Raw genomic sequence first — 113,266 nt, forward strand, 5'->3', positions numbered from 1 at the left:
GCCGTCCCCGCGCAGGCCTCGATCACCGACGGGCTGCTCCTGCGGTACAAGCTGGACGAGACGTCCGGCACGGTCGCCCACGACGCCTCCGGCCACGGGAAGGACGGCACGGTCAACGGCACCGCCGACTGGGGCGACGCGGACGGACTGGGCTTCAACGGCTCCAACACGTACATCAAGGTGCCGAACAACATCATGGCCGGGCTCAGTACGATCACCGTCGCGTTCGACGTGTGGATCGATCCCACCATGGGCAAGCCGTACTTCCTCTACGGGTTCGGCAACACGAGCGGCACCAGCGGCAACGGCTACCTGTTCAGCACCGGGAACCAGTTCCGGACCGGCATCACGCTGACCGACTTCCACGCCGAGCAGCAGACCCGGCCGTCGACCTCGTACGCGCTGTACCGCGGCATGTGGAAGCACGTGACGTACACGCAGACGGGCAACACCGGCGTCCTGTACGAGAACGGCGTGGAGAAGGCCCGCAACACGTCGGTGACGATCACCCCGGGCGCGATCGGCGGCGGGACGACCACCGCGGACTACATCGGACGCTCGCTGTATTCCTCCGACCTGTACTTCAAGGGCCGGATGCGGGACTTCCGCGTCTACAACCGGGCCCTGTCCGCCTCCGAGGTACAGGCGGTGGCCACCGGCGCCGAAGCCCAGTGGGAGCAACTCCAGGCGCTCGCCTCCTACAACGGCGCGATCGCGGCGTTCGACGACCCCGACGTCGGGCCGGTCGTCATCTTCCCCTCGGACTACACCGGTGACATCTACGACCTGCAGAAGCCGCCGGACTGGACCGACGAGTTCGGGCAGACCCCCACCGACTGGCCCGACCCCACCCCCGGGCTCAGCCAGCAGTTCACGGTCGACCAGATCAACGCCCTCCAGGACGCGGTCACCGCACAGATACAACCCGGCGGCGACACCACCTACCAGCTGAACGTCCACTACGACGGGATGCACGACTGGGTGGTGGCGGAGACCGACGCCCCCGCGTCGGTGACCGATCCGCTGGCCGCCCAGTACGCGGGCAAACTCGAGATCAAGGCGTACACCCTCGACAATCCGCCGCCGGCCAAGTGCACCCCGGACCAGATCGCCGTGGGCACCGTCGGGGCCACCGCCGCGGCACCCGCGTCCGGTTTCGGCGACGCCGCGACGAAACTGCAGTGGCAGCAGGTCCAGGCCCTCGCCGACTACAACTGCGCGCTCGCCGCGTTCGACGACCCGAACATCGGGCCGGTGATCATCTTCCCCTCCGACTACTCCGGCGACATCGACGACCTGCGGAAGCCGCCCGGCTGGACCTCCGAGTACGGAGAGATCCCGGCCGACTGGCCCACCCCCACCACCGCGAAGAGCCGGCAGTTCACGCTCGCCCAGATCACCGACATCCAGAACGAGGTCGTCCGGCAGGTCTCGGCCGACGGTGACACCACCGCGTACAGCGTGGCCGTGCACTACGACGGGATGAACGACCGGATCGTCGTGGACACGGACGCCCCGGCATCGGTCACCGATCCGCTGACGGCCGCGTACCCGGGCCAGGTCGTGATCAATGCCTACACGGCACCCGCACCGGCCGCCACCACCGACAGCTCGGACACGGTCGGCAGCTGACTCCCGTGCACCCCTCACACACTCCTCGCGCACTTCTCGCGCCGTCATCGGCGCGGGCCAGAAAGGACACCCCATGAGGCTTCCCCTCCCCCGGGCATCCCGCGAAAGACCGCGCCGCCGCCGCAGCGGTGGCCTCCTGCGGACGAAGTTCATCGTGCCGCTGCTCGCCGTGGCCATGCTGGCGAGCGCGCTCATCACCCTCGGGGCACCGCAACGCGCCGACGCCGCCGTGGAGGACTACCGGCCCGCCACGTACAACATGCAGGGCGGCGGCGGCAAGTGGTCGACCGACATCCCCCAGCTGACCAGCGCGGGCTACAACGTGATCTCCTTGCAGGAGGCCGGCCCCAACCCGCCCGGACAACTGATCTGGACATCCCGCTACCTGGCGGGCACCACGCACTGGAGCGGGTGGCGCGTACAGGAGTACCTGTGGCGACCGCCCGGCCAGCGTGCGGACTGGCACATCTACTTCGTGCGCACCGACTTCGGCGGCAACCGGGTGAACCTCGCCATTCTGACCAGCTACGACGCCCCTGAGGTCCACATCGCCAGGCCCGCGTTCTACGGCAGCAACGGGCTTCCGACGTCCCGGCCGGCCCTCGGTATCACCCTGGGCGGCACGCTCTTCTTCACCGTCCACGCCCTGGCGAGCGGGGGCAACGACGGCGCACAGCTGCTGTCGACCATGAGCGCGATAGCGGGGACCCGCATCTGGGCCGCGATGGGCGACTGGAACCGCGCCCCGAGCACGCTCACCATCCAACGAGGTTGGCACAGGTACACCAGCCAGACCTCCACCCAGCAGAGCGGTGGGGAACTGGACTACATGGTGTCCAACGAACGGATCGCCGGCTACGGCGGCGTCCTGCGTGCCATGTCGTCCGACCACTACGCCGTCGGGTTCCGCCGCCTGGCCGCGAACGCGGGCATCCAACTGCTCAACGCCCACGACGACAACCGCTATCTGAGCGTCTCGTCGAGCACCAACGGTGTCGAGGTGGTGACGGGAGGACTCAGGGACTACAGCAGCTGGAAGTTCGTGCCCGCCGGCGGTGGTCTCTACAGCATCGTCAACCGGACCACCGGAAAGTGCTGGAGCGACAACGCCGGAAGGATCATCCAGTGGTCCTGCAACGGCGCCTCGGACCAGCTCTTCGACCCGAACTACTGGAGCGACACCGGCCAGCTCTCGATCAGGCCCAAGAACCGGAGTACGTGCGTCGGTGACGATCCCAGCTTCGGCTGGGGAACCGAGATCCTCACCACCAAGAGCTGCAGTGGAGGCGAAACCCGGATCAACTTCAAATTCGACTACGACCCCGGCCCGAACGCACCACTCGTCGTGTTCTGACCGGCAACTAACCCACTCACCGACGGCAGCATGCCGAAACCGCGCTCAGAATCGGCGGTCCACGGCATGCTGCCGCACGAGCCTGACGTCTCTGTTCGCACCGACGCTCGTCGGCACGATCTACGGCATGGCCGCCTGCCCGGAGTTCAGCTCAGCGGTCCGAAGAACGGGCGATCGGGCGCGAAGTTGCGGGAGGACACCGTCACGTCCTCACCCCTGAGGTAAGCCAGCAACCACTCACCGAATGTCATCTCATGGAGCACCGACGCCGGGCTGTCAAGCTCCTGGACCAGGACGCGCCAAGGCGAAGAAGGGCTGTCGGGAACACGGAGGAAAATCCATTCCCCCGTCGTGGCCGACGCCACCGGCATCAGCTCACCGGGGTTCGCCCCCGCCGGACTCGGCAGGTACTCCGCCATGTCGTCCTCGCGGAAAAGCTCGAGATCACCCCTGATGGATTCCCTCAGATTGTGCACAAGATGGCCGGCGGGGTGCTCCAGATACAGTTGATTGTTGATCTGGACCGAACCGTAGGCATCCACGATCTCACGGAAGTCCGCCGGGAATTCGATTCCGAACTCCCGCTCCAGTTCGCACCATGGCGCCGGATCCGTCCAGTTGAATCCGGGTTCACCCAGCAAGGCTCGGATCTCTGCGAGCATTGCCATCACTTGCCCCCTTCCAGCATGTCGAGCCACCAAAGGCTTCCGCCTTGCTCGCCATCCGAGCATTCGCCCTGGCATTCAATACCATCGAGCTGCGGACATCCTCACCGGTCGCCTTGCCCCCATGACCTGTCAGGCGGCCTCCGCTTCTCCGACGCAGTCCCCGACCACCGGATTGTCCACCGTTTCCGTCGTGTCGAAGCCGCCCGTGCTCGGGCCGTACCAGGGGGCGTGCCCGTGCGTGCACTCATCGCGACCTGCGGGGCGGGGTGAAGGCGTAGAGGTCGAGGATGTCGGGGCAGGGGGCGATGCCGGGGCCGCCGGCCCGGACCCAGGCGGTGATGTCCTCGGTGGCGTCGGGGTCGTTGACGAGGCCGAGCCAGACCGGGCGGGCGCCTGCCGCGCGGGCCGCGGCGGAGGGCTGGACGACGATCACGTTGGCGTGTTCGCACACGTCGAGGCAGTCCGAGACGCGTACGGGTACCTCCTCGGCCAGGCGCGCGAGCTGCCGGTCGTGATCCACGCCGGTGACTTTGGGGGTTCCGCAGCAGCAGTCCCGGCAGACGACGACGCGGCACGGTGCCGGTTCGGCGGAGGTGTGCTCCGTACCGGCCGTTTCAGGGCGCTGTCGAGGCATCGCTCGTCGCACTCCTCTCCAGGGGAGATCCGTCCCGGGCGGCCGGGCGCAGGAAGCGGATCACGGGGTGGCCGGGGTCGTGGGTCACCTCGGCGCGGACGCCGTAGACCCGCTCGATGAGGTCGGGGGTGAGCACCTCGGCCGGGGTGCCCTCCGTCACCGCGCGGCCGTCGCGCAGGACGAGCAGGCGGTCGCAGTACATCGCGGCGAGGTTGAGGTCGTGCAGGGCGATGACGGTGGTGACCGGCAGGCCGGCGATCAGTTCCAGGAGGTCGAGCTGGTGCTGGATGTCGAGGTGGTTGGTGGGTTCGTCGAGGAGGAGTTCGCGGGGCTGCTGGGCGAGCGCGCGGGCGATCTGGGTGCGCTGGCGTTCGCCGCCGGAGAGGGTGTGCCAGGACTGGCCGGCCCGGTCGGTCAGCCCGGTGCTCCGCAGGGCCTCGGTGACGGCTGCCGCGTCGGCCGTCGTCGGGGGTGTCCAGGCGCGGCGGTGCGGGATGCGGCCGAGCGAGACGACGTCCCGGACGGTCAGTTCGGTCTGGGTGTCGGTGTGCTGTTCGACCGTGGCGATACGGCGGGCGGTGGCACGGCGGCCGACCTCGGTGAGCGGGCGACCGTCCAGGGTGACGACGCCTGCGGTGGGGGCGAGGACCCCGGCCAGGAGCCTCAACAGGGTTGATTTTCCGGAGCCGTTGGGGCCGAGGATGCCGACGGTGTCACCGGGGCGCAGAGTGAGGGTGACGCCGTCGACGACGGCCTTGTCGCCCAGGCGCCGTACGACACCGTCCGCGTGGAGGCTGGTCATGCTGCCCTGCTCCGTCCGCGGTAGAGCACGGCCACGAACGCCGGCACGCCGATCAGGGACGTCACCACGCCCACCGGGACCTCCTGGGGGTCGAGGACGGTTCGGGCCAGGGTGTCCACCCACACCAGGAAGACCGCCCCGGTCAGGGCCGTGACCGGCAGGAGGCGGGCGTGGCCGGCGCCGGTCAGGGCGCGGGTGGCGTGCGGGAGGACCAGGCCGACGAAGCCGATCGCGCCGGCACAGCTGACCAGCGCGGCGGTGAGCAGCGCGGTCGCGCAGAGCAGGACCAGGCGGGTACGGGCGACATGGACGCCGAGTCCGGCGGCGGCCTCGTCGCCGAAGGCGAAGGCGTCGAGCGTACGGGCGTGCCCGAGGCACACCGTGAGGACCACGGCGAGCACGACGGAGCACAGCAGCACCTGCCCCCAGTCCGCGCCCGTCAGCGAGCCGAGCAGCCAGAACAGCACGCCCCGGGTGGTCTCGGCGTCCGCGGAGGTCAGCACGGTGAACGAGGTCAGCGCGGAGAACAGCTGCATCGCCGCGACCCCGGACAGGACGACCCGGTCCGTGCTGCCGCCGAGGGTGTGGCTGAGCAGCAGCACCAGGGCGAAGGAGAGCAGCGCGCCGAGGAAGGCGCCCGCCGACAGCGACACCGCTCCCCCGCCCACACCCAGCACCACCACGGCGACCGCTCCCGTGGACGCGCCGGAGGAGACGCCGAGCACGAACGGGTCGGCGAGCGGGTTGCGCAGCAGCGACTGCATGACCGCGCCGCACACGGCGAGTCCGGCCCCGCACACGGCGGCGAGCAGCGTGCGCGGCATCCGCAGGTTCCACACGATGCCGTCCCGCAGCGGCGCCAACGCGCTCTCGCCGAGCCCGAGATGGGCCGCGACGGACGCCCAGACGTCACCGGTGGAGATGTCGGCGGGGCCGATCGTCACCGCCACGGCGATCGACACCAGCAGCGCGGCCAGTCCCCCGCCGGTCAACAGGAGGGCGCGGAGGCTCACTTGGCGAGCCCGAAGTCACGCAGGCCGGCCGCGACCTTCTCGATCCCCTCGACCGTGCGGATGGACGGATTCATGGCCTGCCCGCTCAGCAGGACATACCGCTTCTTCTTGACGGCGGTCAGGTTGCGGGTGGCGGGGTTGGTCTCCAGGAAACGGATCTTGGCCGCGGCGGTCTCGGCGGTCTGCTGCTTGCGGGTCAGGTCGCCGATGACGATGACGTCGGGGTCGCGGTCGGCGACGGTCTCCCAGTTGATCTGCGGCCACTCGTCGTGGGTGTCGGCGAACGCGTTCTTCGCGCCGACGGCACGGGTGATGGCGCCGGGCGCGCCGCAGCAGCCGGCGAGGTAGGGAGACTGGGAGTTGGCGAACCAGTACATGAGGGACACGTCCGAGGCGTGCAGTCCGGCGGTGGCCGTGCGCACCCGCTTCGTCAGCTCGGCGACGAGCGTCTCGCCCCGCTTCTCGACGTCGAAGACGCGGGCCAGGTCGCGTATCTCGCCGTACACGGCGTCGAGGGTGAGGGGGGTGGAGCGCGATCCGTCGCCGCCGCTGTCGTTGTCCTTGCCCTCGGAGCAGTCGGACGGCGAGACGTACGTGGGCACGCCCAGCTTCTCGAACTGCCCGCGGGTGGCGACCCCGCCCTTGCCGAGGGTGGAGACGAACGAGGCGGTGACGAAGTCGGGTTCGGCGTCCAGGACCTTCTCGAAGGAGGGGTTGTTGTCGGCGAGGCGCGGCACGGACGCGTCGGCCTTCTCCAGGCCCTTCATCACCGGGTCGGTCCAGGTGGCCGTACCGGCCATGCGGTCGGCCAGGCCGAGGGAGAGCAGGATCTCGGTGGTGCCCTGGTTGAGGGAGACGGCCCGCTTCGGGGCCGACTTCAGGGTGACCTTGTCGCCGCAGTTGTCGAGGGTGACGGGGTATCCGGCGGCAGCGGTCCGCTCCGCCTTCGGGTCGTCGCCGTCGCCGTCGGAGGAACCGCAGGCGGTGAGCAGCAGGGCGGAGGTGAGGAGCAGGGCCGGGGTACGGAGCACGGGCATGCCTTTGGGGTCGGGGCTCGTACGCGGAGCCTGGCCTACGGACGTCCCTCCGCGCCGGGGCACGGAGGTGCCAGCAGGTCTTCGGACTCGGGTTCGTCCGGCCGGGGCGCCTTCCCGGTCTCCCAGTGGCGTGCGTGCCCCGCCCGTCCCCCTCACCGCTGCGCGTCAGCTCCGGATTCGCACCGGATTCCCTGACCACGGATGTGGCTCGACTGGCCCGTCGAGGCTATCAACTCCCTCGTACGGCCAGACCGTGCGCCCGGTCACGGGGGACGGCGCGAACGCTTCCTCAGACCTCGGCGGGCCAGACCGTCTCCACCGCCCCGGAGTCGGCGTCGTACACCCCCTCGGCCAGGCGGGCGAGCTGCGCGTCTTCGGCAACCGGTGCCCGTCTCGCGGTGCGGGCGACCCTGAAGCGCACAACACCTTCGGGATCACGCAGCCACTGCCGCACCCGGCCGGGCAGCCTGCCTGCCGGGGAACGCACAGCGAGGGTCACCGCCGCCTCGGCCAGGCAGGCGCGCGCGAGCGGGTGCGGCTCCGTCGCCTCGGCCACGAGCAGCAGGTCGAGATCGGCCGTCCACTCGACGGACGCGTCCCCGATCAGGGCCGCGGCCATGGACCGTACTTCCGGGTCACCGTCCGTCAGCGAGGGGCGGACCAGGCCGAGGCCCTGGGCGAGGAGCTCCGCCACGACGGTCTCCCACTCGACCTGAGCGTCGTACGACTCAGGCCTGGAACTCATGTGCTGTTGCTCTTCCCACTCGCCCAGAACGGCAGCGGTCGCGTCGAGAACGCCCAGCACGTCGGCCACCCATGCGGCACTCCGTCCTTCCAGCAACCGCAGGAGTCCCCGCACCGCTTCCGGGGTGGTGGCCTCGATGGACGCTCCGCCACCGACGCAGGCCCCTCCCAGAATGTCCCAGGCCGCGAGCCGGGCCCCACTCCGATCGTCCGCCTCGGCCAGCCCCCTCAGCAGACCCGGGATGTCTGTCGGCGCCACTGTCCCCCCGTCCGCAAGTTCCGTCGCCACAACCAGCCTAGAAGCCGATACCGAACTGATGCAGAAAATCCTGACGGAGGGGACAGGACACGGCCTCGGTCGCATGCAGAGCGGCCTTTTCGGATGCAGCCGATTTCACGGCCCCACCAGGGCGGCGAGATGTGGAGCGTGGTGGGTGCGGGGCCACTTTGTGGGGATGACGGCGGCGGGCGGATGACCGCACAATGCGCGGGTGGAGAACAACGTCGTCATCCGTCCGGCCGCCTCCGATGAACTGGAGGTCGTCGCCGAACTCCGATGGCAGTGGGTCCTGGAGAACCAGGACGCTCCCGTCACCGGGCGCGCGGAGTTCGTGCGGCACTTCGTCACGTGGGCGAGGGAGAACACGTCGTCGCACCGCTGCATGGTCGTGGTCCGCGATGAGGTGATCGTCGGCATGGCCTGGCTGGCGGTCCTCCCACGGGTGCCCAGCCCGCGTGCCCTGCACCGGGCATCGGGCGACCTCCAGTGCGTGTACGTCGTTCCCGGCGAACGCGATGGCGGCCTGGGCGGCCGGCTCATCGACGCGGTCCTGGACCGTGCTCGGGAACTCGGGCTCGAACGCGTCACCGTGCACTCCAGTTCCCGCGCGATCCCGGCCTACTCCCGCCACGGCTTCGGATCATCACCCCGTCTGCTTCACGCTCATGTCACCCGCACCACCTCCTATCCGTGACAACCGCCGAGGGGCTGCTTCGCCCCGGCGGCCCTCGGTCGGCACCTCTGCCTCTGCGGCGATCGCGCGGCGTCGAACCGTTCCGACGCAGTGCCGAGCGATACCCCGGCATCCAGGTCGGACGAGAACCGGAATGCACTATTCCGTGACATCGGTCACAGCGGATCCGGGACCTCGCCGGGCCGGATAGTAGAGGCCGCTCTGATGACATATGGGATTTGTCCGGCTTGGTAGGCGCGTGTGTCGTGCCTGGACGTGCGGCTTTCCGGGCGGGTGCCGTCTTCGGCCGTTCTGGGTGCGCGTAGGGATTCTGACGGGGCGACAGGATTCCGCGTGGGCCGCGAGGGGCGGACCGACGCTTCCCGCTCCCCTGGCAAGGGGTGCCCGGGCCTACTAGGCGAGCTAGTGGCGAGGCCCTTTGCGTACGTGGTGGAGGCGTCCTAAGAATGACGACCCGCAGGACGCTGCCGCAGCTCAGGAGCGGGTTACGCATGGGTAGACATCGTAGGAACACGCAATACCGGCGGATAGTCATCGCCACCGTCGCCGCGGGCGCCGTGGGCATACCGTCCGCCGCCTTGGCCTGTACCAACTGGCCCGACAGTGGCGGACGCCGGTCCACCAGCGCCGAGGACAACGCGACGACGGCCTCGTGGAGCAGGACGTCCTGGTGGAACGACGCCCACCGGAGCCGCCCCTGGGACACCGTCCCGACCGGCGAGCCCTCGTGGACGGCGTCGGCGGCGCCCAGCGCCGCCGCGAGCGCCGCGAAGACTCCTCACGCCCCTGCGCGCACCGGGAAGCCCAGCGCGCCGAGGCCGAAGGCCGCAGCGCCTTCGCACACCGCCCGGACCACCCCGCCCAAGCCCCGCACCACCGCGTCCCCCAGCGCCCGGCACACCACCGCCGCCGCTTCCGCGGTCCCCAGGCCGTCGAACACGTCGAGCACGTCGAGCACCCCGAGCCCGAGTGCGTCGAGCACCCCGAAGGCCACCGCCACGGCGTCCGGCGTCGTCGCTCGCATCGTGGAGCTCGTCAATGCCGAGCGCGCCAAGGTCGGCTGTTCGGCCCTGACCCTGAACACCACGCTGACCAAGGTCGCGCAGGCACACAGTGCGGACATGGCGCAGCACCAGAACATGTCGCACACCGGGTCCGACGGCTCCTCCCCCGGAGACCGGATCACCGCCGCCGGCTACACCTGGAGCGCCTACGGCGAGAACGTGGCCTACGGTTACGCCACTCCCGAGCAGGTCATGGCGGGCTGGATGGCCAGCGCGGGCCACAAGGCCAACATACTCAACTGCACGTTCAAGGAGATCGGCGTCGGTCTCGCACAGCCCGGCAGCTACTGGACGCAGGACTTCGGCACCACTCGCTGAGCGGGCGGCGCCGACGGCCGGTCACCGGGCGGCCGGGGCCGGGCCGGGCGGACGCGGTGCGCGGGCCGCCAGCGCGAGCAGCTCGTCGACGGACCACTGGTCGTAGGCGTGCTCGCCGTACTTGACGGCGAGCACGCGACCGTCGGGGGCGACGAGGAAGTCCGCGGGGAGGCCGAGCCGGCCGCCGTGCGGGCTGGCCGCGGGCAGCTGCTCCCGCCCGCGGACGACCTCCCGCACACCGCTCAGGACCGCCCGGACGATCGGCCCCCAGGCGCGCGGGCCGAGCAGGGCGCGGGGCGACCGTTCCACCCCGAACTCCGCGTACAGCCGCCGGGCCGGGTCGGCGACGACGGCGAACGGGAGCGCGGCCGTGTGCGGCAGCAGTTCCGCGGCGGGCGAGTGGAAGACCACGACCTCGCGCACACCGGCCGCCTCGATCTCCTCGTGACGCCTGGTCACCGACCGCAGGTGCAGGTTGCAGACCGGGCAGCCGGCGAACCGCCGGAACTGGAGATGGATCAACCGGTCGGGGGCGGGCACGGCGACCTGGTCGCCGGAGACGGTGGTGAGGTCGCGCCCGGTCACGAGAGAACCGGGTGCCACCGGACGACGGCTCATACGCATAGACTTCCCCCTCCGTAAGCGTACGGCATACGCCTACCAGCGTAGGCGTATGCCGTACGCTGTCAACCGCCATGCCACGTCCGCGTTCCCTCACCCCCGATCGGCTCGCCTCGGCCGCCCTCGCCGTCATCGACCGCGACGGACTCGCCGGGCTGTCGATGCGCGCCGTCGCCCAGGAGCTCGGGACGAGCACCATGGGGCTGTACCGGTACGTGCACGATCGCGAGGAGCTCGAACGGCTCGTCGTCGAACTCGTGCTGGGCGGGGTGGACGCCGGGCCGCCGGATCCCGGCGCGTCGTGGCGCGAGCGGATCGAGGCCATGGCGCGGCGGCTGCGCGACACCGTGGGCGCCCATCCGGCGGTCGTCCCGCTGACCATCGTCCACCGGCACCACTCCCTCGGAGTGCTGCGCTGGTCGGAGTCCGTGCTCGGCGTCCTGACGGACGCGGGCGTCGAGGGCGAGCGGCGGGTCATCGCCCTGCGCGGCCTGCTGAGTTACGTCATCGGAGCGATCCAGCTGGAGCACCTCGGCCCGCTGTCCGGTCCGGGGACGGTGGCCATCACCGAACTGCCGCCCGCCGAGTTCCCCTACCTGGCGGAGACCGCACGGAGCGCCAGGAACGTCGACCCGGACCACGAATTCCTGGCGGGACTCGCCCTGTTGCTGGACGGCCTCGGCGTTCGGGGCGGGCCGGCCTAGGGCGTGGCGTATCCGGGTACGGAGGGCCACCGCACGGTCAGGACGACGGACTCGTCCTCCGCGACCCACGAGTGGTCGACGCCCCGGCCCCAGACGACATAGTCGCCCTGCTCCTCCAGGAGCACGCTGCGGCCGGGGAACTCCAGGCGGAAGCGGCCGGTGATGAGGACCAGGAGGGCTTCGCGCTCCTCGCCCTGCACCCACTGGGTCCGCTGTTCGCCGCGTGCGTGGACACCCCATTTGACCTCGACGGCCTGGCTGTGCCGGGGATCGCCGTGTTCCTTGAAGTGGCCCAGCAGCCAACCCCGGTCCATTGCCGCGTCCTTGCCCGCCTTGCCCACGTACACGCTGTCTGCCATGCGTCGGAACGCTAACAGCAGGCCACCGCGCCGGGGACCCGAGGCCGCAGGGCGGCGGGCCCGGACCGGAGGAGACCGGTCCCGGTCCCGGTCCCGGTTACGGTCACGGTCCCGGTCCCGGTCCCGGTCCCGGTCAGCGGAGCGTGTCCAGGAGGAGGTTCGCGGCCACCTGTGCTCCGTCGGTGCGGAGTTCGGCGCCCAGTGCCCTGGCGCGTGCCCGGGTCCCGGGGGCCAGGGCCGTCTTGAACGCGACGCGCAGGGTGTCGGCGTCCGGAGCCGGTCCGTCCGGCGCCGCGCCGATGTCGAGGGCCGCCACCCGGCCGGCCCAGTACGGGTTGTCCGCGAGCTGGAGGGCCACCACCACCTGCGGCACGCCCGCCCGGGCGGCCGTCAGTGTCGTGCCCGCGCCGCCGTGGTGCACCACGGCGGCCACCCTGGGGAACAGGCTCTGGTGGCTGACCTCGCCGATGGCGAGGCAGTCGTCCCGGACCTCGGGCAGGTCCAGGTCCGCCCAGCCGCGGGAGACGAGCACCCGGTGCCCCTGGGCCAGGCTCTCCTCGACGGCCCTGCGGGCGATGTCCGGCGACGGGCGGATGCTGCCGAACCCCACGTAGACGGGCGGGTCCCCGGCGTCCAGGAACGCCAACAGCTCGGGCGGGAGCGGGCGTTCGTCCGGCAGGGTCCAGGCACCGGTCTGTACGACGTCGAGGCCCGGGACCGGCCGCCACGCTCCCAGGAGCGGGTCCGCCGCCAGCCAGGGCCGGTCGGTGTAGACGTGGTCGCGGACGTTGTCCACGGGTGGCAGACCGATGGCCGCCCGGTGGTCGTTGAGCACCTCGCGGAACTGCGCGTTCACCTGGTCGGCGTCCAGTTCCCACAGCGTGGGGTTGTCGTCCGCCGCCGGCTCGGGCCAGCCCGGTCGCGGCGGCGGGGCGTGGTGGGGCGAGGGCAGGTTGACCGCCGAGTAGCAGGCGTACACGTAGCGGATGCCGGCGGCCTCGGCCACGGACCGCGCGGCGATCTGCGCCAGGCCGGCCGCCACCATGACGTCGCACCCGTCGGCCGCCGCGGGGAAGACGTCGAACTGCGTGCCGACCATCTCGGTCCGGTAGCGGGCAAGGTCCGCCGCCGACGGCAGGGTCGTCCCCCGCATCAGCTCCCGCACCGGCGGCCCGACCGGCACCAGCTCCACGCCGATCCCGGCCAGCCGCTCCGCGAACTCCTCGTCGGGCGGGGCACACATGCGCACCTCGGCACCGAGCGCCCGTAACCGCACCGCGAGAGCCACCAGGGGTTCGACATCGCCACGCGTCCCGTAGGTGGACAACAGCACCCGCATCCAGCGTCCTCTTTCGCTCTGTCTTCCCCTGGGGTCCGGTCCTTGCCGTACGCGTGTGACACCGGAGGCGGCGGAGGTTCCGCGAGCACCGTGGTGCTGGCTACCCAGGCGTGCCGTGCTCCATGCGGGCGCGGGAGCGGGAGGGCTGCCATCTCGCCTGGAGCCGTCCCGGTCATTACGGTGATCGCGAGCATGTCCTCCGGGCCCGCGGCGCGGCCTCGGCCCGGGGGACCACCCCGTCTGCAAGGCGCGCAAGGTTCCCCGGTCGACGACAGAATCCGAGAGCCACTCCATGCATCGTTCTTCCGCGCCCGCCCCCGATGTCTCGATCATCCTGCCCTGCGCCGGATTCGGCACGCGTTTCAGTGCGCCCTACCCGAAGGAGCTGCACTGCCTGGCTCCTGGCGTCACCGTGCTGGACCGCAGCCTGGAAGCCGTCGTCGAACTGGCCAAGAGCGGTCTCAACGTCCGCGTGGTCGTCGTGTTCGGCGCGCACAAGCTCGACACAGTGGCCTATCTCGAACGGTATGCGAGGACCCTTCAGATGGTCTTCGTCTACCAGGACGAGGCGCTCGAACCAGGCCTTGAGGGCGCGATCCGCTCCGGCCTGCCGATGACGCGGGGGCCGGTGGCCCTCGTCCTGCCCGACATCGTCCTGACCGGCCAGGACAGTGCCGGCAGCCTGCTCGCGGCGCTGCGGTGCGTGGACGTGACGGGGTGGAGCGTGGTGGCCGCCGAAGGGCGGGACCCCGGCACCCTTCAGCAGATGGGCGCGCTCGCCGTGACCGAGGTGGGCGGCGTCCTGACGGTCGGGGCGGCCGTGGACAAGCCGGTGGACCCCTCGGGCTACAACGCCTTCTGGGGCATGGTGGCGGCCACCGAGGAGGAGGCCCACCGGTTACCCGACGTGGTGAGCAAGGAGGCGGACAGCCCGCTGGCGGGCGCGATCGCCCTCATGGTGGAGGGGATCGTCAACTACAACACCTCCGCGGGCTGAAGGGACGGCGTGCGATGGCGGACAACGCGGATGACACGGAGCGCGGTGCGGACGACACGGGGCGCGCTCCGGACGGCACGGAGCTCGGTGCGGACGGCACCGGGCGCGGTGGCGGGGCGGATGCCGAGCGGCTGCGGCTGGCGGCGGCCGACGCGGGGCGGGTGGCGTGGCGGCGCTGGGGGCCGTATCTGAGCGAGCGGCAGTGGGGCACGGTGCGCGAGGACTACAGCCCCGACGGCGACGCCTGGTCGTACTTCACCCATGACCAGGCCCGTTCCCGGGCCTACCGCTGGGGCGAGGACGGCATCGCGGGCGTCAGCGACGACAAGCAGCGGCTGTGCCTCGCGCTGGCGCTGTGGAACGGCCGCGACCCGATCCTCAAGGAGCGGATGTTCGGCCTCACCAACGCCGAGGGCAACCACGGCGAGGACGTCAAGGAGTACTACTTCCACCTCGACTCGACGCCCACCCACTCGTACATGAAGTTCCTCTACAAGTACCCGCAGGCGGAGTTCCCGTACGAGGACCTGGTGGCCGTCAACCGGGGCCGCGGACGCGGCGAGCCCGAGTACGAGCTGCTGGACACCGGCGTCTTCGACGAGAGCCGCTACTTCGACGTGTTCGTGGAGTACGCGAAGGCCGGTCCCGAGGACCTGCTCGTCGAGATCACCGCGTACAACCGCGGCCCCGACGAGGCCACGCTGCATCTGCTGCCGACTCTGTGGTTCCGGCACACCTGGTCGTGGGCGGGCGGCACGGAGGTGCCCGGCCTGCGGCAGGTCCCTGGCGGCATCCGGGCCGACCACGCGGAACTCGGCCCGCACTGGCTGTACTGGGACACCGACGCGCCCGCGCTGTTCACCGAGAACGACACGAACAACGAGCGGGTCTTCGGCAGCCCGAACGCGTCCCCGTACGTGAAGGACGGCATCGGCCGGTACGTCGTCCATGGCGAGAAGGACGCCGTCAACCCCGAACTGACCGGGACCAAGGCGGCGTTGCACCATGTGGCGGCCGTGCCCGGCGGCGGCGCGGCGACCGTCCGGCTGCGGCTGAGCGACCGCGAACTCACCGACCCCTGGGACGGGTTCGCGGCCACGATGGACAGCCGCAGGGCCGAGGCCGACGCCTTCTTCGAGGATGTCGTCCCAGACGGTCTCGGCGAGGACGAGCGGCGGCTGGTGCGGCAGGCGCTGGCCGGGATGCTGTGGAGCAAGCAGTACTACTACCTCGACGTGGAGCGCTGGCTCGCCGAGCACGGCGTCGATCCCCTCGCCGCCGACCCGCGCGTCCGCAACAGCGCCTGGTACCACATGGTCAACGACGAGGTCATGTCGATGCCGGACACCTGGGAGTACCCGTGGTTCGCGGCCTGGGACCTCGCCTTCCACACCATCGCGCTGTCCATGGTCGACATCGGGTTCGCCAAGTCGCAGCTGGAGCTGCTGCTGCGCCGCCTGTACCTGCATCCCAACGGCCAGATCCCGGCGTACGAATGGAACTTCGGCGACGTCAACCCGCCCGTGCACGCCTGGGCCGTCCTCTTCGTCTACGAGCTGGAGAAGCACCGCACCGGCCGCGGTGACCGCGTCTTCCTGGAGAACGCCTTCCAGAAGCTGACGAAGAACCTCACCTGGTGGCTCAACCGCAAGGACGTCGACGGCAACAACGTCTTCCAGGGCGGGTTCCTCGGCCTGGACAACATCGGTGTCTTCGACCGCAGCGCGCCCCTGCCCACCGGCGGCCGGCTCGACCAGGCCGACGGCACCGCCTGGATGGCGCTGTACTGCCAGAACCTGCTGGAGATCGCCGTCGAACTGGCGGCGGAGAACCCGGTGTACGTCGAGCAGGCGCAGACGCTGTTCGAGCACTTCGCGTGGATCGCCGTCGCGATGAACCGCATCGGCAAGGACAACGCGAGCCTGTGGGACGAGCAGGACGGCTTCTTCTACGACGTGCTGCGGCTGCCCGACGGCAGTGCCACCCCGCTCCGGGTGCGTTCCATGGTCGGCCTCATCCCGCTCGTCGCGACCAGCGTGGTCGGCGCCTGGACCGACCGCAGGTTCCCCGAACTCGTCGAGGGCGCGAGGGAGTTCGTGCGGCGGCATCCGGCCGTCGAGGGCCTGGTCGCCTCCCACGACGTCCTCGGGTCCGGAGCGGCGGGACGGCACCTGTTCGCGCTGTTCGGCGAGGACCGGCTGCGCCGGGTCCTGGCCCGCATGCTGGACGAGGAGGAGTTTCTCGGCCCGCACGGCATCCGCTCCCTGTCCCGCCACCACGCGGCGCATCCCTACACGTTCGAGGTGCACGGGGAGACGTACGGCGTCGGCTACCTGCCCGCCGAGTCCGACTCGGGCATGTTCGGCGGCAACTCCAACTGGCGCGGCCCCGTGTGGTTCCCGGTCAACCTGCTGCTCGTCCGGGCCCTGCTGAACCTGCACGCCTACCACGGCGACGACTTCACCGTGGAGTACCCGACCGGCTCCGGCCGGCAGCTGAACCTGTACGAGGTCGCCCGCGCGCTCTCCGACCGGCTCACCTCGACCTTCCTGAGCGACGAGGACGGCCGCCGCCCGGTGCACGGCGCCCGGTCCAGGTTCGCCGAGGACCCGCACTGGAAGGACCTGATCCTGTTCTACGAGTACTTCCACGGCGACGACGGCTCCGGTCTCGGCGCCTCCCACCAGACCGGCTGGACGGGGCTTGCCGCGGTCACCGCCACCCTGTTCCATGTCGTCGGCGCCGGAGACTGGGGCGCGCTGCGGGAGGAGCCGCTGTCATGACGGTGATCTACGAGATCAACACCCTTGTCTGGCTCGGCGAGTTGAGCGGCCGGTACGGGCGCACCGTCACCCTCGGCGATGTTCCCGGCGAGGTCTGGGACGGGGTGGCGCGGCCGGGCGTGGACACCGTGTGGCTGATGGGCGTGTGGGAGCGCAGCCCGGCCGGGCTGCGGATCGCCCTGGACAACGCGGAGTTGCTCGCCTCCTTCCGCGAGGCGCTGCCCGGCCTCAGCGAGGCGGACGTCGCCGGATCCCCCTACTGCGTACGGGACTACGTCGTCGACCGGTCCCTCGGCGGCCCCGAGGGGCTGGCCGCGGCCCGGGCCGAACTCGCCGCGCGCGGCGTGCGTCTGGTCCTGGACTACGTCCCCAACCACGTGGCCCCCGACCATCCCTGGCTCGCCGAGCGCCCGGACTGCCTGGTCCGGGGCACGCCGGAGGACCTGGCCCGCTCCCCGGAAGCCTTCCTCGAGGCCGCCGGGCAGGTGTACGCCCTCGGCCGCGACCCGTACTTCCCGCCCTGGCCGGACGTGGTCCAGCTGAACGCCTTCAGCGAGCGGCTCCGGGCGGCGACGGTCCAGACGCTGGTGTCGATCGGCGACCAGGCCGACGGCGTGCGCTGCGACATGGCGATGCTGCCGATGAACGACGTGTTCGCGAAGACCTGGGGCGAGCGGGCGGGGCAGGTCCCCGCCGAGGACTTCTGGCCGTACGTCATCGGCCGGGTCCGGGAGCGCCATCCCGGCCTGCTCTTCGTCGCGGAGGCGTACTGGGACCTCGAACAGGCGCTCCAGCAGCAGGGTTTCGACCACTGCTACGACAAGCGGCTCTACGACCGGCTGGTCCACGAGGACGCCGGTTCCGTCCGCGCCCATGTGCGGGCCGGCCTCGGCTACCAGCGGGGGCTCGTCCGGTTCCTGGAGAACCACGACGAGCCCCGGGCCGCCGCCGCGCTGCCGGGCGACCGGGAGCGGGCGGCGGCCGTGGCCGTGGCCACCCTGCCCGGTGCCACGCTCTGGCACGAGGGCCAGTTCGAGGGCCGCCGGGTCCGCCTGCCGGTGTTCCTGTCCCGCCGGCCCGAGGAGCATGCCGACGCGTACCTGCGCGACTTCCACGAACGGCTCGTGGCCGCCGTGGCCCCCGTGCGCGAGGGTGACTGGCAGTTGCTGGACTGCACGGGCTGGCCGGACAACGACAGCCACCGCAATCTCCTCGCCTGGTCCTGGACCACGGACCGGGACCGCTGCCTCGTCGTGGTCAACTACTCCGGGGAGCCGGCCCAGGGGCGGGTTCCGCTCCCCTGGGACGGACTCCGGGGCCGCTCCTGCCGGCTGACCGGGCTGCTCGACGGGAGCACCTACGACCGCGCGGGCGACGAACTGGCCGACCCGGGCCTGTTCGTCGCCCTCGACGCCTGGCAGTGGCACCTGCTCTCGCTCCCCCGCGACCCCGGTGGGGGCTGAGCGCGCCGCTCTCCGCGCTCCTCACGGGGCGCGGTTCGGCTCAGCCGGTGTAACCGGTCACGTCGGCGATCCAGGTGATGAAGGCGGCCGGGTCCTCGTCGGCGCCGTGGGCACCGTCCCAGTACATGGCGGCGTCGACGGTGTCCCCGAGGTTCTCCAGGCTCAGAGCCAGGTTGCCGACGATCGTGAGCGCGGTGTCGCTGTCCGAGGTCCCGGTGCGGATCCACCAGTACTTGGCCCGGTCGTCGTTGGACTCGCCGATGAAGTACATCGGGTTCATCATCTCCAGCTTGGCGGGGATGTCGCTGTCCAGGGACGAACCGCCGGTCCCGCTGGTGTCGTTGGCGAGGCTGTAGTCGGTGAAGTGGCGGGCCTCGGTGGTGTCGACGCCGAACAGGTTGTTCTCGCCCGCCGAGAGGTCGAAGGCGTCGAAGGCCGGGATGCTCTTGGTGCGGGTCCCCACGTGGTCGAGGTAGTCGGACCAGGTGAACGTGGCCGCCGAACCGTCCCAGGTGATGAAGGTGTTGGCGGTCAGGTAGGTGGTCCGGTCGTCGTCCGACAGGTCCGTCAGGTAGCTGGTGGCGGCCGGTTCGAGGTAGGTCGCCAGCAGGTAGTCGGCGAGGTTGTCCGCCGTGACGGTGCCGTAGTCGTCCGCCGTCAGGCCCAGCGAGGACTGGTACGTCTCGAACAGGGCGATCAGGTCCGCGGAGGTGGTCTGGTCGACCTCCGAGCCGCTGCCGGTCTCGTTGGTGCCCCAGTTCCACTCGTAGGCGCCGTCGGCGTTCTCCAGGTCGGTGATGGGGCACCAGGCGCCGGTGGCGTAGACGATGTCGTCGGCGTCGGCCGCGCCGAGTTCGTCGAGCAGGTCGTCGTAGAGCGAGCTGCCGCCGGAGGCGCCCAGCAGGGCCGACAGGGCGCCGCCTGCGCTGGTCCCGGCCGTGACGATCTTGTCGGTGTCGCCCGGTACGGTGCCGGCGTTGAAGCGCAGGTACCGGATCGCGGCCTTGAGGTCGACGATCGCGGCCGGTGCGGTGCCGTAGTAGTCACCGCTGGAGTCCACCAGGGTCCGGCCCCGGGCGCCGGGCTCCACCGCGACGTACCCCGCCGCGATCGCCAGCTTCGCCCGGCTGCTGCTGACGCCCGTGTTGGTCGACACCGAGGAGGGGAGGTAGCCGCCGATCGAGTTGGAGACGAGGATCGGGGCGTCGGTGGCGTCCACGGCGGTGCCGTCGACGGAGACGGGGACGCTCACGGTCAGGCTCTGGTAGGTCTCGTCCACCGGGTCGGTGACGTAGGTGATGGCCGACCAGAAGTGGTAGGTGACCTCCCTGTCGCCGTCGTCGGTGGAGATCGTGGTCGTGATCTCGGTGTACGCGTCGGGGTCGAAGGCCAGGGCGTCGGCCGTGGTCGCGGCGGACGCGGCCGTCGCCGCCGACGCGTTCGCTCCGCCGGCGATCCCGGCCGCCGGAACGGCGACCGCGGCGGCGGCCATTCCCTTGATGAGGGCCCTGCGGTTCATCCTGTGCGTCATGTCGTGTCTCCTTCGAGAGCGCTGGTGCGGGTGTCCCGGAGCGTTCTGAAACTGCTTCACGGGGCGCTTGTCTCGATCTCGGCAGCGAACGTAATCGACTGCCGACAATATCGTCGACAATTCCAGCGACTCCACGGTCAACCCATAGCGGCAGCTCATCGACCTGAGATTCCTGAACATCACGCCGCGGGCCGCGGGTCGCGCGCGATGGTCAAGAGTGCGTCACATGAACGCGGCGGCTGAGCGGACGGGAGGCGGCCGACGTACTGAAGGAGCAGGTAGACGCGACATCGACGAAGGGCACCTCCTTGATCCCGCGACGCATCGGTCCGAGCCTCGCTCTGGCGCTCGCCTCCGCCTTCCTGCTGGGGGCGTGCGGCTCCTCGGACGACAGCGGCACCGGCACCGCGGCGCCGACCGCCCCGGCCGCCCCGGTCACGTCGGCCACCCCGGACCCGGCGGTCTCCACGCCGGCCGCCGGCACCAGCCCCGCGGCCGGGCAGCCGGCCACCACCGCCGCCGTGCTGACGAGGGCGGCCCAGGGCCTGGGCAGCATCGTCACCGACGACAAGGGACTGACCCTCTACCGCTACGACAAGGACGAGCCGAACCCGTCCAAGTGGACGTGCTCAGGCGCCTGCACCAAGACCTGGCTGCCGGTGATCGTGCCGGAGTCCGTGCAGACCTCGGGGGTGGAGAAGAGCCTCCTCGGCACGGTCCACCGGAACGGCGAGACACAGCTCACCCTCGCCGGCTGGCCGCTCTACCGGTACGTCGGCGACACGGCGGCCGGGCAGACGAACGGCGAGGGCAAGGGCGGGCAGTGGTACGCCGTCACTCCCGCCGGCCAGAAGTCCACCGTCACGGGCTGACGGCCGGAGACCGGTCCGCGGCTCCGGAACGGGCCGCGACGATCGATTTCCAGGACCTGTTCTTCTTGAACGGGATTTCGAACAACTGGGAGAAGAGCCACGCCCCGCATACGGAAGCCGGCAGGCCCACCGCCAGCGTGAACCAGAAGGTGGGCAGCCCCGGCGACACGAAATGCGGGGCGACCCGGCGCAGCACGGCCAGGACGACCGGCAGATGGATCAGGTAGAGGCTGTAGGAGAATCCGCCGAGGCCGTGGACGGGGCGCGCGGTCAGGAGCCGTACGAGGACGGCGGGCTTTCCGGTGGCGACGGCGGCGACCAGCATCGTCATGGCGGGGGCGATGGCGAGATCGATCCAGAAGTAGTGGTTCACCGTCCAGACGGAACCCCGGACGGCCCCCACGGCGACGACCGGCAGGGCCGCCAGGACGGCGAACCAGCCCCACGGCAGGCGCCGCACCCTGTCCCCCGCGGCCACGACCCCCGCGCCCAGCACGCCCGCGGCGAACACCGGGGCGAGATGGGGAGCGAGCCAGTTGTCGCCCTCCACGGGGGTCCCGCCGGGCGCCGTCAGCCCGGCGGCGACCACCGGGACCGTCACGCACACGGCCAGCAGCACGGCGCCCCAGCGCCGGCGGACGAACAGCAGCAGCGGGAAGAGGAGATAGAGCTCGGCCTCCACCCCGATCGACCAGAACGCGCCGTTCGGCGTCGGGGCGGTGACCACGTCCTGGGCGACCAGGCCGTACACCAGGACGGTCGCGCCGGTGGGCGGCCCGAAGTGCGAGGCCGGCACCACGAACCAGGAGACCAGCAGGCTCAGGGCCAGTGCCGCCCAGTACGGGGGCAGGATGCGCCAGGCGCGCCGGCGCAGGAACTCGCCGACCCCGGCCGTCCGCCAGCCGTGCCGTGCCGGGGAGATCGCCAGGGAGAACCCGGACAGCACCAGGAAGAAGACGACGGCGAGGCGCCCGAACATCAGCCCGCCCAGCCACGGAGGCGCCGAACTGTGCGGATAGCCCGGGAAGGTGTACAGCCAGCAGTGGAACAGGACGACGTACAGCGCCGCCAGGCCGCGGAGGCCGTCCAGACCCCGCACCTGCCGACGGGCCCGCGCCGCGTCGCCGTCGCCGGTCCCGCTCCCCTCCCGGCGTACGGGGGCGGCCAGGTCGAGGGTGCTTCCGGCCGGGCGACTCGTCTCCACTGAAATGGCGCAACCCTTCCTCCGGGCACCGCCCGCAGCGCGCTCCGGTGCCGTCGGGCAGCACCGCGCCGCCCCACGGCAACAGGTACGTGACCCCCGGCCGGGCCGTTCAACAGGCCCCGCGGCGGCGACTGCGCGACGGGGGCGGCGTGGCGTCTTACGGAGTCGTGACGTGCGGGCGTGGGCACGTGGTCCGGGGGCCGCGCGCGCCTAGCGTGGCCCCATGCGTGTACTGGTCACCGGCGGTGCCGGGTTCATCGGGTCCCATGTCGTCGAGGCGCTGACGGCGCGCGGGCACGAGGCGGTCGTGTTCGACGTCCGGGACGATCCGGGCGCCGACGTGCGCAGTCCGGTGGCGGTGGGGCGGGCGCTCGCGGGCGTGGACGCGGTCTGCCACCAGGCCGCGATGGTGGGTCTCGGAGTCGGGTTCGGGGACGCGGCCGAGTACGTCTCGCGCAACGACCTGGGCACGGCCGTACTGCTCTCCGCGATGGCCGAGGCGGGGGTACGCCGCCTCGTGCTGGCCGGGTCGATGGTCGTGTACGGGGAAGGCCGGTACGAGTGCCCGCGGCACGGTGTCGTACGGCCCGGGCCGCGCGCGGTCGCCGATCTGGACGCGGGGCGGTTCGAGCCGAACTGCCCCGTGTGCGGGGAGGAGTTGACGCCCGGGCTGGTGGGTGAGGACGCGCCCGTCGATCCGCGCAACGTGTACGCCACGACCAAGCTGGCCCAGGAGCACCTGGCCGCCGCGTGGGCCCGGTCGACGGGCGGGTCGGCGGTGTCGCTGCGCTACCACAACGTGTACGGGCCCCGGATGCCCCGCGACACCCCCTACGCGGGCGTCGCCTCCTTCTTCCGCTCCGCGCTCGCCCGGGGCGAGGCACCCCGGGTGTACGAGGACGGGCGGCAGCGCCGGGACTTCGTGCACGTCCGGGACGTGGCCGCCGCCAACGCGACGGCGCTGGAGGCGGACTCCGCGCCGGGTGCGCTGACCGCGTACAACACCGGGAGCGGCGAGCCGCACACCGTCGGCGAGATGGCCCACGCGCTGGCCGAGGCGCACGGCGGGCCGCTGCCGGTGGTCACCGGGGAGTACCGGCTGGGCGACGTACGGCACATCACGGCCGACTCGTCACGGCTGCGGGCCGAACTGGGCTGGAAGGCCGAGGTCGGGTTCGCGGAGGGGATGCGGGAGTTCGCGCGCGCCCGGTGAGAGCCGGGCCCGGTGAAGGTCGGGCCCGGTGCCCCGGACGGACCGGTGGCGTCGCCCGCGACACGGACCGGTGGTGCTGCCCGCGATCAGGAAGCGGCGGCGGGCAGCACCACCTCGAACCGGCAGCCGCCGGGGATGTTGTGCACGGTGGCCTGCCCGTGGTGGGCCTCCACGATCCCGCGCACGATGGCGAGGCCGAGGCCCGCTCCGGCCGGGGGCGTCCGGGCGTGGGTGCCGCGCCAGCCGGTGTCGAAGACACGGGGCAGGTCCTCCTCGGGGATGCCGCCGCAGCCGTCCGTGACGGACAGGACGACGGCACCCTCGGCCGACCGCTCGGCGGCGACCGCGACCGTGCCGTCGGGCGGGGTCCGGCGGATGGCGTTCACCAGCAGGTTGCCCAGCACCCGGCTCATCTCCTTGCCGTCCACCTCGACCGGCACCTGCTCCACCCGGTCGCCGACCAGCCGTACGCCGTACTCGCGGGCCAGCGGGTCGACGCCCGCCAGCGCGTCGCCGACGAGGTCGTACACCGACATCCGGCTCGGGCTCAGCGCGAGCGTGCCGGCGTGGATGCGGGAGAGTTCGAAGAGGTCGCCGACCATGTCGTTGAGGCGCTCGACCTCGGTGCGGATCTGCTTGTGGTAGCGGTCGGGGTCGGTGGCGACGCCGTCCTCCAGGGCCTCCGACATGGCCCGCAGACCGGCCAGCGGGGTGCGCAGGTCGTGCGAGATCCAGGCGACGAGTTCCCGGCGCGAGGTCTCCAGCGCCCGCTCCCGCTCCCGGGACTCGGCGAGCTTCGCGCTCGTCGCCGCCAGCTCGCGGCTCACCTCGGCCAGTTCGGCGGTGGCCGGGACCGACGGCGCGGCGAAGTCGCCGTCCTCGCCGAACGAGCGGGCCGCGAGGACCAGTTCACGGCTGCGGGCGACGACCCAGCGGCCCAGTATCAGCGCGGTCGCCAGGGACACCACGGCCGCCATCGCGACGACCGTCGTCACCACCGACAGGTCGTGCGAGGAGAGGAACATCGCCCAGGCGACGGCCAGGGTGCCGGCGAGCATCGCGACCACGCCGACGGCGGCGACCACGGTGAGGGACGCGGTCAGCGAGCGGCGGCGCAGCAGGCGCAGCGCGGCGGCCCCGAGCAGTCCGGTCCCGGCGGCGCCGGCGAAGGCGTACAGGGCGATGAGGAAGGTGTCGCGCATGGTCAGGCCGCCCCTTCCTGCACGTCCGGTCCGGGTCCGGCCGGCTCGAAGCGGTAGCCGACGCCCCACACCGTCTGGATCAGCCGCGGCCGGGCCGGGTCGTCCTCGACCTTGGCGCGCAGCCTGCGGACATGGACCGTGACGGTGGACAGGTCCCCGAAGTCCCAGCCCCACACCGCGCGCATCAGGTCCTCCCTGCTGTACGCCCGCCCCGGGTGCCGCAGGAAGAAGGCAAGGAGGTCGAACTCACGCAGGGTGAGGGCGAGTTCGGCGCCGTCCTTGGTGGCGCGGCGGGCGCCGGGGTCGAGGGTGAGCCCGGCGGACGAGAAGGACCGGTCGGCGGGGGCGGGGCGGCTGCGGCGCAGCACCGACTCCACCCGCAGGACCAGTTCGCGGGGGCTGAAGGGCTTGGTGACGTAGTCGTCGGCGCCGACCTCCAGGCCGAGGACGCGGTCGTCCTCGTCGCCGCGTGCGGTGAGCATGATGACCGGGACGGGGGCGTGGCCGCGCAGCCGCCGGCAGACCTCCAGGCCGTCCATGCCGGGCAGCATCAGGTCGAGGACGACCAGGTCGGGCCAGTGGGCGGCGGCGCGGGTCAGGGCGGCGGGACCGTCACCGGCGTGGTCGACCAGGTATCCGGCGCGGTCCAGGTACCCGGCGACGATCTCGGCGACGGTCGGATCGTCGTCCACGACCAGGACCCGGGCGGCACCGGCACCGGCACTGGCGGTGCCGGTGCCGGTGGCCTCCGCCTCGGCCGGGGCCGGGGCCTCGGTGAACTCGTACGGCTGCTGCATGCCTCCACCCTCGCACCGGGCCGTCGCGGGTGTCGCGGCCGGGCGTGGGCCCGGGGTGGGACGTTCGCGTTTCGTAAGGAACAGGGGAGGCGTGGGGCACCGGTGGCGCCGGGCGCCGACGTCCGCGTTTCGTAAGCAGTCGAGGCCCGGAATGCCCGGTTCGCGTTCGTAGGGTGAAGGCCGTGACCACCTCACCTTCTTCTCCCTCCCCGTCCCCGGCCCCTTCCCCGGCGGCGGACGTGGACGTCGTCCTGCCCTGCCTGAACGAGGCGGCGGCGCTGCCCTGGGTGCTCGGCCGGATCCCCGCGGGCTGGCGGGCCCTCGTGGTGGACAACGGCTCCACCGACGGCTCGGCGGACGTCGCCCGGGCGTACGGGGCGACCGTCGTCCACGAGGCGCGGCGCGGCTTCGGCGCGGCGTGCCATGCGGGGCTGACCGCGGCGACCGCCGGGATCGTCTGCTTCTGCGACTGCGACGCCTCGCTGGACCCGGGGCTCCTCGTGCCGTTCGTGCGGGAAGTCCTGGACGGCGAGGCGGACTTGGTGCTCGGCCGCCGGCGTCCCGAAGGGCGGGGCGCGTGGCCGGCGCATGCCCGCGCGGGGAATCTGGCGCTGGCACGGATGCTGCGGCGGCGCACGGGGCTGCGGCTGCACGACCTCGGTCCGCTGCGGGCGGCTCGCCGCGAGGGGCTGCTCGCGCTGTCGCTCGACGACCGGCGCAGTGGGTATCCGCTGCAGATGGTCGTGCGGGCGGCGGACGCCGGCTGGCGGATCGCCGAGCACGAGGTGCCGTACCGGCCGCGCGTGGGTGCGTCCAAGGTGACGGGGACCTGGCGCGGGACCTTTCAGGCCGTCCAGGACATGAGCCGGGTGCTGCACGAGCCGCCCCGGGTGCAGGCCGGCGGGGGCTGACCGCGCAGTTCCCCGCGCCCCTTACGGGGCGCTGCGCCCGCCGCATCTCCGCAGCCGCGGGCGACATCGCAGCTACCCAGCTGCGGGCAGGCGTGCCGCAGGGCGGCACGGGTGGGCGCAGCGGCACCCGGCAAGCGCCGGTGAGCGTTCCCACCCCCGGCCCCCACCCACCCGCACCACTCAAGGGACCCCATGACCACCCTCCTCGTCATCGCCAAGGAACCCCGCCCCGGCAGGGTCAAGACGCGGCTCACGCCGCCGTTCTCGCCCGCGCAGGCCGCCGCCCTCGCGGAGGCCTCGCTCGCCGACACCCTGGACGCCGTCGCCGCAGCCCCCGCCACCCGCCGGGTCCTGGTCCTGGACGGCGCCCCCGGCCCCTGGCTGCCGCCCGGCTTCGACGTCGTACCGCAGTGTGCCGGCGGCCTGGACGAGCGGCTCGCCGACGCGTTCGCCCGGTACCCGGGCCCCGCGCTGCTCATCGGCATGGACACCCCGCAGGTCACCCCGGCCCTCCTCACCGTGGACTTCGCGGAGTGCGACGCGTACTTCGGCGCCGCCGAGGACGGCGGGTTCTGGGCGCTGGGGCTGGCCGACCCGGACCCCGCGCTGCTGCGCGGGGTGCCGATGTCCGTACCGGAGACCGGTGCCGTCCAGCGGCGGCGTCTCGTCGGCGCCGGGCTGCGGGTGTGCGACCTGCCGCCGCTGCGGGACGTGGACACCGCGGCCGACGCGGCGGCCGTCGCCGCCCTCGTCCCGCACGGCCGGTTCGCCGCCCTGCTGGCCCGGTGCACGGCACCCGGCGGAACGGACCGCCGATGACCACCCACTCGCCGGCCGTCCCCTGGACCGGCACCGACCCCTACGCCGCCGCGCTGCGCGCCGGGCACGGCCCGCTGTTCCTGCGCCGCACGGACGGCTGGCTGCTGCCCCTGGACGTGGAGCGCTGGTGCGCGCGGGCCGACCCGGTCGACCGGGCGGTGCTCGACCGCTGCGAGGGCGCGGTCCTGGACGTCGGCTGCGGCCCCGGGCGGCTGGTCGCCGAACTCGCCGCCCGGGGCCGTACCGTGCTCGGCATCGACGTCAGCTCCGCCGCCGTCGACCACACCGTGCGGTTCGGCGGCCAGGCCCTGCGCCGCTCGGTCTTCGAGCCGCTGCCCGGCGAGGGCCGCTGGGGCACCGTCCTGCTCATGGACGGCAACGTCGGCATCGGCGGCGACCCGCACGCCCTGCTCGGCCGCTCGGCCCGGCTCCTCGCCCCCGGCGGGCTGCTGATCGCCGAGACCGCGCCGGTGGACGTCGACGAACGCGCCGACGTCCACCTCACCGACGCCCAGGACGCCGTCGGCGCCCCCTTCCGGTGGGCGCGGCTCGGCACCCCGGCCCTGCTGCGGTACGCGCGGGGGTGGCAGCCGGAGACTCAGTGGGCGACCGGCGGGCGGCGCTTCGTGGCCCTGCGCAACCGCCGCGCCAGCAGCAGCGCCGAACCGCCGAAGAGCACGGCGGTGATCAGCAGCCAGCGGGTCAGGTAGCCGTCCGTCGACCGGCCGGTGGCCGACCGGTAGTGCGCGGCCACCATCCCGCTGATCAGCGGGAACCACACCAGCAGGAGCAGCGCGGAGAGCGCGGCCGGCACCCGGACGTACATGGTCCACTCCCGCCGCCCGGCGGCGGTCAGCCCGCGCCGGACCGCCCGGTCGGCCAGCGCGTACAGCGGCAGCAGGACGAGGTCGTGCAGCAGCGCCGCGCCCACCACCCACAGGGCCACGCCGAGCCAGTCGCCGGCGAGCAGCCGTACGCCCGCGTAGGCGGCGAGCGCGAACGAGCAGGCCAGGAGGAGGAGTTGGAAGGGGCTGCCGACGGCAATGCGGAGGCGGGGGCGGGGGTGGAGGCGGGGGCGGGGGCGCATCACAGGTCTCCGAAGGTCATCCGGGCCACCCACTTGGTGTTCAGGACACCGGGCGCGGCGGGCACGATCACGCGCGCCGGGTAGCCGTGGTCGGGGGACAGGTCCTCGCCGTTCACCTGGACGGCGAGCAGCGAGCGCGGGTCGGCGACCTGGTTGGCGCGCAGGGCCGCGCGGCGGAAGGCGCCGTGCCGCTGGATCGACTCGACGAGCACGTCCGGCGGGTCGGTGTCGTAGCCGACGAGCGCGGCGAGGTCGCGCAGCCGCACCCCGCGCCACCACTGGTCGGCGGTCGACCAGCCCTCGACGCAGGCGATCGGCAACGCGGCGCTGTGCTGGGGCAGTTCGAGGAGCTGGGCGCGGCTGAGACGGACCGTCCGGCCGTCCCGGCCGGTGACGACGAGCCGCCACGCCTCCGCACCGGTCTCCTGCGGGTCGATCCCGGCGTACGCGGCCGTCTTGTTGATCTGGAAGCCGTCAGGACCGCTGCCGGGGTCGGCTCCGCCGTGCGGTGCGAGCAGCGCGGTGCGGCGCCATACGCCGCCGATGCTCTGCCCCGCCGTCGTGACGAGCAGCAGCAGGGACGCGCCGCCCACGAACCAGAGCGCCCCGCGCCGGGAGACGGTGGGCGCGGCCGGTCGCGGTGACTCCAACTCGCCCCCTGCCTCCCGCCGCAGGCGGACCGTCCGGACGGCCGCGGGCGCCTTCAGCACCGCGTGTGCCACGAACGCGGCGAAGAACACCCAGGCGCCGTAGAAGTGCAGCGGGTAGAAGGAGCCGGGGAAGACGTAGTCGAGCTGGACGTTGAGGACGCCGGTCGTGAACTCGAAGAGGCCGCCGCCGACGAGCAGCAGCAGCGAGACCCGCTCCAGGGCGTGGGCCACCGAGCGGGCCGGGGGCAGCGTGAACAGCTTGGGCACCACCGACCACAGCTTGGCGAGCAGCACCGGGATCAGGGCGATGCCGAGGGTGACGTGCAGGCCCTGGGTCACCCGGTAGAGCCAGTACGGGTTCGTCGGCCAGGAGAAGAGGTAGAAGCCGAGGATGCCCTTGTCCGGGGTCTGGTCGTTCACCGGGGCCAGGTCCGGGTTGTACGCGGCGTACGACACCAGTCCGGTCACGAACAGCACGGTGATGCCGACGAGCAGCACCAGGCCGAGCACCGAGGTGAACCAGGTGCCGCGGAGCGGGCTGCGCCAGAAGCCGGGTGAGGTGGGGAGCCGTGGGTCGTCGGGTCGCATGGTCCGACCGTAGGCCGGGGAAACCCCCGGAACGGGTGCACGACCCATGACGAAAGTCTGACGTCAGCCGCCTGATCCACACTCCGGCGCGGTCGCCGACCTAGCGTTCCGGTGTGACCCGCGCCCCGCACCCCGATCGGCAGACACCTCGGTCCGCCGGTCGCGCCGCCGATCTGCTCGCCGTCCTCGCCGCCGCCCTGCTGGTGCTCGCCGCCGTGCTGGTCGGCCGGCACCTCCAGGACACCTACCGCAACCTGTTCGTGCACTGGCCGCCGATCTTCGCCGACTGGGACCCGCACGTGGGCCCGGGCACCCTGGCCGCCCTGCTGGTCGCGGTCGCCGTGGTGGCGTACGGGCCGAACCTGGCCCTGCGGCTGCCCTGGCGCGGGCTGCTCGGCGCGGCCTGGGGCGCCTGTCTGGCCTGGACGTGGTCGCTGGCGCTGGTCGACGGCTGGCAGCGGGGCGTGGCGGGCCGGCTCACCAGCCCGAACGAGTACCTGACGGTCATCGGCCGCTGGCACGACATCCCGGCGACGCTGCGGGACTTCACCCACCACATCGTCAGCGGCACCCCGGAGCCCTGGCCGGCCCACATCGCCGGGCATCCGCCGGCGGCCACGCTCACCTTCGTCCTCCTGGACCGGATCGGGCTGCACGGCGGCGGCTGGGCGGGCGCCTGGTGCATCACCGTCGGGTCGACGGCCTGTGTCGCCGTGCTGGTCGCGGTGCGGGCCCTGGCCGACGAGCGGCTCGCCCGGCGGGCCGCGCCGTTCCTGGTCATGGCCCCGGCCGCGGTGTGGGTGGGTGCCTCGGCCGACGGGTACTTCGCGGCGGTCGCCGCCTGGACGGTGGCCCTGCTGGCGCTCGCGGTGACCGGCCGGTCCGTGGCCTGGGCGGCGGGTGCGGGGCTGCTGTACGGGCTGACCTGCTACCTGTCGTACGGCCTGACGCTGTTCGCGCTGATCGGGGCGGCGGTGCTGGTGCTCGGCCGGCGCCGGGTCCGCGAGCGGCCGGTCCTCCTCGCCCTGCTTCTGGTGGCCGGGGCGGCGGTCGTCCCGCTCGTGTTCACCCTTGCCGGGTTCGACTGGTGGCAGGGGTACCGGCTGCTGGTCACCCGCTACTACCAGGGGGTCGGCGGGACCCGGCCGTACGGCTACTGGGTGTGGGCCAACCTGGCCTGCACGGTGGTCGTCACGGGGCCTGCGACGGTGGCCGGGCTGCGGCGGGCGGCTGCCGTGCCGGTCCGCCGCCGCACCGCGCCCGTCGCGGAGAAACGGCTCGCGTTCCTCGTGGGCGCCGCCCTGCTGGCACTGCTGCTCGCCGACCTGTCCGGCATGAGCAAGGCGGAGACGGAACGCATCTGGCTGCCCTTCGCGATGTGGCTCCTGCCGGCCTGCGCCTTCCTGCCCCGCCCACGAGTCTGGCTCACGGCACAGGCACTGCTCGGGCTGCTGGTGAACCATCTGCTGTTCACGGGGTGGTGAACGGCCGGGCACCCGTCCCGCACTGCCGCCGAGCACCGAGCGCCGAGCGCCGAGCGCCGACGACCGGATATCGCCGTTTGCCACCCTGCCGCCCCGGTTAGGTTGCCCAAGGCATCTACATTGCTCCCGCAAAACGGAGGCACCCATGACCGAGACGCTCCCCGCACGCCAACCCGACCCGCCCGACTTCCCGATGGCCCGTACCAGCGGCTGCCCCTTCGACCCGCCTTCACAGCTGCGCACCCTGATGAAGGAGAAACGGCTGTCCAGCGTGCGGCTCTGGGACGGCTCCACACCCTGGCTCGTCACCCGGCACGACCAGCTGCGCACCCTGCTCGGCGACCCGCGGCTCAGCTCCGACGCCACCCTGCCCGGCTACCCGCACCGTTCGGCGGGCAGCAAGGCGGGCGAGGCGCACCGCCGCACCTTCCTCACCATGGACGATCCGGAGCACGCCCGGATCCGCCGGATGGTGACGGCCCCCTTCGCGATCAGGCGGATGGAGGCCCTGCGGCCCGCGGTCCAGACGATCGTCGACGACCTGATCGACGCACTGCTGGCCGGGCCGCGGCCGGCCGACCTCGTGCAGGCGTTCGCGCTGCCGGTGCCGTCCCTGGTGATCTGCGCGCTGCTGGGCGTGCCCTACGAGGACCACGGCTTCTTCCAGCGCAACACGAAGGTCGTCGTGCACCACGCCTCCGCCCCCGAGGCGGTCGTCCAGGCCCTCGAAGACCTGACGGACTACCTGGACGAACTCCTGGACACCAAGCGCGCGCACCCCGGCGGGGACGACCTGCTCTCCAGGCTGCTCGTCGAGCGGGTGGACACGGGCGAGATGACGCAGCGCGACGCCGCCCGGATGGGTGTGCTGCTGCTCAGCGCCGGTCACGAGACCACCGCCAACATGATCGCCCTCGGCACCCTCGCCCTGCTGGAGCATCCGGACCAGCTCGCCGCCCTGCGCATCGCCGAGGACCCGAAAGCGGTCGCCGGGGCCGTGGAGGAGCTGCTGCGCTACCTCACCATCACCCATTCCGGGCGCCGCCGGGTGGCGCTGGCGGACATCGAGATCGACGGCGAGACGATCCGGGCCGGCGACGGAGTCGTCCTCACCGGTGACGCCGCCAACCGGGACCCGGCCGCCTTTCCGGACCCCGACCGGCTGGACATCGGCCGCGACGCCCGCCGCCATGTCGCCTTCGGCTTCGGCGTGCACCAGTGCCTCGGCCAGCCGCTGGCCCGCCTCGAACTCCAGGTCGTCTACGGCACCCTGTACCGGCGCGTCCCCACCCTCGCCCTGGCCGCCGACGCCGAGCAACTGCGTTTCAAGCACGACGGGGCGGTCTACGGCGTCTACGAACTTCCCGTCACCTGGTGACCCGCCGACCGCATGTCCGTAAGCCGATTTCCCGTGAGCCGATGCCCCGTACCCGGCCCGAAGAACGGAGACGAGCCCCCATGCAGGTGGAAGTCGACCAGCCCAGGTGTGTCGCGTCCGGACAGTGCGTCCTGATGGCACCCGACGTGTTCGACCAGGACGACGACGGAATCGTGGAGCTGCTGAGCGGGAGCCCCGCGCCGGAGCAGTACGACGAGGTCCGCGAGGCCGCGGCGATCTGCCCCGCCGCGGCGATCCGGCTACGGGAGAACTGACGGCCCCAGGTCGGCCGTCCGGACCTCGGCCGTCCGGACCTCGGCCGCCGTCGAGAGTTGTGCGAGGAGACTCGCCAGCGCCGCCCCGTCGCCGACCTCTTCGAGCAGCCGCGCCTGGTCGCCCTGGACCCGGTGGGCGGCACGTGCGTGCAGGCCCTCGCCGCGTGCGGTGAGGTGGAGCAGGACGCGACGGCGGTCGTGGGGGTCGGGGCGGCGGTGGACGAGGCTGTCCGCGACCATGCGGTCGACGAGCTTGGTCAGGCTGGGCGCCGGCATCAGGGCGTGGTCGGCTATCTCGGACATCGGGTGCCCTTGGCCGTCCCCGACGAGGGACAGGACCCGCCACTCCTCGACCGTGCAGCCCTCCTCTGCCAGCACCGCGGCCAACCGCCGCACGACCCGCCGTTCGGCGTGGCTGAGGAGGTGGGCGAGGTCCGGTGAGGAGGGTACGGAGGGCATTGCCGGTGTCCTTCCGGTAGGTCTACTGTGCGCGCAGAATACGAGTCTTGGCGACGGCGCCGGGGCCCGGGACCGGAATCCGCGTTCCCCAAGCCCGCACGGAGGTGGCCGATGCGTCCGGCGCCGCCGAGCGACGGGAGCGGCACGCTGCTCCTGGCCCTGGTCGTGCCGTTGCAGGGCCCGGCAGGCGTCCTCGGCCCGTCGTGCGAGTCGGCCGCGCGGCTGGCCGTGGAGGAACTGAACGCCGCGGGCGGGGTGTTGGGCCGTGAGGTCGGGCTGGTCACGGTGGACGGCGGGGCGCCGCCGGCCCGGGTGGCGGCCGAGGTCGGGACACTGGTCTCGCTGGGCGCCGTGGACGGGGTGGTGGGCTGGCACACCTCGGCGGTACGGCAGGCGCTGCTGCCCCGGATCGCGGGCCGGGTGCCGTACGTGTACACCGCGCAGTACGAGGGCGGCGAGCGGACTCCCGGCGTCTTCCTGACCGGTGAGACCGACGTCGCCCAACTGCTGCCCGCCATGCGGCTGCTGGCGGAGGCGGCCGGGGTGCGGCGCTGGTGCACCGTGGGCAACGACTACGTGTGGCCCCGGGTGACCGCCCGCACCGCACGGGCGTACGCGCGGGAGTGCGGCGGGCGGGTGCGGGACGAGGTGTTCGTGCCGCTGGGGACGGAGGGGTTCGGCCCGGTGCTGCGCCGGATCGAGCGGTGCGAGGCGGACGCGGTGCTGATGCTGCTGGTGGGGGCGGACGCGGCCGGCTTCAACCGGGCGTTCGCCGGGTACGGGCTGCACCAGCGGTGCCTCAGGCTGAGCACCCACATGGACGAGAACATCCTGCTGGCCACCGGCGCGGACGGCACCGACGGGCTCTGGGCGGCGGCCGGTTTCTTCGAGACCCTCGCGACCGCCGAGAGCCTCGACTTCGGCGCCCGGCACGCGGCCCGGTTCGGGGTGCACGCCCCGGTGGTGGGGAGCCTCGGCGAGTCCTGCTTCGAGGGGGTACGGCTGCTGGCCGCCCTGGCCGAGCGGGCCCGATCGCTGGAGGTGCGGGCGATGTGCGCGGTCGGCGACGCGGTGTCGTACGAGGGGCCGCGGGGTGTCGTACGGCTGCGTGGCAACCATGTCGCCCAACGGCTGTACCTGGCACGGGCGGACGCCTTCGACTTCCACGTCGTCGCCCAACTCTGAGGCCACGCCCCATAGTTCCCGATACTTCCCACGGGAAGTATCAAGCTTTGTCTTTTAAAGCGGGTGAAACGTTCGGGAAACAGCGCGCCGCGACTCTTCCGTGCAAACGACCGGGGACGAGAGAGGGCAGAGTCGTGACGGAGATCGTCGGGAAAGAGGCGCCACCGGCCGTAGCGGACGGCGGGACCGGCCGCGGCACGGACGCCGGCGCGGACGGCAAACGGACGTACAACGACTGGGCGCAGAACGACACGCTGGAGGACTACTCGCTGCGGTACGCACCGAAGTCCTTCCGCCGCTGGACCCCCTACGTGGTGGCCACCACCGCGCTGGGCGGCATCGCCTATCTCGCGGACTTCGCCATCGGCGGCTCGATCGCCATCTCCAACGGCTTCTCCAGCGCGATGGTGGCGATCCTGACCGCGGCCGTGGTCATCTTCCTCACCGGCATCCCGATCTCGTACTACTCGGCCAAGTACTCGATCGACATGGACCTGTTGACCCGGGGCGCGGGCTTCGGCTACCTGGGCTCGACGCTGACCTCGGTCATCTACGCCAGCTTCACCTTCATCTTCTTCGCCCTCGAAGGCTCGATCATGGCGCAGGCCCTGGAACTGGGCCTGCACATCCCACTGGCCGTCGGGTACCTGATCTGCTCCCTCATCATCCTGCCGCTGGTCGTCTACGGCATGACCGCGCTGTCGAAGATGCAGGTGTGGACGCAGCCGGTGTGGCTGGTCCTGATGGTCGCGCCGTTCGTGTCCATCGCGATCCAGGAGCCGGGCAAGTTCTCGGAGTTCACGCACTTCGCGGGCAACTCGCCCACCGGGTCGAGCATCAGCATGCTCGGGGTTGGCGCGGGCGCCGGCGTCGCGCTGTCGCTGATCGCGCAGATCGGTGAGCAGGTGGACTACCTGCGGTTCATGCCGGACAAGACGCCGGAGAACGGGAAGAAGTGGTGGGCGGCGGTGCTCTCCGCCGGTCCGGGCTGGGTGGTGCTCGGCGCGGCCAAGCAGATCGGCGGGGCCTTCCTCGCCTTCTACATCGCGGGCAGCGTGGGCCTCGCCAAGGCCAACGAGCCGATCCAGCAGTACGTGTCGGGCTTCAAGACGTTCGCGGCGCCCGTCGCCCTGGGCCTCGCCACGTTCTTCGTGATCCTCTCCCAGATAAAGATCAACTCGACGAACGCGTACTCCGGTTCGCTGTCCTGGTCGAACTTCTTCTCCCGGCTGACGCACCGTCACCCGGGCCGGGTCGTCTACATCTTCCTCAACGTCGGCATCGCGCTGGCCCTGATGGAGGGCGGCGTCTTCGGCTTCCTCAACACCGTGCTGGGCTTCTACTCCAACGTGGCGATCGCCTGGATCGGCGCGGTCGTCGCCGACCTGGTCATCAACAAGCCGCTGAAGCTGAGCCCGTCGTACATCGAGTTCAAGCGGGCCCACCTGCACAACTTCAACCCGGTCGGCTTCGGCTCGATGCTGATCGCCTCGGCGGTCTCGATCGCCGCCTACTTCAACGCCTTCGGCGCGTACGGCAAGGCGTACTCGCCGTTCATCGCGCTGTTCCTGGCGATGGTGCTCTCGCCGCTGTTCGCGGTGCTGACCAAGGGGAAGTACTACATCGCCCGCGTCGACGACCTCGAAGAGCCGCTGCTCGGCGCGGACGGGCTGCCGTCGGCGGCCACGCTGACCTGCACGGTGTGCGCGACCGACTTCGAGCGGCCGGACGTGGCGAACTGCCCGTTCCACTCCGGGGCGATCTGCTCGCTGTGCTGCAGCCTGGAGAAGGACTGCCACGACTCCTGCAAGAGCGGGCCGGTCGCGCTCGCCATGCCGACGGTACGGTCCGCGGACTGACCGGTACCCGCTCCCACCGCTCCGGCCCGCGCCCTGCCGCGCGGGCCGGAGTTCCCGTCCGCAGACCGTCCGTCCGCAGACCGTCCGTCAGGAGCCTGGTCCGGCGGCGGCCGGGGCCTTGAGGCGGGTCACGGCGCCGTCGGCACGCTCCTGCCCGTCCCAGGTCAGGGGGTGTCGCCGTCTTCCTGCGCATGACCCGGGAGGGCCGACTTCCGCAGCGCCGGGGCGACACCGTCCTTCCAGTCGGCGCACGGATCCTTCGCATCGGCGTACCCCGCCGCCATCAGCGGCAGCGAGAGGTGGGCCATGTCGCCGGGCGGGGGCGTGCGCAGCGACCACAGGGGCGGAGGGGTGCCGTCGGCGACCGCGGCGGGGGCGTCGGTCAGGTTCATGCGCTCGCGCAGGCGGCCGTAGAAGTCCATCGCCGCGAGCCGGACCACCCGCAGCCGGGTCGGGGCGGCGTACACGCCGACCCAGTCCCCCGGCTCCAGTACGCCCCGCACCTGGCCGTCGACGCTGACCGCGGCCTGTCCGGAGCGTTCCAGGACGCGCAGGCCGACCGCCTCGTTCGGCGCGGTGACGACCGAGCGGTTGAACGTCATGTGCGGGGCGACCGGGGTGAAGACGAGGGCCTCCGCGCACGGCGAGACGACCGGGCCGCCGGCGGCGAAGCTGTACGCGGTCGAGCCGGTCGGCGTCGCCACCAGCAGCGCGTCGGCGGAGTAGGAGGCGAGCAGCCGGCCGGAGACGTAGACGCCGACGGAGACCTGGCGGTCCCGGGACAGCTTCTCCAGGACGATGTCGTTGACCGCGGCGACGTGCAGCGGGACGCCCCAGTCGGTGTCCTGCTCGCAGTCGGTGCGGATCTGGGGCGGCGGCAGCAGCGGCCCGCGGCCGTACTGCATCAGCCGCTCCATGTCGGCCGGCACCTCCAGGCGCCGGGAGGCACGCATGGTGAGGAGCAGCCGGCTGTCGACGGTGTAGCGGTCCTCGCGGATCGCCTCCAGCGCCTCCCGCACCGAGCAGACCGGCACCTCGGTCAGGAAACCGACCCGGCCCAGGTCGACGCCGAGGACCAGCGCGTCGTTGCGGGCGGCGAGCCGGGCGCCGCGCAGGAAGGTGCCGTCCCCGCCGAGGGTGACGATCAGGTCGGGATCGCCGGCCGCCGCGACCTCCTCCCCGGAGTGGTGCCGTCCGCCGTCGTGCCACACGTCGATGTCCGTGCACCGCACGTCGTGCTCCGCGGCCCACGCCCGTACCGCACGGGCCGCGTCCACCGCCTCCGCGCGCCCGCCGTGCACCACCAGTCCGAGCCCGTTCACCGTCATCTCCGCCTCCAGGACACCGCCGTGCTCAGCCGCTCCTCCCACGCTGTCACGGCACGGGCGGATCTGTCGGGCGGAGCGGGATCACAGACCGAGGGAGATGGCCAGCCGGGTGAGTTCGGCGGTGGTGTTGATGTCGAGCTTGGCGCGGATCCGGCGGAGGTAGGCGTCGACCGTGTGCTTGGAGAGCCCCATCTGCCGGGCCGCCTGGAGGTAGGTGCAGCCCGCGGCGATGTGCTTCAGCGTCTCGCGCTCACGCGGGGCCAGCGCGACGGCGGAGGTCTCGGTGTGCCGGGTGGCTGCGGTGGCGCTCATGAGGGGTTCCTTGACCGATCGATCCGGACCGATCGATCAGATCGATCCGATTGGGGCGATTTGTCCGTTTACAAAACCCTCACAAGGCGACGTCATCACGCTGTCCCCCGAGTGTCACAGGCGCGTCACAGGGCACGTCACGGGGCGCGTCACGCGAACCCCCGGGCGGGTGCGGCGCCGGTCGCCCGGAGTGGCAGGTGCGGCGGATTGGTGCTCCGTGGCGGCCGGGATCATCCTGGGAGAGAGCCGGCCGTGCAGGTTCCGAAGGATGAGCGGCGATGGAACGACCTCCCACCCCTCCCAGCAACCCGGCGCAGACGCACGCCGTTCCGCAGCGGGCCCGCACCGCCTCGGTCACGGTCGACGGGCGGGGGGTGGTGACCGGCTGGAGCGACGGGGCCCGGCTGCTGCTGGGTTACCAGCCCGCCGAGATCCTGGGGCAGCGGGCCGCCCTGCTGCTCGCCGAACCGGAGCGGGACGCCTGGCGGGAGGCGGCGGCCGGCGTGCGCTGGACCGGGACCGCGGCCCTGCTCCACCGCGACGGGCACCGGGTGGACCAGGACGTGCTGGTCCACCGCAGACCCGCGGACGGAGCGCCGGGCGGCACGGAGTGGCTGGTGGTGGCCGCGGTGACCAGCCCGGCGACGGTCGCCGCCGGGCAGACGCTCGGCGAATGGGCCTTCCAGCAGTCGCCCTGTGTCGCCGCCGTCTTCGACGAGGAACTGCGGCTGGCCCGGGCGAGCGTCGCGACGCAGCGCACGCTGTCGCTGGCCGAGGGGACGATGCGGGGGCTGCGGCTGACGGACGTCGTGCCGTACGAGGGCAGCGCCGAGGCCGAGGCGGCCATGCGGCGCGTCCTGGACGGCGCCGGACCGCAGGAGATCCGCCTCCATCTGGATCCGGCCGCCCCGGAGCGCACCTGGCACGCGCGGCTCACACCGCTGGCCGACTCGGGCGGCCGGGTGCGGGCGGTGGCCCTGACGGCCCACGCCGACGTGTCCCAGCAGCTGGTACGGCACCGGATGCTGCTCCTGGGCGACGCCGGGGTGCGCATCGGCACCAGCACCGACATGCAGCGCACCGCCCGGGAGCTGACCGAGGTCGCCGTCCCCGACTTCGCCGACGTGTGCGCCGTGGACCTGCTGGACGCTCCCCCGCGCGCGGACGAGGCCGCCCGGGACGCCTCCGCGCCTCCCGGCGCACCGCCGCCCGACGGGGTCGCGCTGCGCCGGGCCGCCGTACGGTCGCTGCCCGACGGGCCGCCGCTCCCGCAGCCCTCCGGCGACGTGCTGCACTGCCCGCCCTGGTCGCCGTCGGGCCGCTGCCTGGCCGAGGGACGGGGCACGGTGTACCCGGGCGGCGACGAGGTCGTGAGCCGCTGGGCGCGGGAGGATCCGCGGGCCGCCGGGTGGATCCGGGAGAGCCGGGCGCACTCGCTGATGGCGGTGCCGATCAGGGCGGGCGACAGCACCTTCGGGGTGGCCCTGTTCGCCCGGAACCGGCAGACCGAGCCGTTCGACGCGGACGACCTGTGGCTGGCCGAGCAGCTCGCGGCGCGCACCGCCGCCGGCATGCAGAGCGCCGCACGCGCCCAGCGCCAGCACACCACCACCATGACGCTGCAGCGCAGCCTGCTCCCGCAGACCCTGCCGGCGCAGGCGGCCCTGGACATCGCCACCCGCTATCTGCCCTCGGTCGGCCGGGCCGGGGTGGGCGGCGACTGGTTCGACGTCATCCCGCTGTCCGGGACCCGGGTCGCGCTCGTCGTGGGCGATGTCGTCGGCCACGGCATGCGGGCCGCCGCCACCATGGGCCGGGTCCGCACCGCCGTCCGCACGCTGGCCGACGTCGACCTGCCGCCCGACGAACTCCTCAGCCACCTCGACGACCTCGTCGTCCACCTCTCCGCCGAGGAAGCCGGTGCCGACGCCGCCGCCGAGGCCGCGGGCGGCGTCGGCACGACCTGCCTGTACAGCGTGTACGACCCCGTCACCCGACGGCTCTGCGTCGCCAGGGCCGGCCACCCGCCGCCCGCCGTGGTCACCGCGGGAACCGTCCGCTTCCTGGACGTCCCGGCCGGTCCCCCGCTCGGCCTCGGCGGCCTGCCCTTCGAGTCGTACGAGACGGAACTCCCCGAGGGCAGCCTGATCGCCCTCTACACGGACGGCCTGCTCGAACCCCGGGAGCACGACATCGACGACGCCCTCGACACGATGTTCGCCGCGCTCGGGCGCCCCGCCGAGACCCTGGAGACCGTCTGCGACCGGGTCCTGACGTCCATGCTCACCCACCGCCCCGACGACGACATCGCCCTGCTCGTCGCCCGCACCCGGGCCCTGCACGCCGACCGGGTCGCCACCTGGGAGCTGCCCTTCGACCTCGCCGAGGTCGCCGAGGCCCGCAAGCTGGCCACGGGGCAGCTGGCCGAGTGGCAGCTGGAGGAGGCCGCGTTCATCACCGAGCTGATCGTCAGCGAGATGGTCACCAACGCGTTCCGGTACGGCCGTCCGCCCGTCCGGCTCCGCCTGATCCACGACGACCACACCCTCACCTGCGAGGTCTTCGACTCCAGCGACACCGCCCCGCACATGCGCCGGGCCCACACCTACGACGAGGGCGGACGCGGACTCCTCCTGGTGGGCCAGCTGACCCAGCGCTGGGGCACCCGGCACGCCGGCACCGGCAAGACCGTCTGGGCCGAGCAGTACCTCGCCGAGGGCTGAGAACCGGGGCCTCAGGCCGCCGGAGCGCGGCGGCTACCGGCGGAACACCGGGCGGGCCCACGCGGGCGGGCGCGGGCCGTCCGGGGTTTCCCGGCCGACGGTCGGGGTGCGGACGGTGCCGCCGACGGCCTCGTGGCCCGCCGTCGGGGCGCCGTCGGCGTCCCGGTGCACGGCGTCGGCCGGCTCCCCGGCCGGACCGGGCCCGTACGCGGCGCACCGCAGCGCCGCCACGAACTCCAGGCAGGATCCGTACCGGTCCTCGGGGACCTTGGCCAGCGCCCTGGCGAACACCTCGTCGAACCCCGGCGGCAGTCCGCCCCGCACCTCGCTCAGCGCGGGCGGGGCGTCGTACTGGTGCGCCCACAGCAGCGCGATGTCCTCGTCCCGGACGAACGGCGGGCCGCCGGCGAGCATCTCGAAGACCACGCAGGCGAGGCTGTAGAGATCGCAGCGGCCGTCCACCGGACGCCCCGAGATCTGCTCCGGCGCCACGTAGTCCAGGGTGCCGACGAACTCGCCGACCGTCGTGAACCCCGTCAGCGACAGCGACTTCTTGGTGAGCCCGAAGTCCGTGAGGTAGACGTGCTCGGGGTGGTCGCTGTCCGTGCCGCGCGCGACCAGCACGTTGCCCGGTTTCACGTCCCGGTGGACCAGATCGTGCTCGTGGGCCGCGTCGAGCGCGGAGGCGACCTGGGCGGCGATCCGCAGCCCCGTGTCCACCGGCAGCACGCCCTCCCGGTCGAGGAGCGCGCGCAGATCGGGCCCCGACACGTACCGCATCGCGATGTACAGCACGCCGTCCGTCTCGCCGGCCTCGAAGATCGGCACGATGTGGGGGTGGTCGATGGCCGCGGCGACCCGTGACTCGTGGGTGAAGCGGCGGCGGAAGGTGTCGTTGCGGGCCATCTCGGGGGCCAGCAGTTTCAGGGCGACGGTCCGCTCCAGACGCAGGTCCTTCGCACGGTAGACGACGGCCATGCCGCCGCGCCCGATCTCGCCCTGGACCTCGTAGCCCGCGATGCGCGTCGCCATCACGCTCATCGTATCCCCGGGAGATCAAACCCGCTGGTCCGCTGGTCGGCGGACCGACTGAACGACGGAACGACTGGTCACAAGGGCGCCGCCTGCCAGCCGGTCCAGCGGGACACGGTCACGAGGACGACCGCGCCGGACGGCGGCCGTTCCCGGTACTGCGGGTACTTCTCGCACAGCGGCCCGACGACGGCCGGACCGGCCGGGACCACCCGCGCCTCGCCGTCGGCCCGGACCCACCACAGGCGGTCCCAGTTCTCGTCGTACGCGTCCACGAGCAGGCACACGGCCGGCTGTACGGCGATGTTGCGCAGCCGTTTGAGGTCGGGGGTGGTCTTGGGCTTGTGGTCCACGGCGGTGACGATCCCGTCCGCGCCGTACCGGGCGAAGACGACCGGCACCAGATGGGGACGGCCCCGGTCGTCCGCGGTCGCGAGCCGGGCCACCCGGGCCGCGGCGAACCGGCGCCGTGCCTCGTCCCCGGCCAGTTCCGGCATCCCTCGCCCCCTTCCCCGTCGCCCGTCAGGCCCGGCGCAGCGCGTCGAGCACGTCGGCGTCCGTCAGCTGCCCGAAGTCGTCGTACCACTGCCCGACCGCGCTGAAGACGGCCGGACGGTACGGGCAGACGACGAGGTCGGCCTCGGCGGCGAGCGCGTCCAGGGAGTCGGGCGCGCCGACCGGGACCGCCAGCACGGTCCGGGCGGGGCCCCGGCCCCGTACGTGGCGCAGCGCGGCGCGGGCGGTGCAGCCGGTGGCGAGGCCGTCGTCGACGACGAGCACGGTACGGCCGCGCAGTACGGGCGGCGGGCGGCCCTGCCGGTAGCGGCGCTCGCGGCGGCGCAGTTCCTGCCGCTCCCGCTCGACGACGGAGGCGAGGGAGTCCTCACTCAGGTCCAGGTGGGCCAGGGTGGCCCGGTCGAGGAGCGGCGGGTCGTCCCCTGCGATGGCGCCGACGCCGAACTCCTCCTGGTGCGGGGCGCCGATCTTGCGTACGACGAGCACGTCGAGCGGGGCCGGGAGCTCGCGCGCCACCTCGGCGGCGACGGCCACGCCGCCCCGGGGCAGCGCCAGCACGATCGGGTCGGGCAGGGCACCCTCGTCCCGCAACTCGGCCAGCACGGCGGCGAGTTCGCGGCCCGCGTGGGCACGGTCCCGGTAGCGCACGGTTCGTCCTCCCCGGGCGAGGTCGGGGTCTCCTTCCTCCATGCTCACACCCGGAGGCGCCGGAGGCCGAGCCCTCCCCTCCGCCCTCCCTTCACCACTCCCCCTTCTAACAAAATTATCATCAAAATTGTCAACAATTCTGGGCCGCCTTGCCTACAGTCGGGGACTCGGAAGAGCCGCACAGCAACCCGCTGCACAAGGAGGTCCACGGGTGGAGATCAACCGCAGAACCGTTGTCCGGGGCGCGGCAGCCATGGCCGCGTTCGGAATCGCCGAGGGCGCGGCAGGCACGGCCTTCGCCGGCACCTCGTCGTCGGGCAGCCCGTCGCGCACGTCCTCGGCGAACCCGGCGTACTCGCTGGAGTTCGACTCCACCGCATGGTCGTACGACTCGGCCAACGACGTGTACTACCAGCTCGGCAAGGTGTACGTCACCGACCCGGCCGCGACGGACATCGAGAGCCTGTCGATCTACGTGCCCGGCGCCTATCTGAAGGCCACCGCGAACGGCGACGGGACCACGTACACCGCGACGGTCGACCCGAGGGGCACCGTCGGCGCGTACTCGGGACGCACGGCGCCGATCGTGATCCCGGTCAACACCCCCGGCTACGCCGCGCAGAAGCCGGCCACGTCCTACAGCTACAACAGCGTCGCCCAGTACCTCGCGGCCGGGCACGTCTACGTGTGGCCTGGCCTGCGCGGCCGGGACACCTCGACCAGTACGCGCTCCGACGCGGCCCCCTGGGGCGTGACCGACCTGAAGGCCGCGGTCCGCTTCCTGCGGTACAACCGGAGCCTCCTGCCCGGCAGCACGGACGACATCGTCCTGTTCGGCATGAGCGGCGGCGGCGCCCAGGACACCGTGGCGGGCGCGTCCGGCGACAGCCCCCTGTACCACCCGTACCTGCGCACGATCGGCGCGGCGATGGAGGACGCCGAGGGCCGCCCCCTCAGCGACGCGGTCGCCGGCGTCATGGCCTGGTGCCCGATCACCAGCCTGCACGAGGCCAACCTGTCCTACGAGTGGAACATGGGCCAGTTCGCCTCGACGGGCACGCGAGCATCCGGCACCTGGACCGGCGCCTACTCGGCGGACCTCGCGAAGGCCTGGCCCCGGTACGTCAACCGCCTGGGGCTGCGCGACGAGCAGGGCAGGCGCCTGAAGCTGACCGAGTCCGCCAGCGGCACCCACCTGGCCGGCAGCTACTACGACCATCTGATCGAGGTGATCACCACCTCGCTGAACAACTTCCTGTCCGACACCACCTTCCCGTACACGATCACGACGATGGGCGGCCCGCCCGGATCGGGCCAGACCGGGACCTCGACGACGTACGAGACGGTCGACGACTACATCGCCTACCTCAACACGCACAGCACATGGGTCAGTTACGACGCCACGGCCAACACCGCCACGGTCGCCGGCCTGGAGGGCTTCGTCACCAGCCAGAAGACGGCGAGCAAGCCGGTCGGCGCGTTCGACGGGTACTCCCGCGGGCAGACCGAGAACGGCGTCTTCGCCCTGGGGCTCGGCGCCCCGGCGCACTTCGCGCCGCTCACCCGTGACGTCGTCGCGGCGAACGAGGCGACCTACGCCACGTACGCCGACTGGAGCTCCGACTACGGCTCCGCCGCGTACGACAGCGACTTCGCCAAGAAGGACAGCGTCGGCAAGGACATGGCCTGGCGGGCCGACGCGTACAACCCGCTGTACTTCCTCTCGCCCGCCTTCGGCGGCTACCGCCGGTCGAAGCCTGCGCGCCACTGGCGCATCCGCACCGGCATCATGCAGGGCGACACGGCCAACACGACCGAGATCAACATCGCGCTGGCCCTGCGGAACTACGGCATCCGCGACGTCGACTTCGCCACCGTGTGGGCCCAGGGCCACACCATGGCCGAGCGCACCGGGGACTCGACGACGAACTTCATCAGCTGGGTGGAGTCCGTCACCGGGAAGTGACCGCAGGACCGGGCCGGGTGCTCCGGCAGCGGGTCGCGCGCCGGCCCGCTGCCGGAGTATCAGGACACGGCCCAGGAGAGGTGCAGCTCCTCCGGTGAGCGGTGGATCATCGTCGGACGCATGGTGACCGGACGGCCCTCGGCGAGCCGCAGGCCCGGCAGCCGGCCCGTCAGCTCCGCCACCGTGACGCGGAGTTGCTCGCGGGCCAGCTGGGCGCCGACACAGGCGTGGGCGCCGAAGCCGAAGGCGAGGTGGCGGGCGGGGGCGGGCCGGGTGATGTCGAACGTGTCGGGGCGGGGGTGCCGCAAGGCATCACGGTTGGCCGCGCCGAAGGCGACGAACAGCTCTGCCCCGGCCGGGAGTTCGGTGCCGGCGAGGGTGACAGGGCGGGTGGTGACGCGGCGGAAGCCCTGGAGCGCGCCGTCGTGGCGGGCCGCCTCCTCCACGGCGGCCGGGATCAGCTCCGGTTGCCGGCAGAGCAGCTCCCACTGGTCCCGGTGGCTCAGCAGGTGCAGGACGGTGGTGCCGATGAGCGCGGTGGTGGTCAGATGCCCGGCGATCAGCAGGTTCTGGAGGTGGGCGACGGCCTCGTGGCGCTGCGGCAGGGGGAGTTCGGCGTGGCCTGGTTCGGCCACGGAGGCGACGATCTCCGTGGCCAGGTCCTCGCGGGGGTGGGCGTAACGGTCACGGGCGCAGCGGTCGAGGGCGTGCTGCATGGCCACGACGTCCTCGGCGGCGGCGATCTGCCCGGCCTCCGGCAGCGGCCGGAACAACAGCTCCTCGGCGCGGCGCCCGCCGTGCACGACCAGGGGCACGTCGGCGGGGTCGAGTCCGACGATCCTGCCGATGACCTCACCGGGCAGCCGCGTGGCGTACGCGGACATCAGTTCCGTCCCGCCGTCCGTCACGAACCCGTCGACGAGGGCGGCGGCGCGCTCACGGGCGTACGGCAGGGCCGCCGCGATCCGGGAGGGTGAGAGGGCGCGCAGCAACGGTGCCCGCAGTTGCTGGTGCCGTTCGCCGTCGGAGGTGACCACGACCGGCCCGCCGCCGAAGCCGCCGCCGAGCACGGCGAGTGCGGCGGGCGAGGGCATGACGTCCGGACGTAACGCGTTCGCCGACGAGAACTCCGCGGTGCGGCGCAGCACTTCGCGGACGTCGGCGTCCCGGGCGACCAGCCAGGCGTCCAGTTCGGGCACCCGCACGAGCCCCTCCGCCGCCCGCGCCCGCGCGTAGAGGCCGTAGGGCTCGCGCATCAGGTCGTCGAGTCTGTCGTGCGCGTCGTGCTTGTCATGCGCGTCGTGCTTCTTGTGCGCGTCGTGCCTGTCCTGCCCGTCATGCAGTTCGTGTTCCACGAGACGCCCCCCGGGACGACAACGACGGCGGTACGACGGCGGTACCGCGGCGGTACGGACCGCGCTCATGGTGCCGTACCGCCGTGCGTTCCCGACAGGGCCCGGTCAGAAGACGACCCACCACCCTTCGCGGGCCGCCTGCTGGGCCGTGTACGACACGCCGTGCGCCTTGAGTCCGGCGGCGTCGAGGAGGGTGATCTCGCCGCCGTGGTTGCCGAGTTGGGCGCCGCCCGAGAGCGGCACGGCGAGGGCGGCGCCTGCGGCGAGGGGGCCGGCCGGTACCGGGGAGGCCTGGCCGACGCGGTCGAGGAGGCGCCAGCCGGTCAGGTCGACCGGGGCGGGCGAGGCGTTGAGGAGGGTGACGGTCTCCGCCTCGGGGGCCGGGCCGACCGGGTTGACCAGCGCGGCGACGATCCGGACCGGCTGGTCGCCGGGGGCGGGGCGGGAGGTGTCGACGTCGGGGAGGGTGTGGCCGGTGGCGTCGTCGGTGTGCCAGGCCTGGCTCTGGAAGGCGAGGAAGATCCCGACCCAGCGCTCCGCGGTCTGCCCGTCGGCCGGGAAGCGCACGAGCAGCCCGCCGTCCTGCCAGACCCCGTCGTCGGCGCTGAACCGGCCGCTGTTGCCCTGGTTCATGTGGATGTCGTGGACGCCGTTGCCGGGCAGGAAGCCGAACACCTTGTCCTTGACGCCGGTCTCGGGCCCCCAGCGCTCGCCGAAGAGGTACAGCCGGGCAGCGGGGTCGTCGACGGCCCGCCGGACGTAGTGGTCGAGCAGGTCGGCCAGGTCGTTGTCCGGCCCGGAGCGGTCCGCGGGCAGGACCCGCATCTTCGCCGGGTCGAAGAGGTTGCCCCGGACGAAGTCGAGGTTGGGGCCGCCGGGCCCGGACGGCAGCGTGTTCCAGCCGCTCGCCAGGCCGGCCAGGCGGGCGGTGAGGGGGTGCTCGAAGTCGTCGTCTACGAGGTAGAGCAGTTCGGCGGGCTTCTCCTGCGAGAGGACGTTGACCGCGGCCCGGTAGTGCGTGCCGGACTCGTCCGTGAGGTGGATCTGGTAGTGCGGGCTGTCGGCGGCACCCTCGCGCCGGGTGTCGACCGCCCGGGCGATCAGGACGCCATAGGTCTTCAACGGCATGTTGACCAACTCCCCGTGAAGGCAGGCGGTTCGCCCGCCATGGCGCGAATCGTACGGGGCCGGGACCGGCTCCGGCCCGGGTTGGACGAATCTGGCGTTCATGTGAACATCCCGTGTGCGACCCGCGCACAGTGGTCGGTTCCCTACGATCGTGCCGTGGTCAACTTCCTCCTCCAGCGGACGGCTCCGCTGCCGATCGACGAGGCCTGGCGCCGGCTCACGGAGTGGTCCCGGCATGCCGACGTGGTCCCGCTGACCCGGGTCACCGTGCTCACCGATCCCCCGACCCACGAGGGCACGGTCTTCGTCGCCCGTTCCGGGTTCGGGCCCCTGTCGTTCGACGATCCCATGGAGGTGACCGTCTGGGAGCCCCCGGTGGACGGCGGCTCCGGCCGGTGCCGTCTGGTCAAGCACGGCAAGGTGGTGCTCGGCTGGGCCGAGCTGGAGGTGCACCCCGGGCCCGGCGGCCGTACCCGGGTGGTCTGGCACGAGGAACTGCGGATCCGGGGCCTGCCCTCGCTCTTCGACCCGCTGGTGCGCCGGACGTCCCGCGCGGTGTTCGGACGGGCGGTCAACTCACTCCTCCGGCGGCCGTGACGGGGGGAGCCGCGTTCATCCCACCGGCCGTCGGCGTACCGGCGGCCGACACCCACGGCTGTCCGGTCCCGAAGCCGCTGCCCGAACGCGACACCTGCCAGGCCGCGGCGCGATCGATCAGGCCCGGACCACCGGTACCTGCAGTTCCGTCACCCAGTCGTCACGATTTTCCGGGCACTCCAGATTGATCTCGCGCGGGTATCCGGTCGACTGGTAGTCGTGGGCGTCGATCCAGCGGGCCAGAGCCTGGGCGGTGGGGAGCACGCCGTCCATCGAACCGCGGTGCACGATGGTCGCCGCCTGGCCGAGGGACGGCAGGTCGAGGATCCGGAAGGCGCCGTCCTGGAGAGGGGCGGAGACCTGGACGGCGGCGTGGACGCCGATCCTGCCGCCGCCCTCGGGGGCGTCCTCGTAGTACGCGACGCCCGGGCCCGTGGGGGTGACACCCGCCGAGCCCAGGCGCCGGAACAGCTCGTCGTAGAGCGGCCCGATGACCGGGCCGATGTCCGCGGGCCCGAAACTCGCGGCGGTCGCGGTCAGTTCCGCCACCCGCACGGAAGGGACGCTCTTGATGACGACGTCGTTCGTGGGCATGTGCCCCTCACTCTCGATCGCTCGGAGCCTCGCCTCGACCTGGACCAGCCGTGCTCCCGCGGCAGCCATTGCCGTCTCCAGTTCGGCCCGCCGCAGCCGCAGCATGCCGCGCAGTTCCTCGATGCCGACCTTCTCGTCCACGATGTCCTGGACCTGCTGGAGAGTGAATCCGAGGTCCTTGAGCGCGATGATCCTGTTGAGGCGCGCGAGTTGGGCAGCGGTGTAGTAGCGGTAGCTGCTGGCGGGGTCGACGTGAGCCGGGCGCAGCAGTCCGGTCGCGTCGTAGTGACGCAGCATCCGGACCGAGACGCGGCCGTGCCGGGCGAAGTCTCCGATGGTGAACATGATGTCTCCGAGCCGACCGCCTGACACGGTGTGAGAGTCAAGAAGCTACTCGGCGGCCGGGGACGGCGAAGGGTCAAAGGCCGTTGACCGGTGATTTTCGAGGTGACCGTCGGCGGTGCACTAGGCCACCGACCCGATGCGCCGTGCCGGGAGCGGTGAGGTCGTCGTGTCGTGGTGGATCGGGGTGTGTGCGCCGGTCAGGGAGATCCCGGTGCCGCCCCGGCGGTTCGCGACGATCTCGGCCCCGATCGACAGCGCGGTCTCCTCGGGCGTACGGGCACCGAGGTCGAGGCCGATGGGTGACCGGAGGCGGGCCAGCTCCAGTTCCGTGACGCCGACCTGGCGCAGGCGTTCGTTGCGGTCGAGGTGGGTGCGGCGGGAGCCCATCGCGCCGACGTAGGCGACCGGGAGGCGCAGGGCGAGCCGGAGCAGCGGGACGTCGAACTTGGCGTCATGGGTGAGGACGCACAGCACGGTACGGCCGTCGACCTCCGTGCGCTCCAGGTACCGGTGCGGCCACTCGACGACGATCTCGTCGGCCTCCGGGAAGCGGTTCCGCGTCGCGAAGACGGGGCGTGCGTCGCACACCGTCACCCGGTAGCCGAGGAACGTGCCGACCCGGACCAGCGCGGACGCGAAGTCGATCGCACCGAAGACGATCATCCGGGGCGGCGGGACCGACGACTCGACCAGCACCGTGAGCGGCGCTCCGCACCGAGAGCCCTGCTCTCCGATCTCCAGGGTGCCGGTGCGGCCCGCGTCCAGGAAGGCGGCGGCCTCGGCGGCGACCGTACGGTCCAGCTCGGGATGGGCCCCGAAACCGCCCTGGTGGGCCCCGTGGGCGTCCACCAGGACGGCCCGGCCGACCAGCTCCGCCGGCCCGGTGACGATCCGTGCGAGGGCCGCCGCAGCCCCGCGCGCGGCGGCGGCCAGCGCGGCGGCGACCACCGGCCGGGCGGGGTCGTCCGCCCGGACCGGGGTGACGAGGATGTCGATGACGCCGCCACAGGTCAGGCCGACGGCGAACGCGTCCTCGTCGCTGTACCCGAAGCGCTCCAGAACGGTCTCCCCGTCCTCCAGCGCCTGCCGGCACAGCTCGTACACGGCACCCTCCACGCACCCGCCGGACACCGAGCCGACGGCGGTCCCCTCGGCATCCACGGCGAGGGCGGCACCGGGCTGCCGCGGCGCGCTCCCCCCGACCGCCACCACCGTGGCCACGGCGAAGTCACGTCCGTCCGCGACCCACCGGTTCAGCTCCTCGGCGATGTCCAGCATGTCTCGGTCTCCTTAGAACAAGGTCAGGGACAGGCGCCCCGTAAGGGGCGCGGGGAACTGCGCGACCGGCCACGACGGACCCGCACCCGACCCACGGGCCCGTCACGGCTCTCCCAGCGGAGCGTCCACGCTCCTAATGGACGCCCAGCCAGCTCTCAATGGGATGGAGGGCGAAATAGACCAGGAAGATCCCTGTCAGCCCCCACATGAATGCCCCGATCTCCCGCACCCTGCCCTGAGCTGCCTTGATGGCGGTGTACGAGATCACACCCGCGGCCACACCCGTGGTGATCGTGTACGTGAACGGCATCAGAACGACCGTCAGGAACACCGGAATGGCGGTGGCCCGGTCGGCCCAGTCGACGTGCCGGGCGTTCATCAGCATCATCGCGCCGATGACCACCAGGGCGGCCGACGCGACCTCCTGCGGGACGATCGCGGTGAGCGGGGTGAAGAACAGGCAGGCCGCGAAGAACAGGCCGGTGACGACGGAGGCCAGACCCGTACGGGCGCCCTCTCCGACGCCGGTCGCCGACTCGATGAACACGGTCTGCCCGGAGCCGCCCGCGACCCCGCCGATCGCGCCGCCCGCGCCGTCGATGAACAGCGCCTTGGACAGGCCCGGCATCCGGCCCTTGTCGTCGGCCAGCTTCGCCTCGGTGCCGACGCCGATGATGGTGGCCATCGCGTCGAAGAACCCGGCGAGCACCAGAGTGAAGACGATCATCGCCACGGTCATCGCGCCGACCTTGCCCCAGCCGCCGAACTCGACGTGCCCGAAGAGCGAGAAGTCCGGCATGGAGACGGCGGAGCCGTGCAGTTCGGGGGCGGCGCCACCGGCCCACTGCCCGGGGTCGATGACCCCGGCCGCGTTCAGGACCGCGGCCACCACCGTGCCGCCGACGATGCCGATCAGGATGGCGCCGGGCATGTTCCGGGCCTGGAGCATGAAGATCAGCAGCAGGGTGCCGGCGAAGAGCAGCACCGGCCAGCCGGACAGTTCGCCGGCGGGGCCGAGGGTGACCGGGGTGGCCTTGCCCTGGTGCACGAAGCCGGACTTGTAGAAGCCGATGAGCGCGATGAACAGGCCGATGCCCATGGTGATGCCGTGTTTGAGCGCGAGCGGGATCGCGTTCATGATCATCTCTCGCAGGCCGGTGACGACCAGGAGCATGATGACGACGCCGTACATCACGCACATGCCCATCGCCTGCGGCCAGGTCATCTGCGGGGCGACCTGCGAGGAGAGCACGCCGGAGACGGAGAGGCCGGCGGCGAGCGCGAGGGGCACCTTGCCGACGAAGCCCATCAGCAGCGTGGTGAAGGCCGCCGCGAACGCCGTCGCGGTGATCAGCGCCTTCTGGCCGAGGGTGTCGCCGGCGGCGTCCTTGCCGGACAGGATCAGGGGGTTGAGCAGGAGGATGTACGCCATCGCCATGAAGGTGGTGACGCCGCCGCGCACTTCACGCGCGACGCTCGATCCCCGCAGGGATATGTGAAAGTACCGGTCGAGCCAGGACCGTCCGGCCGGGACGCGGGGGCCTTCCCCCGCGTCTTCGGCCGTCGCCCTGGGTTCGAGTGACTGCTGGGTCATGGTGCCGTCTCCCAAGGTTCACAGGGGCCCCCGCGCCCGCCGATGCCTTCGGCGGTACGCGGGATTTGGGAAGTGCATGACCCGGGGGACGGCCCGGAGGTGCACGCTTGTGGGTTCGGCGCCGGGGGTTGGGCAGGTTGCCCGGCGCCGGGTGCCGTTGGCGGTGTTACGCGTTGCCCGTCAGGTGTTCCGGGCGGACCGGTGTCCTGTTCAGCTCCAGGCCGGTCGCGTTGCGGATCGCCGCGAGGACCGCCGGGGTCGAGGACAGGGTCGGCGCCTCGCCGATGCCGCGGAGCCCGTACGGGGCGTGGTCGTCGGCGAGTTCGAGGACGTCGACCGGGATGGTCGGCGTGTCGAGGATGGTCGGGATCAGGTAGTCCGTGAAGGACGGGTTCCTGACCTTCGCGGTCTTCGGGTCGACGATGATCTCCTCCATCACCGCGATGCCCAGGCCCTGGGTCGTACCGCCCTGGATCTGGCCGACGACGGAGAGCGGGTTGAGCGCCTTGCCGACGTCCTGGGCGCAGGCCAGCTCGATCACCTTGACCAGGCCCAGTTCGGTGTCGACCTCGACGACCGCGCGGTGGGCGGCGAAGCTGTACTGGACATGGCCGTTGCCCTGTCCGGTGTGCAGGTCGAAGGGGACGGTCGGCCGGTGCCGCCACTCCGCCTCGATCTCCACGGCCTCGTCGCCGAGGACGTCCACCAGGTCGGCGAGGACCTCGCCGCCGTCGGTGACGACCTTGCCGCCCTCCAGGAGCAGTTCGGCGGTGGCCCAGGCCGGGTGGTACGTGCCGAACTTGCGGCGGCCCAGCTCCAGGACCTTCTCCCGGACCAGCTCGCAGGAGTTCTTCACGGCACCGCCGGTGACGTACGTCTGCCGGGAGGCCGAGGTCGAACCGGCCGAGCCCACCTCGGTGTTGGCGGGGTGGATGGTCACCTGGGCGACGCCCAGCTCGGTCCGGGCGATCTGCGCGTGGACGGTGACGCCGCCCTGCCCGACCTCCGCCATCGCGGTGTGCACGGTGGCCACCGGCTCGCCGCCGGCCACCTCCACGCGCACCCGCGCGGTCGAGTAGTCGTCGAAGCCCTCGGAGAAACCGACGTTCTTGATGCCGACCGCGTACCCGATGCCGCGTACGACGCCTTCGCCGTGCGTGGTGTTGGACAGACCGCCGGGCAGCTGCCGTACGTCCGCGCCCTCGCTGCTCTCCCACTGGCGCTCCGGCGGCAGGGGCATCGCGGTGACCCGGCGCAGGAGTTCGGCGACCGGGGCGGGCGAGTCGACCGGCTGCCCGGTCGGCATGATCGTGCCCTGCTCCATGGCGTTCAGCTTCCTGAACTCCACCGGATCCATGCCGAGTTGCCTGGCGACCTTGTCCATCTGAGCCTCGTAGGCGAAGCACGCCTGGACCGCGCCGAAGCCGCGCATCGCGCCGCAGGGCGGGTTGTTGGTGTAGAGGGCGATGGCCTCGATCTCGACGTCGTCGACGACGTAGGGCCCGATGCCGAGCGAGGAGGCGTTGCCGACCACGGCCGGGGAGGCGGAGGCGTACGCGCCGCCGTCGAGCACGATCCGGCACTTGACGTGCGTCAGCTTGCCCTCGCGGGTGGCCCCGTGCTCGTAGTAGAGGCGGGCCGGGTGGCGGTGGACGTGGCCGAAGAAGGACTCGAAGCGGTTGTAGACGATCTTGACCGGTTTGCCGGTGCGCAGCGCCAGCAGGCAGGCGTGGATCTGCATCGACAGGTCCTCGCGACCGCCGAACGCGCCGCCGACGCCGGACAGCGTCATCCGCACCTTGTCCTCGGGGAGGCCGAGCACCGGGGCGATCTGGCGCAGGTCGCTGTGGAGCCACTGGGTGGCGATGTAGAGGTGGACGCCGCCGTCCTCCTCGGGGACCGCGAGGCCGGACTCGGGGCCGAGGAAGGCCTGGTCCTGCATGCCGAAGTAGTACTCGCCCTTGACGATGACGTCGGCGCGCTTCGCGGCCTCGTCGGCGTCGCCGCGGACGATCGGCTGGCGGTGCACGATGTTGGGGTGCGGGACGTGGCCGATGTGGTGGTCGTCGCGGTTCTCGTGGACGTGGATCGCGTCCGGGGCGGTGGCGGAGGCCTCGTCGGTGATGACGGGCAGCTCGCGGTACTCGACCTTGATCTTGGCGGCGGCCCGGCGGGCGGTCTCCGGGTGGTCGGCGGCGACGATCGCGACCGGCTCGCCGTGGTGGCGTACCTTGCCGTGCGCGAGGACCGGGGTGTCCTGGATCTCCAGGCCGTAGTTCTTCACCTCGGTGGGCAGGTCGTCGTAGGTCATGACGGCGTAGACGCCGGGCTGGGCGAGGGCCTCGCCGGTGTCGATGGACACGATCTCGGCGTGCGCGACCGTGGAGCGGAGGATCTGGCCCCAGAGCATGTCCTCGTGCCACATGTCGGACGAGTACGCGAACTCGCCGGTGACCTTGAGGGTGCCGTCCGGGCGGAGCGTGGACTCGCCGATGCCGCCCCGGGTCTGGGAGCCCTGGGTGACCTTGGTGGGGGTGCCGAGGGGGGCGCTGTTGGAGGGCATCCGGGTCAGACCGCCTCTCCCTGCCGGGCGGCCGCGAGGCGGACCGCGTCCATGATCTTCTCGTAGCCGGTGCAGCGGCACAGGTTGCCCGAGAGCGCCTCGCGGATGTCCGCGTCGCTCGGGTTGGGGTTGCGCTCCAGCATCTCGTCGGCGGCGACCAGGAGACCGGGGGTGCAGAAGCCGCACTGGACGGCGCCGGCGTCGATGAAGGCCTGCTGGACGGGGGAGAGCCGGGTGCGTTCGCCGGTCTGGGAGTCGGCGGGGGGCTTGGGCTGCCAGCTCTGTGAGCTGTCACGCGTGACATGGGACATGGCACCGGTGCTGTCGCACGGCGCGCCCCCGCAGGCCCGCCGCTCCGCGAACTCCGCCAGCCCCTCCACGGTGACGACCTCCCGTCCTTCCACCTGCCCCGCCGCGACCAGGCAGGAGCACACGGGCACGCCGTCGAGCCGTACCGTGCAGGACCCGCACTCGCCCTGTTCGCAGGCGTTCTTGGAGCCGGGCAGGCCGAGCCGTTCCCGCAGCACGTACAGCAGGGACTCGCCCTCCCAGACGTCGTCGGCTTCCTGCGGACGTCCGTTGACGGTGAAGTTGACGCGCATCAGGCGACACTCCCCTTCTGAAAAGTGGTGCCGCGGTACGACTCCCAGGTCCAGGTGAGCGTGCGGCGGGCCATCACGCCGACCGCGTGGCGGCGGTAGCTCGCGGTGCCGCGGACGTCGTCGATCGGGTTGCAGGCGGCGGCGCACAGGTCCGCGAACTGCTTGGCGACGGACGGGGTGATGATCTTCCCGTTGTCCCAGAAGCCGCCCTCGTCGAGCGCGGCGTTCAGGAAGTCCTCGGCGGTCTTCGCCCGTACGGGCGTCGGGGCGGCCGAGCCGATCCCGGTCCGCACGGTCCGCGTCCGGGGGTGCAGGGCGAGCCCGAAGGCGCACACGGCGATCACCATGGCGTTGCGCGTGCCGACCTTGGAGTACTGCTGTGGTCCTTCGGCCTTCTTCACGTGCACCGCGCGGATCAGTTCGTCGGGGGCGAGGGCGTTGCGCTTGACGCCGGTGTAGAAGTCGTCGATGGGGATGAGCCGGGTGCCGCGCACCGACTCGGCCTCGACCTCGGCGCCGGCCGCGAGCAGTGCGGGGTGGGCGTCGCCGGCCGGGGAGGCGGTGCCGAGGTTGCCGCCGACGCCGCCGCGGTTGCGGATCTGCGGGGAGGCGACGGTGTGCGAGGCGAGGGCGAGACCGGGCAGTTCGGCGCGGAGGTTCTCCATGATGCGGGTGTACGGGACGGAGGCGCCGAGCCGTACGCTCTCCTCGCCGACCTCCCATGCGTAGAGATCGCCGATGCGGTTGAGATCGAGGAGGTACTCGGGCCGGCGGTGGTCGAAGTTGATCTCGACCATCACATCGGTGCCACCCGCGATCGGCACTGCGGTGGGGTGCTCGGCCTTCGCGGCGAGCGCCTCCTCCCAGCTGGCGGGGCGAAGGAAGTCCATGACCGGCTCTCTTCTCCGTCTCGTGAGTCTCGTGAGTCGTGCGGATTGAGCCAATCCGTGTGCGGCGGGCCCGGCTCGTTCATGTCCTGTTAACGCGGAATGACGTCAGTACACCGCCCCTTACTCCAGCGGGGTCAGTCACTGAAACCATGAAGGAGTTGGCTGGCCAGCACGGGCATCTTGTAGATTCGTATGAACGGAGGTCATCAGTAACCTCTTGGTTTTCCTGTGGAAACGCAGGAAACGCCCTGGCGACCACCGGTTGCGGCCCGGCAGCCCTTGGTGACGGCCCGCGGGGGTGCCCGCCGGGTGCCTTCCCCGTGACCCTTCAAGATTCATCGTAGATTTCTAGACACAGAACGGCGGCGACGAGATGCGGCTGCGCGCACTGCTGGACACCGATGCGCTGGGCCTGCGGCTGCTCGGCGGCGAGGACGAGCTGGACCGTACCGTGCGCGGGGTGATGACCACCGACCTGCGCGACCCGAGCCGCTACCTGTCCGGCGGCGAGCTGGTGCTGACGGGTCTGGCGTGGCGCCGGGACGCGGCGGACTCCGAGCCGTTCGTACGACTGCTGGTGCAGGCCGGGGTGGTCGCGCTGGCGGCCGGCGAGGCGGAGCTGGGCGACGTCCCGGACGACCTGGCCGCGGCCTGCGCGCGCCACCGCCTGCCGCTCTTCGCGGTCCACGAGTCGGTGGCGTTCGCGACGATCACCGAGCACGTCGTACGGCAGGTCAGCGGCGAGCGCGCCGGGGATCTGGCGGCCGTGGTGGACCGGCACCGGCGGATGATGACCTCGGGCCCGGCGGGCGGCGGCCCGGACGTGGTCCTCGACCTGCTCGGTTCCGACCTGGACCTGCGTGCCTGGGTGCTGTCCCCGGCGGGTCGTCTGATCGCGGGCTCCAAGGTGTCGGGGCCCGCACTGCCCGCCGGGGCCTGCGCCGGTCTTGCCGCCGAGCACCTGGCCGCCACCCGCACCGGCCGCCGCGGCCCGTACCGCGTGCTGCTCGACGGCACGACCTACTCCCTGTTCCCGATCCGCTCCAGCGGCCGTTCCGCGCAGGGCGCGCGGGACGTACGGGAGACCGTCCTGTCGGACTGGCTGCTCGCGGTGGAGGCGGACGCGGGCGACTGGCCCGAGGAGCGGCTGGACCTGCTCCAGGGCGTCACCCAGCTGATCGCCGTGGAGCGGGACCGCCGGGACGCGGCCCGCACGGTGCGGCGCAGGCTCGCGCAGGAGGTGCTGGAGCTGGTGCAGACGGGCGCGGCCCCGGCCGAGATCGCGGCCCGGCTGCGGGTGGCCGCGCCGGTCCTGCTGCCCGGGCTCGGGGCGGCCCCGCACTGGCAGGTGGTCGTGGCCCGGGTCGAGTGGGACGGCGGGGAGGTCGAGGGCGGCCCGGTCGCGCAGTCCCTCCTGGAGGAGATCCTGGTCGACCCGCAGGCGACCGGCCCGGAGCCCTCCGACCGGATAGCGGTGGCACACACCGGCGACGAGGCGGTCGCCCTGGTGCCGCTGCCCGCCGTCACCGCCGAGCACGACGGCTCCGAGTCCGGCATCCACGCCGACGCCCTCCTGGAGGCCGTACGGGGCCCGCTCGCGGCGGGTCTCGACGACGACGGCCGGGTCACCCTCGGCGTCAGCGCGGCCGTGCACTCGGCGGAGGGGCTGCGCGGCGCGCTGGAGGAGGCCCGGCACGCCCGCCGGGTGGCGGCGGCCCGCCCGGGCCTGGTCTGCGCGGCCGGTCACCAGGAGCTGGCCTCGCACGTCCTGCTGCTCCCGTTCGTCCCCGACGACGTCCGTCGCGCCTTCACCGCCCGCCTGCTGGATCCGCTGCGCGACTACGACCGCCGTCACCGGGCCGAACTGATCCCGACCCTGGAGGCGTTCCTCGACTGCGACGGCTCCTGGACCCGTTGCGCCACCCGTCTCCACCTGCACGTCAACACGCTGCGCTATCGCGTGGGGAGGATCGAGCAGTTGACGGGCCGGGACCTGTCCCGGCTGGAGGACAAACTCGATTTCTTCTTGGCATTGCGGATGAGCTGAGGTCACGCGGGGGTGCGACCGGCTCGTGCCAAGTGCCGTCGCCGTCCCACGACTTTGTGAAATTATTCACCCACCCTCTTGGCCCCGCGCGGCGATCGGTGCTGGAATGCGGCCACCACTTCACTGCTCGACGGCGCGCTAGGGGAGGGCAACGTGGCGTATTCCGCCATGTCTGGGAACGGAACGAACGACGGTGACGATCCGCTCCAGACCGCGGTGTGGCGGCTGCGCTCGCGGGCCTGCTGGGCCGACGCGGCGGCTCTGCTGCCGTCGGACACGCCGGCGTACACCCTGCAGCGGGCGGGGCTGATGGTCGAGCGGTGTCTGTACACCGAGGGGAGCTGGGAGGAGGCCGAGGACGCGCTGCGGACGGCGGAGGCGGTGGCCCGGACCGACGAGGAGCGGGGCGCGGCGGCCTGCGAACGCGGCCAACTCGCCTACGCGGCCACTCTGCACGGCGTCCGCGACCGGGCGGACGAGGCACGGGCCGCGCTCGGGAGGGCGGCGGCGCTGATCCCGCCGGGGGCGCCGGGCCGGGCGCTGCTGGACTTCCGCCGGGGCCTGCTGGCGGAGAACCTGACCCGCTCCCCGCAGGCGGCCCGCGCCGCCTACCGCCGCGCGCACGCCGCCGCCACCGCCCACGGCGACCCGCTCCTGCTCTCCTTCACCTGGCGGCATCTGGCCGGACTGGCGCTGCGGGACGGGGAGTTGGCGGAGGCGCGGCACGGCTTCGCGGAGTCCCTGCGGATCCGGGAGGAACTGGGCTACCTGGTGGGCACGGCTCCGGCGCTCGCCTCCCTCGCCGACACGGAGTCCGAGCCGGAGGCGTCCCGGCTGCGCGAGGAGGCGGGACGGCTGTTCCGTCTGCTGGGCGGAGTCCCCACCTGGCTGGCGCGGCAGTTGACACCGCCCGCGCCGGGAGCGGCGTCCGCCTGAGACCGGGCTCAGAGGAAACTGAGAGTCTGCTGTCGCAGCGTGGCGCGCCCCGACCCTCTCAGGAGCGCTTCGCCATGAGCACCGTCAACGGGCTGCCGGCCCATGTCCTGCTGGTCCACATCGTCGTCGTCCTGGTTCCGCTGACCGCACTCGCCCTGGTGGCCGCCGCGCTGTGGCCGCGGGCCGCCCGGCGGCTGGGCGTGCTGCTGCCCGTGCTCGCGTTCGCCGCCCTGGTCAGCGTGCCGCTGACGACGCAGGCCGGCGAGTGGCTGGAGCGGCACGTGACCGAGGACACCCTGGTCCGGCGGCACACGGAACTGGGTGACGGGCTCCTGCCGTGGGCCCTGGGGCTGTTCGTGCTGGCCACGGTGGTGTGGTGGGCGACGCGACGGGGCGGCCCTGAGCGGGCTCCCGGCGGGGGCGGTCGCCGGACGGCCCTGCCGGTGCGGATCGCCGTGGGCGTGCTGTCGGTGGCCGTGGCGGCCGGTGCGGTCGTCGACGTCTACCGGATAGGCGACTCGGGCGCGAAGGCCGCGTGGCACGGCGCGTACCACTGAGCTGGGGCGGGGGTGGGGACGCTCACCGGCGCTTGCCGGGTGCCGCCGCGCCCACCCGTGCCGCCCTGCGGCACGCCTGCCCGCAGCTATGTTTTCAGGGGCGCGGGGAACTGCGCGACCAGCCCCCGCCGGCCCGCGGCGAACCGGCTGCCCGCAGCCGAGCAGCCCCGCAAGGGGCGCGGGGAACTGCGCGACCAGCCACGACGCACCCGCACCCGGCCGCCGACCGGCCACCCCTACGGCGCGAGGCCGCGTAAACACCCTCCCCCTGTCAGCCCGCGGCGGCGAAATGCCCGGCCACCAGCCTCCGCACCGCGTCCAGCTCCCCCGACACCAACGCCTCCAGCAACGCCGCATGCTCGGCCGCGTCCGCCATCAGCTCGGCCCGGGCCCCGCGCAGCGGCAGCGCCCGCCGGTGCAGGTCCTCCGCGATCTGCACCAGCTGCTCGTTGCCCGCGAGGGCGAGTACCGCCCGGTGGAAGGCCCGGTCGGCCTCCGCGTACGTCGCCCGGCACCCCGTCGCCGCCACCCGCACCGACTCCTCGGCGAGCGGCCGCAACGCGGCCCACCGTTCGGCCGGTACGCTGCGCGCCAGCCGCAGCATCACCGGTACCTCGATCAGCGCCCGTACCTCGGCGAGTTCCGCGAGCTCGCGGGCGCCCCGCTCGACGACCCGGAACCCGCGGTTGGGGACGACCTCGACCGCGCCCTCCAGCGCGAGCTGCTGCATCGCCTCGCGCACCGGGGTCGCCGAGACCCCGAACCGCTCCCCCAGTGCCGGTGCCGAGTAGACCTCACCGGGCGCCAGCTCCCCGCCGACCAGGGCGGTACGCAGCGCGTCGAGGATCTGTCCGCGTACGGAAGCCCGCTGCACGGCGGGCCTGGGCTGCGGGATCGGCCGTTCGCCGTGGGTGTGCTCACCCCGGGCGGCCGACGGGCCGGCGGGGAAACCGGGTGCCTCCCGGGCCGACTCCTCGGACCGCGACTGCGCCGGCACCCTCGCCGTCCCGGCGGGAGCCGCGTGCGCGCGCTGGTTCACGGGTCCTCCTCCGGCTCGTCGGCACTTGGGTCATTAACGGCGGGTTGTTACTTGTCCGTCAAGCACCTTAGGCGCACAAGGCGCTGGTTCAAATTTCCGAACGGCTGGGTAAGGTAAGGCTTACTTATCTGACAGTCGGCCCGGACCCGATCGGCGGTAGCCCATGCCCTCCCCCGTCTCCGTCGCCTCCGCCGTCTCCGCGGCCTACGCGCGCCTCACCGAGGTCTGCCCGGACCTGACGGTCACGGAGCTGGGGCCGGGCGACCCGGCACCCCGGGGCGGCGGCTGGGTCGGCGCCGCCGAGCTGGCGGCGGGCGGCGCCGCCCTGGACGCCTTCCTGGCCTGGGACGAGGACCAGATCCTGCGGGACGAGGGCAAGCCGGCCCGCCCCGACGTGGTCGCCACCTTCGGCCTGCACCGCTACGGCTGGGCCGCCTGCCTCCTGATCACCCTCCCCTGGTTCCTGGACCGCCGGGTCCCCCGCCTCCCCGCGACCGAGGTGTCGTACGACCGCACGGCGGGCCGGATGGCCGTACGGATCGCCTCCTTCGCCTGCCTCCCGGGGGACCCGGCGGCGGCGCTGCCCGGCGCGGTCGTCGTGGCCGGCGAGGAGGCGCTGCGGGCGGAGGTGCGGGCGGCCGTCGCCGAGCACCTGGAGCCGGTCCTCGGGGGCTTCGGGCCGCGGATGCGGCGGCGCGGGCGGGCGCTGTGGGGCATGGCGACGGACGAGGTCGTCGAGGGGCTCTGGTACATCGCCGGGCTGCTCGGGGACGAGGCGCGGGCCGTACGCGAACTCGAACAGCTGTTGCCGGGCGCGACCAAGCCGTACGTCGGTTCGGCCGCGTTCCGGGTGCTGTCGGGACCGGCCGGGGAGCCGCTGCCCACCCGGGACCGGGCCAGCTGCTGCATGTACTACACGCTGCGCCCCGAGGACACCTGCGCCACCTGCCCGCGGACCTGCGACGACGTCAGGATCGCCAAACTCGCTGCGGCAGCGGCGGCCTGAGCCGGCCTCAGTCCGCCCGCGGCACCCACCCCCGGGTCACGGCACTCCCCGGCATCCACTAGGATCACGGGTGGCAAGATCACTCCTGCGCCTACAGGGAATTCACAACTTCCTCACTTGCCGCAGGAACTTTCCCAGGAACCACCCGTATGGGTAGTCTTACTCGAACTCAACTCCCGCCCCTCACGCGGCAGTTCGAGCAGAATGCCGCCCTGGGGCATCCCCTTGCACTTCCTTGGCGGCCTCTTGCCCCGAAACCCCCTGAGGGCCAGTGGGATTGGGCCACTATGGCGGGCGATACGCCCTATCCCAATGCAAGGGACCCCTAGATGAGACTGACCGACATATCGCTGAACTGGCTGCTTCCCGGCGCCGTACTGCTCCTGGGCATGCTGGTCGCGGTGGCGGTGCTCGCGCGCTCCAAGCGGTCCGGCGGGGAGCACGCGAAGGACGACTCGTGGGAGCGCAGCGAGGAGCGCCGGCGGCGCAAGGAAGCCATATACGGCACCGTCTCCTACGCGCTCCTGTTCGCCTCCGCGTCGGTCGCGGCGGCCCTCTCGTTCCGCGGACTGGTCGGCTTCGGCCAGGAGAACCTCGGCCTCTCCGACGGCTGGGAGTACCTCGTGCCGTTCGGTCTGGACGGCGCGGCGATGTTCTCCTCCGTCCTCGCGGTGCGCGAGGCGAGCCACGGTGACGCGGCCCTCGGCTCCCGGATACTCGTGTGGACCTTCGCGGGTGCCGCGGCCTGGTTCAACTGGGTGCACGCGCCCAGGGGCGTCGACCACGCGGGCGCTCCGCAGTTCTTCGCCGGCATGTCGCTGTCCGCGGCCGTCCTCTTCGACCGTGCGCTGAAGCAGACCCGCAAGGCCGCGCTGCGCGAGCAGGGCCTGGTTCCGCGTCCGCTGCCGCAGATCCGTATCGTCCGCTGGCTGCGCGCCCCCCGCGAGACCTACAAGGCCTGGTCGCTGATGCTCCTCGAGGGCGTGCGCAGCCTGGACGAGGCGGTCGACGAGGTGCGTGAGGACAAGCGGCAGAAGGAGGCGAACCGGCTGCGCCGCCGCGAGCAGGACCGTCTGGAGCGGGCCCAGCTCAAGGCGATAAGCCGGGGCCACCGCGGCTTCGTCGGACGTGGCCGGCAGGACGAGGTGCAGCACCAGGTGGAGCGTGCCTCCCAGCCCACTGCGGAGCCTGCCATATCGGCGCCGGAGCAGCTGCCCGTACGCCAGCGGCCCTCCCTCCAGCCAGTCCGCAAAGGGTCTGACCCGATCACGGTCGACCTGACCGCGGAGGACGACACAATGGCGCTCCCGCGCCTCGACTCCCTGGAGCGCAAGCTCAAGGACCTTGAGCAGCAGTTCGGCTGACCGACTGCTGCCGTACGGCACCTCGGGACGGGGGCGTGACCTTCAGGGTCACGCCCCCGTCCCGTTGTGTCCGGTCGTCCACACCCCTAGGCGGCCTCCGCGTCCAGTTCGAACCAGACCGACTTGCCGACCTCGTGCGGCTGGACGCCCCACGCGTCGGCGAAGGCGTCGACCAGCACCAGGCCCCGGCCGTGCGTGCCGTCGCCGGTGTCGCTGCCAGGGGCACACATCCGTGGCCTGCGGGCCACGAAGTCCCGCACTTCCACCCGCAGTTGGCCCGGTTCCACGACGGCCGTCAGGACCGCCTCCCGGTCGGTGTGGACGAGCGCGTTGGTGACGAGCTCGCTGGTGAGCAGCTCCGCGATCTCGGAGCGGCCGGGCCGCCCCCAGTGCCGCAGCAGTTCACGCAGTTCCCTGCGCGCCTCGGGCACCGCCCGCAGGTCCGACCGTCCCAGCCGGCGCATGAGCTGCGACGGGTTTCCCCGTTCCGTCGTGTCGGTCTCTTCCCCCGCGGTCTGCGCCGAGGAGGCCCCGATGGCCACGGGACCGCCCCCTCGTGCCTGACTGTTCATGACCCCCGCCCGCACGCTGTTTGCCGGATCCCCTCCTGATCGAACACGTTCACGGGGATCCATGCCCGCTCGGGCACGGGCCAGTCATGTCACGCCGATGACGACCGGGTGTTCGGCCATGTCCCGGGCCCGCTCCGGCCCGTACGTCGTCGCCCGGACCGCCCCGTACGCGCCAAGGGTGCCGCGGACCCGGCGTGATTCAGCCCCGCCCGCAACCCCCCGAGCTGTTTCACGCGGTCAGCGGCACCGGCGAACCTGGCCGAAACCTGTCCTTCCGGCTACTTGCCCCCGAGGCCGGTGGTGCCGATGTGAATGATCTTGTGGGTGGAACGGGTCATGTCGACGATCAGCTTCGTGCTGGTGTGGCGGCTCCAGGTGAGGGTGATGACGGCCTCCGTGTGGTCCGCCGTCCCGTTGTCCGTCACCTTCCACTTGATCGGGGTGCTCTGGGCCCGCAGCACCCCGTCCGCGTGCTCCCGGCCCTCCCAGGCCTCCAGCTTCTTCAGGTAGCTCGGGGCGATGTAGTAGGCGCGCAGCGCGGTGGGCAGGTCACCGCTGCCGTCCGGGTCGCTCTCCGCGTCGATGTAGGCGCCGTAGAAGTCGGCGATACGGCTGATGTTGTCGGCCGGGTCGCCGCCGACGCTGCGCGGCGCGCCGGCCGAGGCCTGGGCGGTGGCACCGAGCCCGAGGGCCACGGCGAGCACGCCGGCGGTCAGGACGGCGCGGGTCTTGCTGCTCATGTCTGTTCCCCGTGTTCTGTGTGAACTGTGCGCTGTGCGCTGTGTGTTCCGGGTGCTGAATGCTGTGCGCTGATGGTGCGCGGGGTCGTCCTCCCGTCCCCCGAACGGGAGGACGACCCGGTCCTCGTAGGGCCACCAGAAGCATCGGCCGTCACCTCGGCGAACGGCAACGGCCACCGCCCGTTTCGCCGCCCTGGAACCATCCCAGCCCTGCTGACGTGCAGGTATATGAGTGCCTGGGATACGGACGAGCGGGGGACGGTGCCGGTGCGCGACGACGTCGAGGAGTTCGCGGCGCTGCTGCGGCAGTTGAAGGACCGTACGGACCGGAGCTACGGCTCCCTGGCCCGCCGCCTGAACATGAACACCTCCACCCTGCATCGCTACTGCGCGGGCGAGGCGGTCCCGCTGGACTTCGCTCCGGTGGAACGGCTGGCCGCGTTCTGCGGGGCGACACCGCAGGAACGGCACGAACTCCACGAACGCTGGCTGCGGGCGGTGGCGGCACGCCAGCGCCCACGCGCGGCGGAAACCGCGGAGACCACAGCCCCAGAAGCCCGCGCGGAAACCGCGGAAGCCACAAAACCCGCGGAGCCCTTAGCGGAAACGGCCTCCGTGGCGGAAGCCGCCCCCGGCGCCCGCCCCTGGTACCGACGGCGGCGCACGCTGGCCGCCTCGGCCGTGGCGACCGTGCTCCTGGCGACCCTGGGCACCCTGGCCGCCCTCCCGGACGACCGGCAGGGCACGGGCAACGCGGCCCGGGATCCCGGCCCCTCCGCCACCACCGCCGCCGGCGGCGCCCAGCGCCACGGCAGCGGTACCACCGGTCCGGCGCCGGACTCCGCCACCCCGTCGCCCTCGTCGTCCCCCTCGTCCTCCTCCTCGTCCGTGTCCGCGTCGGGCGGGGACAGGACCTCCTCGACCTCCGGCAGCGGCGCACCCGGCTCCCCGGCCCCGACCGCCGTCCCCCTCGCCTGGACCGCGAACTCGCAGCTCTGGGAACTGGGCTGCGACCACGACTACGTCATCGACAGGCAGCCGGCCCAGGTCCCGCCGCCGCCCGCCCCGCAGGACGCCGGCGCCTGGGCGGCCACCCAGGGCGCGGTGCACGGCGGCAACACGATCGTGGAGGTCTCCGTGCAGGGCCGTTCGTCCACCGCGGTCGTCCTGGAGGCGCTGCGGGTGCGCGTCGTCGGCCGTACGGCGCCCGCACCCGGCATCGCCTACTCCATGGCGGACGGCTGCGGCGGCGGGCTCACCCCCCGCTACTTCGACGTGAACCTGGACAAGGACCGCCCCATCGCGCGTCCGGTGGCCGGTGCGGGACCGGACGGGCAGACCGTCTCGACCATGCACCTGCCCTACCGGGTCTCCGCCACCGACCCCGAGGTGCTGCGCGTCGAGGCGAGCACCGTGGGCTGCGACTGCCGCTGGTACCTCGAACTCGACTGGTCGTCACAGGGCCGCAGCGGCACGGTCCGGATCGACGACCACGGCCGGCCGTTCCGCACCAGCTCCATCAAGGGCCTGCCGCACTACTGGTACGGCAACGTCGACGGCGTCCGCCAGTGGGTGCCGACCGACTGAGTAAGCCCTCCGGTCAGGGCCGCGGCACGTTGCGCAGGTTGGAGCGGGCCATCTGGACCATCCGGCCCACGCCGCCGTCGAGGACCATCTTGGACGCGGAGAGCGCGAACCCGGTGACCATCTCGGCCCTGATCTTCGGCGGGATGGAGAGCGCGTTGGGATCGGTGACGACGTCGACCAGGGCCGGGCCCTTGTGGCTGAAGGCGTCCTTGAGCGCGCCGGCGAGCTGCTTCGGCTTCTCGACCCGCACCCCGTAGGCACCGCAGGCCCGGGCCACGGCGGCGAAGTCGGGGTTGGTGTTGGCGGTGCCGTACGCAGGCAGTCCCGCGACCAGCATCTCCAACTCGACCATGCTCAGCGCCGAGTTGTTGAACAGGACCACCTTCACCGGCAGGTCGTACTGGACCAGGGTCAGGAAGTCGCCCATCAGCATGGCGAATCCGCCGTCCCCGGACATCGACACGACCTGCCGGCGCCGGTCGGTGAACTGGGCGCCGATCGCCATCGGCAGCGCGTTGGCCATCGAGCCGTGCGAGAAGGAACCGATGACCCGGCGGCGGCCGTTGGGCGAGATGTAGCGGGCCGCCCAGACGTTGCACATGCCGGTGTCGACGGTGAACACCGCGTCGTCGTCGGCGAGTTCGTCGAGGACCGAGGCCACGTACTCCGGGTGGATCGGGACGTGCTTCTCGACCTTCCGCGTGTACGCCTTCACCACCCCTTCGAGCGCGTCCGCGTGTTTCTTCAGCATCCGGTCGAGGAAGCGCCGGTTCTCCTTGGCCCGGACCCGGGGCACCAGGCAGCGCAGCGTCTCGCGCACATCGCCCCACACCGCGAGGTCGAGGCGGGAGCGGCGGCCCAGCACCTCGGGGCGGACGTCGACCTGGACGATCTGCACGTCGTCGGGGAGGAAGGCGTTGTACGGGAAGTCGGTGCCGAGCAGGATCAGCAGGTCGCACTCGTGGGTGGCCTCGTAGGCGGCGCCGTAGCCGAGCAGCCCGCTCATGCCGACGTCGTAGGGGTTGTCGTACTGGATGTGCTCCTTGCCGCGCAGGGCGTGCCCGACCGGGGACTTGACCTTCTCCGCCAGCTCCATGACCTCCGCGTGGGCGCCGGCCGTGCCGCTGCCGCAGAACAGGGTGACCTTGTCCGCCGCGTCGATCATCGCGACGAGCTTGTCGAGTTCGGCGTCGCCGGGGCGGACGGTGGGCCGTGAGGTGACGATGGCGGCCGAGGCGGACTGCTCGGGGGCGGGCCGGTCGGCGATGTCACCGGGCAGCGAGACGACGCTCACCCCGCTGCGGCCCACCGCGTGCTGGATGGCGGTCTGGAGGAGGCGGGGCATCTGCTGCGGGTTGGAGATCAGCTCGCTGTAGTGGCTGCACTCCTGGAAGAGCCGGTCGGGGTGGGTCTCCTGGAAGTAGCCGAGACCGATCTCGCTGGACGGGATGTGCGAGGCGAGGGCGAGCACCGGGGCCATCGAGCGGTGGGCGTCGTACAGGCCGTTGATGAGGTGCAGGTTGCCCGGGCCGCAGGAGCCGGCGCAGGCGGCCAGCGTGCCGGTGATCTGGGCCTCGGCGCCGGCCGCGAAGGCGGCGGTCTCCTCGTGGCGGACGTGGATCCAGTCGATGGCGGAGTTGCGGCGGACGGCGTCCACGACCGGGTTGAGGCTGTCGCCGACGACGCCGTAGAGGCGGCGCACCCCGGCGCGGACGAGGATGTCGACGAACTGTTCGGCGACGTTCTGCTTGGCCATGGCGGTCGGGCACCCTTCGGCTGCGCGGATCTCCGGCTTCCCCCACGATGCCCTTCCATGTATCCACAGAGGCCGCGCTCACGCCTCCCAGACGGCCGCCGCCGTACGGTCGTCGGCGTACCCCTTGACCCGGACCTGGGCGTCCGCGAGGAACGCGGCGAGGCCCGGCGGGGTGCGGCCGGACCAGCGCCTGGCCAGGTAGGCGCAGAGCGCGGGCTCGCCGCGCAGCGGTTCGGCGAGGCCGCCCGTGCACATCACGAGGGCATCACCCGGGCGGGCTACCGAGGCCCGGAACAGGAACGGGTCGCGGGGCGGCTCGGGGGCCGGTTCGTAGGGGCTCGGCGGGGTCGGGATGCCGAGGTCCATGGTGAGCCGGTCGCCCTGCGGGGTCTCGGAGGGCAGCGAGCCGAAGCCGAGCACGGGTTCACCGGCGCTGTCGGTGTCGACGCGCGGTTCGATGTCCTGCCACTCGCCGCCCCGCAGCCGGAACAGCCCGCCCTCGCCGACGCCGAAGAAGACCCGGGTACGGCACTGGGGGTGGGCGGGGAGCAGGAGGCAGCGCAGGCTGGCCGCGTACTCCTCGGGGGCGATGCCCTGTTCGGCGGCGCTGGTGCGGAGCTTGCCGAGGCTGCGGTCGGTGAGCCGGTGCAGGCCGGACTTGAGGTCGCCGCGCCGGGCGGCCCGGATGTCCTCGGTGAGCCGCTGGTGGCTGCGGCCGACGGCCCGGGCGATCAACCGGCACAGTTCGGCGGCGGCCCGGTGCGCGCCGGGGGTGGCCCGGGCGCCGGTGGCCATCGCGACCAGGACCAGGGCCTGTTCGCCGGCCCCGAAGCGGGCGGTGAGCAGGGCGTCACGGCGCGGCTCGCCCCGGTACCGGGCGGAGTCGCCGCGCTGCGAGACGGCCCGCAGGGTGCAGGCGCCGTAGCGGGCGCCGTCCAGGACGGTGTCGGAGACCAGGTCGTCGAGTTCGTCGGGGTCGGCGGCGGGCAGGGCGGTGGGCTCGGCGTCGTAGGTGGGCGGTCCGGAGCCGACGTAGTCCACGGAGGAGGCCGAGGCGGCGGCCGGGACGGACAGGGCAGCCGAGATGTCCGGGGTGTCCGGGGTGTCCGCGACGGCAGCGGCTGTGTACGGGGGCACGGGCAGGTCGGGGCGGGTCGCGGGGTAGGGGTCCGCCGGGGCGTCGTCGTCCGCCTCCAGCAGCTCCTGGTCCTCCTCGTCCCACGGCCAGCTCTTCGCGGCGGCCCCGATGTCCTCGGCCGGTGCGGCCGGGACAGCCGGGACAGCCGGGACAGCCGGCACGACGGGCGCCCGCTGGGCCGGCACGGTCGGCGGTGGCGGCTCGTCGGCCGGATCCGCGGTGACGCCCCGCCGTCCCCCGACCGTCTTCTTCGCCGAGGCGAAACGGTCGTCCAGGGAATCGGGTGCGGCCGTGGGCCCGGTGTCCTCGGTGGAGTCGTCGTACAACTGCCCCCACCAGTCGTCGTCGTGACGGGTGGGCCTACCCCCTGGCTGGCTCATGCCCCTAATTGTCCACCGCTCGGGCCGGATGAAAACGGGGCATCGGGAAAATCCCGCACCCGACCCCGTCTCGAACGGCGTGGCGAGGGACATCCCGAACACCCGTACAAGGAAAGGGTGGATGCCGATGTTGACACGTGCGAGTCGCCGGGTGATCCCACCCCCCACGGGAGAACCACCCGGCGACACCGGAGTGACCGGCCCCGGATCCCCGACGCGTACGCGCGTCATGGGGTCGGTCACCGTTCGCACGGCCGAACGCCACGGCGTCGGCCGGAAGGCCAGATTGTGACGGGTCTTCCTGGCGGTCCGCTGTGAATGGCGCATCGGTTTCCCGTGCGAAGGCACTGCGACGACGTGATCTTGCACGCTTCAGGGCCCGGCCGAGGCCGACGCGAGCGCGGCCGGGTGACCCGGAACCGACCTGCGTGTCCTCCCGCCGTCCGGCACTCTGGGCAGATGGGAGCAGGGGAACTCCTGCTGGTCGGCCTGGTGCTGGTGCTCGGCCTGTGCGGAGTGCTGGTGCCCGGGGTGCCGGGGACGGGTCTGGTGTGGGCCGCGGTGCTGTGGTGGGCGCTGTACGACCCGCGCCCTGTGGCCTGGTCGGTCCTGGTCGGGGCGACCGTGGTGCTGCTGGCGGCGCTGGTGGTCCGCTGGGCGCTGCCCCCGCGCCGGCTCCGGGCGAGCGGTGCCACCCCCCGGATGGCCGTGTACGCGGGAACCGGCGCCGTCCTCGGCTTCGTCCTGCTGCCCGTGCTCGGCGCGATCCCCGGTTTCATGGCCGGGATCTACCTGCACGAACGCCTCCGTCTCGGCCGGCACGCGGAGGCGTGGGCCGCCCTGCACACCACGATGGACGCGGGCGGCTCCAGCGTCCTGGCCGAGTTCTTCGCGTGCCTGCTCGTCGCGGCCGGCTGGCTGACGGCGGTGGTCCGGGCCGGTTGAATGGTCCGTCGGCCGCGTGCTCAGAGCAGCTCGCCGAGCGGGACGGCGTCGGCGAGGGCGCGCGTGCCGGTGTCGTTGAAGTGCAGGTGGTCGCCGGGGTCGTAGGCGGGCAGGATGCGGCCGGGCCGCTGCGGATCCCGTACGACGGCGTCGAAGTCGACGTACGCGTCGAAGACGTGTCCGGTGCGGATCAGCGCGTTCACCCGCTGCCGTACGGCCTCGCGCGCGTCGGTGTACGCGCTGTACCCCTCGTAGGGGGTGAGGGTCGCGCCGACCACCCTGATCCCCCGCTCGTGGGCGCGGGCCACGATGGTCCGGTAGGCCCGCACGAGGTCGTCGGGGTCCGTGGCCTCCGGGGTGCCCTTGATGTCGTTGATGCCTTCGAGGACGACCAGCGTCCGCACCCCGCTCCGGTCGAGCCCGTCGGCGTCCAGGCGGCTGAGGGCCCCCGGGCCCCCGGTGCTGTCGAGCAGGAGCCGGTTGCCGGAGATACCGGCGTTGAGGACACCGGCCCGCAAGGGCCGCAGGCGCTCCGCGAGGCGGTCGGGCCAGCGGTGGTTGGCGTCCATGCTGGTGCCGTTGCCGTCGGTGAGGGAGTCGCCGAAGGCGACCACGGTGCCGCGGTTCACGGCGCGCACGTCGACGCCGGTGACGTAGTACCAGTGGCCGGTGGTGCGGGTGTAGGCGGCGCCGTCCGCGTCGTCGGCCCGCCCGGCGCCGTCCGCGGCGAGGTAGCTGGTCTGGAGCGCGACCCGATGGTAGGTGGCGGGCCCGGAGTCGCCGGGCGTCTCGACGCTGACCAGCAGGTCGGCGCCGCCCTGCACGGCGAGCGGCACCGGGTCGCTGACCAGGTCCCGTCCGACGGGTACGACGGCGGTGGCGGCGCCCGCGAAGGTGGCGGCGCGCATCGAGCCGGGTACGGCGGCCGGGCCGCTGCCCTGGCGCAGGGCGACGGTGACGGCGCCGACCCGGAGCGGGGCGCTGCCGAGCCGGTTGCTGACCCGGACCCGCACCTCGCTGCCACCGGCGCTCAGGTGAACGACGTTGCGGTACGCGGCGCCGGGTACGGCGGGTTCGGTACCGGAGGGTGCGGCCTCCCAGCTCCCGGCCCAGAGCAAGGGCTCCGGGTCGGCACCGGCCTGCCCGGTCATCCCCGTCACCGCCAACAACGCGACCGCGAGCACGCGCCCGAACTTGCGCATCCACACCTGCCCTTCCGAGGCCTACAGGAGGGGAAGGTGACATACGGGCGGTGGCCTGAACAGCGACTCGACGGAGGGGGCACCCGGGTGGCGGAGTGGGGGGGAGGGGGCGGAGAGGGCGGAGGGGTGGTGACGGTCGTGGGGTGGGTGCGGGTGGGCGGGGGTTGCTCGCGCAGTTCCCCGCGCCCCTCACGGGGCGCCGCCCAGCCGCGTCCTGCATAGCCGCGGGCGACGTCGCAGCTGTTCAGCCGCGGGCAGTCGTGCCGCTGGGGCGGCACGGGTGGGCGCGGGCGGCAACCGGCAAGCGCCGGTGAGCGTCCCCACCCCACCCCGGCCTCAGCTCACCGCGCCTTCCAGCGTCAGCAGCCGCATCTTGCGGTCGACGCCGCCCGCGTACCCGGTCATCGTCCCGTCCGCTCCGATCACCCGGTGGCAGGGACGGACGATCAGCAACGGGTTGGCTCCGATCGCCCCGCCGACCGCGCGGACCGCCATCCGGGACGCGCCGATCCGCGCGGCGATCTCGCCGTACGTCGTCGTCGCCCCGTACGGAACGCTGTTGAGCGCGTGCCACACCCGCTCCCGGAACTCGGTGCCGTGCGTGGCCGACTCCAGTGCGAACTCCTTGAGCTCACCGGCGAAGTAGGCCGCGAGCTGCTCCTCGGCGGTCCGGAACGGGCCGGGATCGGACTGCCACCCCGCCTCGACGCTCCGGCCGCCCTTCTGCCCGGGGACGGACAGCGAGGTCAGCGCTCCGGTGGCGTCGGCGGTGAGGAGCAACTCCCCCACCGGTGAAGCGATCCGCGTCCAGTACGTGACATCCATCAGTTCCTCGGCTCTCTCTCCAGCAGCAGATGCCGGACGGCGTACGACCGCCAGGGCCGCCACTCGTCCGGTACGGCAGGTCCGTCCAGGCCGGGCAGCGCGACGTCGGGGTCGGCGAGGGCGCGGACGCGGATGGTCGCGACGGTCGCCGCGTCCATTGCGGGCAGGGCCCGCAGCGCCGCCTCCGCCTCGTCCCGGTCGGCGCCCGGATCCAGCCGCAGCGTCCCGTCGGCGAGCGCCGCGGCCAGCGCGCCGAGGCTGCCGCCGGGCTCCGCTCCCGCGAGCACGGCGGGCTCGGGGAAGAGGTGGGTGGGGCCGCCGGACGGAGCGTCCAGGGCCTTGCCGTACCGCCGCACCAGCCGCTCGGCGCCCGCGGTGCCGACGAGGGCCCGTACGGCGGCCTCGGCCGGGTCCGCAGCGCCGGGTGACCGCAGCCCCGGCCGGGCGGCGACCAGCGGAGCGAGCCGCGGGTCCTCGGCGAGCCGCTCGTCGACGGCGTACGGATCCGCGTCGAGGTCGAACAGCCTCCGCAGCCGCTGGACGGCGGTGGTCAGGTCGCGCGGGTCGGTGAGGCGCAGCCGTGCGTCGAGCCAGCCGCCGGGGTGGGCGCCGAGGCCGGTACCGGCGGCCCGGGTCGTACCGGTCCGTTCCTCGACGGCGACGACGGCATGGCCGTACGGCAGCCGCAGGGTACGGCGGTAGGTGCGCGTGCCGGGAGTGCCGGTGACCTCCTCGATGCCGGGCACGGCCTCGCGTTCCAGCAGGTCGAAGACGGGGCCGGCCTGGTACGGGCCGCGGTGGGCGAGCCGCAGCGGGATGCCTGCGGACGGGGAGCCGCGCCGTGCGCCGCGGCCCCCGGGCGCGGCCTCGCGCAGCCCGCTCGGGGTGGTGGCGTAGACGGCGCGGACGGTGTCGTTGAACTGCCGCACACTGGCGAAGCCGCTCGCGAACGCGATCTCCGTGATCGGCAGCTCGGTGGTCTGGAGCAGGGTGCGCGCGGTGTGCGCCCGCTGGGCGCGGGCGAGGGCGACGGGGCCGGCGCCGAGTTCGGCGGTGAGCTGCCGCTGGACCTGGCGGGCGCTGTAGCCGAGCCGGTCGGCGAGCCCGCCGACGCCCTCGCGGTCCACCACGCCGTCGCCGATCAGCCGTACGGCCCGGCCGACGACGTCGGCGCGGACGTTCCACTCGGCGGAGCCGGGGACCGCGTCCGGACGGCACCGGCGGCAGGCCCGGAACCCGGAGCCCTGCGCGGCTGCCGCGGTGGGGAAGAAGCGGACGTTGCGCCGCTTCGGGGTGACGGCGGGGCAGCTGGGACGGCAGTAGATGCCGGTGGTCTCGACGGCGAAGAAGAACGCGCCGTCGAACCGGGCGTCCCGGCTGCGGACCGCTTCGTACCTGGTGTCTTCGTCCATCACGTCGTCAAGTGTGGGCGATGGGAGGACGGCGGGCTGGCGGGAATCGGACAGGACGCTGGAGCCCCGTGAGGGGCGCGGGGCCACGTGAGGGGCGCGGGGCCACGTGAGGGGCGCGGGGCTGTGCCGACGTGCGGCCGGCTGCCGCCGTGTGTGCCCCCGCGCCCCGTGCCCCGTGCCCCCGTGCCCCCGTGGTCAGTCCTCTACCCCTACCGCCACCGCCCCCGCTTCGCCTCCATCGCCGCCTTCCCCTCCGCGCCCTTCTTCTTCCAGTCCTTCTTGATCTCGGCCCGGAGCCGTGCGTCGGTCTTCGCGACGATCCACTGGTTCTCCCGCATGAGCTTGCGGTAGCTCTCCAGCCGGCGCACGGGCAGTTCGCCGGCCTCCACCGCGGAGCGCACCGCGCAGCCCGGCTCGCTGTCGTGTCCGCAGTCGGAGAAGCGGCAGCCCTCCCCCAGTTCCTCGATCTCGGCGAACACCTGCCCGACGCCGGTCTCGGCGTCAAACAGGCCCACGCCGCGCAGTCCGGGCGTGTCGATCAGCACGCCGCCGCCCGGGAGCGCGAGGAGGTTGCGGGTGGTGGTGGTGTGGCGGCCCTTGCCGTCGACGTCGCGGGCCGCCTGGACCTCCATCACGTCATCGCCGGTCAGCGCGTTGGCGAGGGTGGACTTGCCGGCACCGGACTGGCCGAGCAGCACGGACGTACCGGAGCCGACGAGGGCGACGAGCGCCTCCAGGCCGTCGCCCGCGTGGGCGCTGACCGTGAGGACCGGTACGCCCGGGGCCGTCGTCTCGACGTCCTGGACGAGATGGGCGAGGGTCGCCGGGTCCGGGACCAGGTCGGCCTTGGTGAGGACCACGACCGGCTGCGCCCCGGACTCCCAGGCCAGCGCCAGGAACCGTTCGACGCGGCCGAGGTCGAGTTCGACGGCGAGGGACACCGCGACGATCGCGTGGTCGACGTTGGCGGCGAGGATCTGCCCCTCGGACCGCTTGGAGGAGGTGGAGCGCACGAAGGCGGTACGGCGCGGCAGATACGCGCGTACGTAACGGGGGTTGCCGCCGGGTTCCACGGCGACCCAGTCGCCGGTGCACACGACGCGCATCGGATCGTGCGGGGTGACGAACGCGGTGTCGGCGCGCAGCAGGCCGCCGGCGGTGACGACGTCGCACTGCCCGCGGTCGACGCGGACGACCCGCCCGGCGAGCAGTCCTTCGGCGCCGTAGGGGGCGAACTCCTTCGCCCAGGTCTCGTCCCAGCCGTAGGGAGCGAGGGTGGAGAAAACAGCGGAGCTGGAAGTCAAGGGTGACCCTTCACAAGGGCGGCCCCGGGAAAGTAAGTGGTCAGCCGGTGGCCGCGGAGGTGGAATGGATGAGCTTCTGGTCGCGGGCAGCGCCCGTCGCAACGACAGCCATCGGTCAACACCTCCGTGATCGAGTCGGGTCACCGCGGCACCCTGGGGGTGGCCGCTCCGATGCCACCGACCTTAGAAGCCGCCCGCACCCCGCCGCCACCGAATTACGGCGCGAGGCCGGAAGGCTCCGTCGCCACCGGGCGCGGGGCTCGCGGACGGTGTCGTACCGGGCACGGATCGGTTGCGGCCGGGGCTCTCCGCGCCGGCGGGCGCGGGAACGCCGGGATCATGGCGGCCATGAGCAGAGACCGGTACGTCGACTTCCTGCGCGCGTGGGCGATCGTGCTCGTGGTGCTCGGCCACTGGCTGATCACCGCCCTGGTCCGGGATCCGGACGGGCGGATCACCGCCCCGGAGCTGCTGGCGACGGTGGACTGGACCCAGTGGCTGACCCTCGGGTTCCAGATCATGCCGCTGTTCTTCCTGGCCGGGGGCCATGCCGCGGGCGGCTCCTGGGCGCGGGCCCGGGCGGCCGGGAACACGTCGGCGGGGTGGCTCGGGCGGCGGGCGTTGCGGCTGCTCCTTCCGGTGGCGGTCTACAGCGGCGCGGTGCTGCTCGCGGTCGGCGTCTGCACGGCGGTCGGCGTGGACGCGGACACGCTGGCGCTCGTGGGCTGGGCGATGGGGATGCAGTTCTGGTTCCTGCCGGTGTATCTGCTGCTCAGCGCGCTGACGCCGCTGCTGTACGCGGCGCATCGGCGGTGGGGCCTGCGCGTCCCGCCGGTGCTGGGGGCGGTCGCCCTGGTGGCCGACGCGCTCGTGGTGACCGTGCACGCGCCCTACGTCGGGCTGCTGAACTACGTGCTCGTGTGGGGCGTCGCCTACCAGCTGGGCTTCTGCTGGCGGGACGGTCTGCTGACCGGCCGCCGGTCCGCGACCCGCCTGGCCCACCCGGCCCGCGTGCCGCTCGTGCCGCTCGCGATGGCGGTGGGCGGCGGGCTGGCCTTCGCCGCGCTCGTCGCCCTCGGGCCGTTCCCGGTGAGCCTGATCCTGGTGACCGGGCAGAGTCCCAGCAACACCAACCCGCCGTCGGCCGCGATGCTGGCGTGGCTGGTCGCCCAGGTCGGCCTGAGCCTGCTCGCCGCGCCGGTGCTGCGGCGGCTGCTGGCTCGCGAGCGGGTGTGGCGGGTGGTCCGCCCCGTCGGCGCGGCGAGCATGACGCTGTACCTGTGGCACATGCTGCCGGTGCTGATCGTCGCCGCCGCGTTCTACCTGACCGGTCTCGCGCCGGAGCCGGTGCTCGGGTCCGCGGCGTGGTGGGGGCTGCGCGTGCCGTGGCTGCTGGTGCTCGGCGCCGTCCTGGCCTGCGTCGTCCTGGCGCTGCGGCCGTGGGAACGGGGGTTGGGCGTGCTGTACGGGCGGACCGTCCCGGACGCCGGGCTGCGCCGTGCCTGGCCGCTGTGGGCCGGGCTGGCCGTGGACGTCGCCGCGCTGACCCGGTTCGCCGTGCGGGGGTTCGCGCCGGACGGCCGGTTCCCCCTGCTGCCCGCCCTGGGCCTGGCGCTGGGCACGGTGCTGGTGACGGTCCCCCGGTGGACGGCCGCGGAGCGACTCGGGCAGCCCGGCGCCACGCGCACCACCGACCGGGTCTGAAGCTGTGCTACGGTTGCAGAGTTGCAGTTGTGGTACCCATGAACCTATGTGCGCCTGACGGGAATGTTTCTCTCCTGCAGGCGCATTATTTGTTTTCCGGCATCTCCGGATGGGGCCTCTGCCTACAGAACGGAGAAGGTCATGGCACAGGGAACCGTGAAGTGGTTCAACGCCGAAAAGGGCTTCGGCTTCATCCAGCAGGACGGCGGCGGTCCGGACGTGTTCGCCCACTACTCGAACATCCAGTCCCAGGGCTTCCGTGAGCTCCAGGAAGGCCAGCGGGTCTCCTTCGACGTCACGCAGGGTCAGAAGGGCCCGCAGGCGGAGAACATCGTCCCCGCCTGATCGCCTTACGCGTATCCACTCGCCGGGGTCCGTATCGTCATGGTGCGGACCCCGGTTTGTGCTGTTCCAGGAAGGCAGACAGCAGCATGTCCCGCAGGCCCCAGAAGCCGAACAGGCGCACCTCGTCGTCCAGGACGGCCCCGGCGTCCCCGCCGTCCGGTCCGTCGTCACGTGAGTTCCGGCTGCCGGAGAACACGACGCCCGGGCTTCCCGCCGTCGAGGACTTCGCCGCTCTGGACATGCCCGCGGCGTTGCTGAAGACCCTGGCCGCGCAGGGGGTGACCACCCCGTTCCCCATCCAGGCCGCCACGCTGCCCAACTCGCTGGCCGGCCGTGACCTGCTGGGACGAGGCCGGACCGGCTCCGGCAAGACCCTTGCGTTCGGGCTGGCGCTCCTCGCCCGTACGGCAGGACTGCGCGCGCAGCCCAAGGCGCCCCTCGCCCTCGTGCTGGTACCCACCCGTGAGCTCGCCCAGCAGGTGACGGACGCGCTGACGCCGTACGCGACGGCGGTGAACCTCCGGGTGGCCACGGTCGTCGGCGGACTGTCGATCACCAAGCAGGCCGCCACCCTGCGGCGCGGCGCCGAGGTGGTCGTGGCGAGTCCCGGCCGCCTCAACGACCTCGTGGAACGCGGGGACTGCGTACTCGGCGACGTCCGCATCACGGTGCTGGACGAGGCCGACCAGATGACCGACATGGGCTTCCTGCCGCAGATCACCAAGCTGATCCAGCAGGTACGGCCCGACGGGCAGCGGCTGCTCTTCTCGGCCACGCTCGACCGGAACATCGACCGCCTGGTGCAGCGGTTCCTGACCGACCCGGTGGTGCACTCCGTGGACCCGTCCGCGGGGGCGGTCACCACGATGGAGCACCACGTGCTCCACATCCAGGACGAGACCGACAAGAAGGCCGTCACCACGCGCATCGCGGCCCGCGACGGCCGGGTCATCCTCTTCCTCGACACCAAGAGATCCGCCGACCGGCTCGCCAAGCGGCTCCTCGCCGTCGGCGTCCGCGCGGCGGCGCTGCACGGCGGCCGTTCCCAGCCGCAGCGCAACCGCACCCTGGAGCAGTTCAGGAACGGCCAGGTCACCGCGCTGGTGGCAACGAACGTCGCGGCCCGTGGCATACACATCGACGACCTCGACCTCGTCGTGAACGTCGATCCTCCGACCGACCACAAGGACTACGTCCACCGGGGCGGCCGTACGGCCCGCGCCGGCGGCTCCGGCAGCGTGGTCACGCTGGTCCTGCCCGAGCAGAAGCGCGACGTCACCCGGCTCATGTCGGACGCGGGCATCAGCCCCCGTACGGCCCGCATCGCGTCGGGCGACGCCGAGCTGACCACCCTCACCGGCGCCCGCGAGCCCTCCGGCGTGCCGGTCGTCATCGAGGTCCCGCAGCCGACGCCGACCACGGCGTCCCGGCCGGACCGGAAGACCGACGCCAAGCCCGGCAGGCGTTCCGGCCGCCGGCGCCGCGGCGGCGGCGCCGGAACGGAGACGGGTACGCCCACCGCAACGGCCGGCCGCCGGACGGGGGCCGCCGGGGCGGCGAGGGATGCCGCCGGGGCGAACGGCCGTGGCACCGCCGGCACGAACGGTCGCGGCGGCGAGGGCGGCCGTGGCACCGACCGCCGAGCCGCGGCCGGCACCGCGGCCGGCAAGGACGACCGCGGCTCCCGCCGACGCACCCCGCCGTCCGCCGGCACCACTGGCACCACAACCGCCCGCCGCACCAACCGCCGCACCCCGGCCACCTGACCGACCCACACCCCACCGTCGACCGACCGCACCACCATCGTGGCTTGCCGCGCAGTTCCCCGCGCCCCTGACGGGGCGCAGTACGCACCCGGCCGACCGACGCCCTGCCGCGCCCCTCAGGGGCGCGGGGAACTGCGCGACCAGCCACGACGGTGCCGCACCTGGCACGCGGCCGTGTCGCCCTACGCGGCGAACGGCCCCGGCAGCTCGCCCGAGCCGCGTCGGATCAGCCGGGTCGGCATGACCACGGTGCGGGGTGGGGAGGCGTCGCCGTGGATGCGGGCGAAGAGGAGGTGGGCCGCGCTGGTCGCGAGGGCCACCGGGTCCTGGGCGATGACCGTGACGGGCGGGGTGAGGCGGGAGGCGAGCGCGAAGTCGTCGAAGGCGACGAAGGCGAGGTCGCCGGGGGCCGCGGTGAGGGCGCCGAAGGCGAGGAGTTCGTTGCCGGCGAGGAGGGCCGTCGGGGGGTCGGGAAGTGACAGCATCCCGGTGACGGCCGCCGCCGCCTCAGGCCCGGTACGCACCGCGTCCCTGACCAGCGCCGGATCGGCGGCGATGCCCGCGGCGGCGAGCGCCGCCAGAAAACCCCGTCGGCGTTCGCCGAACGTCCAGATCTTCGGCGTGTCGCCCAGGTAGGCGATCCTGCGGTGGCCGTGCGCCACCAACTGGTCCACGGCCCCCCGCACCGCGCCGAAGTTGTCGACCACCACGGCGTCCACGTCGAGGCCGGGTGCCGCCCGGTCCACGCAGACGATCTTCGTGCCCTGCGCCTGCGCGGGCCGCAGGAAGCGGTGGCTGCCCGCGGCCGGGGTGAGGATCAGGCCGTCGACGCGGCGGGCGGTGAACGCGGCGATCACCTCGCGTTCCCGGCGCAGGTCGGCGCGGCTGGAGCCGATGAGCATGATGCTGCCCCGCTGCCGGGCGACGTCCTCGGCGGCGGAGGCGACCGCGGCCATGAAGGGATCGGTCACGTCGTCCACCAACAGGCCGATGATCTGGCTCAGTTCATGCGTGCGGCGCAACTGCCGTGCCACGTCGTCGCGTTGGTAGCCGAGCTTGCGGACGGCGGCCTCCACGCGCGCGGCGGTCCGCGGGGCGACGGCCGCATCGCCGTTGACGACGCGGGACACCGTCATCGTGCTGACGCCCGCTTCCGCGGCAACGTCCTTCATGGTCGGCCGGGTGGCTGCCACGCCACGTCCTCCAGCTGCGTCACGTTTGAGCGTCGACTCGTTAACGTTACCAACTCGCACGCGTGTCAACAGCCTTGCGAACAACGGGAGATGACGGCGTGACCAGCGCGCCCGGAGACCGGCTGCACCACCCTTGACACCCCGCTGTGGGCGCCCCAAGAATCAGCCAAGCTGTTAACGATACCAACCAGAAGGCACAACATGGCCTCTGCAAGGGAACCACTGCTCACCGCACATGGGGTGGTCAAGCGTTTCGGCCACGTCCAGGCGCTCTCGGGCGCCGATTTCACGGCATACCCCGGCGAGGTCGTCGCCCTCATCGGTGACAACGGTGCCGGCAAGTCCACTCTGGTGAACGTCCTGTCGGGCGTGCTCTCCCCCGACGCCGGCGAGGTCCGCCTGGACGGGGCGCCGGTGCGGTTCTCCGGTCCGATGGACGCCCAGCGGCAGGGCGTGGAGACCGTCTACCAGGACCTCTCGCTCGCACCCGACCTGGACGCGGCGGCCAATCTGTACCTCGGCCGGGAGATCGTGCGCGGGGGGCTGCTCGGGCGCATCGGCGTCCTCGACCGGCCCGCGATGCGCCGCGAGGCGGTCAGGGCCTTCGCCGAACTGGGCGTGGAGCTCAAGGATGTGACGGCTCCTGTGACAACGTTGTCCGGCGGGCAGCGGCAGTCCGTCGCGGTGGCCCGTGCCGTCGCCTTCGCCCACAAGGTCATCTTCATGGACGAGCCGACCGCCGCACTGGGCGTGGTCCAGCGCGCCCGGGTCCTGGAGACCGTCCGCAGGGTCGCCGACCGGGGCATCTGCGTCGTGCTGATCAGCCACAACATGCCCGAGGTGCTGTCGGTGGCGGACCGGGTGGAGGTGCTGCGGCTGGGCCGGCGCGTCGCGTCGTACACGGCCGCCGACACGACGATCGAGGAGCTGGTCGGGGCCATGACCGGCTCGCTGGACGGGCCGAACGGCTCCGGGGAAGCGGAGGGCGCACGATGACCGCGCAGAGCGAGAAGGCCGCGGCGGCCACGGGCGGCCGGGCCGCGCCGCCCGACTGGTTGCGGCGTGCGGCGACCCTCAACGAACTGTGGACCTTCGTCATCCTGGTGGCGCTGGTCCTGTTCTTCACGATCGCGGCGCCGGGCAAGTTCTTCACCACGTACGACATCACCCAGATCGCCGTGAACGCCGCCATCTACCTGGTGCTCGGCGTCGGCATGACGTTCGTGATCATCACGGCCGGCATCGACCTGTCGATCGGCTCGGTGCTGGTGCTGGCCGCGGTGGCGGCGGGCGAGTACAACATCCATCACGGCGGGCCGAATTCGGGCTGGGGCACGGTCGCGTTCTGCGTCGTCATCGCGCTGGCGGTGGGGACGGCCTGGGGCGCGTTGCAGGGTGCGGTGGTGGCGACCGGCAAGGTGCCGCCGCTGATCGTGACGCTGGGCGGACTCGGCGCGGCGCTGGGGATCGCCGAACTCGCCACCGGCGGGCAGGACCCGGCCGGGGCGGCCTCCACGCATCTGCAGAACAGCCTCGGTTTCGGCAAGGTGCTGGGCATCCCGTGGATGGTGGTCCTGGCGGCCGTGGTGACCGCGATCTTCGGTGCGGTGCTCGGCAGTACGCGGTTCGGCGAGCACACGCTCGCGATCGGTTCGAACCCGACCGCCGTCCGGCGGGCGGGCATTCCGGTGGGCCGGCAACTGGTCAAGGTATACGGCCTGATGGGGCTGCTGGCCGGGCTCGGCGCGGTGATGTGGCTGGCCTCGTACGGCACGACGTCGATCGCCGGGCACTCCACCGACAACCTCAAGGTGATCACCGCGGTGGTCCTCGGCGGGACCAGCCTGTTCGGCGGCCGGGGTTCGGTGCTGGGCACGGTGATCGGTGTCTTCATCCCGGCGGTGCTGACCACCGGGCTGATCGTGATCGGCGTCCAGCAGTACTGGCAGGACGTGGCGGTGGGTGTGGTGCTGGTCGTGGCGGTCTACATCGACCAGTTGCGCAGGAAGACCCGGGAACGCGCATGACTAAGGAGGACTCTGTGATGGGGAGCATTCGCAGCAGGCGCCGGTTGCTGGTCGCGGTGGGCACGGTTCTGGCCCTCGGCGCGGGCGCCTCGGCGTGCGGTTCGTCCAATGACAGCGGCGGCTCGGGGAGTTCGGGCGGCGCCAAGGGCAAGAAGGTCCGGCTGATCACCGGGGTGAAGAGCGACCCGTTCTACATCACCATGACCTGTGCCGCGCAGGCGGAGGCCAAGGCGAAGGGGATGGACTTCACGGCCGACGGTTCCGCGCAGTGGGACGTGTCGGTGCAGCGGCCGCTGCTCGACTCGACGGCCGCGTCCCGGCCCGACGGGCTGCTGATCTCGCCGGTCGACACCAGCGCGCTGACGCCGTCGCTCAAGCAGATCCAGTCGGCCGGTACCAAGGTGGCGCTGGTGGACACGACGGTGACCGACACGTCGGTCGGCATCACCCGGATCTCGTCGGACAACGAGAAGGGCGGCCGGGTCGCGGCCGACGCGCTGGCCAAGCTGATGAACGAGAAGGGCTCGGTCATCGTCATCAGCGTCAAGCCCGGCGTGTCGACGACGGACGCCCGGATCAAGGGCTTCACCGAGGAGATGGGCAAGTACCCGAACATCAAGGTGCTGCCGACGCTCTACGACAACGACCTGCCGGCCACCGCGGCCTCCCAGATCCAGTCGACGCTGGCCGCCCACCCGGACCTGGGCGGGGCGTTCGCGGGCAACACCAACACCGGCACGGGCATCGCCACCGGTCTGAAGCAGGCCGGCAAGCAGGGCACGGTGAAGGTGGCCGCGTTCGACGCGGAGCCCGACGAGGTCGCCGCGCTGAAGGCGGGCACCCTCCAGGTGCTGGTCGCCCAGGACCCGGCGGCGATCGGCCGGCAGGCGGTGGACCAGCTCGCCGACGCCTTCGAGGGCAAGCCGGTCAGCAAGTCGATCGGCACCAACATGGTGGCGATCACCAAGGACAACATGAACGAGCCGGCGGTCAGCAAGTACTTCTACAAGTCGCAGTGCTGAGCGGGGTTCGCAAGACCTGATGTGACGTACGGCCGGCGGCCGGGCGGACCCACCCTCCTGGGCCCTCCCGGCCGCCGGTCGTGCGGGCGGCACCGGCTCAGTTCAGCGAGCAGGAGGAACCGTTGAGCGTGAAGGCGTACGGCGCCGAGTTGCTGCCGCTCCAGGTGCCGAGGAAGCCGAAGGACAGGGCGCCGTTCGCGGCGACCGACTGGTTGTAGTCGGCGGCGTCGGCGGTGACCCGGCCGCCGTTCTGGCTGACGGTGGCGTCCCACATCTGGGTGACCTTCTGGCCGTCCCGGAAGGACCACTGGACCCGCCAGCCGGTCAGGGCCTGGGTGGTGGTGACGGTGACGGTGGACTGGAAGCCGTCGGTCCACTGGTTGACCAGGTCGTAGGAGACCTGGCAGGAGGCCGCCGCGGGGGCGGAGGGTTCGGCGGAGGCGGAGGAGTCGCCGTGGTGGCCGGTGCTCGCCGTGGCCGAGGAGGTGCCCTGGGGTTCCGGGTCGGGGTTCTTGTGGCCCGGCTTCCCGGTGGTGGCCGACGCGGAGGGGGTCGTGGAGGCGGACGCGGTGTGCGTGGCGGTCGGGTCGGTGGACGGGACGCCGGCGCTGGGGTCGGCGACCGGCTGGCGGTCGTCGTGGGAGGCGGAGGCCGTGTCGTCGCCGGAGCCGCCGCCCATCGGCATCATCGACACGCCGAGCGCCACCAGGGAGATCAGCACCGCCGCGCCGAGCAGGCCGTGCCGCAGCACCTTGCCCCGGCCGCCGCTCTCCTTGGGGTCGCCGCCTTCGATCTCGGCGATGGCCGGCCGGCCGGCGCCGAGCCGTACCTCGGCGGCGCGCCGACGGCGCTCCAGGTAGGCGAGGCCGCCCCAGCCGATGACCCCGCCGGCGAGCGCCGCGGGCAGTCCGCCGCCGTGCAGCCGCAGACAGGCGGCGGCCTCGGCGCACTGCACACAGGTGGCGAGGTGCCGGGAGAGGTCGTCGGGCGTGTCGGCCGCCGAGGACCGGGTGACCGCGTCGAGGAGCCGGGCGTAGCTGCGGCACTCGGCTTCCATCGGCGTGTCGAGGTGGGCCCGGTGGCAGCGGTCGCGGAAGAGTCCGCGCACCTGCTCCAGCTCCTGCGCGACGACGGTCGGGTCGAGACCGAGCCGGCGGGCCACGGCGGACAGCGGCAGCGCCTCCACCTCGGCCAGCCACAGCAGCGAGGCGTCCGCCTCCTGCATGTCGCGCAGGCCGCGCAGCGCGACCGGCCGCTGCAGCGGCGGGCCCGTGTAGCGTGCGGCCTTCTCGGAGTTGAGCCACAGCCTGAGGTCCGGATCGAGCTTGTGCCCGAGCCCGCCGGCCTCCCAGGCGGCGGCCGTGTTGCGCACGGCGGTGAGCAGCAGCGGGATCATCGGGAGCCGGGCGGCGCGCCGTCCGGAGCTGCGCACCGGCGCGAAGTCCGCCTCACGGGCCTCACGCATGCCGAGCGTGAAGGCCTCGGTGGCCAGTTGGTTGGCCGTCAGAGAGCCGGACGTGCACAGGTCGGCATAGGAGAGCACCGCGTCCCAGCATTCGGAGAACAGCGCTGCCTCGGCGGCGTCCTGAGGGGTCGGCAGGTCGGGCATGGGTCTCCTGCATCCAAAGCGAGGTCAACTCACCGTATCGGCAACGGAGTTGGGGGGAACCTCGCGGCAGGGCCCGAGCTTTTCACGTCTCCTGCACAACTGACAAGCGGCATATTCGAAACCGGTTACCGGTGGTCGTGCTACGGATTCTCCCCGTCACCCATACCACCGGCCACCGGCTTCACGTCAACCGCCGCGTGCAGTCGTCCGGCCTCTCGGACCGGCGAGAGAACGCTTTCGTACCCGCCGTGACCCACAACTCCGGCCCCTAGTACGGACAGCGACCGCGTTTCGACTCACCGTTCCCGAAAGTCACTTGCGACGGCCGGACGCTACACCTTCGTCGGCTCCTGGGCCGGCAGGCTGTCCATGAAGGAGCTGACGGAGAAGACGGCGCGGCCGGGTCCGGGCGGGCCGTAGCCGGGCGGGGAGGAGAGCCCGAAGTCCTCCATGGTCTGGCGGTAGGCCTGGAGCAGCCGGATGTGGTATTCCAGCGGGGCGCCCTGCGGGTTGGCCTTGCCGAGCGGGGTGGTCGGCTCCGGGCACCAGGTGGTGAAGCGGGGCGTGATGCCCTGGGACATGAAGAAGCGCAGGCCCTCGGTGGTGGAGGCGATCGCCTCGTCGACGGTCTTGAACCCGAACGGCTCGGCCATCTCCACGCCGGCCACGAAGTTGGGGATCACGTTGCGCGCGCCGAAGATCTCGGCGGAGTCCAGGATCCGCTTGTGCCACTCGTCCCGGCCGACGTACCGCTCCTTGCCCGGGCAGTACATCTTGAACAGGTACTCGTCCCACACCTCGTAGTTGGGGTGGTAGATCTGCACGCCGTAGTCCTTGAACCGCTGCACGTCGTCGCGGGGCAGCGCCTGGGCGACGACCTTGCCGATCCAGCGGCCCGGGAAGCGTTCCTCGATGGCCTTGGCGTAGTGGCCGTAGAAGTCGGCCTCGTCGCGCCCGGAGACCGTCTTGGTGATCGCGCCGCCGGTCAGCGTGTAGGCGGTGGACGTCTTCGCGGTGTCGTACCGGTCGATGATCTCCAGGGCTTCGAGGACCTCCTCGACGTCCTTCACGCCCGTGTACGGCCGCCCGGCCGCCTTGTGCTGGCGCCAGTTGTGGTTGATGTCGCAGTACTGGCACTCCTCCTTGGCGCCGAAGTACTGGCAGACCCGGAAGACGGTGAGGTAGATGAGGTAACCCCACTGGATGGTGGGGGCGACCTCCATCACGGACTTCCCGTTGGAGAGCTTGTGCCGGTAGTACTCCGGCATCGGCGGCACCCCGACGTCGGCGATCCGCTTCCCGTCGAGGTAGAGCCCGAGCACGCCCTCCTCGTCCGCGGCCACCCGGTACGGCGACGTGGGGTTCACCCGCACCGACACCACGGTCCGCCGCAGGTCGTACGGGCCGCCGGTGAGGATGATCTCCTCCGGCGGCCGGCGCAGCGCGGCCTCGCCCAGCTCGGGCAGGGTGCCGTGGTCGAAGGAGAAGATGAAGTACGACTTCGGCTTGACCTCGCCGCTCTCGTTGTCGCTCAGCGCGGACGGGTCGAAGGCCACACCGCCCCGGAGCAGGTCCTCCTTGAAGACGGCTTCCCTCGGTACATGCGGGAACCTCTCCATCAGATCTTCGACCAGCGCGGTACGGCTGCCCATCCCGTGTCTCCTCCCGGCTCAGGCGTTCGGCTCCTCACGGTATGCCCCCGCCCGTGCGTCAGCCGTGCCGGGTCCCCCCTCGGCGCGCGATGTGTCCCGGTACGGGGGTGTCCGGGGGCAGTGCGGGATCCGTCACGGGCACGCCCCAGGCCGAGGTCAGCGGCAGGACGCCGGCCCACAGCCCGAGCTCCGCGTCCGGTCCGTCGCCGTCCTCCGGGGCGCCGGTACGGAGCTTGACGGAGGCCTCCGCCAGGGAGAGGGCGAGGAGCGTGGTGGCGGCCAGCTCCCTGCGGTTGGGCTGCCGGGCGTACGACCACTGGCCCGGGGCCGTGCGTTCGGTGAGGACGCGCAGGCCCGTCAGCTTCTCCTCGGGGTCGGTCACCTTGCGGGCGGTGCCGTGGATCACCGCACTGCGGTAGTTGACGCCGTGCTCGAAGACGGACCGCGCCAGCACCAGCCCGTCGACATGGGTCACCGTGACGCACACCGGGGTCCCGCCGGCCAGGCTGCGGCTGGCGACCGAGCCGTGCAGGTACAGCTGCCCCTCGTCCCGCCCGTACACCGTCGGCACGACCAGCGGCCGGCCCTCGACCACCACCCCGAGATGGCAGACGAACCCGGCGTCGAGAATCGCCTCCAGGTCGGCCCGGTCGAGGCTGCCCTGCTCGCGCAGCCTGCGGTGGCGGGTGAGGTCGGTCGCCGGCAGGCGTGGGGGCAGCGGTTCGGTGCTCATAGCCGCAAGCTACCGATATCGCGGCTCGATGACTACACCGTCAACGATTACGACTGCACGGCGCGCATCACACGACGAAATCCGTTGATCCGACTCCGCGCAGTCAGCCCCCGGTCGCCCGCCGCGTCGACTCCCGCAGGACCACGTGCGTACCCAGCACCAGATGCTGCCCGTCCGGCAGCTCGTCGCGGTGCAGGGCGAGGCGGACGGCGGCGCGGCCGAGTTCCTCCTGGGGTACGTGGACCGTGGTGAGCGTCGGGTAGACGTCCCGGGCGACCGGGATGTCGTCGTAGCCGGCCACGGCGACGTCGTCGGGGATGCGGCGGCCGGACTCGCGCAGCGCCTGGATCACGCCGGTGGCGATCATGTCGGTGGCCGCGAAGACCGCCGTGAACTCCGCTCCGGAGGTGAGGAGTTCACGGGTCGCCTGGTAGCCGTAGGAGCGGGAGAAGGCGCCGTCGAGGATCAGGCCGGGGTCCGGGGCGAGGCCGAGGAGTTCGTGGGCGCGGGTGTAGCCGGCGATGCGCTGGGCGCTGGTGGACAGGCCGGGGACGCGGCCGAGGTAGGCGATGCGCCGGTGCCCGCCGGACAGGAGGTGGGTGGTGAGGGCGAAGGCGCCGCCCTCGTTGTCGTAGTCGACGACCGTGGCCGGGACGCCGGGGCCGAGCGGCGGGCGGCCGACGAGGACCAGCCGGGAGCCGGAGCGGTCCAGGGCGTGCGCGAAGTGGGTCATGCGGTCGTGGTAGGCCTTGTCCTCCAGGGCGCCGCCCACCACGATCACCGCGTCGGCGCGCTGCTCCCGCATGGTCTCGACGACGGCGAGGATGCGGCGCGGGTCGCCGTGCGTGGTGCAGAGCATGCACAGCCGGCCCTCCGCCGAGGCCTGCTCCTCCACTCCGCGGGCGATGTGCGCGTAGAAGGGGCCGGTGACGTCGTCGACGACGAAGGCGACCGTGTTGTTGGTGGCGCCGCCGAGCGCGCGGGCGTGCGCGTTGACCACGTAGTCCAGCTCGCGCATGGCCTTGAGGACCTTGGCGCGGGTGGCGGCGGCCACCGGGTAGGTGCCGCCGAGGACGCGGGAGACGGTCGACGCGGAGACCCCGGCCCGCGCGGCCACGTCCCGTACCGTCGAGGCGTCCCCGTTCGGCGCCGGCTGTGTCCGCTTCGCCACCGCTCGGCTCCCCTTCGTCATGTGTTCAGGTCACCCTACGAGACGGCCGTCACGCGGCCCGCTCCAGGACCGACTGGTCGATGAGATGGACCAGACCGGCGCCGCTCAGCAGGCGCTCGGCCTCTTCCACGACGGTGAGGCCGAGCCGCGCCACCTCGTTGCCCTGCGAGCCCGCGAGGTGCGGGGTGAGGAAGGCGCCCGGGAGGTCGAAGAGGGGGGAGTCGGCAGGGAGGGGCTCGGGGTCGGTCACGTCGAGGATCGCGGTCAGCCGGCCGGTGCGCACCTCCCCGATCAGGGCGTCGTGGTCGACGAGCGAGCCGCGCGCGGTGTTGACGAGGACCGATCCGTCGGGCATCAGGGCGAGTTCGCGGGCGCCGAGGAGGTGCCGGGTCTCGGGGGTCTGGGGGGCGTGCACGGTGACGATGTCCGAGCCGCGCAGCAGGTCGTCGAGGGGCAGCAGGGGGACGCCGAGCCGCGCGGCCTCCGCCTCGTCCACGTACGGGTCGGCGAGGCTCACCACCAGGTCGTGGGGGCACAGGAGTTCGATCAGCCGGCGGCCGATGCGGGAGGCGCCGACGATGCCGACCCGGCGTCGGAAGTTGCCGATGCCGGGGACGATGTCGCCGTACGGGAAGGCGCGGCGGGCGCGCAGCAGGTCGCGGAAGGCGAAGACGTCCTTCCCGGCGAGCAGGATCATCGCGAGCGTGTACTCGGCGACGGGCAGCGCGTTGGCGGCGGCGGCCGAGGAGACGACGATGCCGCGCCGCCACACCTCGGGCGTGGTGAAGCCCTTGACCGAGCCGGCCGCGTGCAGCACCGCCCGCAGTTTCGGCGCCGCATCCAGGGCGGCCGGGTCCAGGACCGGGCAGCCCCAGCCGGTGACGAGGACCTCGGTGCGGGCGAGCGTCTCCCGTATCCGGGGGTCGGTGAAGTCGTGCGCCACCAGAGTGGGATCGATTTCTACACACTCGCGCAGCCGCGCGAGCACCTCCGGCGGAAAGACCTGCGGCACGTTCTGGGCCGTCATGGCGAACAGTGCCTGGGGACGCTCGGGCAAGGAAGTGACCTTCCGGCTCGGTGACGCGCGGATAGCAACCGGTCTCTACCGTAGGTCTCGGCGAATGAGAGGGTCAATGGACACGCACTCCCCGGAGGACGACGGAGGGCGGCGGAGGACGACAGGAATGGGACGGCAGAGATGACGGATCCGGCGCAGACGGTCACCAACTGGTCGCGCAACATCACGTACACGGCGAAGGAGTTCCACCGCCCGCACTCGCTCGACGCGCTCCGGTCGCTGGTGGCCGGCAGTGCGCGGGTACGGGTGCTGGGCAGCGGGCACTCCTTCAACCGCATCGCCGACCCGGGCCCGGAGGGCGTGCTGGTCTCGATCGCCGGGCTGCCGCCGGTGACGGAGGTGGACACGCGGGCCCGTACGGTCCGGGTCGCGGGCGGGGTGCGGTACGCCGAACTGGCCCGGGCGGTGCACGCGCACGGTCTGGCGCTGCCCAACATGGCCTCGCTGCCGCACATCTCGGTGGCCGGCTCGGTGGCCACCGGCACGCACGGTTCGGGCGTGACCAACGGGTCGCTGGCGGCGCCGGTCCGGGAGGTGGAGCTGCTCCTCGCCGACGGCTCGACGGCGACGATCGCGCGGGGCGAGGCGGGGTTCGAGGGGGCGGTCACCTCGCTGGGGGCGCTCGGGGTCGTCACCGCGCTCACCCTCGACCTGGCGGCGGCATATGACATGGCGCAGACTGTGTACACCGAACTCCCCCTCGACGGCCTGGACTTCCCGGCGGTCTCCGGCGCCGCCTACAGCGTCAGCCTGTTCACCGACTGGCGGGAGCCGGGTTTCCGGCAGGTGTGGGTGAAGCGGCGCACCGACCAGCCGGCCGCGGACTTCGGGTGGGCCGCGCCCGCGACGGAGGCGATGCACCCGGTGCCGGGCATGCCGGGCACCAACTGCACCGAGCAGTTCGGGGTGCCGGGTCCCTGGCACGAGCGGCTGCCGCACTTCCGGGCGGAGTTCACGCCGAGCAGCGGCGACGAGCTCCAGTCCGAGTACCTGCTGCCGAGGGCGACGGCGACGGACGCGCTGCACGCCGTCGACGCCGTCCGGGGGACCGTCTCCCCCGTGCTCCAGACCTGCGAGGTGCGGACGATCGCCGCCGATCCGCAGTGGCTCAGCCCCGCCCACGGCCGTGACTCGGTCGCCCTGCACTTCACCTGGGTGGACGACCTGGCGGCCGTGCTGCCCGTGGTGCGCCGGCTGGAGGAGGCGCTGGAGCCGTTCGACCCGCGACCGCACTGGGGCAAGGTCTTCGCCGTCCCGGCGGCGGAGGCGGGCCGGCGGTATCCGCACCTCGGCGACTTCCGCGCCCTCGCCCGGGACCTGGACCCCGACGGGAAGTTCACGAACCCGTTCGTGGCGGATCTGCTGCACGGCTGACGCCCGCACGACCGACGACCGGCGGACTTAATTAAACCCTTAGGGTAATGCCTTGTCGAAAGCGCTTCCCAGGCCATAGCGTTGCCCCGCGTGAAGCACACATCACGTGACATCCGCACCGCGAACCGCTACGAGGTACTGCGGCACATCATCGCCGAGTCTCCCACCTCCCGGCAGGAGCTGGCGGCCGTCACCGGGCTGAGCCTGGCCACGGTCGCCACCCTCGTCGGGGAGCTGCTGGAGCTGCGAATGATCACGGAGGTCGGCTTCGAGGACTCGGCCGGCGGCCGTCCCCGGGGACTCGTCGCGGTCAACGCCTCGGGGGGCGCGCTGATCGGCGTCGACATCGCGGAGACGTACGTCCACGTCGAGCTGTTCGACCTCGCCCTGAACGTGCTGGCCCGTGCCGAGGAGGACATGCGCCCCGGCGAGAACCGGCCCGAGCAGGTGGTGGGCCAGGTGGCCGCGGCGGTCGGCGCGGTGGTGGCGCAGGCCGGGATCGAGGGGGCCCGGGTGCTGGGCGTCGGGGTGAGCGTGCCGGGCCAGGTGGACCGGGCCACCGGCGTCGCCGAGTACGCGCCCAACTGGGACTGGCACGACGTGCCGCTGCTCGACCTGCTCGCCGAACACATCGCCTACCCCATCCACCTGGACAACCCGCTGCGCGCGTGCGCGGTGGCCGAGCAGTGGTTCGGAGCGGCGCGGGGGCGCGGGGACACCGTGGTGGTGAACCTCGGGACCGGGGTCGGCGCCGGGCTCGCGCTCGGCGGCGGGCTGCACCGGGGGGTCAGCAACAGCGCCGGGGAGTGGGGCCACACGACGCTCGTCCTGGACGGGCGGCCGTGCCACTGCGGCAACCACGGCTGCGTGGAGACGTACGTGGGCGCGCCCGGGATCATGCTGAACCTGCGGGAGCTGAGCCCGGGGAGCCCGCTGCTGCACCCGGACGACCAGACGGCCACCGTGGGCGCGCTGGCCCGGGGCATGGCGGACGGTGACCCGGTCGCGGTGGAGGTCGTACGGGAGACGGCCCGTTACATCGGTGCCGGGATCGCCAACCTGGTCAACCTGCTCAACCCCGAGCTGGTCGTGCTCAGCAGCTGGGTGGCCCGCAGGCTGGGCGAGCCGCTGCTGACGGAGGTGCGGGAGGCCGTCCGGCGGCACGCGCTCGGGCGGCCGTTCGCCGCCACCGAGATCGTCCTGTCCCCCATCCCCACCGACCCGGTCTGCCTGGGCGCGGCCACGTTCGCGCTGGAGGGCGCGCTGCGCTCGGTGGGCCTGCGCACCGGAGCGCGCCCGGGCCGCACCGTGCCGGCCGGCCGCTGACCGCCCCGCCTTCCCGGTGATCGAATAGTCCAAATCGCGGGTCGATAAATCCATTGCCGGGCTCCTCGGCGCTCTGCGACCGTCGTGACGTATCCGCGGCCGGTCGGCCTCACAAGCCGACCGGCCGCACGTCGTGCACGGAACGAGGGAGTACCCGGCGTGGCCGGAAACATCGAGGTCCGCGGTCTGTCCCGCACCTTCCACACCACCGTCAGGCGCCCGGGCTTCGCGGGCGCCCTGCGGTCCCTGGTCAACCCCGAGCGCGTCGAGAAACACGCGGTCGCCGACATCACCTTCGACGTGGCCCAGGGCGAACTCCTCGCCCTGCTCGGCCCGAACGGCGCCGGCAAGTCGACCACCATCAAGATGCTCACCGGCATCCTCACCCCGACCTCCGGCGAGGCCCGGGTCGCGGGCGTCGTGCCGTACCGGGAGCGGGAGCGCAACGCCCGCAACATCGGCGCGGTCTTCGGGCAGCGCACCCAGCTCTGGTGGGACCTGCCGGTGCGCGAGTCCTTCTCGATCCTGCGGGACATCTACGAGGTGCCCAAGGACGAACACGCCGCGCGCCTGCGGGAGTTCGACGACCTGCTCGAACTCTCCAGCTTCTGGGACACCCGGGTCCGGCACCTCTCGCTCGGCCAGCGGGTGCGCTGCGACCTGGCCGCCGCGCTGCTGCACGATCCGCCGGTCGTCTTCCTGGACGAGCCGACCATCGGCATGGACGTGGTCGTCAAGGAGCAGGTCCGCGAGTTCCTGCGGTACCAGGTGGCCGAGCGCGGCCGTACCGTCCTGCTGACCACACACGACATGACCGAGGTCGAGCGGCTCGCCGAGCGGGTGGTGCTGGTCAACCACGGGCGGCTGGTGCTCGACGGCTCGCTGGACGAGATGCGGCGCCGGTTCGGCTCGACCTGGCAGGTGCGGGCCACGCTCGCCGACGCGCACGCGCCGGTCGTCCCGCTGCCCGGCATCACCCTGGTGCGCCGGGAGGGCCCGCAGGTGGTGTTCGGCCCGGACGGCGCCGCCGCGCCCACGGTCCACGAGGCGCTGAAGCTGGTCATCGAGCGGCACGAGGTGAGCGGTGTGGCGGTGGACGAGGCGGACCTGGAGGACGTGATGCGGGCGGCCTACGCGCAGGCGAAGGCCGAGGCGGTCTGAGATGGCCCTCCCGTACGCCTGGCGCGCCGCCCGGGTCACCCCGCTCGGCGAGCTCTACACCCCGCCCCGGATGACCGGGGTCCTGCTGCGGCTGACCGTGCAGGTGGTGCTGGTCGCCTCGCTCTGGCGGGGCCTGTACGCCCAGTCGGGCACGACCGCGGGCATGGACCGCGGGCAGGCGGTCACCTACGCGGTGCTGGCCGTGCTCGCCTCCCGGCTGCGGGAGCTGGACCAGTACGCGGGCCGCGACTCGGTCATGCAGCACATGCACTTCGGCACGATCGTCTACTGGTACCTGCGCCCGCTGCCGCCCCAGCGTTACCACGCGCTGCGTGCGGTCGGCGAGCAACTGTACGGGCTGACCTGGGCGTTGGCCGGGTACGCGGTCTGTCTCGCGGTCGGGGTGGTGGAGCCGCCGAGCTCGGCCGCGGTGGCCGCGGTGTTCGCGCTCAGCCTCCTGCTCGGCCAACTGGTCCTCTACTACGTCATGCTCCTCATCGACCAGTTCTGCTTCTGGACGCTGCGCAACAGCGCCGCGATGCTGATCCTGGTCTTCGCGCAGAACCTGCTGTCCGGGGTGTACGCGCCGCTGTGGTTCTTCCCGCACTGGTTCATCACGCTCAGCTCCTTCCTGCCCTTCCAGGCGACGCTGAGTGTGCCGCTGTCGCTGTACGTGGGCCGGATCCCGTTGTCGGACGCCGGTCTCCAGCTGGGCGTCCAGGCCGGCTGGGTCGTGGCGCTGCATCTCTTCACCCGTTTCGTGTGGCGGCGAGCCGCCCGCCGTGTCATCTCCCAGGGAGGCTGAGGCCGTTGAACGCCGTCCGGATCGCCTGGCGCATCACGCGCCTCAACTTCCGCGCGCAGCTGGAGTACCGCACCGAGTTCCTGATGATGATCGCGATCGGCGCGGTCTGGCAGGTGTCGGTGATCGTGTTCGCCACGGTGCTGCTCACCCGGTTCGCCGGGATGGGCGGCTGGGACAGCTCGGACGTGCTGCTCATCCCGGCGACGCGGATGCTGGCGCACGGTCTGTTCGTGCTGCTGCTCGGCCGGGTGCACGGGGTGGGCCGGTACATCCAGGAGGGCAGGATCGACGCCTACCTGCTGCGTCCGCTGCCCGTGTACCGGCAGGTGCAGCTGGAGTACTTCCCCACCAACGCGATCGGCGACCTGACGGTGGCCGCCGGCCTGATGGTGGGTGCGCTCGGCCGCAGCCACCTCGACTGGACGGCGGGCCGCGTCTCGTACCTGATCGCGGCGGTGCTGGGCGGGATGCTGCTGGAGGCGGCCCTGTTCACGGTGGTGGCCTGCGCGTCGTTGCGCTACCCCGCCGCCGACTACTGGAGCCGCTGGCTGGAGGAGCTCCTCGGCACCTTCGGCAGCTACCCGCTCAACGTCCTGCCGAGGGCGGTCGGCGGCCTGCTCACCTACGGCCTTCCGCTCGCCTTCGTCGCCTACCTCCCGGCCGCGGTCCTCACCGGCCACGGCCACTCCGCCGTCGTCCCCTACTGGCTGGCGGCGGCCTCGCCCCTGGTCGGGCTGCTGGCCTACCTGGCGTCCAGGTGGCTGTGGCGGTGGGCGCTGGGGCACTACACGGGGGTGAACGGCTGACCTTCCCGGCGCGGGTCAGCCGCGTCCGGCGCCGCGGACCGGGGTGACCAGGCCCGCGAGGGCGATCAGGGTGCAGCAGACCCCGGCCGCGGCGGCCACCGGAGCCGTGCCGTAACGCCCGGCCGCCCAGGTGAGGACGGCCGCGCCGATCGGGGCCGTCGCGTACTGGAGCGTCCAGTGCGCGGAGGTGACGCGGCCGAGGAGCGGTTCGGGGGTGATCTCCTGCCGCAGAGACATCGAGCAGGTGCCGGAGATGCCCACGCAGGCCAGGTAGACCGCGGTCACGACGGCCACGGCCGGCACCGTGCGGAGCAGGCCGAGCCCGGCGAAAGCCAGTCCGCACACCGCGGTCGCGCCGATCCAGGTCGGCCCGAAGCCGATCCGCAGGCGGAGCCGGGCGACCAGCAGCGCCCCGGTGATCGTGCCGACCGCGCCGGCCGCCAGCACGGTGCCGACCGTCCCGTCGTCGCGGCCCAGATCGTGCTTGAGGTGGTAGATCAGCAGGTCGTTGATGCCGAGGGTGAGGAAGCTGAAGAGGGACAGGAGCCCGGTGAGCGAGCGCAGCACGGGATGGCGCACGAGGTACGAGATCCCGGTGCGCAGGTCACGCCCGAGGCCCGTGTCCCCGGACACCCGGTCGTCTCCGGCGCGCTCCCGGAGCCGCACGAGGAGCAGACAGCCCGCCGACACCGCGTAGCTGGCGGCGTCCACGGCCACGGCGTCGGCCGGTCCCGCCCAGGCGGCGACCAGGCCGGCGCCCAGCGGGCCCAGCACGCCGGCCGCGGCGGCCGTGGCGTTCAACCGCCCGTTGGCCTCGGTGAGCCGGCCCGTGCCGACCAGGCCGCGGACGACGGTGACGTACCCGACGGCGAAGAGCATCCCGACGGCCTCGCACAGGGGCAGGACCACATACAGCAGCCACAGCTGCGGCCCGGCGAGCCAGACCAGCGGCACCAGGCCGTAGAGGACCATGCGGACCAGGTCGCAGGCGACGAGGAGCCTGCGCCGGTCGACCCGGTCCACGACCACGCCCGCGAAGACCGCCGCCAGCACCATCGCGGCCCCGCCGACGGCGGTCAGCAGCCCCATCCGGGCCACCGAGCCGGTCGCCTGGAGCACCAGCAGAGGCAGGGCGACCAGGCTGAACGAGTCGCCGAGGACGGAGAGGGTCTGGGCGAGCCAGAAGAACCCGAAGTCCCGCTGTCTCCACAGCGGTTGCCCCTCCGCCGTACGCCGCTGCCCCGCCCGCGCCACCCGCCGCGCCCCGTACGCCACGGCTCCCCCTTCCGCCCGTCCGCAACCTTATGCCGCACGGGCGGACGCCGTAATCGCTCGCGCCCCCAAACCTTGGACCTCTAGGATTTCTCATAGGAACCCTAGGGGGAGGTGTCACATGGCACGTGCCGGAATCACCACCGACCGGCTGGTCGCGGCGGCGGCCGAGCTGGCCGACGAGGCCGGCTTCGAGCAGGTCTCGCTGTCCGCGCTGGCCCGGCGGTTCGGGGTGAAGGACGCGAGTCTTTACTCGCACGTCCGGAATCTCCAGGACCTGCGTCACCGGCTCGCCCTGCTCGCGGGCGGCGAGATGATCGACCGGATCGCCGTCGCCGTGGCCGGACGGTCCGGACGGGACGCGCTGGCCGCCTACGCCGACGCCTACCGCGCGTACGCGCACGCCCACCCCGGCCGCTACGCGGCCACCGGGATCCGTATCGACCCCACGCTCGTCGACCCCGGCAACCCCGCCATGCGCCGCACCGTGGAGATCACCTACGGCATGCTCCGCGGCTACGGCCTGGCCGAGCCCGATCTCACCGACGCCGTACGCCTGTTGCGCGCCACCTTCCACGGCTACTGCGTCCTGGAGGCCTCCGGTGGCTTCAACGCGCCGCGCGACGTGCGCGCCTCCTGGGAGCGGGCGATCGACGCCCTGCACATCGCGCTGGAGAACTGGCCCCGCGAGGAGACCGACCACCATGGCTGACCTGCACTACGACATCACCGGCAGCGGCCCCGTGCTGCTCGTGCTCCCCGGCGGCGCCGGGCACCCGATGGGCCTGGGCCCCTTCACGGAACACCTGTCCCCGCACTTCACGGTGGTGACGTACGACCCGCTGGGCCTCGCCCACGGCCACCTGGGGAACGCGTTCACCGACCAGCGGGTCCGGGACTGGAGCGAGGGCGCACACCGGGTGCTGGAGGAGGTGCTGACGCCGGGCGAGTCGGCGTACGTCTTCGGCACCAGCTCCGGCGGTATCACCGCCCTCGACCTGCTGGCCCGCCACCCGGACCGGCTCCGGCACGTCATCGCGCACGAGCCGCCGTGCGTCACCCTGCTTCCGGACGGCGAGCGGCTGCGCACCGAGCTCGTCGAGCAGCTCGACGCCGCCCGCCCGGCCCCCGGGACCCCGATGGCCGTCTTCCTCGCCCACGTCCTCGGCCCCTTCACGGCCTACCGCCCACCGGCCGCCCTGCCCCGTCTCACGATCGCGGCAGGAGTCGGCTCGAAGGGCCAACTTCTGCACCGCACGGCGGAGTCCGCCGCCGTGCACACCGGCGCGGCCTTCACGGAGTTCCCCGGCGGCCACCTCGGCGTCCTCGAAGACCCGGCCGAGTTCGCCGACCGGGCCAGGGCGACACTGCTCGGGACCGGGTGACACGGCAGTACACGGCGGCAATGACGCAGAGCGACCGACCGCATACCTGGCATGCAGCGACCGACGAGCCGTGATTATGGTGGACGGGAGGGGTCCACCGAGGGGCTGCCCCAGGGCCCAGGCTCCGTCGGCCACCGCGTCTCGCCGTCTCGCCGACGCGTCGCGACGCCCGTCGGTTTCGCGCGCTCGGCGCCATGCCCTTCCCGGACCTCCCGACCCTGCCGTTCTCGGACTTCCCCAGGGAGCATTCCCATGGCTGCTCAGACCGCCTCGATCGTCCTCGAACCCGAAGCACGGGAACTCGCCGAAGCGACCTCGCACCATCCGTTCCTGTACGAACTGGATCCCGCCGCGGCGCGCAAGGTCCTCGACGACCTCCAGGCCGCGCCGGTCGACAAGCTGCCGGTCGACGAGGAGTGGATCACCGTGCCGGCCGCCGTGGGCGACGTACGGGTACGCATCGTCAGACCACGGGGCGCCACCGGAATGCTGCCGGTCGTGCTGTACATGCACGGCGGCGGCTGGGTCCTGGGCAACGCAGGCACCCACGACCGCCTGGTGCGGGAGCTGGCGGTCGGCGCGGGTGCGGCCGTGGTCTTCGTGGAGTACACGCCGTCGCCCGAGGCCCACTACCCGGTGGCCATCGAACAGGGCTACGCCGCCGCCCAGTGGATCGTCCGCGAGGGGGCGTCCAAGGGACTCGACGCGCAGCGCATGGCGGTGGCCGGCGAATCGGTCGGCGGCAACATGACGGCCGCACTCGCCCTCATGGCCAAGGAACGCGGCGACGTCACGTTCGTCCAGCAGTCGATGTACTACCCGGTCACGGACGCGGCGATGAACACCGGCTCCTACGAGCAGTTCGCCAACGGCTACTACCTGAGCCGCAGGCTGATGGAGTGGTTCTGGGACGCCTACACGACCGACCCGGACCAGCGCGCGGAGATCACCGCCTCGCCCAACCAGGCCACCGCCGAGCAGCTCTCCGGCCTGCCGCCCGCTCTGCTGATCGTCGACGAGGCCGACGTGCTGCGCGACGAGGGCGAGGCGTACGCCGCCAAGCTCAGGGCGGCCGACGTCCCGGTGACCGCGGTGCGCTACGACGGCACGGTCCACGACTTCATGATGCTCAACTCGCTCAGCGGGTCCGAGGCCACCCGTGGCGCGATCGACCAGGCCACGGCGTTCCTGCGCAACGCCCTCGGAACCGACCGGGCCTGACGGAGATCTCCGGCGGCGGAGATCTCCGGCGGCACGGCAACCTTCCGGGACCCGGCGGCGACCACGGGGCATGACTTCTGCACCACGCACCTCGGCCCACCGCCGGGTCCACGCCTACCGCAAACCCGCGATCGGGCTGCTCGCGGCCGGCGGGCTGCTCGCCGGCGCCTGGTTCGCCACCGCCGGCGCGGCTCCGGCCCCACAGCTCGCGGTCACGTCCACGGCGGTGACTCTGGGCGCCAAGTTCCCCTACCTGGCCGCCGGTTACAACAACACCCGGGAGTGGAACCGCACCGCCACCGCGGTCGCCCCCGACGGCACGATCCGGGTCGCCTGGCCCGCCGCCGACGGCGTGCACGTCACCCCGCTCACCGCGGCCGGGAAGCGGTCCGGCGCCGACACGGTCGTCAAGGGCGCCAAGGAGGTCGGCGGTCTGGTCGCCCACACCAACGGGTTCGCGCTGCTCACCCGGGTCCCCGACACCAACAAGTGGAAGGAGACGGCAGCCGCGATCGTCCGCTACACCGGCGGCAAGCGGACCTGGACCACCAAGCTCACCGGCACCGCCACGCACGACACCTCACCCACCCTCGACGGCCAACTCACCTGGAACGGCTCCAAGTACGGCGCCTACTTCGTGGTGCACGGCGCGGGCGGCTTCGCCGACGGGCACTTCGGCGACAAGCTGTCGTACCTCAGCGCGGGCGGCAAGAAGCTGAGCGGCGGCTGGAGTTGGGGCTGCAGCCACAACGAGGGCATCGCCCTGCACGCCGAGACCTCCGGCGCCTTCACCTCGCTCTGCTTCGACGACTGGCGCTCGGGCCTCTTCGTCTCCACCGGCATCGGCGCCCCGGACGTGGCCCCGGTGGTCCAGCGGGAGCAGTGCTGGGCGGGGTACTGCGGCGGCACCTTCCCCGGCCGCAGCGGCGACCTCGTCAAGTCGTCCACCGGCAGGTACGCGACCGCCTTCGCCTCCCGGGGCGCGGCCTCCGCGAAGAAGAACCCGGACGACAGCAGTGGCCGCGGCTGGACGGTCACCCCGAAGACCGCCACCCACCAGGTCGCCGTCGTCTTCCTGAAGAACCGCAACTCCGGCCCCGGCAAGGCGATCTACCTCACCAGCGCCAGGACCGTGGAGAACGTCAACGTCCACCTCGCCCCCTACGGCAAGGACAAGCTCCTGCTCTCCTGGGAGTCCCTGAAGAACGCCAAGTGCTCGGCCGGCACCTGCACCGGCACCTTCACGGGCACGCACCTGCGGCTGATCAACTGGAGCGGTGACTTCGTCGGCGCGGGCAAGGTGGTGAGCGCGCGGATCACCGGCGACATCGCGGTCCTCAAGGACGGCACCCTCACCTGGGCCTATCCGCCGGTCACCCCGACCTACGGCAGCCCCCTCAACGGAGCGTCCCCGACCACGACGACCCTGCGGATCGCGCGACTCACGCCGTGACACCTGCGGCCCTGCGGACCGACTCGGTCATCCGGCGCATGACCTCGACGGGCAGCGCCGGATTCCGGGCGGCCGTCTCGGCACCGCCGCCTCGCAGCAGCAGCGTCAGGAGCCGTACCGGAAGGTTCGGATGGAGGGCCACCGCCTGCCGTACGTGCTCATGAGGGTCCGCCAGCAGCCGCGCGGCGGCGACGGCGGACAGCCGGGGGTCGGTCGCGGCACGGTGGCGGACCTCGTCACTGGGGTCACGGCTGAGCCGTTCCACCAGACCGGGCGTGGACCCGGGGTCGTCCAGGGCCAGTCGGCGCATCCGAGGGCTCGGGTCGTCCGCGTACCGCAGCAGGCCGTGGCGGGGGAAGTTCGGGTGGCCGCGAGGGCGGTCGGGGTTGGTCAGGCTGCCGGTCCACCACCGCCACACCCGCAGCAGTGTCTCGGGCGGCGTGTCGTCGCAGGACTCGGCGAGGAAGAGCTGCACGACCCGGTCCTCGTCGTCGGCGAGACGGGCGAGCGCGTCCGGCGGCAGGTGCCGGGCGCGGGCGACGCTTCTGCGCACGAGGGGGTGCGCGGAGGCGGCGAGGCGGCTCATGGCCGCCGGGTCGTCGTGGAGCGCCATGACCCAGTCGAGCGGCCAGTAGTGGCCGCCCGGATCGAAGTCGACGGGGATGTCGGCGCGTTGCTCCTCGGTGAGGTCGGCGCGGACGGACACGGACCAGCGGACCCACGGGTCCGGGTCGCCGGCGAGCAGGGCGACCAGGTCGGGTTCCAGGTGCGGGTTCGACGCGAGGGAGCGGCGCTCGTCCGCGTCCCCGTGGCGGGCCAGGTGCTCGGCGAGTGCGCGCTCCGGCCGGCAGCTCTCCAGCGCCGCACGCGTGACGTCCCCGGACTCGTACACCGACCGGGGCATCGGGTGGTCCCGGTAGTGCAGCGGCAGGGCCCGCTCGCGGACGGTACCGTGCGGGTCGGCCAGGAGCGCCGCCCGTGCCGCGGCGTCCAGGTGCGGCCAGGCGGTCGCGCAGGCCACCGCCCGTACCCCGCCGTCGGGGTCGGTGGTGGCCAGGGCGACCGCCAGGTCCGCGGGCAGGCCCTTGAGGCGTGCCGCCTCGCAGCGCACGCGTGCGGAGGGGTCGGCGGCCAGCTCGCGGCAGGTGTCCGCGGGCAGTTCGGCCCAGCGATCGGCGGCCACCATGGCGAGGAGCCACCTGTGCCGTTCGTCCCGCTCGGCCGCGATCAGGCGCGCCCACTGCTCGGGCGTGATGTGCGGCTGGTGCTCGGCCGCGTCCATCCGGACCTTCCAGTCCGGGTCGGCCAGCAGCGCGTCCACGACATCCGCCGGCATGGCGGCGTACATGGCGTACGAGGACACCTTCAGCAGCAACGGCCGCAGGTCCTTCGGGGCGGCCGGGTTGAGCGAGAGACCGCTCGCCCAGGAGTCCAGCACGTCCCGCGCGGGACCAGGCTCCCGGAACAGCGCCTCCCAGGCAGCCGCCCGTTCCTCGTCGGTCTCCGCGGCGGCCTCCCGTGCGGCCTCCTCCTGCCGCTCCCTGATCCGGTCGACGGCGACCAGCCGGACCGTGCGATCCTCCGTCGTGGCCCCCACCAGGGCGTCCCCGTCCAGGGAGAGCGTCACGAACTCCGGCTGTCCGGGCCGCTCCCCGAGGACTCCGGCGAGATCCCAGCCGTCCGTGAGCCGGACCCGTGTCCAGCGCCTCCCGGCGTTGCCGTGGAAGTCGAGGAGGAACACCCCGTCCCCGTCGAGCAGACCCGCCTCGGACGCCGACCGGTGCCAGCGCTCGTTGAGTTCGGCGACACGTTCGGGATGGTCCAGCGCGACCTCCGCGATCGGCTCCGCGCTCCGCTCGACGACATGGCGCCACGCCACCGCCGGCGGCACCACCTCCTCGACGCACGGATCGGCCACCAGTTCAAGACCGGCCCGCCCCAGCAGTTCGTCCAGCTCTTCTCTCCACCCCATGATCGCCATCGTGCCCGAGGCGGCTCACTCCCGCCCGGCTTCCTCCACATCCACCGCGGCCCCCTGCCACCGGACCCGTACGGCGGGCCCCTCGTACCACCGGACGGTCAGCTCCCGCTCCCCTTCGGCGCGCACCGTCACCGTCTCCCCCAGCGGTACCGCGTCCACCGCGCCCGTGAGGCGGGTCAGCGCCACGAACAGGGTCGGCCCCTGCCCCGTGACCCCGGTCAGCGTGTCGTCGAGGCCCACGGCGGGGAGCAGTTCGGTCCGGAGCCCCTCGGGTGCCGCCCACCCGGTCACCCGGACCGGTGTCCCGGGCGGTGCCTCCGCCACCAGGAAGGCCCGCACCTCCACGGCCCCGTGCACGAGCACCACGCTCGTCACCCGGGCGCCCGAGCCGGCCGAGTGCCGGGAGGCCGCCCAGCCCTCCCCCACGCCCAGGGGCTCGATCCCCGTACGGCTCGGGTCGTCGCCGACGATCACGCTGTTGTCGTACGACGCCGAGGGCGCGGTCACGGTCGAGTAGCCGAGCCGGGTGTAGTAGGGGTCGTAGCGGACGTCCTCGCTGCCGTGGTTGTGGAGGCGGACGACGCCGTCCGAACGCGTCGACTGGAGCAGCCAGTTGGCCGGGGCGATCGGCGTGACCGCGTCCGCGCGCTCCGCCGGGCCCGGTTCCTCCGGCGCCGTCCACACGGCGTGGTCCGGCGGGAGCAGCAGGCCGAGGAAGCCCTTGCTCGCCCAGTACGGGGAGGCGGGGCCCGAATAGCCTTGCAGGACGGCCGGGTCGGGGCCGTGCCAGCCGAGGGTCAGGAGTCCCCGGGCGTCCACCGCGCCCCGGTCCAGGAAGTACTTCAGGGCGCCGGAGGCCAGCCGCCGGGTCTGCCCGGGGGCGAGGGGCGTCCGGCCGGTGAGGGCGCCGAGCCACAGGGGGGCCGTGGTCGCGAAGCGGTAGGTCAGGGAGCGGCCCTGGTGCAGGGGGGCGCCGTCGCCGCCGAACAGCCGGGCGTAGTCGGCCAGATGGCGTTCCAGACGGCCGCCGTACAGGTCGAGGAGTCCGGCGTCCTGGGCGAGCCAGGCGTGCAGCACCGGGTACAGGTGCATCGCCCAGCCGTTGTAGTAGTCGTACTTGCGGCCGTCGCCGTCGGTGTACCAGCCGTCGCCGACGTACCACTCCTCGATGCGGGCCAGGCCGTGGTCGACCGCCTTGCGCGCGGCCTCCGGCTCGTGGCCGACCTCGGCCAGGAAGCCGCCGACGGTCACCGGGAACAACTCCCAGTTGCAGGGCCAGGGTTCGGCGGTGAGCGCGTCGGCGAGCCAGGCCGCCGCGCGCTGTCGTACGGAGTCGTCGAGCCGGTCCCACAGCAGCGGGCGGGTCAGCCGGAGGGCGAGGGCGATGGAGGCGGCTTCGACGAGCGGCTGGCTGCGGTCCTCGATGCGCGGCCAGACTCCCGACACGCCTGCGGCGAGGCCGTCCGCGTACCGCTGGAGGGCGGTCTCGTCGCGGCGGAAGGCGGCGAGGAGCAGGGTGCGGGCGTAGCCCTCCAGGCCGTCGGAGAGCCGGCCGGACCAGCTCTGGTGGTCGCCGGGGAGGTGGTAGAGGGCGCGGTCCGCGGTGGCGTACGGCTCGACGGCGGCGAGCAGGGCGTCGGCCGCGGCCTCCCAGTGGGCGCGGGTGTAGCCGGTGCGCGGGCTGGGGCCGCGGTCCTCGGGGGGCAGCTGCATCGGTGCTCTTTCTCGCTCGTGCCGGAACTCGTGCCGGAACTCATGCCGGAACTCGTACCGGACCCCGTTCCGGACTTCGTTCCGGACCCCGTACCGGACCTCGCGCCACGTGAACCTGGGGCGCCCCGGTTCCGGTCGGGACGCCCCAGGGGCTCATTGCGCCCGCACGGTGCCCGGGGGCACCAGGTGCTGGGCGAGCAGTTCGTCGCGCACCAGGCCCGCGTAGACGGTGGCTCCGTACGCGGAGGTGTGCGTGTTGTCCTTCTTCTCGTTGTACAGGTACAGCGCCTTGGAGCCCTCCACGCCGAGGGACTCCACCAGCGCCTTGGTCTTCGCCGTGAGGTCGATCAGCGGAACGTCCTCGTCGGCGGCGACCGAGCGGATCACCTCAGGATGATTGACGCCGAGCCCGTTGACCAGAAGGGCGATGTCATTGTTCAGCGTGCCGTCGGCGTTGAACCAGCGTCGCACGATGGGTGTGACGAGCACCGGCCGCCCGCCCTTCGCCCGTACGCCCGCCACCAGCGTCTCCAGATTCGCGCGGTAGGTCACCTCGTCGGTCGTCTTGTCGTTGTGTGCCAGCTGGATCAGGACCAGGTCGCCCGGGCGGATCAACGGCTGGACGGTACCCCAGAGTTGGGGATTCTGGAGATAGGTCACCGTACTTTCCCCGGAGTCCGCGTAGTTGGCGACGGCGACGCCCCTGCGCAGGTACTGCGGAAGCTGCTGGCCCCAGCCGGAGTAGGGGTCGGCGGGCTGGTCGCAGACGGTGGAGTCGCCGACCAGGAAGAGCTGCCGGGTGTGCCGGGGGGAAGGGGTGACCCGGATGTCGGCGAGGGCGGGGGCCGGGCCGCCGATCGTCAGGTCGAGGCCGGGGGTTCCGTCGGGGCCGGTCGGCTCGCCCTCGGGGGTGCGGACGTTCACCGTGAAGGCGCGGGTGAGGTGCCGCCCCGGCGCGACCGGAGTCTCCGGGAGCAGCGAGCGCCGGGTCTCCCCGGCGATGCTCGTAGCGGACGCGGCGTCGCCGCCGAGCCGGACCGTCACGTCGTAGTCGCCCGGCGGGACGTCGAAGTGGCAGGCGGTCGCGGTGCAGTTGCCGATGCCGAGGGGCGGTGGCCGCCGGTCGTGGGCCTGGGCGGCGGGAGCGGTCGTCAGGCAGGCGGCGAGGACGGCCGCCGCGAGCGCGGTGACACGAACACCGTTGAAACGTCTCACCCGGGGACTCCTCTGTCGTGGCGACTGGCCTGGCGCGGACCGTACCGTCAATCGACAAGCGCTTTCTAGACCCTGGACTCATTTCGGCGAACTGCCAACTCCATGACGGTGAAAGCCCTTTCGCGAAATCGATTCAACTGTCACTCTCACACTCACCCGCACCCTCGCCCCACCGAAGGAGGCACCCCCATGTCCGGATCCACCGGGAGCCCGCTCGGACGCCGCGCCTTCGTCCTCGGCAGCGCCGCCGCCGGCACCGCCGCCCTCGCCGGACCGCTCGCCGGCACCGCCGCCGCGGCGAGCTTCGGCTGGTCGGACGACGGCTCCAACTACGTCGTCGACACCGGCGCGAGCCTGGTCTTCAAGGTCAGCAAGACCAACGGCGACCTGACCTCGCTGGTCTACAAGGGCACCGAGTACCAGGGCTACGGCGGCAAGAACTCGCACGTCGAATCGGGCCTCGGCACCTCCACGGTGACCATCGCCCAGTCGGGTTCGACGATTCTGGTCTCCGTCGCGTACGGCACGCTGAGGCACTACTACGCGGCCCGCAGCGGCGAGAACAACGTCTACCTCTGGACCAACAAGGCCGACTCGTCCGTCACCGCCACCCGCTACATCGTGCGGGTCAAGGCCGGCCTGTTCCTCAACGACGAGCCGGACTCCTACACCTACGCGCCCACCGTCATCGAGTCCGCGGACGTCTTCGAGAAGTCCGACGGCCAGACCCGCGCCAAGCACTACTCGAAGCTGCGGGTGATGGACTACAGCTACATCGGCTGGACCACCGGCAGCGTGGGCCTGTGGATCGTGCGCAGCAACCACGAGAAGGCCTCCGGCGGCCCGTTCTACCGCTCGCTGCTGCGCCACCAGAGCGCCGACGGCGGCGGCCTGTACGAGATCCTGTACTACGGCGAGAACCAGACCGAGTCGGAGCGCTACGGCCTCCAGGGCCCCTACGTCATCGCCCTCACGGACGGCGGCGCACCCTCCTCGGCCCTCTACCCGGGCACCCTCACCACCTCGTGGGCGGACTCGCTCGGCATCTCCGGGTACGTGGCGGCGGGCGGGCGCGGCCGGGTCGCCGGCGTCGGCATCACCGGGCGGGACACGGCGTACGCGTACACGGTCGGGCTCGCCAACTCGGCTGCCCAGTACTGGGGTTTGGCACGCTCCTCGGACGGCTACTTCTCGATCGCGGGAGTGCTGCCCGGGACGTACACCCTCACCGTCTTCAAGGGCGAACTGGCCGTCTACACCGGCTCGGTGACCGTGACGGCGGGCGGCACGACCACCCTCAACACCATCGCGATCGCGTCCTCGAACGACCCGAGCAACGCCTCCGCGATCTGGCGGATCAACAACTGGGACGGCACGCCGGGCGGGTTCAAGAACGCCGACCTGATGACGTACGCGCATCCGTCCGACGTGCGCGCCGCGTCCTGGACCGGGAACGTGGTGGTCGGCAGCGGCACCGAGACCTCGGCCTTCCCCTGCTACCTGTGGAAGGACGTCAACAGCGGGATCGTCGTGTACTTCAGGCTGACCGCCGCCCAGGCCGCCGCCGCGCACACCCTGCGGATCGGCGTGACGACGGCCTACGCGAACGGCCGGCCGCAGGTCGTCGTCAACGACACCTGGACCTCCGCCGTGCCCTCCCCGCCCACCCAGCCGAGCACCCGCTCGCTGACCGTGGGCTCGTACCGGGGCAACAACTACACGTTCACCTACAGCGTCCCGGCGTCCGCCTGGCTGACGGACACCAGCGCCTACAACACGCTGAAGATCTACGTGGCGAGCGGCTCGGGGACGACGTCCTTCCTCAGCGCCGGTACCTCGATCGACGCGATCGACCTGCTCGCCTGAACCCGACGGTCCGGAGTCCGCTCCGGACCGTCGGCCGACTGCCGCTCAGCTGCCGCGCGTCCACTGCTGGTTGGTGCCGCTGTTGCAGGTGTACGTGATGATGGCGGCCGAGTTGGCGGTGGACGCGCCGTTCACGTCCAGGCACTCGCCGGTCGTCCGGGCCTTGATGTTGACGTAGGAGCCGGAGGTGACCACCGACCACTGCTGGGCGGTGGCGCCGGTGCAGTCCTCCTGGGTGACGTTGGTGGAGTTCTCCTGGAGGCAGAGCGAGCTGCCGCGGCCCATCAGTTCGTAGTAGCCGGTGCCGAGGTCCTTGAACCACCACTTCTGGTTGGTGCCGCTGTTGCAGGTGTACTGGCTGATCGCGATGCCTTCCCAGAGGGACTGGTTGGGGACGTCGGCGCACTTGCTGCTGTGCCGGGCGATCAGGGTGTTGTACGTGGCGCTGGTGCCGCTGACCGTGCCCGCGGCGGTGTCGACGGAGACCTCCGGGTACCAGGACATCGACATCGAGGTGTCGGTCGGGAAGGTCAACGGCAGCCAGACGTACCGGGAGTCGTTGACCGTGCCGCCGAAGGAGTTGCCCCAGCGGTCGCCCATGTAGAGGTACGAGGTGCCCGAAGTACCGCTGACCGGGAGGACGTAGGCGGTCTGGGAGTTGTAGGCCGTGGAGTCGCCGACGTTGCTCCAGGACGTCCAGGGGCCGGAGAGGGAGGTCGCGGTGGCGTACTCCTGCTGGTTGGCGCTCCAGCCGGTGGCGCCCGACGTCAGCATGAAGTAGACGCCGTTGCGCTTGAAGAGGGCCGGGGCCTCGCGGTGGCCGCCCGCCCACGGGTTGGCGACCAGGCTGTCGATCGCGGTGTAGTCGGAGGTGAGCTTGTAGATCTGCAGGTCGTAGTTCTCGTTGGCCGCCGAGACCATGTACGCGGTGCCGTCCGTGTCCACGAACGTGGTGATGTCCCGGGACATGTACTGGCCGAGCGGCTGGAAACTGCCCTGGTAGGTGTAGTTCCCGTCGACGGTGTCGGAGACGGCGACGGCGGCCTTGGCCTCGCTGTAGTCGACGCCGTTCTCCTTGTGCATCCACATCACGAACTTGCCGGTGGAGGCGTTGTAGATGACCTTCGGGCGCTCGATGTAGGCGGTGGAGAGCTCGGAGGCGGAGGACTGGGTGAGGACGTGGTTGCGGAACTCCCAGGTCTTCAGGTCGGTGGAGCGGTAGGCGTCCACGTACTTGAAGGTGTTGTCGGAGTTGCGGTCCTCGCCGAACCAGTAGTAGTAGGAGCCGACCTTGATGACCCCGCCGCCGTGCGCGTGCACGACGTTCCCCGAGGTGTCGGTGAACTGGGTGCCGTTGGTGACGGTCTGGGAGGCAGCCGCGGCGGGGCCCGCGGCGGCCAGGGCGCCGACCACCGCCAGACAGAGGGACAGCAGGATCGCGTACGCACGTCTCATCTCACACACGCTCCTTGAGTGTTCCTGATGGGTTGTGGGGGGTTCTGAGATCGCCGAAAAGGTAAGGGCGTGTTACGAGAAGGTCAACGGGTCTGACAAGACAAGGGGGAAAGCGATTTCTGACGGCTCTGGTCGCGGAACCCGATTTTCTGTTATCCACGGCCGTCCGGCCCCGTCTCCGATCACGTGCGCACCCATCCCCACACCACCGCAGCGGCCGTCGGCGCCCTCGCCGCCCTCCTGGCCTCCGCTCCCCCGGCCTTCGCCGCCGACGCCGGCGCCCGGGACGTCACCGCCGACGTACTGGCCGGCCGGGACGTGACCCTCACCGGCGACACGGTCGTCACCGTGCCCGCCGGGACCACCACGTACGACGGCGTCCTGCACGGCGAGGGCACCCTCACCGTGCGCGGCGGCGGGACGCTGGTCCTCACCAGGGACAGCGACTTCACCCTGCCGAAGGCTCGGCAACGACAGGTGGTGCGCACCCAGGGCGGCAACCACCCGTACACGACGGTCACCCGCCCCGACCCGCCCGCGATCACCGTCGAACGCGGCACGACCCTGCAGTACGGCACGGGCGGCGGCACCGGCCTGATCGGCCACTTCCCCTACGACACCCCCGGCTACCGGCTGAACCAGCTCAACATCCGGGTCGACGGCACCCTGCGGCTGTCCCTGACCCGCACCTTCAACATCGGCACCATCAGCGGCTCGGGCCTGGTCACCCAGCCCCGGAACATGTGGGGCACGCTGGACCTGGCGGGCACGCACCCGTTCTCCGGCGTCATCGACAACGGCACCGGGATGGCCGTCGGCCGCCCCGAGTACCCCGTGGCCCTCCCCGACGCGCGCGCGATCCTCAACCAGGGCTCCTGGATCATCGACACCCCGCTGTACCAGACGGTCACCCTGCGCCAGGACTTCTACCAGCGGGAGTACGGCAGCGACGTCAACGTCCACTCCCGGCCGGGCAGCAAGGTGGTCCTCACCGGCCAGTACGGCTACAGCGACCGGGGCGGCGACACGAACCCGTCGCTGAGCGACCCGGTCCTCGACTGGAAGGCGCTCGCGCACCAGGTGAACAAGCGCGGCACCAACATCGAGGGCGCCGACGTGCACTGGGGCGACGGCACGACCCACCGCATCTTCATGCCGGGTACGAAGGACACCGTCTACATCAACCTGCACGAGGCGAGCGGTCGCCGCTCCCGGCTCACCTTCGACTACGACGGCCCGGTGACCCTGGGCGCCCCGATCGGCGGTGGCCGCTACCACGACACGCTGGCCGCGCCCGGCGCCGGGGACATCGTGATCGCGGGCACCCGCGGGAACGACGTGACCTTCGCGGCGGCCCAGGACTACGACGGCTCGACGACGATCGAGAACGGCGCGGTGCTCCGGCTGGGTTCGGGCACCAGGGGCGGCGACGGCTCACTGCTCACGGGCACCGCACGCCGGCGTGTCGACAACGACGGCACCCTGATCGTCCGCAACACCTCGACGCCGGTCCGGCTGGCGCACGTCGGCGGCTCCGGGGCCCTCGTGCAGGCGGGGGCGGCCACCACCACGCTCACCGGCGGCGCGGTGACGTACACGGGGACGACGACCGTCAGCGAGGGCACCCTCGCCCTGCGCTCCGGGGCGACCCTCGCGCACAGCGAGGCGATCCGGCTCACCTCGGCCGGGGCCCGCCTGGACCCGGGCACGGCGGGCCTGCGGGTGCTGACCGCGCTCTCCGGGACGGGCACCGTGCTGGGCTCGGTCACCAACGACAGCCTGGTCGCGGGCGGTCTGACCGTGCGGGGCGACTACACCCAGCACCGGCGGGGCGAACTGGTCCTGCGGAAAAGGCCGTTGAAGGTGACGGGCCGGGTCGCCCTGGCCGGCGCCCTCGACCTGTCCGCCGCGGGCACCGCCCCCGCCCGGCGCGTCACCGTGATCGACCACACGGGCAGGGCCCCGACCACCGGCACCTTCGACGGCCTCGCCGAGGGCGCCGAGGTCAAGCTGGCCGACACCGTCTACCGGCTCACCTACCGGGGCGGCGACGGCAACGACGTGGTCCTCGACGCGGAGCCGGCGCGGGCCTCGACCAAGGCGGACACCACCGGCAGCACGCCCACCGCTCCCCCGGCGGTGACCACCCGCGCCGCCGCCGACTCGACGCGCCCCTTCGGCTGGTGGCCCTACGCCCTCTCCCTCGGCCTCCTCGGCGGCCTCATGGTCCCGGCGACCCGGCGCACCCGGCGCAGGACCCGCCGCGGGAGCAGGCGGCACGCGGCCTGACCGGGCGGCCGGTCGCCGGCCCGTGCTGTCCGGCCGGCCCCCGCGGTGCCCCGTTCAGCCGGCCATGGCGGCGATCTTCGACGGGTTCATCATGACGAGCACCCGGTCGATGCCGTCCGGCGTGACGCTCACGGTGAGGACGGCGAACACGGCGCCGTCGCGGGACAGGCTCACCGCCGGCCTGCCGTTGGCCTCGGCCGGCGCCACCGTGACGCCGACCCAGAAGCGGTCGGCGAACCCGTGGTAGTACTTCGCCACGCGGTGCCGGCCCACGACGGGGAACTTGGACGCCCGCACGACGCCTCCGCCGTCCGAGTACGAGACGGCGTCCTCCGTGAGCAGCTTCTCCAGCACGGCCACCTCCCCTTCCTGGGCGGCGGCCACGAACGCGGTCAGGAACCTCCGGTGGTCCTCGGCCGGGACACCGGCCCGCTTCTCCGCGGCCAGGTGCTTCCGGGCCCGGCTCACCAGCTGCCGGGCGTTGGCACTGGTCTGGCCGACGATCTCCGCGATCTGCTCGTACGGGTACCCGAACGCCTCCCGGAGCACGTACGCCGCCCGTTCCGTGGGGGTGAGCTTCTCCATCAGCATGAGCACCGCGACCTCCAGCGCCTCCGCGTTCTCGGCGCCGAGTGCCGGGTCGGCGCTGGTGTCGACCGGCTCCGGGATCCACGGCCCGACATACGCCTGCCGGCGGACCCGCGCCGACTGGAGCACGTTGATCGCGAGCCTGGTCACCGTCGTCGCGAGAAACGCGAGCGGGTTCTCCACCCGGGACCGGTCGTAGGTCTGCCAGCGGATCCAGGCCTCCTGGAGAACGTCCTCCGCCTCGCCGACGGTGCCGAGCATCCGGTAGGCGATCCCGAACAGGTAGCCGTGGGCGTCCCGGAACACCGCCTCCGCCTCGCGGAGGTCCTCGGTGTCGTCCGGCGGGTTGTCATTCGACGGCATGGTGCGGATTCCTTGCTGGTCGACGGGTTCCGGCGGCGACCGCGACGGCACCCGGCCGGTTCAGGAGGGCCGGTCCGTGTCCACTACACAGCTTCATGCGGTGGCGGCGTCCTGTCACATCCTCCGGTGCGGTGCGCCGCACGACCGCGCTGTCACACATCGCGGCCCTGCCCGGTCAATACCGCTGACCATCGCAGTCTTCCGCCGATGACCTAAGGACACGAGCTCGATGCGCAGCACTCACCAGGGGGCGCGGGGCAGGCAGACGGACCCGCACGAGATGTCCGACTCGGCGATCGCCATGCTCGACGAGCAGGGAACGGTGCTCGGCTGGACCCGGGCCGCCGAGCGGCTCGTCGGCTACCCCGCCGGGGAGGTGGTGGGACGGTCCGCCGCACTCGTGGTGCCGTCCTTCGAGGAAACGCCGACGGCGTCGGCGTTCGTCGAACGCTGCCGCGCCCGCCAGGGCTGGGCGGGGACCACGGCGATACGCCACCGGGACGGCCGCTCGCTCACCGTCAGCATGCGGCTGTCGATGCTGTGGGGGCAGGACGGAACGGTCCGCTGGCTCGTGTCCGTGACCGACGTCCGCAAGCTCTCCCAGGAGGTGACGAACGGATCGGTGCGGGAATCGCTCCTCACCCGCGCACCGATCGGCATCGTCGTCCGTGACCCGCAGCTGCGCTGCACCTGGGTGAACGACACGATGGAGAGCCACGACGGCGTCCCCCGTGACCAGCGGCTCGGCCGCCGGTCCACCGAGGCGCTGCCCGGGGCCGAGGCCTGCGAGGCGGCGATGCGGAGGACCCTCCGCACCGGCGCCACCAGCGTCCACGAGTTCCGCAGGCGGCTGCCGTCGAACCCGCGCCGGGAGCACGTCCTCGCGGCCTCGTTCTTCTGCCTCCGGGACGCCGAGGGCCGGGCGCTGGGGGTGTGCGCCATCAGCGTCGACGTCACGGAGAGCCGGCGGGCGCAGGAGCGCCTCGCGATCCTCAGCGAGGCCGGTACCCGTCTGGGCGGCACCCTGGACGTGATGCGGACCAGCCAGGAACTGGCCGACCTCGCGGTGCCCCTCTTCGCCGACTTCGCCGTCGTCGACCTGGAGCACTCGGTCCCGGCCGGTGAGGGCCCCCCGGTCCGCATCGGCCAGGTCGGCGAGCGCCTCCCCGTGCTGCGGCGGGCCGGCCTGGCCTCGATCCGCCCAGGAGCCCCGGAGTCCCCGTGGGACCGCGGCGAGCCGGTCCCCGCCCCGCCCGCACCCTTCATCGACATGCTGCGCACCGGCAGGTCCCATCTGGAGCCGGTCCTGGACACCGCCGCGGGCACCTGGGTCGACGGGGACCCGCTACGGGCCCGGGTGATCCACGAGAACGGCATGCACTCCCTGATGGTCGTGCCCATCCGCGCGCGGCGCGTCCTGCTGGGCGTGGCGCTGTTCGTCCGCACCGAGGACCCGGCGCCGTTCCAGGAGGACGACCTGCTGCTCGCCGAGGAACTCGTCAGCCGGGCCGCGCTGTCCCTGGACAACGCCCGCTTGTACGCCCGCGAGCACGCCGCGGCCCTCGCCCTCCAGTGCAACCTGCTCCCGCAGCGGCTGCGGGGCGGCGCCGCGGTCGAGGCGGCCTCGCGCTATCTGCCGGCCGACCCGGGCATCGGCGTCGGCGGGGACTGGTTCGACGTGATCCCGCTGTCCGGCGCCCGGGTCGCCCTCGTCGTCGGCGACGTGGTCGGCCACGGCATCAACGCCACCGCGGCCATGGGGCGGCTCCGCACCGCCGTCCACATGCTCGCCGAGCAGGAGCTGCCCCCCGCCGAACTGCTGGCCCGCCTCGACGCCACGCTGGAGCGGTTGAGCGAGGGGTCCCCCGACACCCGCGACCAGCTGACCGCCGTGACGGGCGCCACCTGCCTGTACGCCGTCTACGACCCGGTCACCCGGAAGTGCACCATGGCCGGGGCCGGACACCCGCCGCCGGCGATCGTCGACCCGCAGGGCCGGGTCACCTACCCCGACCTGCCCACCGGAACCCCGCTCGGCGTCGGTCTCGGCGCCCCGTTCGAGGCCGTGGAGGTGGAACTGCCCGAGGGGAGTCTGCTCGCCCTGTACACCGACGGCCTGATCGAGACCCGCGACCACGACATCGAGGCGGGCATGCACCGCCTGAGCGAGGCCCTGACGGAGCCGGGGCGCTCCCTGGAGGACCTCTGCACCCGGGCGATGGACACCGTCCAGGGCCGGGCACCCTCCGACGACGTCACCCTGCTCCTCGTGCGCACCCGCTCGCTCAGCCCCGCCCAGGTCGCCGCCTGGACACTGCCGGGCGACCTGACCGCCGTGCGCAGCGCCCGCCACCTGGTGGCCGGCCGGCTGGCCGAGTGGGGCCTGGACGCC

At 72.5% G+C, this 113,266-nt stretch carries 97 protein-coding genes and 1 riboswitch (1 of these 98 cut by a window edge); of the genes, 46 read left to right on the forward strand and 51 right to left on the reverse strand.

The genetic code is table 11. The annotated features are described in order from the left end of the window. Nucleotides 1-1,632: LamG domain-containing protein (locus AB0D74_RS27325; protein WP_362592306.1), on the forward strand; the 1,632-nt coding region annotated here is incomplete at its 5' end. A 73-nt stretch (nucleotides 1,633-1,705) separates the two neighbouring features. Next, on the forward strand, nucleotides 1,706-2,986 hold the full coding sequence (locus AB0D74_RS27330) for an RICIN domain-containing protein (protein ID WP_362592309.1): 1,281 nt from the start codon (nucleotides 1,706-1,708) through the stop codon (nucleotides 2,984-2,986). Between the two features lie 146 nt (nucleotides 2,987-3,132). Here AB0D74_RS27330 and AB0D74_RS27335 read toward each other — a convergent pair whose 3' ends face one another. From AB0D74_RS27335 to AB0D74_RS27360, 6 genes are all read right to left on the reverse strand, one after another. Further along, the gene (locus tag AB0D74_RS27335) at nucleotides 3,133-3,654 is read right to left on the reverse strand and encodes an SMI1/KNR4 family protein (protein WP_362592312.1); all 522 of its coding nucleotides are present in this window, start codon (nucleotides 3,652-3,654) and stop codon (nucleotides 3,133-3,135) included. Nucleotides 3,655-3,898: 244 nt separating this feature from the next. Continuing rightward, nucleotides 3,899-4,288 carry a (2Fe-2S) ferredoxin domain-containing protein gene (locus AB0D74_RS27340; RefSeq protein WP_362592315.1) on the reverse strand — a complete coding sequence of 130 codons (390 nt, stop codon included), beginning with the start codon at nucleotides 4,286-4,288 and terminating at the stop codon, nucleotides 3,899-3,901. Further along, complete coding sequence (locus AB0D74_RS27345; protein ID WP_362592318.1) at nucleotides 4,269-5,090, reverse strand: ABC transporter ATP-binding protein; 822 nt, start codon at nucleotides 5,088-5,090, stop codon at nucleotides 4,269-4,271. The genes AB0D74_RS27340 and AB0D74_RS27345 overlap by 20 nt, the downstream gene beginning before the upstream one ends. After that, nucleotides 5,087-6,103, reverse strand: a complete 1,017-nt coding sequence (locus tag AB0D74_RS27350; RefSeq protein ID WP_362592321.1) for an iron chelate uptake ABC transporter family permease subunit — start codon at nucleotides 6,101-6,103, stop codon at nucleotides 5,087-5,089. The genes AB0D74_RS27345 and AB0D74_RS27350 overlap by 4 nt, the downstream gene beginning before the upstream one ends. Next, a complete protein-coding gene (locus tag AB0D74_RS27355) occupies nucleotides 6,100-7,140 on the reverse strand; it encodes an ABC transporter substrate-binding protein (protein ID WP_362592325.1) in 1,041 nt (346 codons plus the stop codon). The genes AB0D74_RS27350 and AB0D74_RS27355 overlap by 4 nt, the downstream gene beginning before the upstream one ends. A gap of 54 nt (nucleotides 7,141-7,194) precedes the next feature. After that, nucleotides 7,195-7,372, reverse strand: a riboswitch (cobalamin riboswitch). Nucleotides 7,373-7,429: 57 nt separating this feature from the next. Next, nucleotides 7,430-7,885, reverse strand: a complete 456-nt coding sequence (locus AB0D74_RS27360; RefSeq protein WP_362592328.1) for a hypothetical protein — start codon at nucleotides 7,883-7,885, stop codon at nucleotides 7,430-7,432. 490 nt (nucleotides 7,886-8,375) lie between these two features. Between AB0D74_RS27360 and AB0D74_RS27365 the strand changes: the two genes are divergently transcribed. Continuing rightward, entirely contained in the window at nucleotides 8,376-8,858 is a 483-nt protein-coding gene (locus tag AB0D74_RS27365; RefSeq protein WP_362592331.1) for a GNAT family N-acetyltransferase, read from the forward strand. Between the two features lie 778 nt (nucleotides 8,859-9,636). Here AB0D74_RS27365 and AB0D74_RS27370 read toward each other — a convergent pair. Then, on the reverse strand, nucleotides 9,637-9,882 hold the full coding sequence (locus AB0D74_RS27370) for a hypothetical protein (RefSeq protein ID WP_362592334.1): 246 nt from the start codon (nucleotides 9,880-9,882) through the stop codon (nucleotides 9,637-9,639). A 1-nt stretch (nucleotide 9,883) separates the two neighbouring features. Here AB0D74_RS27370 and AB0D74_RS27375 point away from each other — a divergent pair, with 1 nt between their 5' ends. Then, complete coding sequence (locus tag AB0D74_RS27375; protein ID WP_362592337.1) at nucleotides 9,884-10,240, forward strand: CAP domain-containing protein; 357 nt, start codon at nucleotides 9,884-9,886, stop codon at nucleotides 10,238-10,240. 21 nt (nucleotides 10,241-10,261) lie between these two features. Here AB0D74_RS27375 and AB0D74_RS27380 read toward each other — a convergent pair whose 3' ends face one another. After that, nucleotides 10,262-10,864, reverse strand: coding sequence for a peroxiredoxin-like family protein (locus AB0D74_RS27380; protein WP_362592340.1), 603 nt, complete (start codon nucleotides 10,862-10,864; stop codon nucleotides 10,262-10,264). Between the two features lie 71 nt (nucleotides 10,865-10,935). Between AB0D74_RS27380 and AB0D74_RS27385 the strand changes: the two genes are divergently transcribed. Beyond that, nucleotides 10,936-11,565: a TetR/AcrR family transcriptional regulator gene (locus AB0D74_RS27385; RefSeq protein WP_362592343.1), complete on the forward strand. Its 630-nt coding sequence runs from the start codon at nucleotides 10,936-10,938 to the stop codon at nucleotides 11,563-11,565. Here the strand turns inward: AB0D74_RS27385 and AB0D74_RS27390 are convergent. Together AB0D74_RS27390 and AB0D74_RS27395 are read right to left on the reverse strand one after the other, a co-directional pair. Continuing rightward, nucleotides 11,562-11,924 (reverse strand): signal peptidase I, encoded by a 363-nt coding sequence (locus AB0D74_RS27390; RefSeq protein ID WP_362592346.1) that lies wholly within the window; start codon nucleotides 11,922-11,924, stop codon nucleotides 11,562-11,564. The two genes, AB0D74_RS27385 and AB0D74_RS27390, sit on opposite strands and share 4 nt — an antisense overlap. 133 nt (nucleotides 11,925-12,057) lie before the next feature. Further along, nucleotides 12,058-13,263, reverse strand: a complete 1,206-nt coding sequence (locus tag AB0D74_RS27395; protein ID WP_362592349.1) for a glycosyltransferase — start codon at nucleotides 13,261-13,263, stop codon at nucleotides 12,058-12,060. Between the two features lie 292 nt (nucleotides 13,264-13,555). Here AB0D74_RS27395 and AB0D74_RS27400 point away from each other — a divergent pair, with 292 nt between their 5' ends. Genes AB0D74_RS27400 through AB0D74_RS27410 form a run of 3 tightly spaced genes read left to right on the forward strand, consistent with a single transcriptional unit; the run spans nucleotide 13,556 to nucleotide 18,506 of the window. Further along, the gene (locus tag AB0D74_RS27400) at nucleotides 13,556-14,260 is read left to right on the forward strand and encodes a hypothetical protein (RefSeq protein WP_362592351.1); all 705 of its coding nucleotides are present in this window, start codon (nucleotides 13,556-13,558) and stop codon (nucleotides 14,258-14,260) included. A 14-nt stretch (nucleotides 14,261-14,274) separates the two neighbouring features. Continuing rightward, a complete protein-coding gene (locus AB0D74_RS27405) occupies nucleotides 14,275-17,043 on the forward strand; it encodes a glucosidase (RefSeq protein ID WP_362592354.1) in 2,769 nt (922 codons plus the stop codon). Next, on the forward strand, nucleotides 17,040-18,506 hold the full coding sequence (locus AB0D74_RS27410) for an alpha-amylase (protein WP_362592357.1): 1,467 nt from the start codon (nucleotides 17,040-17,042) through the stop codon (nucleotides 18,504-18,506). Before AB0D74_RS27405 ends, AB0D74_RS27410 begins: the two co-directional genes overlap by 4 nt. A gap of 40 nt (nucleotides 18,507-18,546) precedes the next feature. Here the strand turns inward: AB0D74_RS27410 and AB0D74_RS27415 are convergent, their stop codons facing one another. Continuing rightward, the gene (locus AB0D74_RS27415) at nucleotides 18,547-20,037 is read right to left on the reverse strand and encodes a subtype B tannase (protein WP_362592360.1); all 1,491 of its coding nucleotides are present in this window, start codon (nucleotides 20,035-20,037) and stop codon (nucleotides 18,547-18,549) included. A gap of 308 nt (nucleotides 20,038-20,345) precedes the next feature. On the opposite strand from AB0D74_RS27415, the gene AB0D74_RS27420 reads away from it, so the two are divergent. Then, nucleotides 20,346-20,909 carry a hypothetical protein gene (locus AB0D74_RS27420; protein ID WP_362592363.1) on the forward strand — a complete coding sequence of 188 codons (564 nt, stop codon included), beginning with the start codon at nucleotides 20,346-20,348 and terminating at the stop codon, nucleotides 20,907-20,909. Here AB0D74_RS27420 and AB0D74_RS27425 read toward each other — a convergent pair. Further along, on the reverse strand, nucleotides 20,899-22,113 hold the full coding sequence (locus tag AB0D74_RS27425) for an acyltransferase (RefSeq protein WP_362592366.1): 1,215 nt from the start codon (nucleotides 22,111-22,113) through the stop codon (nucleotides 20,899-20,901). The two genes, AB0D74_RS27420 and AB0D74_RS27425, sit on opposite strands and share 11 nt — an antisense overlap. Before the next feature lie 223 nt (nucleotides 22,114-22,336). On the opposite strand from AB0D74_RS27425, the gene AB0D74_RS27430 reads away from it, so the two are divergent. Then, entirely contained in the window at nucleotides 22,337-23,326 is a 990-nt protein-coding gene (locus tag AB0D74_RS27430) for an NAD-dependent epimerase/dehydratase family protein (RefSeq protein ID WP_362592369.1), read from the forward strand. 86 nt (nucleotides 23,327-23,412) lie between these two features. On the opposite strand, the gene AB0D74_RS27435 is transcribed toward AB0D74_RS27430, so the two are convergent. Next, nucleotides 23,413-24,528 carry a HAMP domain-containing sensor histidine kinase gene (locus tag AB0D74_RS27435; protein ID WP_362592372.1) on the reverse strand — a complete coding sequence of 372 codons (1,116 nt, stop codon included), beginning with the start codon at nucleotides 24,526-24,528 and terminating at the stop codon, nucleotides 23,413-23,415. 2 nt (nucleotides 24,529-24,530) lie between these two features. Continuing rightward, the gene (locus tag AB0D74_RS27440; protein WP_362592375.1) at nucleotides 24,531-25,325 is read right to left on the reverse strand and encodes a response regulator transcription factor; all 795 of its coding nucleotides are present in this window, start codon (nucleotides 25,323-25,325) and stop codon (nucleotides 24,531-24,533) included. Between the two features lie 182 nt (nucleotides 25,326-25,507). On the opposite strand from AB0D74_RS27440, the gene AB0D74_RS27445 reads away from it, so the two are divergent. From AB0D74_RS27445 to AB0D74_RS27455, 3 genes are all read left to right on the forward strand, one after another. Continuing rightward, a complete protein-coding gene (locus AB0D74_RS27445) occupies nucleotides 25,508-26,236 on the forward strand; it encodes a glycosyltransferase family 2 protein (RefSeq protein ID WP_362592378.1) in 729 nt (242 codons plus the stop codon). Between the two features lie 192 nt (nucleotides 26,237-26,428). Next, nucleotides 26,429-27,055, forward strand: a complete 627-nt coding sequence (locus AB0D74_RS27450; RefSeq protein ID WP_362592381.1) for a DUF2064 domain-containing protein — start codon at nucleotides 26,429-26,431, stop codon at nucleotides 27,053-27,055. Next, on the forward strand, nucleotides 27,052-27,765 hold the full coding sequence (locus tag AB0D74_RS27455; protein WP_362592383.1) for a methyltransferase domain-containing protein: 714 nt from the start codon (nucleotides 27,052-27,054) through the stop codon (nucleotides 27,763-27,765). The genes AB0D74_RS27450 and AB0D74_RS27455 overlap by 4 nt, the downstream gene beginning before the upstream one ends. Here the strand turns inward: AB0D74_RS27455 and AB0D74_RS27460 are convergent. Together AB0D74_RS27460 and AB0D74_RS27465 are read right to left on the reverse strand one after the other, a co-directional pair. After that, a complete protein-coding gene (locus AB0D74_RS27460; protein ID WP_362592386.1) occupies nucleotides 27,654-28,142 on the reverse strand; it encodes a hypothetical protein in 489 nt (162 codons plus the stop codon). The two genes, AB0D74_RS27455 and AB0D74_RS27460, sit on opposite strands and share 112 nt — an antisense overlap. Further along, complete coding sequence (locus AB0D74_RS27465) at nucleotides 28,142-29,380, reverse strand: molybdopterin-dependent oxidoreductase (protein ID WP_362592389.1); 1,239 nt, start codon at nucleotides 29,378-29,380, stop codon at nucleotides 28,142-28,144. The genes AB0D74_RS27460 and AB0D74_RS27465 overlap by 1 nt, the downstream gene beginning before the upstream one ends. 113 nt (nucleotides 29,381-29,493) lie before the next feature. On the opposite strand from AB0D74_RS27465, the gene AB0D74_RS27470 reads away from it, so the two are divergent. The 3 genes from AB0D74_RS27470 (at nucleotide 29,494) to AB0D74_RS27480 (ending at nucleotide 32,517) form a co-directional block, all read left to right on the forward strand. Beyond that, nucleotides 29,494-30,864 carry a hypothetical protein gene (locus AB0D74_RS27470; protein WP_362592392.1) on the forward strand — a complete coding sequence of 457 codons (1,371 nt, stop codon included), beginning with the start codon at nucleotides 29,494-29,496 and terminating at the stop codon, nucleotides 30,862-30,864. 145 nt (nucleotides 30,865-31,009) lie between these two features. Beyond that, a complete protein-coding gene (locus AB0D74_RS27475; protein WP_362592395.1) occupies nucleotides 31,010-32,242 on the forward strand; it encodes a cytochrome P450 in 1,233 nt (410 codons plus the stop codon). An 80-nt stretch (nucleotides 32,243-32,322) separates the two neighbouring features. Further along, nucleotides 32,323-32,517, forward strand: coding sequence for a ferredoxin (locus AB0D74_RS27480; protein WP_362592398.1), 195 nt, complete (start codon nucleotides 32,323-32,325; stop codon nucleotides 32,515-32,517). Here AB0D74_RS27480 and AB0D74_RS27485 read toward each other — a convergent pair. Then, complete coding sequence (locus AB0D74_RS27485; RefSeq protein WP_362592400.1) at nucleotides 32,503-32,976, reverse strand: MarR family transcriptional regulator; 474 nt, start codon at nucleotides 32,974-32,976, stop codon at nucleotides 32,503-32,505. The two genes, AB0D74_RS27480 and AB0D74_RS27485, sit on opposite strands and share 15 nt — an antisense overlap. Nucleotides 32,977-33,087: 111 nt before the next feature. Here AB0D74_RS27485 and AB0D74_RS27490 point away from each other — a divergent pair, with 111 nt between their 5' ends. Together AB0D74_RS27490 and AB0D74_RS27495 are read left to right on the forward strand one after the other, a co-directional pair. Further along, a complete protein-coding gene (locus tag AB0D74_RS27490) occupies nucleotides 33,088-34,161 on the forward strand; it encodes a substrate-binding domain-containing protein (protein ID WP_362592404.1) in 1,074 nt (357 codons plus the stop codon). A 134-nt stretch (nucleotides 34,162-34,295) separates the two neighbouring features. Then, nucleotides 34,296-36,020: a hypothetical protein gene (locus tag AB0D74_RS27495; protein ID WP_362592407.1), complete on the forward strand. Its 1,725-nt coding sequence runs from the start codon at nucleotides 34,296-34,298 to the stop codon at nucleotides 36,018-36,020. A 164-nt stretch (nucleotides 36,021-36,184) separates the two neighbouring features. Here the strand turns inward: AB0D74_RS27495 and AB0D74_RS27500 are convergent, their stop codons facing one another. Further along, nucleotides 36,185-37,348, reverse strand: a complete 1,164-nt coding sequence (locus AB0D74_RS27500; RefSeq protein WP_362592783.1) for an NAD(+)/NADH kinase — start codon at nucleotides 37,346-37,348, stop codon at nucleotides 36,185-36,187. A gap of 81 nt (nucleotides 37,349-37,429) precedes the next feature. Further along, entirely contained in the window at nucleotides 37,430-37,660 is a 231-nt protein-coding gene (locus tag AB0D74_RS27505; protein ID WP_362592410.1) for a helix-turn-helix transcriptional regulator, read from the reverse strand. Nucleotides 37,661-37,938: 278 nt separating this feature from the next. On the opposite strand from AB0D74_RS27505, the gene AB0D74_RS27510 reads away from it, so the two are divergent. Further along, entirely contained in the window at nucleotides 37,939-40,383 is a 2,445-nt protein-coding gene (locus AB0D74_RS27510; protein ID WP_362592413.1) for a SpoIIE family protein phosphatase, read from the forward strand. 33 nt (nucleotides 40,384-40,416) lie between these two features. On the opposite strand, the gene AB0D74_RS27515 is transcribed toward AB0D74_RS27510, so the two are convergent. The 3 genes from AB0D74_RS27515 to AB0D74_RS27525 all read right to left on the reverse strand — a co-directional run bounded on the left by AB0D74_RS27515 (nucleotide 40,417) and on the right by AB0D74_RS27525 (nucleotide 42,621). Then, on the reverse strand, nucleotides 40,417-41,415 hold the full coding sequence (locus tag AB0D74_RS27515; protein ID WP_362592416.1) for a serine/threonine-protein kinase: 999 nt from the start codon (nucleotides 41,413-41,415) through the stop codon (nucleotides 40,417-40,419). Between the two features lie 77 nt (nucleotides 41,416-41,492). Beyond that, entirely contained in the window at nucleotides 41,493-41,912 is a 420-nt protein-coding gene (locus tag AB0D74_RS27520) for a TIGR03668 family PPOX class F420-dependent oxidoreductase (protein ID WP_362592419.1), read from the reverse strand. A gap of 25 nt (nucleotides 41,913-41,937) precedes the next feature. Continuing rightward, a complete protein-coding gene (locus AB0D74_RS27525; RefSeq protein WP_362592422.1) occupies nucleotides 41,938-42,621 on the reverse strand; it encodes a phosphoribosyltransferase family protein in 684 nt (227 codons plus the stop codon). A 169-nt stretch (nucleotides 42,622-42,790) separates the two neighbouring features. Between AB0D74_RS27525 and AB0D74_RS27530 the strand changes: the two genes are divergently transcribed. Continuing rightward, entirely contained in the window at nucleotides 42,791-44,545 is a 1,755-nt protein-coding gene (locus AB0D74_RS27530; RefSeq protein WP_362592425.1) for an esterase, read from the forward strand. Nucleotides 44,546-44,604: 59 nt separating this feature from the next. Here the strand turns inward: AB0D74_RS27530 and AB0D74_RS27535 are convergent, their stop codons facing one another. Further along, the gene (locus tag AB0D74_RS27535) at nucleotides 44,605-45,801 is read right to left on the reverse strand and encodes a cytochrome P450 (RefSeq protein ID WP_362592787.1); all 1,197 of its coding nucleotides are present in this window, start codon (nucleotides 45,799-45,801) and stop codon (nucleotides 44,605-44,607) included. Nucleotides 45,802-46,005: 204 nt separating this feature from the next. Further along, nucleotides 46,006-47,028 (reverse strand): DUF2278 family protein, encoded by a 1,023-nt coding sequence (locus tag AB0D74_RS27540; protein WP_362592428.1) that lies wholly within the window; start codon nucleotides 47,026-47,028, stop codon nucleotides 46,006-46,008. A gap of 156 nt (nucleotides 47,029-47,184) precedes the next feature. Here AB0D74_RS27540 and AB0D74_RS27545 point away from each other — a divergent pair, with 156 nt between their 5' ends. After that, nucleotides 47,185-47,625, forward strand: a complete 441-nt coding sequence (locus AB0D74_RS27545; RefSeq protein WP_362592431.1) for an SRPBCC family protein — start codon at nucleotides 47,185-47,187, stop codon at nucleotides 47,623-47,625. Nucleotides 47,626-47,742: 117 nt separating this feature from the next. Here AB0D74_RS27545 and AB0D74_RS27550 read toward each other — a convergent pair whose 3' ends face one another. The 6 genes from AB0D74_RS27550 to AB0D74_RS27575 all read right to left on the reverse strand — a co-directional run bounded on the left by AB0D74_RS27550 (nucleotide 47,743) and on the right by AB0D74_RS27575 (nucleotide 55,491). Beyond that, nucleotides 47,743-48,564, reverse strand: a complete 822-nt coding sequence (locus AB0D74_RS27550) for a MerR family transcriptional regulator (protein WP_362592434.1) — start codon at nucleotides 48,562-48,564, stop codon at nucleotides 47,743-47,745. A 120-nt stretch (nucleotides 48,565-48,684) separates the two neighbouring features. Beyond that, nucleotides 48,685-49,842: an XdhC/CoxI family protein gene (locus tag AB0D74_RS27555; protein ID WP_362592437.1), complete on the reverse strand. Its 1,158-nt coding sequence runs from the start codon at nucleotides 49,840-49,842 to the stop codon at nucleotides 48,685-48,687. Nucleotides 49,843-49,975: 133 nt separating this feature from the next. Then, the gene (locus tag AB0D74_RS27560; protein ID WP_362592440.1) at nucleotides 49,976-51,436 is read right to left on the reverse strand and encodes an NCS2 family permease; all 1,461 of its coding nucleotides are present in this window, start codon (nucleotides 51,434-51,436) and stop codon (nucleotides 49,976-49,978) included. Nucleotides 51,437-51,602: 166 nt separating this feature from the next. After that, entirely contained in the window at nucleotides 51,603-53,999 is a 2,397-nt protein-coding gene (locus tag AB0D74_RS27565) for a molybdopterin cofactor-binding domain-containing protein (protein ID WP_362592443.1), read from the reverse strand. Nucleotides 54,000-54,004: 5 nt separating this feature from the next. Further along, complete coding sequence (locus AB0D74_RS27570) at nucleotides 54,005-54,601, reverse strand: (2Fe-2S)-binding protein (protein WP_362592447.1); 597 nt, start codon at nucleotides 54,599-54,601, stop codon at nucleotides 54,005-54,007. Continuing rightward, nucleotides 54,601-55,491, reverse strand: coding sequence for a xanthine dehydrogenase family protein subunit M (locus AB0D74_RS27575; protein ID WP_362592450.1), 891 nt, complete (start codon nucleotides 55,489-55,491; stop codon nucleotides 54,601-54,603). Before AB0D74_RS27575 ends, AB0D74_RS27570 begins: the two co-directional genes overlap by 1 nt. Before the next feature lie 373 nt (nucleotides 55,492-55,864). Here AB0D74_RS27575 and AB0D74_RS27580 point away from each other — a divergent pair, with 373 nt between their 5' ends. The 3 genes from AB0D74_RS27580 to AB0D74_RS27590 all read left to right on the forward strand — a co-directional run bounded on the left by AB0D74_RS27580 (nucleotide 55,865) and on the right by AB0D74_RS27590 (nucleotide 59,031). Continuing rightward, nucleotides 55,865-57,538, forward strand: a complete 1,674-nt coding sequence (locus tag AB0D74_RS27580) for a PucR family transcriptional regulator ligand-binding domain-containing protein (protein ID WP_362592453.1) — start codon at nucleotides 55,865-55,867, stop codon at nucleotides 57,536-57,538. A 168-nt stretch (nucleotides 57,539-57,706) separates the two neighbouring features. Next, nucleotides 57,707-58,474, forward strand: a complete 768-nt coding sequence (locus tag AB0D74_RS27585; protein ID WP_362592456.1) for a hypothetical protein — start codon at nucleotides 57,707-57,709, stop codon at nucleotides 58,472-58,474. Between the two features lie 74 nt (nucleotides 58,475-58,548). Next, nucleotides 58,549-59,031 carry a DUF2231 domain-containing protein gene (locus AB0D74_RS27590; RefSeq protein WP_362592459.1) on the forward strand — a complete coding sequence of 161 codons (483 nt, stop codon included), beginning with the start codon at nucleotides 58,549-58,551 and terminating at the stop codon, nucleotides 59,029-59,031. Between the two features lie 271 nt (nucleotides 59,032-59,302). Here AB0D74_RS27590 and AB0D74_RS27595 read toward each other — a convergent pair whose 3' ends face one another. Further along, the gene (locus AB0D74_RS27595) at nucleotides 59,303-60,070 is read right to left on the reverse strand and encodes a GntR family transcriptional regulator (RefSeq protein ID WP_362592462.1); all 768 of its coding nucleotides are present in this window, start codon (nucleotides 60,068-60,070) and stop codon (nucleotides 59,303-59,305) included. A 163-nt stretch (nucleotides 60,071-60,233) separates the two neighbouring features. On the opposite strand from AB0D74_RS27595, the gene AB0D74_RS27600 reads away from it, so the two are divergent. Then, nucleotides 60,234-61,076 carry a (2Fe-2S)-binding protein gene (locus AB0D74_RS27600; RefSeq protein ID WP_362592465.1) on the forward strand — a complete coding sequence of 281 codons (843 nt, stop codon included), beginning with the start codon at nucleotides 60,234-60,236 and terminating at the stop codon, nucleotides 61,074-61,076. A gap of 329 nt (nucleotides 61,077-61,405) precedes the next feature. Beyond that, complete coding sequence (locus tag AB0D74_RS27605; RefSeq protein WP_362592468.1) at nucleotides 61,406-62,440, forward strand: DUF2637 domain-containing protein; 1,035 nt, start codon at nucleotides 61,406-61,408, stop codon at nucleotides 62,438-62,440. Between the two features lie 86 nt (nucleotides 62,441-62,526). On the opposite strand, the gene AB0D74_RS27610 is transcribed toward AB0D74_RS27605, so the two are convergent. Both AB0D74_RS27610 and AB0D74_RS27615 read right to left on the reverse strand, forming a co-directional pair. Continuing rightward, nucleotides 62,527-62,982 (reverse strand): ATP-binding protein, encoded by a 456-nt coding sequence (locus tag AB0D74_RS27610; protein ID WP_362592471.1) that lies wholly within the window; start codon nucleotides 62,980-62,982, stop codon nucleotides 62,527-62,529. A 308-nt stretch (nucleotides 62,983-63,290) separates the two neighbouring features. Continuing rightward, nucleotides 63,291-63,752, reverse strand: a complete 462-nt coding sequence (locus AB0D74_RS27615) for a hypothetical protein (RefSeq protein WP_362592474.1) — start codon at nucleotides 63,750-63,752, stop codon at nucleotides 63,291-63,293. A 228-nt stretch (nucleotides 63,753-63,980) separates the two neighbouring features. Between AB0D74_RS27615 and AB0D74_RS27620 the strand changes: the two genes are divergently transcribed. Further along, a complete protein-coding gene (locus AB0D74_RS27620) occupies nucleotides 63,981-65,339 on the forward strand; it encodes a helix-turn-helix domain-containing protein (protein WP_362592477.1) in 1,359 nt (452 codons plus the stop codon). A 13-nt stretch (nucleotides 65,340-65,352) separates the two neighbouring features. Here the strand turns inward: AB0D74_RS27620 and AB0D74_RS27625 are convergent, their stop codons facing one another. Both AB0D74_RS27625 and AB0D74_RS27630 read right to left on the reverse strand, forming a co-directional pair. Then, nucleotides 65,353-67,095, reverse strand: a complete 1,743-nt coding sequence (locus AB0D74_RS27625) for a pyruvate dehydrogenase (protein WP_362592480.1) — start codon at nucleotides 67,093-67,095, stop codon at nucleotides 65,353-65,355. Between the two features lie 78 nt (nucleotides 67,096-67,173). Continuing rightward, nucleotides 67,174-68,613, reverse strand: a complete 1,440-nt coding sequence (locus tag AB0D74_RS27630; RefSeq protein WP_362592483.1) for a protein phosphatase 2C domain-containing protein — start codon at nucleotides 68,611-68,613, stop codon at nucleotides 67,174-67,176. 459 nt (nucleotides 68,614-69,072) lie between these two features. Between AB0D74_RS27630 and AB0D74_RS27635 the strand changes: the two genes are divergently transcribed. Continuing rightward, a complete protein-coding gene (locus AB0D74_RS27635; protein WP_362592486.1) occupies nucleotides 69,073-69,558 on the forward strand; it encodes a DUF456 domain-containing protein in 486 nt (161 codons plus the stop codon). A gap of 20 nt (nucleotides 69,559-69,578) precedes the next feature. Here the strand turns inward: AB0D74_RS27635 and AB0D74_RS27640 are convergent, their stop codons facing one another. The 4 genes from AB0D74_RS27640 to rsgA all read right to left on the reverse strand — a co-directional run bounded on the left by AB0D74_RS27640 (nucleotide 69,579) and on the right by rsgA (nucleotide 74,301). Continuing rightward, nucleotides 69,579-70,760 carry an SGNH/GDSL hydrolase family protein gene (locus tag AB0D74_RS27640; protein WP_362592490.1) on the reverse strand — a complete coding sequence of 394 codons (1,182 nt, stop codon included), beginning with the start codon at nucleotides 70,758-70,760 and terminating at the stop codon, nucleotides 69,579-69,581. Nucleotides 70,761-71,096: 336 nt separating this feature from the next. Next, complete coding sequence (locus AB0D74_RS27645; protein ID WP_362592493.1) at nucleotides 71,097-71,585, reverse strand: methylated-DNA--[protein]-cysteine S-methyltransferase; 489 nt, start codon at nucleotides 71,583-71,585, stop codon at nucleotides 71,097-71,099. Continuing rightward, nucleotides 71,585-72,997 (reverse strand): AlkA N-terminal domain-containing protein, encoded by a 1,413-nt coding sequence (locus tag AB0D74_RS27650; protein WP_362592791.1) that lies wholly within the window; start codon nucleotides 72,995-72,997, stop codon nucleotides 71,585-71,587. Before AB0D74_RS27650 ends, AB0D74_RS27645 begins: the two co-directional genes overlap by 1 nt. Before the next feature lie 209 nt (nucleotides 72,998-73,206). Next, the gene (rsgA, locus tag AB0D74_RS27655) at nucleotides 73,207-74,301 is read right to left on the reverse strand and encodes a ribosome small subunit-dependent GTPase A (protein WP_362592496.1); all 1,095 of its coding nucleotides are present in this window, start codon (nucleotides 74,299-74,301) and stop codon (nucleotides 73,207-73,209) included. 348 nt (nucleotides 74,302-74,649) lie between these two features. Here rsgA and AB0D74_RS27660 point away from each other — a divergent pair, with 348 nt between their 5' ends. The 3 genes from AB0D74_RS27660 to AB0D74_RS27670 all read left to right on the forward strand — a co-directional run bounded on the left by AB0D74_RS27660 (nucleotide 74,650) and on the right by AB0D74_RS27670 (nucleotide 78,116). Continuing rightward, entirely contained in the window at nucleotides 74,650-76,005 is a 1,356-nt protein-coding gene (locus AB0D74_RS27660; protein ID WP_362592500.1) for an acyltransferase, read from the forward strand. Nucleotides 76,006-76,146: 141 nt separating this feature from the next. Beyond that, entirely contained in the window at nucleotides 76,147-76,350 is a 204-nt protein-coding gene (locus AB0D74_RS27665) for a cold-shock protein (RefSeq protein ID WP_016578941.1), read from the forward strand. An 86-nt stretch (nucleotides 76,351-76,436) separates the two neighbouring features. After that, a complete protein-coding gene (locus AB0D74_RS27670; protein ID WP_362592504.1) occupies nucleotides 76,437-78,116 on the forward strand; it encodes a DEAD/DEAH box helicase in 1,680 nt (559 codons plus the stop codon). Nucleotides 78,117-78,298: 182 nt separating this feature from the next. Here AB0D74_RS27670 and AB0D74_RS27675 read toward each other — a convergent pair whose 3' ends face one another. Further along, a complete protein-coding gene (locus AB0D74_RS27675; RefSeq protein ID WP_362592506.1) occupies nucleotides 78,299-79,309 on the reverse strand; it encodes a LacI family DNA-binding transcriptional regulator in 1,011 nt (336 codons plus the stop codon). Nucleotides 79,310-79,510: 201 nt separating this feature from the next. Between AB0D74_RS27675 and AB0D74_RS27680 the strand changes: the two genes are divergently transcribed. The 3 genes from AB0D74_RS27680 to AB0D74_RS27690 are packed head-to-tail and all read left to right on the forward strand — an operon-like array spanning nucleotide 79,511 to nucleotide 82,358. Next, complete coding sequence (locus AB0D74_RS27680) at nucleotides 79,511-80,305, forward strand: ATP-binding cassette domain-containing protein (protein WP_362592509.1); 795 nt, start codon at nucleotides 79,511-79,513, stop codon at nucleotides 80,303-80,305. Then, the gene (locus tag AB0D74_RS27685; protein ID WP_362592512.1) at nucleotides 80,302-81,336 is read left to right on the forward strand and encodes an ABC transporter permease; all 1,035 of its coding nucleotides are present in this window, start codon (nucleotides 80,302-80,304) and stop codon (nucleotides 81,334-81,336) included. The genes AB0D74_RS27680 and AB0D74_RS27685 overlap by 4 nt, the downstream gene beginning before the upstream one ends. Nucleotides 81,337-81,353: 17 nt before the next feature. Continuing rightward, nucleotides 81,354-82,358, forward strand: coding sequence for an ABC transporter substrate-binding protein (locus tag AB0D74_RS27690; RefSeq protein WP_362592515.1), 1,005 nt, complete (start codon nucleotides 81,354-81,356; stop codon nucleotides 82,356-82,358). A 97-nt stretch (nucleotides 82,359-82,455) separates the two neighbouring features. Here AB0D74_RS27690 and AB0D74_RS27695 read toward each other — a convergent pair whose 3' ends face one another. The 5 genes from AB0D74_RS27695 to AB0D74_RS27715 all read right to left on the reverse strand — a co-directional run bounded on the left by AB0D74_RS27695 (nucleotide 82,456) and on the right by AB0D74_RS27715 (nucleotide 88,580). Then, entirely contained in the window at nucleotides 82,456-83,967 is a 1,512-nt protein-coding gene (locus AB0D74_RS27695; protein ID WP_362592518.1) for a cellulose-binding domain-containing protein, read from the reverse strand. A gap of 332 nt (nucleotides 83,968-84,299) precedes the next feature. Then, complete coding sequence (locus tag AB0D74_RS27700; protein ID WP_362592521.1) at nucleotides 84,300-85,619, reverse strand: radical SAM protein; 1,320 nt, start codon at nucleotides 85,617-85,619, stop codon at nucleotides 84,300-84,302. A gap of 58 nt (nucleotides 85,620-85,677) precedes the next feature. After that, nucleotides 85,678-86,352: a pyridoxamine 5'-phosphate oxidase family protein gene (locus AB0D74_RS27705; protein ID WP_362592524.1), complete on the reverse strand. Its 675-nt coding sequence runs from the start codon at nucleotides 86,350-86,352 to the stop codon at nucleotides 85,678-85,680. A 103-nt stretch (nucleotides 86,353-86,455) separates the two neighbouring features. Further along, on the reverse strand, nucleotides 86,456-87,523 hold the full coding sequence (locus AB0D74_RS27710; RefSeq protein WP_362592527.1) for a LacI family DNA-binding transcriptional regulator: 1,068 nt from the start codon (nucleotides 87,521-87,523) through the stop codon (nucleotides 86,456-86,458). 49 nt (nucleotides 87,524-87,572) lie between these two features. Beyond that, on the reverse strand, nucleotides 87,573-88,580 hold the full coding sequence (locus AB0D74_RS27715; protein ID WP_362592530.1) for a hydroxyacid dehydrogenase: 1,008 nt from the start codon (nucleotides 88,578-88,580) through the stop codon (nucleotides 87,573-87,575). 141 nt (nucleotides 88,581-88,721) lie between these two features. Between AB0D74_RS27715 and AB0D74_RS27720 the strand changes: the two genes are divergently transcribed. From AB0D74_RS27720 to AB0D74_RS27740, 5 genes are all read left to right on the forward strand, one after another. Beyond that, nucleotides 88,722-89,975 carry an FAD-binding protein gene (locus AB0D74_RS27720; RefSeq protein ID WP_362592532.1) on the forward strand — a complete coding sequence of 418 codons (1,254 nt, stop codon included), beginning with the start codon at nucleotides 88,722-88,724 and terminating at the stop codon, nucleotides 89,973-89,975. A 90-nt stretch (nucleotides 89,976-90,065) separates the two neighbouring features. Continuing rightward, on the forward strand, nucleotides 90,066-91,301 hold the full coding sequence (locus tag AB0D74_RS27725) for an ROK family transcriptional regulator (protein WP_362592535.1): 1,236 nt from the start codon (nucleotides 90,066-90,068) through the stop codon (nucleotides 91,299-91,301). 159 nt (nucleotides 91,302-91,460) lie between these two features. Next, nucleotides 91,461-92,462: an ATP-binding cassette domain-containing protein gene (locus tag AB0D74_RS27730; RefSeq protein WP_362592538.1), complete on the forward strand. Its 1,002-nt coding sequence runs from the start codon at nucleotides 91,461-91,463 to the stop codon at nucleotides 92,460-92,462. A 1-nt stretch (nucleotide 92,463) separates the two neighbouring features. Then, nucleotides 92,464-93,267 (forward strand): ABC-2 family transporter protein, encoded by an 804-nt coding sequence (locus tag AB0D74_RS27735; RefSeq protein ID WP_362592541.1) that lies wholly within the window; start codon nucleotides 92,464-92,466, stop codon nucleotides 93,265-93,267. 5 nt (nucleotides 93,268-93,272) lie between these two features. Next, nucleotides 93,273-94,073 (forward strand): ABC-2 family transporter protein, encoded by an 801-nt coding sequence (locus tag AB0D74_RS27740; RefSeq protein ID WP_362592544.1) that lies wholly within the window; start codon nucleotides 93,273-93,275, stop codon nucleotides 94,071-94,073. Nucleotides 94,074-94,088: 15 nt separating this feature from the next. Here AB0D74_RS27740 and AB0D74_RS27745 read toward each other — a convergent pair whose 3' ends face one another. After that, nucleotides 94,089-95,348: an MFS transporter gene (locus tag AB0D74_RS27745; protein WP_362592547.1), complete on the reverse strand. Its 1,260-nt coding sequence runs from the start codon at nucleotides 95,346-95,348 to the stop codon at nucleotides 94,089-94,091. A gap of 118 nt (nucleotides 95,349-95,466) precedes the next feature. Here AB0D74_RS27745 and AB0D74_RS27750 point away from each other — a divergent pair, with 118 nt between their 5' ends. The 4 genes from AB0D74_RS27750 to AB0D74_RS27765 all read left to right on the forward strand — a co-directional run bounded on the left by AB0D74_RS27750 (nucleotide 95,467) and on the right by AB0D74_RS27765 (nucleotide 99,404). Beyond that, nucleotides 95,467-96,057 carry a TetR/AcrR family transcriptional regulator gene (locus tag AB0D74_RS27750; protein WP_362592550.1) on the forward strand — a complete coding sequence of 197 codons (591 nt, stop codon included), beginning with the start codon at nucleotides 95,467-95,469 and terminating at the stop codon, nucleotides 96,055-96,057. Next, a complete protein-coding gene (locus AB0D74_RS27755; protein WP_362592552.1) occupies nucleotides 96,050-96,730 on the forward strand; it encodes an alpha/beta hydrolase in 681 nt (226 codons plus the stop codon). The genes AB0D74_RS27750 and AB0D74_RS27755 overlap by 8 nt, the downstream gene beginning before the upstream one ends. 252 nt (nucleotides 96,731-96,982) lie before the next feature. Beyond that, entirely contained in the window at nucleotides 96,983-97,951 is a 969-nt protein-coding gene (locus tag AB0D74_RS27760; protein ID WP_362592556.1) for an alpha/beta hydrolase, read from the forward strand. Between the two features lie 70 nt (nucleotides 97,952-98,021). Further along, nucleotides 98,022-99,404, forward strand: coding sequence for a hypothetical protein (locus AB0D74_RS27765; RefSeq protein ID WP_362592559.1), 1,383 nt, complete (start codon nucleotides 98,022-98,024; stop codon nucleotides 99,402-99,404). Here the strand turns inward: AB0D74_RS27765 and AB0D74_RS27770 are convergent. The 3 genes from AB0D74_RS27770 to AB0D74_RS27780 form a co-directional block, all read right to left on the reverse strand. Beyond that, nucleotides 99,394-101,376 (reverse strand): PE-PGRS family protein, encoded by a 1,983-nt coding sequence (locus AB0D74_RS27770; RefSeq protein WP_362592562.1) that lies wholly within the window; start codon nucleotides 101,374-101,376, stop codon nucleotides 99,394-99,396. The genes AB0D74_RS27765 and AB0D74_RS27770 overlap by 11 nt on opposite strands. 24 nt (nucleotides 101,377-101,400) lie before the next feature. Further along, complete coding sequence (locus AB0D74_RS27775) at nucleotides 101,401-103,098, reverse strand: DUF2264 domain-containing protein (RefSeq protein ID WP_362592565.1); 1,698 nt, start codon at nucleotides 103,096-103,098, stop codon at nucleotides 101,401-101,403. Between the two features lie 153 nt (nucleotides 103,099-103,251). Continuing rightward, complete coding sequence (locus tag AB0D74_RS27780) at nucleotides 103,252-104,313, reverse strand: rhamnogalacturonan acetylesterase (protein ID WP_362592568.1); 1,062 nt, start codon at nucleotides 104,311-104,313, stop codon at nucleotides 103,252-103,254. A 189-nt stretch (nucleotides 104,314-104,502) separates the two neighbouring features. On the opposite strand from AB0D74_RS27780, the gene AB0D74_RS27785 reads away from it, so the two are divergent. Then, nucleotides 104,503-106,179, forward strand: a complete 1,677-nt coding sequence (locus AB0D74_RS27785; RefSeq protein ID WP_362592570.1) for a rhamnogalacturonan lyase B N-terminal domain-containing protein — start codon at nucleotides 104,503-104,505, stop codon at nucleotides 106,177-106,179. 45 nt (nucleotides 106,180-106,224) lie between these two features. Here the strand turns inward: AB0D74_RS27785 and AB0D74_RS27790 are convergent, their stop codons facing one another. Further along, nucleotides 106,225-107,634: an RICIN domain-containing protein gene (locus tag AB0D74_RS27790; protein ID WP_362592573.1), complete on the reverse strand. Its 1,410-nt coding sequence runs from the start codon at nucleotides 107,632-107,634 to the stop codon at nucleotides 106,225-106,227. A 186-nt stretch (nucleotides 107,635-107,820) separates the two neighbouring features. Here AB0D74_RS27790 and AB0D74_RS27795 point away from each other — a divergent pair, with 186 nt between their 5' ends. Then, nucleotides 107,821-109,923: an autotransporter gene (locus tag AB0D74_RS27795; protein ID WP_362592575.1), complete on the forward strand. Its 2,103-nt coding sequence runs from the start codon at nucleotides 107,821-107,823 to the stop codon at nucleotides 109,921-109,923. A 54-nt stretch (nucleotides 109,924-109,977) separates the two neighbouring features. Here the strand turns inward: AB0D74_RS27795 and AB0D74_RS27800 are convergent, their stop codons facing one another. Next, the gene (locus tag AB0D74_RS27800) at nucleotides 109,978-110,874 is read right to left on the reverse strand and encodes an RNA polymerase sigma-70 factor (RefSeq protein ID WP_362592577.1); all 897 of its coding nucleotides are present in this window, start codon (nucleotides 110,872-110,874) and stop codon (nucleotides 109,978-109,980) included. Nucleotides 110,875-111,103: 229 nt separating this feature from the next. Here AB0D74_RS27800 and AB0D74_RS27805 point away from each other — a divergent pair, with 229 nt between their 5' ends. Next, nucleotides 111,104-113,266, forward strand: partial view of a SpoIIE family protein phosphatase gene (locus tag AB0D74_RS27805; RefSeq protein ID WP_362592580.1) — the 5' portion only. The gene runs 327 nt beyond the window's last position; 2,163 of the gene's 2,490 nt are visible here — the first part of the coding sequence; its start codon is at nucleotides 111,104-111,106; its stop codon lies beyond the right edge, outside the window.

The sequence above is a fragment of the Streptomyces sp. NPDC048278 genome, from assembly GCF_040652195.1.
In the GTDB taxonomy this organism is placed as follows: Bacteria; Actinomycetota; Actinomycetes; order Streptomycetales; family Streptomycetaceae; genus Streptomyces.

Bases quoted from the DNA above. Each gene is read 5' to 3' on its own strand.
- AB0D74_RS27330 (WP_362592309.1), top strand. From the start codon at position 1,706: ATGAGGCTTCCCCTCCCCCGGGCATCCCGCGAAAGACCGCGCCGCCGC.
- AB0D74_RS27335 (WP_362592312.1), bottom strand. From the start codon at position 3,654: ATGGCAATGCTCGCAGAGATCCGAGCCTTGCTGGGTGAACCCGGATTC.
- AB0D74_RS27340 (WP_362592315.1), bottom strand. From the start codon at position 4,288: ATGCCTCGACAGCGCCCTGAAACGGCCGGTACGGAGCACACCTCCGCC.
- AB0D74_RS27345 (WP_362592318.1), bottom strand. From the start codon at position 5,090: ATGACCAGCCTCCACGCGGACGGTGTCGTACGGCGCCTGGGCGACAAG.
- AB0D74_RS27355 (WP_362592325.1), bottom strand. From the start codon at position 7,140: ATGCCCGTGCTCCGTACCCCGGCCCTGCTCCTCACCTCCGCCCTGCTG.
- AB0D74_RS27360 (WP_362592328.1), bottom strand. From the start codon at position 7,885: ATGAGTTCCAGGCCTGAGTCGTACGACGCTCAGGTCGAGTGGGAGACC.
- AB0D74_RS27370 (WP_362592334.1), bottom strand. From the start codon at position 9,882: ATGCGAGCGACGACGCCGGACGCCGTGGCGGTGGCCTTCGGGGTGCTC.
- AB0D74_RS27380 (WP_362592340.1), bottom strand. From the start codon at position 10,864: ATGCGTATGAGCCGTCGTCCGGTGGCACCCGGTTCTCTCGTGACCGGG.
- AB0D74_RS27385 (WP_362592343.1), top strand. From the start codon at position 10,936: ATGCCACGTCCGCGTTCCCTCACCCCCGATCGGCTCGCCTCGGCCGCC.
- AB0D74_RS27390 (WP_362592346.1), bottom strand. From the start codon at position 11,924: ATGGCAGACAGCGTGTACGTGGGCAAGGCGGGCAAGGACGCGGCAATG.
- AB0D74_RS27395 (WP_362592349.1), bottom strand. From the start codon at position 13,263: ATGCGGGTGCTGTTGTCCACCTACGGGACGCGTGGCGATGTCGAACCC.
- AB0D74_RS27400 (WP_362592351.1), top strand. From the start codon at position 13,556: ATGCATCGTTCTTCCGCGCCCGCCCCCGATGTCTCGATCATCCTGCCC.
- AB0D74_RS27405 (WP_362592354.1), top strand. From the start codon at position 14,275: ATGGCGGACAACGCGGATGACACGGAGCGCGGTGCGGACGACACGGGG.
- AB0D74_RS27410 (WP_362592357.1), top strand. From the start codon at position 17,040: ATGACGGTGATCTACGAGATCAACACCCTTGTCTGGCTCGGCGAGTTG.
- AB0D74_RS27415 (WP_362592360.1), bottom strand. From the start codon at position 20,037: ATGACGCACAGGATGAACCGCAGGGCCCTCATCAAGGGAATGGCCGCC.
- AB0D74_RS27430 (WP_362592369.1), top strand. From the start codon at position 22,337: ATGCGTGTACTGGTCACCGGCGGTGCCGGGTTCATCGGGTCCCATGTC.
- AB0D74_RS27435 (WP_362592372.1), bottom strand. From the start codon at position 24,528: ATGCGCGACACCTTCCTCATCGCCCTGTACGCCTTCGCCGGCGCCGCC.
- AB0D74_RS27440 (WP_362592375.1), bottom strand. From the start codon at position 25,325: ATGCAGCAGCCGTACGAGTTCACCGAGGCCCCGGCCCCGGCCGAGGCG.
- AB0D74_RS27450 (WP_362592381.1), top strand. From the start codon at position 26,429: ATGACCACCCTCCTCGTCATCGCCAAGGAACCCCGCCCCGGCAGGGTC.
- AB0D74_RS27455 (WP_362592383.1), top strand. From the start codon at position 27,052: ATGACCACCCACTCGCCGGCCGTCCCCTGGACCGGCACCGACCCCTAC.
- AB0D74_RS27460 (WP_362592386.1), bottom strand. From the start codon at position 28,142: ATGCGCCCCCGCCCCCGCCTCCACCCCCGCCCCCGCCTCCGCATTGCC.
- AB0D74_RS27465 (WP_362592389.1), bottom strand. From the start codon at position 29,380: ATGCGACCCGACGACCCACGGCTCCCCACCTCACCCGGCTTCTGGCGC.
- AB0D74_RS27475 (WP_362592395.1), top strand. From the start codon at position 31,010: ATGACCGAGACGCTCCCCGCACGCCAACCCGACCCGCCCGACTTCCCG.
- AB0D74_RS27480 (WP_362592398.1), top strand. From the start codon at position 32,323: ATGCAGGTGGAAGTCGACCAGCCCAGGTGTGTCGCGTCCGGACAGTGC.
- AB0D74_RS27485 (WP_362592400.1), bottom strand. From the start codon at position 32,976: ATGCCCTCCGTACCCTCCTCACCGGACCTCGCCCACCTCCTCAGCCAC.
- AB0D74_RS27490 (WP_362592404.1), top strand. From the start codon at position 33,088: ATGCGTCCGGCGCCGCCGAGCGACGGGAGCGGCACGCTGCTCCTGGCC.
- AB0D74_RS27500 (WP_362592783.1), bottom strand. From the start codon at position 37,348: ATGACGGTGAACGGGCTCGGACTGGTGGTGCACGGCGGGCGCGCGGAG.
- AB0D74_RS27505 (WP_362592410.1), bottom strand. From the start codon at position 37,660: ATGAGCGCCACCGCAGCCACCCGGCACACCGAGACCTCCGCCGTCGCG.
- AB0D74_RS27510 (WP_362592413.1), top strand. From the start codon at position 37,939: ATGGAACGACCTCCCACCCCTCCCAGCAACCCGGCGCAGACGCACGCC.
- AB0D74_RS27515 (WP_362592416.1), bottom strand. From the start codon at position 41,415: ATGGCGACGCGCATCGCGGGCTACGAGGTCCAGGGCGAGATCGGGCGC.
- AB0D74_RS27520 (WP_362592419.1), bottom strand. From the start codon at position 41,912: ATGCCGGAACTGGCCGGGGACGAGGCACGGCGCCGGTTCGCCGCGGCC.
- AB0D74_RS27525 (WP_362592422.1), bottom strand. From the start codon at position 42,621: ATGGAGGAAGGAGACCCCGACCTCGCCCGGGGAGGACGAACCGTGCGC.
- AB0D74_RS27535 (WP_362592787.1), bottom strand. From the start codon at position 45,801: ATGCGCGAGCCCTACGGCCTCTACGCGCGGGCGCGGGCGGCGGAGGGG.
- AB0D74_RS27540 (WP_362592428.1), bottom strand. From the start codon at position 47,028: ATGCCGTTGAAGACCTATGGCGTCCTGATCGCCCGGGCGGTCGACACC.
- AB0D74_RS27550 (WP_362592434.1), bottom strand. From the start codon at position 48,564: ATGTTCACCATCGGAGACTTCGCCCGGCACGGCCGCGTCTCGGTCCGG.
- AB0D74_RS27555 (WP_362592437.1), bottom strand. From the start codon at position 49,842: ATGCTGGACATCGCCGAGGAGCTGAACCGGTGGGTCGCGGACGGACGT.
- AB0D74_RS27560 (WP_362592440.1), bottom strand. From the start codon at position 51,436: ATGACCCAGCAGTCACTCGAACCCAGGGCGACGGCCGAAGACGCGGGG.
- AB0D74_RS27565 (WP_362592443.1), bottom strand. From the start codon at position 53,999: ATGCCCTCCAACAGCGCCCCCCTCGGCACCCCCACCAAGGTCACCCAG.
- AB0D74_RS27570 (WP_362592447.1), bottom strand. From the start codon at position 54,601: ATGCGCGTCAACTTCACCGTCAACGGACGTCCGCAGGAAGCCGACGAC.
- AB0D74_RS27575 (WP_362592450.1), bottom strand. From the start codon at position 55,491: ATGGACTTCCTTCGCCCCGCCAGCTGGGAGGAGGCGCTCGCCGCGAAG.
- AB0D74_RS27580 (WP_362592453.1), top strand. From the start codon at position 55,865: ATGCGGCTGCGCGCACTGCTGGACACCGATGCGCTGGGCCTGCGGCTG.
- AB0D74_RS27585 (WP_362592456.1), top strand. From the start codon at position 57,707: ATGTCTGGGAACGGAACGAACGACGGTGACGATCCGCTCCAGACCGCG.
- AB0D74_RS27590 (WP_362592459.1), top strand. From the start codon at position 58,549: ATGAGCACCGTCAACGGGCTGCCGGCCCATGTCCTGCTGGTCCACATC.
- AB0D74_RS27600 (WP_362592465.1), top strand. From the start codon at position 60,234: ATGCCCTCCCCCGTCTCCGTCGCCTCCGCCGTCTCCGCGGCCTACGCG.
- AB0D74_RS27605 (WP_362592468.1), top strand. From the start codon at position 61,406: ATGAGACTGACCGACATATCGCTGAACTGGCTGCTTCCCGGCGCCGTA.
- AB0D74_RS27615 (WP_362592474.1), bottom strand. From the start codon at position 63,752: ATGAGCAGCAAGACCCGCGCCGTCCTGACCGCCGGCGTGCTCGCCGTG.
- AB0D74_RS27620 (WP_362592477.1), top strand. From the start codon at position 63,981: ATGAGTGCCTGGGATACGGACGAGCGGGGGACGGTGCCGGTGCGCGAC.
- AB0D74_RS27625 (WP_362592480.1), bottom strand. From the start codon at position 67,095: ATGGCCAAGCAGAACGTCGCCGAACAGTTCGTCGACATCCTCGTCCGC.
- AB0D74_RS27630 (WP_362592483.1), bottom strand. From the start codon at position 68,613: ATGAGCCAGCCAGGGGGTAGGCCCACCCGTCACGACGACGACTGGTGG.
- AB0D74_RS27635 (WP_362592486.1), top strand. From the start codon at position 69,073: ATGGGAGCAGGGGAACTCCTGCTGGTCGGCCTGGTGCTGGTGCTCGGC.
- AB0D74_RS27640 (WP_362592490.1), bottom strand. From the start codon at position 70,760: ATGCGCAAGTTCGGGCGCGTGCTCGCGGTCGCGTTGTTGGCGGTGACG.
- AB0D74_RS27645 (WP_362592493.1), bottom strand. From the start codon at position 71,585: ATGGATGTCACGTACTGGACGCGGATCGCTTCACCGGTGGGGGAGTTG.
- AB0D74_RS27650 (WP_362592791.1), bottom strand. From the start codon at position 72,997: ATGGACGAAGACACCAGGTACGAAGCGGTCCGCAGCCGGGACGCCCGG.
- AB0D74_RS27660 (WP_362592500.1), top strand. From the start codon at position 74,650: ATGAGCAGAGACCGGTACGTCGACTTCCTGCGCGCGTGGGCGATCGTG.
- AB0D74_RS27665 (WP_016578941.1), top strand. From the start codon at position 76,147: ATGGCACAGGGAACCGTGAAGTGGTTCAACGCCGAAAAGGGCTTCGGC.
- AB0D74_RS27670 (WP_362592504.1), top strand. From the start codon at position 76,437: ATGTCCCGCAGGCCCCAGAAGCCGAACAGGCGCACCTCGTCGTCCAGG.
- AB0D74_RS27680 (WP_362592509.1), top strand. From the start codon at position 79,511: ATGGCCTCTGCAAGGGAACCACTGCTCACCGCACATGGGGTGGTCAAG.
- AB0D74_RS27685 (WP_362592512.1), top strand. From the start codon at position 80,302: ATGACCGCGCAGAGCGAGAAGGCCGCGGCGGCCACGGGCGGCCGGGCC.
- AB0D74_RS27690 (WP_362592515.1), top strand. From the start codon at position 81,354: ATGGGGAGCATTCGCAGCAGGCGCCGGTTGCTGGTCGCGGTGGGCACG.
- AB0D74_RS27695 (WP_362592518.1), bottom strand. From the start codon at position 83,967: ATGCCCGACCTGCCGACCCCTCAGGACGCCGCCGAGGCAGCGCTGTTC.
- AB0D74_RS27700 (WP_362592521.1), bottom strand. From the start codon at position 85,619: ATGGGCAGCCGTACCGCGCTGGTCGAAGATCTGATGGAGAGGTTCCCG.
- AB0D74_RS27705 (WP_362592524.1), bottom strand. From the start codon at position 86,352: ATGAGCACCGAACCGCTGCCCCCACGCCTGCCGGCGACCGACCTCACC.
- AB0D74_RS27720 (WP_362592532.1), top strand. From the start codon at position 88,722: ATGACGGATCCGGCGCAGACGGTCACCAACTGGTCGCGCAACATCACG.
- AB0D74_RS27735 (WP_362592541.1), top strand. From the start codon at position 92,464: ATGGCCCTCCCGTACGCCTGGCGCGCCGCCCGGGTCACCCCGCTCGGC.
- AB0D74_RS27750 (WP_362592550.1), top strand. From the start codon at position 95,467: ATGGCACGTGCCGGAATCACCACCGACCGGCTGGTCGCGGCGGCGGCC.
- AB0D74_RS27755 (WP_362592552.1), top strand. From the start codon at position 96,050: ATGGCTGACCTGCACTACGACATCACCGGCAGCGGCCCCGTGCTGCTC.
- AB0D74_RS27760 (WP_362592556.1), top strand. From the start codon at position 96,983: ATGGCTGCTCAGACCGCCTCGATCGTCCTCGAACCCGAAGCACGGGAA.
- AB0D74_RS27765 (WP_362592559.1), top strand. From the start codon at position 98,022: ATGACTTCTGCACCACGCACCTCGGCCCACCGCCGGGTCCACGCCTAC.
- AB0D74_RS27770 (WP_362592562.1), bottom strand. From the start codon at position 101,376: ATGGGGTGGAGAGAAGAGCTGGACGAACTGCTGGGGCGGGCCGGTCTT.
- AB0D74_RS27775 (WP_362592565.1), bottom strand. From the start codon at position 103,098: ATGCAGCTGCCCCCCGAGGACCGCGGCCCCAGCCCGCGCACCGGCTAC.
- AB0D74_RS27785 (WP_362592570.1), top strand. From the start codon at position 104,503: ATGTCCGGATCCACCGGGAGCCCGCTCGGACGCCGCGCCTTCGTCCTC.
- AB0D74_RS27790 (WP_362592573.1), bottom strand. From the start codon at position 107,634: ATGAGACGTGCGTACGCGATCCTGCTGTCCCTCTGTCTGGCGGTGGTC.
- AB0D74_RS27800 (WP_362592577.1), bottom strand. From the start codon at position 110,874: ATGCCGTCGAATGACAACCCGCCGGACGACACCGAGGACCTCCGCGAG.